Origin of the sequence: Nocardia sp. NPDC088792 (assembly GCF_044750615.1) — a bacterium.
Taxonomy (GTDB): domain Bacteria; phylum Actinomycetota; class Actinomycetes; order Mycobacteriales; family Mycobacteriaceae; genus Nocardia.
Map to the genome: position 1 here is coordinate 1073663 of NZ_JBIVKC010000004.1, position 93030 is coordinate 1166692.

The window sequence follows — 93030 nt, forward strand, 5'->3', positions numbered from 1 at the left end:
GCCGATCTTCAGGCGCGTGGCGTGCGGTAAGGAATATCGGGAGGTCGGCAGCCGTTCGTGTACAGATGGATATCGGCATCTCCACCTTCGTCACCGACGAAGGCATCAGTGGTCCGAAACTCGGTGTGGCGCTGGAGGAACGGGGGTTCGAGTCGCTGCTGCTGGCCGAGCATTCGCATATCCCCGCCCGGTCGGCGATCTCCCCTTCGGGTGGTGAATTGGATCGGAAGTATCTCCGGGTGGTCGATCCGTTCGTCGTGCTGGGTGCGGTCGCGGCGGTCACCGAACGGCTGATTCTCGGCACGGCGGTGACCTTGCTGATCCAGCGCGATGTGATCCATACGGCCAAGGAGGTCGCCACCCTCGATCTGGTCTCGGGCGGTCGCTTCGTGTTCGGTGTCGGCGTGGGCTGGAATCGTGCGGAGATGTCCGATCACGGCACGGATCCGCGTACTCGGGGCGCCCTGCTGGATGAGCAGCTGGCGGCGCTGCGCGCGATCTGGACCGAGGACCTGGCCGAATACCACGGCAAGTTCATCGATTTCGATGCCATGTACTCCTGGCCGAAGCCCGTGCAGCGGCCGCATCCGCCGATCCTCATCGGCGGTGGTGAGGCGGCGGCCCAGCGGGCGATCCGGCACGGGGTCGGCTGGATCCCGGCCGCGGTGAGTGATCCCGCGGAGATTCCGGCGCAGCTGGCCCAGCTCGGCGGACACGATCTGCCGGTCACGGCGACGCATGTCGCACCCGATCCCGCGCTGCTGGATGCCTATGCCGAGGCCGGTGTGCAGCGGGCTACGTTCGGCCTGCCGACCCTGCCGGAATCCGAAACCCTGCGTGCCCTGGATGAATTCGCCAAGGTTGCCGATCGATACCTGTGAGCGATCGCTGGGAGTCTGCTGTGAGGTTCGCAATGCCCGGTTCGCGGTCGCATCGGCGGGGTTATCTTGCGAACGATCATCTGTTTTGCGCTCGCCTGCTTCACCTCATCGAATCGATTCGACAGGGAGCCAGTGATGCAAACTCTCGCAGACAGTTTCGGCATGATCGGCTACGACGTACTGGGGATCGGGGAGAGCCTGGTGTCGCTGATCAGCGATGTCATCGGTCTCGGCGGCGGGTTCGGTGGCGGCGGCCTGGGTGGCGGCGCCGGGCAGTACCCGTTCGGGTGACCGCGCCACTCAGCTGATTGCCCCTCGGCTGACCGGACACACCGGCCGATGAGGCGGCCGAACCGACAGGCACTTCACAAGCCGGAAGCCCGGCGCATGCCCATGGTGTGCGCCGGGCTTTTGCTGTGTCCGGGGTCGCGCGGCCGAGACTGTGCACCGGCCGGAGTCTCTTCAATGAACTTCTGTCTGAGAATGAATGAACAGCTGATTCTGTTGCGAGAGACCTCCACATTCTCCTGAAGATGTTCTGTTTTAGAATGAAGCAGAGAGAGGGTTCGGAGGTTTCAGCGTGTTTGTGGAGTCAGCGCGACCGCGTACCGTGCGGGAGCACCCCGCCGCAGGCTGGTTCGCGGTAGCGACCGTGTGCCTCGGCGCATTCATGGGTCAGCTCGACGCCAGTATCGTGACGCTGACCTTCCCGGCGGTGCAGCACGAGTTCGGTGCGCCGCTGGCGGGTGTGCAATGGGTGTCGCTGGCGTATCTGCTGACGCTGGTGGGTCTGGTCGTCACCGCCGGCCGTGTGGCCGATGCGATCGGCCGGAAGTTCGTTTATATGCAGGGGTTCGTGGTGTTCACCCTGGCGTCCGCGGCCTGCGCGCTGGCGCCCGGATTGGGGTGGCTCATCGGGTTCCGGGTGGTGCAGGCGGTCGGGGCGGCCATGTTGCAGGCCAATAGCGTCGCCTTGGTGGTGACCAGTGTGCCGCCGCAGCGCATGCGCGCCGCACTGGGGATTCAGGCCGGGGCGCAGGCGCTGGGATTGGCGCTCGGGCCCGCGCTCGGCGGGGCGCTGGTGGAATCGGCGGGGTGGCGGTGGGTGTTCGGTGTGAACATCCCGGTCGGAATCCTGGCCTTGATCGCGGGCCGCTACCTGCTACCGCGCACGCGGCAGCGCGCGGCCTTGCGGCAGTTCGATTGGCGCGGACTGCTTCTCCTCATCGGCGGCACCACCGGCACCCTGCTGGTCGTCTCCGCGATCTCGGGACTGCGGATCCCGGCCTGGGCGCTGTGGGTGCTGGCGGCGGTGTCGCTGTCGTGTATCGCGGGCTCGGTCCGGTGGGCGCGCCGGGCGGCCGAACCATTGATCGATCCGGCGTTGCTGCGGCCGCCGGCGGTATCGGTCGGCCTGGTCGGGGCCTTCGCGGCGTATCTGGTGCTGTTCGGGCCGCTCGCTCTGTTCCCGCAGTTGCACGGTGCCGATGTCACCGGCAGCGGTGTGGTGCTCACCGCGTTGCCTGTCGGGTTCGCGGTGGCGGCCATTGCCGGGGCGCGAATACTGCCGCGGGAGTGGGACACTCGCTTCCGCGAACGACTCGGGGCGGCGGCCGCGGTGCTGGCGCTGGCCGGGCTGGTGATCTCGCCGTCGACGGCCTGGTGGGCGTTCATCTGCCTGGGCGTCCTCGGACTCGGGCTGGGACTGTTCATCCCGAGCAACAACACCGGCATCATGAGCGCCATCCCGCCGGGCCGATCCGGGACCAGCGGCGGACTGGTGAACATGAGCCGCGGGCTCGGCACCGCGGGTGGCGTCGCCGTCGTCACGCTGGCCCTGCATCTGGGCGGGCACACCGGAAATTCCAGTGCCGCACCGCGAATCGCGCTGGCCGGGCTGCTCGCCTTCGCGGTGCTGGCCGCCGCGACTACGGTTGTACACAGTAGGAGAGGATCCGAAGGATCATCCGACAACGAGGAGCAGTCGATGACCGCATCCGCGATAGAGCCGTCGCCCGCCTGGACCGGCCGGCCCGACGAGAGCGCGCTGGCCGAGGTCATCGCCTGCCTGCGCCGGGCCATGCGCCGCGCCGCCCGCGCCGCCGATCCGGCCAATACGCTCTCGGTCGCACAGCTGGAGTTGCTGTCCTGCGTCTCCGAGCATCCCGGCATCCGGCCCGGGCAGCTCGCACGGTTGCTGCATCTGGCGCCGAATTCGGTGACCACACTGGTCAACGGGCTGCAATCGCAGGGCATGATCACCCGAGCACCCGGCGACGACAAGCGCGCGGTCACGCTGACCCTCACCGCCGCAGGACAGGATGCGGTGCAGTCCTGGCAGGCCACCAACACCGATATCCTGCGCACCGCGCTGTCCGGGCTGCACCCGGGCTGGCAGCATCTGCTGAGCGCGGCCATGCCCGCGCTCGACGAACTCACCCGCGCTATCGATACCCTGGCCGATCCCCCGCTCCAGACGACGGGGTCGTCCGAGAGATAGCGGTCCCGCAGCTTGGGGTCGAGTCCGGTCAATGGCAGAGTGGGCAGCGCAGCCAGGACGCGACGGTTGTCACCGGCCGGTCCGGAAGGGCTCGCACGGGTGCGGTTTCGACAATGAGGACGGGTGAAAGATGAAGGGTCTGGCCGTAGCTGCGGTTTCTTCGATCATGATGCTGGCCGGGCAGTTGGGCACCGCGCATACGGCGGCCGCCCAGCAGCCGGGCTCATTGGATCGCCTGGTCGGACTGCTGGCCGAACGACTCGATACCGCCGACACCGTCGCGGAGGTCAAATGGGCCGCCGCGCAGCAGAACGGTTCGCAGCCCACCATCGACGATCCCGCCCGCGAGGCCGCGATCTATGACGCCATGACGCAGTTGGGCGCGCAACACGACCTGCCGGCCGATCGGGTGCGGCAGGTATTCCAGGGGCAGATCGAAGCCAATAAAACCGTGCAGCGCGGACTGGTGACGGTGTGGCGTTCCGGGCTGCAGAACGCGCCTGCGCCGGTTACCGATCTCACAGGTATTCGCCCGGTGATCGACCGCGTCAATTTCCAGATCATCGATGAAATGGCGGCCCAGCGAACCGAATTGGCCGCTCCGGACTGCACCGCGCAGCTCGCGAGCAGCGTCCTCGCCGCCGGCTCGCGCGAACACGATCCCCTGCATCAAGCGGCACTGGTGCAGGCCTCGATGCCCTTGTGCGAGTCCTGACGCGGCTCCGGAACCCGTGAAAACCCCCGATTTCCAGGCGATTTGCATTTCGTCCCCGGGTGTACGCTAAAGTTCTGTCCCGCAAGCCGATCGGCTCCGGAGCCACGGCGAGCGAAATGCGGATGTAGCGCAGCTGGTAGCGCATCACCTTGCCAAGGTGAGGGTCGCGGGTTCGAATCCCGTCATCCGCTCTGCGGGGGAAATCTCGCGCGATTAGCTCAGCGGGAGAGCGCTTCCCTGACACGGAAGAGGTCACTGGTTCAATCCCAGTATCGCGCACCAACGTTCGACCAGTGTGAACTGAGCCTCCGAGGTCAGGCACACACCGAGGGTTCGAGCACCATCGACGGCTCGCCTACCCCTTTCGGCGATGACAGCGGTATCACCGCGTGGTCGGTCGCACTAATCTCGGGGATAGCACCGGGTCGGTGATCGCTCGATAGCGGAGACCGGCAGGTGCTTTCGCCCTGACATCGGACGAAAGGGAACACCCTTGTCCTCCACCGCGGTTTCCTCGCGCCCCTCGACTCTGCCCGCCCGCACGCTCGGCCTGCTGACGGCCCTCGCGGTCATGCTGGGTATCGCGGTATTCCTCGCGCCACCCTTGCTGGCCTCGATCGGATCGACCGGCTATGCCAGCGAGTCCGCGTTGCGCGATGCCTTCACCAAAGCCTTCGTCGACTATTGGGCGGCCGGTCAGCGTGATTACACACCGGCCTTGGATCAGACCGTCGACTACTGGATGCGATTCCATCTCGCCAAGGCGGTGATCGCGGTCGTCCTGTTCGCTGTGCTCGTCACGCTGTGCATCCTGCTGTGGAAGGCGTTCCTGCGCTCCGGAAATCTCAGCGCCGCAAGACGATCCACTCTCGCCTCGACGGGCGCGGTGACCACGCTCCTCGCGCTGTTCTCACTGCTGCTGGTGATAGCCAATATTCAGGGCACGTTCGCACCCTTCTCCTCACTGCTGTCCATGCTCCCGATGCGTACCGCCGATGCAGGACTGGCGCGAACTGTCACTCAGATCAACGAGCAGCTCGCCGACTCCCCCGGCGCTCCCGCCCTGGCCGGCTTCTTCGCGGGCGGGTGGTAACCCGGCCTGTTTCGGCCGCCGACAAGCAGCCGATACCGCGGTCAACGGCGGGGCGGCACAAGAGTATTCAGCTCTTCGGTGAAGAGCAGGGCGGGGTCGAACTCCATTCCGGTGAAATGGCCGGCGAGTTCGAGGGAGAGGACGCCGTGCAGCCGGGTCCAGAAGGACACCGCGCGGTGCAGGACGGTGGCCGGGACGGAATGGGCTGCGGCCCATCGGCGGTGCTGTTCGAGATGCGCGTCGAACGGGGTCTGCGGCAGGTCCGCGGGATGCTCGGCGAAGGCCTCGATCAGCATGGTCATGATCTCGTTGGAGATCTCCGTGGTGTCGCCGGGGGCTCGGTAGCCGGGTACCGGGGTGCCGTAGACGAGGAAGTATCGCTGCGGGTCGGCCAAGGCCCACTCCCGTAGCGCGTGCGCCAGTCCCGCGATGCCGGTACCGGAGTCCCGGGCCGCGCGGATGGCGTCGGCCAGGCTGCGGTATGCCTCGCGGATGAGGTCGGTGATCAGCTCGTCGCGGCTGGCGTAGTACCGATACAACGCCGGGCCGCTCATGCCCACCTGTTTGGCGATCGCGTTCAGCGACAGGGCGGATGCGCCCGCGGTCGCTATCTGCTCCCAGGCGCACTGTTTGATCTCCGCTCGCATCTGCACTCGATAGCGCTCGCGCGGGCTCGTCGCACCGGTTTCCGGCATGGACTGCTCCTTCCCGGCGGACGTCCCGCCGCTTCCAGTTAGAGGTTATCACTTTTGCACTTGCCTATCGCGGCAAAGCGTTATACCTTCTAACTAACGCAAGAAGCGCTAACTAGCTAGGAGCAGGGCAATGATCAACACTCGCGCCACCCTCATCGGACTCGCCGTCACCGCCGGAATCCTGGGCGCCACCACCGCACCGGCCCACGCCGACAGCTCCAGCGCGGACGTGGCACCGCTGACCTGCGGCGGAATGGGCATCGACCCCAACGCGCCCATCCACTACCGGACCGAGACGCTGATCAAGGCGCCGCTGGAGAAGATCTGGAATCTGCACACCGATGTGGAGGCCTGGCCGTCCTGGCAGCCGCCCGTCACCAGCGTGCACCGCCTGGATTCCGGTCCGCTGCAGCCCGGTTCGCAGTTCCGGTGGACCATGCCCGTCCCGGCCACCGACCAGACCCCCGCGACCACGCTGACCATCACGTCGACCGTTCAGCAGATGCAGGACCGGAGCTGCGTCCGCTGGACCGGACCCGCGGTCGGTGACGGGCTGAACATCGAGGGTGGCACCCACGTCTGGAACTTCATCCCGGTCCCGGGCGGCGTCCTGGTGCGCACCGAGGAGAATTGGAGTGGCGCACAGGTCGAATCGGACGTGCCCACCTCGACACAGTTCCTGGGCGCCGGGCTCGAAGCCTGGCTGAGTGACCTCCGCACGGCTGCCGAACGGTAGCGGAATCGGAGTCCACCGACGGATCTCGGCAAGAAAAGGGGCGGATTCACTTCCGCCCCTTTCAACGTATATCGCACCGGGGGCCTTGCGGCAAGGCCCGGGTGGTGCTGCAGAATCTCCCGCCGAAGCGCAAACCTCGTTGAATGGAGTCTGCATGATCGACGTGATCGTGGCCGGTGCCGGACCGACCGGAGTGATGCTCGCCAGCGAGTTGCGGCTGCACGGCGTGCGACCCCTCGTGGTGGAACGGGACGCGGAGCCGACCAAAGTGGTGCGCGGTCTGGGGTTGCATGCGCGCAGTATCGAACTGATGGATCAGCGCGGCCTGCTGAATCGATTCCTCGCACACGGCACGAAACATCCGGCCGGTGGCTACTTCGCCGGTATCCCCAAGACCGCGCCCGAACGGCTCGATACCGCGCATCCGTACACCCTCGGCATTCCGCAGACCGTCATCGAGCGGCTGCTGACCGAGCACGCCACCGAACTCGGCGTCGAGTTCCGGCGTAGCTGCGAGCTGGCCGGGGTGAGTCAGGACGACACCGGGGTGACCGTCGAATTGACCGATGGCACGCAATTGCGGGCGCGCTACCTGGTCGGCTGCGACGGCGGCCGCAGCACGGTCCGCAAGCTGCTCGACATCGGCTTCCCCGGCGAGCCGAGCCGGACCGACACGCTGCTGGGCGAGGTGGAGTCGACCGCGTCGCCGGAGACGCTGAATGCCGTGGTCGCCGAGGTCCGCAAGACCCAATTGCGTTTCGGCGCGGTACCTCTCGGCGACGGGGTGTACCGGCTCGGCGTCCCCGCCGCCGGGGTGGCCGAGGACCGCACCGTCCCGCCCACGCTGGACGAGCTGAAGCAGCAGCTGCTGGCGGTCGCCGGGACCGATTTCGGTGTGCATTCGCCGCGCTGGCTGTCGCGCTTCGGCGATGCCACCCGGCAGGCCGAGCAGTACCGCAGCGGCCGGGTCTTCCTGGCGGGCGACTCGGCGCACATTCATCCGCCGACCGGCGGGCAGGGGCTGAACCTCGGCTTCCAGGACGCGGTCAACCTCGCCTGGAAGCTGGCCGCCGAGATCAGTGGGTGGGCGCCGCAGAACCTGCTGGACACCTATCACACCGAGCGGTATCCGGTGGCCGCTCGCGTCCTGATCAACACCCGTGCGCAGATGGAGCTGATGTCCCTCGAGCCGGGCGCGCAGGCCGTGCGTCATCTCCTGACGGAAATGATCGAATTCGACGATGTGAACCGCTTCCTGACCGAGATGATCATGGGGACGGATGTCCGCTACGACTTCGGGGCGGGCCACGCACTGCTCGGCCGCCGGCTGCGGGACGTGGCGCTGAAGCGCGGCCGCCTCTACGACCTGATGCACGAGGGCCGCGGGCTGCTCCTCGATCAGACCGGGCGGCTCTCGGTGGCGGGCTGGGCCGACCGCATCGACCATGTTGTCGATATCAGTGAGGAATTGGAGGTGCCCACCGTGCTGCTGCGGCCGGACGGGCACGTGGCGTGGGTCGGCGAGGATCAGCAGGACCTGCTCGATCACTTGCCCAGGTGGTTCGGCGCCGCCGGCTGACCGCTCGTGGCGGCGGGAATCCGTTCCCGCCGCCACTCGCCCGAAAACCGAAGAGCCCGAGGTATTTACAGCCCTCGGTCAGCCGAGCATCGCGCGCAGCCGGCTGGGCGCCAGATCGCTCGGCCGCCGCCGCTCACGGGCGTATTCGTTGACCAGACGCTGCAGCAGGTCGTTGACCGGCGTCGGCACCCCGTGCAGCCGGCCCAGCAGTGCGATCTCGCCATTGAGGTAGTCGGCCTCGACCGAACCTGTTTCGCGGGCCAGGCTCTGCCAGGTCGATCCGCCGATCCGGGACACACCCTCGATGGGCTGCACCGTCATCCGATCGCCTTGTATCGCAGCGCGTTCGTCTTCGGTGTTGTAGGCAATGCCCGCCTTGTCCAGCACCGCCTCGCCCTCGGCTCGACACGCCTGCCACAGGTCGGCCGCCGACTCGGTAGTGGTGTCGAGCACGGCCATCAACGCGTTGCCCAGATTGTTGAGGAGCTTCCCGTACTTCCAGCGCATCACATCGTCGACCACCGGGGCGTCGAAATTGCTGTCCGACAGGTGCTTTCCGAATTCTCGTACCGTGGAGTCGCTGCCGTGCGGGTAGCGGCCCAGCGTCAGCATGCCGCTGAGCGGGGCGGTGTGCGACACCACGATTCCGGGCTCCACGTGGGTTGCGGGCAGCCAGACGCACATTCCGTACACGGTGCGGAAGACCCGCTGGGCGACCCGCTCGTTCTCGACGCCGTTCTGCGCGCACACCAGCGCGAGCCGATCCGCGGCGATACCGCCGCCGGCCACCGGTGCGTTCCCCCATTGGGCCAGGGCCGCCAGCGTGTCCTGCGACTTGACGGCGAGCACCAGCAGGTCGTCGGCGCGCAGTTCACCGAGTTCGGCGGGCCCGGCGACGGCGGGCACCTGCAAGGTCTCGGTCCCGGTGGGGGTGATGAGCCGCAGCCCGGTCTCGCGCAGCGCCGCGAGGTGCGCGCCACGCGCGACCAGCACCACGTCATTGCCACTCCGGGCCAGCAGGCCGCCGACCGCGCCGCCGACCGCGCCCGCCCCGATGATGATGTAACGCATGGCAGCGATGCTATGCCGTGATCACGCCACGCGCGTGGCGCCCCCGGCCGAGCGTCATACCCTCCGCGTACGGTGGAACCCATGGCGCTGACGTTGCAAGAACGACAGGAGTTTCTCGCCCAGCCGCACATCGGTGCGCTCGCCGTGGCCTCGGGCCCGGACCGAGCCCCGCTCAATGTGCCGATCTGGTACCAGTATTCGCCCGGAGCCGAACTCTGGCTGATCACCGGAGCCCATTCCAAGAAGGCGCGCCTGCTCGAAGCCGCCGGCCGCTTCAGCATCATGACGCAGGTCCTGACCCCGACCGTCCGCTATGTGACCGTGGAGGGCCCGATCCTCCGTACCGAACCCATGAAGGACGCCATGCTGCACGAAATGGCATCCCGCTACCTACCGGCCGAAAAGGTGGACGCCTACCTGCAATCCACCGATTCGCACGGCGAGCAGATCGCGATCTTCATGCGCCCGGAACAGTGGCTCTCCGCCGACCTCGGCGCACTCTGACCCGCACCGGGCGACGGTGGGGATCCGATCCGGTTGTGTCACTTCAGGGTTGCGTGCATGAGGTAGACGTTATAGCTGTTCCAGGCCGACATGGTGAAGTAGAGGTCCTTGCCGGTCGACCAGGGGTGGATGAAGCCGCCGTAGGCGGTGGGGTAGTCCTGGGTGCTCACTAGCGGCACCGGGTCGGTCCAGGCACCTTGGGGTTCGGCGGCGGTGCGCATGACGATTTGCTGGCGCACCACGTCCAGGTAGACCATCTGCCATTGGCCCGAGTCCTGGTCGTAGCGGACCGAGGTTTCGCTGGCGGTGCCGAACATCAAAGGGGTGGCTTGTAGTTCGTTGGCGCCGTCGGCGGGGGTCCAGGTGCCGTCGATCCAGTATTGGTAGGCCGTCTTGTTGAGGACCTGGTCCTTGGGGACCCGGGCCAGGCCGATCACGCCCAGGCGGCCGTTGGGGGTGCCGAACATGTAGACGTAGTCGCCGTGCGGGACCATGGTCGCCACCTGGAAGCGGCCGATGCCGAACAGGTTGTCCCACTTGGTCCATTCGGATTTGGTCCAGGTGCGGCCGTTGTCGTCGGACCAGGCGATACCGCCGAGGTTGGTCCACCACATGCCCGGAATCAGGCTCCACCGCGCCACCGACATGTAGCTCAGGTACTGCCGGTCCCCTACCGCGAAACCCGAGGTCGGGATGGTGGTGGTCTCGAAGTTCTTGATCTTGCGGCTGTCGAGGATCTCGGCGGCGTGGCAGCGGCTGTTCTGCACGAAGTCGTCGAGCAGCAGGCCCTTGGACAGGTCACGGTTGCTGCTGTAGCCGATGACGTTGCTGCGCCAGTCGCTTTGGTCGGTGCCGGCGCCGCCGGGCGCCCAGCCCTTGCCGAAGGTGTCACCGAAAACGACGGCCACCTGCCCGGGATGGGTCTCCCACATCAATCCGAGGTCGGCGCCGTCCACCGACCAGCGCATATCGGTGCGGTTGGGCGAACCGTGGCCGGTCACCTGATTCACCAGTTCGACCGAATCCACCTGGCGCGCCGGGATGGGCGCGGCCGCCGGTGCGGGCGCGGGCGGCTGGGGATCCGGGCTCGGCATCGGCTGCGGGTCGGGGCCGTCACCGCCGGGCACCGGAACCGGGATCGGTTCGGGCTGCGGCTGTATCTGCACCTGCGGTAGGGCCAGTCCGACAGCGCCGGGCACAGTGTTAGGCGAGGTCGCGGGGTCGCTGCGGATGTCGGGGCACGGGTTGGCGCACGGATCCGAGGGCAGCGCGACCGAGTCGATGCGGGTGTTGTCGGGCCTGGGCCCGGGCACCGGGACGGGCACGATCTGCGGGACCGGGACCGGGACGGTGATCACCGGATTCGGGGGCTGTTGCGTGGCATCGGGGTTCGGTTGCCTGGCCAGCGGATCGAATCCGATTTCCCCGCAACTGTTCACCGGCGCAGGCGCCCACGGAGCAGGGCCGGCCGACGCGGGAACCGCGGGCACCAGCGCCACACCGAGGGATAAGACACCGGAAAGCGTCAGCGCGGCAAGTGCTTCGGACTGTGACAGCGGTCGGCGACGCCGAAAGGCCATGAGTGCGCTTCTCCCCGGTACTCGATCGAACCGGCTCACTCTAGCGACCCGGTGCCGGATATGTCGCGCCATCCGCAGATCGGATGGCTACCAGCAGATATGTGTATTGGACATGAATTATCGACCGGCGCAGAGTCTTTGTCATGGCACCCTTTCGCGATCTACGGCATTACATCGACAATCTCACCGAACGCCTCGGCAACGACGAGGTTCGCATTGTCGACGGCGCCGACTGGGATCTGGAAATCGGCGGGATCACCGAGCTGGTCGCCGAAAAGGAAGGCCCCGCCCTGCTTTTCGATAATATTCCCGGCTATCCGGCGGGCTATCGGGTCTTCACCAATTTCATGGGCACCGCGGAGCGGTGCGCGGTGGCGCTCGGGCTTCCGGTGAACACCACCAAGATGGATATCGTGCGCGCCTGGAAGGATTCGAGTAAACAGCTGAAACTGATTCCGCCGGTCGAGGTTTCCACCGGTTCCGTGCTGGAGAATGTGCTCGAGGGTGATCAGGTCGATCTGCTGAAGTTCCCGACACCGCGCTGGCACGACGGCGACGGCGGCCGCTACATAGGCACGGCGTGCATGGTGATCACGCGGGATCCCGATACCGGCTGGGTGAATGTCGGCACCTATCGCGGCTGTGTGCAGGGCCGGGATCGATTGTCGCTGTGGATGCTCGGCAATCGGCATGCGCGCGCCATCGCCACCAAGTACTGGGAGCGCGGGCAGTCGTGCCCGATCGCGGTGGTGGTGGGCTGCGATCCCATTCTGTCGACCGCCGCCGCGATCGCCGCACCCGCGGGCGTCTCCGAATACGAGATCGCCGGCGGACTCCGCGGGGCAGGCGTCGAAGTGCTGTATGCGCCGGGTAGCGAGCTGCCGATTCCCGCGCACGCCGAGATCGTCATCGAGGGTGTGCTGCTGCCGCTCTCCGAGGAATCGGTGCTGGAGGGGCCGTTCGGCGAATGGACCGGCTACTACACCCATTCGGGTCAGGAGACCGTGGTGCGCGTCGAGCGCATCCTGCACCGCGACGATCCGATCATTCTCGGCGCGCCCCCGATGATCCCGACCGTGCCCGCCGGTGATCAGGCGGTGCCGCTGTATTCCGCCTCGGTCACCTGGGATCACCTGGAAGCCTCCGGGGTGCAGAATATTCGCGGTGTGTGGGCCTATGCCCGCCAGTTGATGATGGTCGTCTCGATCGAGCAGACGGGCGCCGGTGACGCCATGCACGCGCTGCTGGCCGCGGCCGGGCGCAAACGCTCGGGCGGGATGGAACGGTATTTCGTGGTGGTCGACGAGGATATCGACATCACCGATATCGATCATGTGCTGTGGGCGCTGTTCACCCGGGTCGATCCCCACGAATCCATTCAGGTGCTGCGCACGCCCACCACCGCCATCGATCCGCGGCTGTCGCCGACGAAGAAGGCCGCCGGTGACCTGTCCATGGGCATTGTGCTCATCGATGCGTGTAAACCGTTCGCGTGGAAGGATTCCTATCCGAAGTCCAATCGTTTCGCCGAATCCGACCGCATCGCGCTCCGCGAGAAATGGAAGGTTGTGCTGCAATGACAATCAGCCATCTGCCCGGCGACCTGGCCGGGCTATTGCGAGGATTCCCGGTTCCCGAGGCATTGGAGCAGGCTTTTCCGTTCCTCACGGTGGACGAGCACGGGTTTCCGCACAGCGCGCTGCTGTCGCGCTCGGAACTCGAGCCGTCGGCCGACGGCACCCGGCTGCTGGCGGTCATCTCGAGTTCGAGAACCGGTGCGAACCTGCGGCGTTCGGGTCGGGCCGGCTTGATCGCCGTGGCGGGCACTGTATGTCACCACGTGAAATTGGGTGTGACGACCTCCGTCGAGGACGGCCGATGGCTCGCCTGCGCCTTCGAGGTCACCGCGCACACCCGCGACGACATCGGAATCGCCATGGCGCCATTGACTTTCCGGACATCGGCCGCGCTGGCAGAGCAGGAGTCCTGGGACCGGACCGCGGCACTGCTGGCCGAGCTCGAGCGCCGGCTCGAACGACCGGGCGGGTGATCGGTGTGGGAGCTCGACGGATCATCATCGGCGTCACCGGCGCTACCGGTGCGCCCTTCGCGGTGCGCGTACTGCAAATGCTGCGCGAAATACCCGGTGTGGAAACGCATTTGGTGCTCAGTACCTGGGCGCGAACGAATATCGAGATGGAGACCTCGCTGTCGGTGCGGGAGGTCACCGAACTGGCGGATGTGACCTACAAACTCGCGGAGCAGGGCGCGCCCATCTCGTCGGGTTCCTTCCGCACCGAGGGCATGATCATCGTGCCGTGCAGTATGCGCACGCTGGCGGCGGTGCGGCACGGCCTGGCGGACAATCTCGTCACCCGGGCCGCGGACGTCGTCCTCAAGGAACGCCGCAAGCTGGTGCTGGTCCCGCGCGAAACACCACTCAACGACATACATCTGGAGAACATGCTGGCCTTGAGCCGCATGGGTGTGCGCATCGTCCCGCCGATGCCCGCGTTCTACAACTCCCCCGAGACCATCGACGACCTCATCGATCATGTGGCGGTGCGGATACTCGATCAGTTCGATCTGGATGCGCCGCAAGCCCGCCGCTGGCGGGGCCTGGACGTGGCGCGCCGGGACCGGGCTGCGGCACGGTCACTCCCCGTGCGCACCGACCATCGCCACCGCATGATCGATGAATGCCCGCGCGGCCGGATCGACGATATCGCCCGCACGCCAGGCGATCCCGATCCGTCCCGCAGGTAGTTCCGGCACCCGCACCCCGACCATCCGGTCATGGTGTACGAGCACCGACTCCGGTACGAGCGCAATGCCGAGCCCGCGTTCGGCCATGGTGACCAGGACATCCGGATGACCCGCCTCGAAACTCACCCGCACCTGGGCACCGGCCTGCGCGACCGCTCGATCGAAGTGGTGCCGCAGGGCCGCGCCGTCCGCGAGCGCCATGAGGCGCCGGCCGCTCAGTTCGGCGAGTGTCACCTGGGTCCGGCCGGCGAGCGGGTCGTCCGGCCGCATGGCCGCGACCACCGTCTCGCGATGCAGCTCCCGTGCGCTCAACCCCGGCAGCGGCTGCTCGGTGAGGCTGGTGAACACGACTTCGAGGCGCCCCTCCCGCAGCTGTTGTGCGAGCGCGGCCGCCGAGTCCTCGACCAGCGACAGGTCCACGCCCGGATGCCGATCGTGGAACGAGGCAAGAATGCGCGGCAGGTCCACGATTCGGGACGAGAACGGAATGCTGCCGATCGCCACATGACCCTGCAGCAAACCGCTCAAGGCCGCCACCGCCGCGCGCCCGGCTTCGACAGCCTCGAGCGCCGACCGCGCATGCGGTAGCAGTGCCCGCCCGGCGGCCGTGAGCTGCACCGCCCGCGTCCCGCGCTCGAACAGCGCCTGGCCCAGCTCCTTTTCCAAGGTCTTGATCTGGGCACTGATCCCGGACTGGGCCACATGCACGCGCTCCGCGGCACGCGTGAACGTCCCCGCCTCCGCCACGGCGAGGAAGTACTGCAACTGGCGCAACTCCATGCTCTGTTCATAGTCGCCGGGAAAATTCTTCGGCACGCGGGGAACCGATCGGCGTAACCAGCCGACTATCTATCCAGCGAGCACGCTGGAAGTGCCGCGGATTCTGCGTGTGAAGGATGGTGCGCCATGAGTAACGGCGTGGCGGGATCCGTTCTGGCGGTGATGTTCTCCGTGATGGCGTTGTTCTATGGATATCGGCTGGTCACGGTCCGTGAGCGGGGCGAACAGGTCGCGGAGGCGCTGCGCATCGTGATGTGTGCTGCCATGGTGGCCATGCTGGGGCCGTGGAACGCGGGGGTGCCCACCACTTTGGGGATTGCGGTCTTCACCGCGGCGGCACTGTTTTTCGTCTATCGCGCGCTGTTCACCACGCCCCGGGCCGGGCGGCATGAGCATCCGCGGGTCGACGCGGTGAAAATGCTTGCGATGGTGTGGATGTACGTGGCGATGTCGCCCGTGGCGACCCGCCCGGTGACCGCGTCCGCCGACTCCTCGATGACCGGCATGGGCGGTATGGACGGCATGGGCGGTATGTCGGGGATGAACATGCCGGGGATGGGCACCGCGTCCGACAGTGTCCCGGTGCCCGTCTGGAGCGCCACGTTCTCGATCCTGGTGGCTGTCACCGTCTTCGGGCTGGGCGTCTGGTGGCATGTGCGCCCCGCTGTCCGAGACCGGCTGAGCACCGCGGCGGGCGATCGGATGCTGCTGCTCGATGACGCCGTGGCCGCGCTCATGACGACGGGGATGGCCGCCGCGTTCCTGCTGCTGCTCTGAAGAACTTGCCGTGCGAGCCGCATCGGGCGGCTCGCGATTTCCGCTATTGGAAGGTCAGAACGAATGAACAACCGCTTCCGCCGCTTGTCCCGGGCGTTGATCGCGACCGGCGTGGCCGCCAGTGCCGCCGTGCTCTTCGCGGGCCCGGCGTCCGCGCACGTCAAGGTCTCCGGCGTCGACGTCACGCAGGGCGGGTACGGGCTGCTGACCTTCCGGGTGCCGTCGGAATCCGCGACGGCTTCCACCACGGAGATCGACATCACCTTCCCGTCCGACACTCCGCTGATCTCCGTTGATACCAAGCCGAAGCCCGGGTGGACGGCCACCGTCAAGAACAAGCCGCTCGCCACTCCCCTGACCGATGACGACGGCGCCAAGGTGACCCAGTACATCTCGGAGGTCGATTTCAAGGCGACCGCACCGAATGCCGCCATTCCGGCTGGGTATTTCGACACCTTCGACCTCGAAGCCGGTGTGCTGCCGGACAAGCCGCAGCTCTCCTTCCCGACGCTGCAGACCTACAGTGACGGCTCCACGGTGAACTGGAACGAATACTCCTCCGACGGCGGCAAGACCGAGCCCGACCACCCGGCGCCGACCCTGGCGCTGGTGTCCGACAATGCGGCGGCGTCATCGAGCAGCTCGTCGACGCCGGCGTGGCCGGGCTGGACCGGATTCGGTCTGGGTATCGCCGCGGTGATCCTCGCCGTCGGCGCGCTGCTGCGGGCCGGACGCAAGAACACCGCCAGCTGATCGGGTGAATCATGTAGTTCGCGGGACGGCGAGGGCGTTGGCCGCGCTCGCCGTAATGCTCGGCGTCGTAGTCTTTTTCGCGCCACCGGCGGCGGCGCATGCGGTGCTGGTGGCGAGTTCTCCGGCCGACGGAGCACGCGTGGACCGCGCACCGCGCCAGGTCACTCTGACCTTCGACGAGGCGGTAGGGCTGATTCCCGGCGCCGAACGGGTCATCGGACTCGACGGCACTCGCGCCGATACCGGCGAGACGCAGCTCGCCGAGGGCGGCAGGACGATCGTCATCGTATTGCGGCCCGCACTGGTGAACGGCACCTACTCCGCGAGTTGGCGTGTGGTGTCGGCGGATACGCATATCGTCAGTGGATCGATTCGGTTCGGGGTCGGTGAAGCGCCGTCCGATGTGGCGGTGGCGGGACCGCCGGTTCGCACGCGATCGCTCGATGACACGGCCGCGGTGGCGCAGGGCATCGTCTATGCCGGAATCGTCCTCGGTTTCGGTGTCGCCCTGGTCTCGCGCTACCTGTGGCCATGGACGCGGCGCCGTCTGCCGGTGCGGGTGCTGATCCGACTGGGCTGGGGATTGTGCCTGGCAGGCACTCTCGTGCAATTACTGCTGATGGGACCGCGCGCCGACAATATCGGCTGGTCCGGTGTTGCGCATTTCGATGGCTTCGAGGATTCCGTCGCAAGCCATATCGGGCGTGTGCTGTTGATCCGGACGGCCCTGCTGGTCGTATTGTCGGCTGCGGCATGGACGCGACGCTGGAACTCTTCGGCGGGCATATTGGCTTGCGGCGCAGGCGTTCTGGTGACTGTCGCGCTGACAGGGCACGAAGCGGTAGGACCGAATGTATTGGTGGCCACGGCCTCCGCGGTCGTGCACCTGGGTTCGATGGCGGTGTGGCTGGGCGGGCTGACGGTGCTGGGTCTGGTGGTGCTGCCGCGGATCCGATTGTCGGGCAGGGTGCCGATCGGATATCTCGCGCGCTGGTCACAGATCGCCTTCTGCTGTGTCGGGCTGCTGATATTGACGGGCGAATATCAGGCCTGGCGGCAGATTCAACCGGTGCCGTCGCTGTGGTCGACGCATTACGGTGTCGTGCTGTTGATCAAGCTCGCGTTGGTGGCTGTCATGCTGGGTTCGGCGTGGTGGGCGCAACGCCAGATCGCCGGCCGGGGTGAACGCTCACCTGCGCAACGGTTCGCCGCCGTCGCTCGCAGCGTCGGCATCGAAACCCTGGTGGCCGTGGGCGTTCTGGCAGTGACGACCCTGCTGGTGTCCGAGCCGCCCGCCCTCACCTCATACGGCCCATCGGTGACGGCCACCGCGCCGGTCGGCCCCGGCACCTCCGCCCGCATCCACGTCGATACGACCCGCCGGGGCCGCGAGACGATCACCCTCCAGATCCTGGACGCCACCGGGAAGCCGATCTCGGTGCCCTCGATGCAAGCGGTGCTGTCCTCCGACGACGCCGGTATTGCCGCCTTGAACGTGACGCTCCAACGTAACCCGGCCGACCCGACCCGCTGGAACAGCACCGGCGCGGTGATCCCGCTGCCCGGCGAATGGAAACTGGCGCTGACAGTGCATCTCCCGGGTGACATCGCGTACGTGACCTCGACCCGATACGCGGTCTGGTGACGTCTCACAGCCCGCTGTCCGCATGCATGAGACTGGCGAGACGAGCCCACTACCTGCGGCAGAATGTGCCCGGCAATCCACCAAGGCCGCGGCATCACCATGCACCACTTCAATTCCGTCGCAGGCCATTTGACCGGAGCGCTCTCCGACGGCCGGAGTACCACCCACCTGGTCGACGAGATCATCGGTGTCATCGCATCCCTGTCCGCCGACATCACCTCCGACAACGCGAAGGCCGACGCCTGACCCGTACGTGCTCGTTCAGAGCACGCCATGGCGGGGTGGGGGCGTGCCGTTGAGGACGTAACGGCCGATGTGCTGGAGCTTCCAGCGCACCGGGTCGTGCAGGGTGTGGGTGCGGGCATTGCGCCAATGACGGTGCAGGTTAAGGGAATCCAGGGCCGAACGGGTGCCCGATACTTCGAACAAGGCGTTGGTGACGTCGAGAGCAGCGCGGTCGGCGGCGGACTTGGCGACCGCAACGGCTATGGATGCCGCGGCGGCCGTATCGTCGGTGAGGTCTTGCTGCGCATTGTCGATGGCTTGACCAGCCGCCGTCAGCAGTGCCTCGGCGGCGCGGACGGTGACCTCCAGTTCGCCGAACTTCTGGATGGTCAGCGGGTCATCCTGTGCGTGTTCGACACCCGCTTCGAACCAGGGGCGGCTGCGGGTGCGGACGAATTCGGTCGCTTCGGCAAGCGCGCCGCGGGCGATGCCGGCGTCGATCGCCGCGTGCAGGACCTGGGCTCGCGCACCGTACAGCTGCGGACCGGTGAAGGTGAGATGGTGCGGGACAACATGATCCGCCGGTACGCGGACACTCTCCAGACGGACGGTGCCGCTGGCGGTGGTGCGCTGACCCATACCGTCCCAATCGTCGACGACCGTCACACCGGCGGCGTCGGCGGGCACGTAGGCGACCACGATCCGGTCGTCATCATCCTTGGCCAGCACTGGAATCCAGTGCGCGAACAAGGCTCCGGTCGAGTAGTGCTTGACGCCGTCGAGCACATATCCCCCGTCCGCGTGCGCGCGCAGGCGGGTGCGGTAGTCTTGTACGTGTTTGGTTCCCGCCTCCGACTGCGCATTACCGAATCGCTTACCCGCCAACACTTCCGCGAACAATTCGCGCTGCAGATCCGGTGTTCCGTTCTGCCGCAACGCGTTCACGTATACCAGGTGACTGTGCGGTATCTGCGCGATATTCGGGTCGGCCGCGGCGAGCAGCCGGATCACTTCCACCACCGTGCGTGTCGGCACCTCGGCCCCGCCGAACTCGCGGGGTACGGTGATGGCGAGCAGGCCGCTGGCGGAGAGTTCGTCCAGTTCGGCGCGCGGCAGGGTGCGCTGGGCGTCGCGGTCGGCGGCGCCCGCGGCGAATCGGTCCGCGAGCCGGGCCGCGACCGCCAGCGCCTCATCGGCGTCGGCGATCACGTGCGCGGTTCCCGGCCGTTCGACGAGCCCGGTCATCGGGTTACGCCCACCGGTTCGGGATTTCCTGCGCCCGAGGACAATTCGGCCTCGAGTTCGCGCACTATCGGCAGGACGTGCTTGCCGAAGTATTCGACTTCCTCGTGGTAGTGCAGGAAGCCAAGCAGGAGCAGGTTCACGCCGCGGCGCTTGTATTCGACGATCCGGCGGGCGATCTGTTCCGGGGTGCCGATGAGCTTGGATCGGAAGCCGTCGTTGTATTGGACGAGGTCCTCGAATTCCGAGTCGGCCCACATGCCGCGCTTGTCGCCGGTCGAACTGCCCGCCTGCTGCACCGCACCACGGAAACCCTCGACGGCCTGGTGATCGGCCTTGGCGACGATCTCGCGCAAGGTCTCACGCGCCTCCGCTTCGGTATCGCGGGCGATCAGGAAACCGTTGAGCCCGAAACGCACCGTCCGATCGTGTTCGGCGGCAGCGGCTCGCACCTCGGAGATCTGCTCGGTGATGCCGTCGAAATCCTTGCCATTGCTGAAGTACCAGTCCGATACGCGCCCGGCCATGGCACGCGCAGCGGTCGAATTACCGCCTTGGAAGATTTCCGGATGCGGGCGGCCCTCGGCGGTCAACGGCTTGGGCTTGAGATCGAACCCGCGCAGGCGGTAGAAGTCACCGGCGAACTGCGCCGCGTCCTCGGTCCAGCTCTTGCGCAGGACGTGAATGAATTCCTCTGAGCGCCGGTATCGTTCGTCGTGTTCCAGCCACGGCTCGCCGAGCGCGGTGAACTCGCCCTTGAACCAGCCGCTCACCACGTTCACCGCGGCGCGGCCACCGGAAAGGTGGTCGACGGTCGCGAGCAGTTTCGCCAGCACCGCGGGCTGCCACAAACCGGGATGCACCGCGGCGATGACCTTCAACCGTTCGGTGGCGAGCAGCAGCGCCAGACTGAAACTGGTCGACTCATGCTGGTACGCAGCACCGTAACTGGCCATGTACCGCACCTGGGTGAGCGCGTACTCGAACCCGTTGTTCTCGGCGAGTACAGCCAGTTTCTTGTTGTACTCGTAGCTCCAGTCCGTGCGCTGCTCGATATTGCTCACGACCAGTCCGCCGCTCACATTCGGCACCCAGTACGCGAACTTCAAAGGCTCGTCGGCGGTATCGATGTCATGGTTCAGCGGCATGGAGATGCTCCATCGTCTCGGGGTCTCTGCAGCGAGTGTGCGGCGCACATCGACCCTGTAAGAGGGTTTGAATCACCGAGATCGAGAGGCGATGGAGCTGTCGGCCAGGGGTGCCGCTCAGCGGAAGATGTCGTTGATCAGGTCGTCGCCGATGCCGAAACCGGCGCCCATGGCCATGGCGCTGCCGAAGCCGCTGCCGAGGAATCGGTGCAGCATGCCGCCGCCCTGTGGTGCTGCGCCGTAGGCGGGCTGGGGGTAGCCGGGCTGCTGATATTGCTGCTGATACTGCGGTTGGGGCTGGTACTGCGGTTGCGGCGGGTACGGCTGCTGAGGTTGCTGCGGGTAGCCGGCGGCGGGGTACTGGTTTACATGGTTGTCGACCAGTTGATGCACCGACTGCATCACCTGCGCGGCCTGGTTTTCCTCCTGATGGACCGACAGGGCGGTCTCCTTGAGGTCCAGGAGCCATTCGCGGGCGTTCTGGTCACCGGCGGCTGCTGCGGCTTGCAGTTTGCCTGCCAAGGTTTCGATCAGTCGGGCTGTTTGCTGTGCTTGCTGCTGCAGGGCCGTCCAGCCCTGGTCAACTGTTTCGGCATCCATAACGCCAGATGCTACGCCCGGGTATTGAGGGTTCGGTTTTTCTGTTCGTGCTGGGCTTCGGGAAAAAGATAAAAGATTTAAGAGCCGGAGGTGTGGTTGCGTCGCCTGCCCTGCCGGACCGGGGCTGACGCCCAGTGGGGAGCCGTCACCCTCTATCCCAGCCCACGGACTGCACGCATCACCTTCTCGAGACACAAACCCGAAAAACCGAAAACCAGAAAACCGAAAGCACGAAAACCCCGGAACCCGAAGGAAACTGAAACAGGCGCGACCGGTACACCAGTGTGGGGATATGTCTCATTCCCTCACGCTGGTGTACTGGTCGCGCCTCTTTCACACTCTCTAGACCTCTAGCCCGGCCCCTAGCCCACCGTCGGGCCCGCCTTGCGGTCCGGCTGCTGGCCCGGCTTGCGGTCCGGCTGCCGCCACGGTGGCCGATCCAGCCGATACCCCGACGTCCGGCTCGTCGTTTTGCGCCCCACCTGAACAGCTTCGGCGCGCCAGCCATTCACGATGACGGCGCGATTCCCGCTCGGTGCGTGCCCGGATCTTCGCCGCTGATTCGGCGAGGGCTTCTTTCTCGTGGTGGCGGTGGTTGACCTGCGCGACACCACTCGGGTCGATATGCGCGGGCGCGATCCAGCCGGTACGGCCCGCATACTTCGAATCCTCGCCCAGTTTCACTGTTTTCCAGCCACCGGGCCCGTCATGCACGCGGGCGTGGCAGGCGTCGCAGGCCAGGGTGAGGTTGTCGATATCGGTCGGACCGCCTTTGGCCCACTCGGTGACATGATGCACCTGACACATCGTCGCGGGCGCATCACAACCCGGACGAGTGCAGCCACGCTCGGCAGCGATCAGCGCTATCCGTTGCGCCGGGTTCGCCATCCGCGGCACCGTGCCCGTCACCGCCTTGCCCGTCACCGCCGTGCCCGTCACCGGTTTGCCCGTCATGCGTTTGCCCCTACCCAGATACAGGGGCATGCCCGTGTGGTTGAGTACCGCCAGCCACGGAATCGACTTCTGTGCCAGCTTCAATGCCTCCTCGATCGAGACTCGCCCACCCGAGGCGGTCACGGCGACCCCGGCCGCGGTTTCGAGTTCGGCGACGGTCATGGTGACCACGGTGCTGACCGGCATCCCCCGATGCTGGCCGAGGTGGGCCGGACCCATCTCCGGGCGCAGCAACGCCAACACCGCATCATGATTACGCTGCCCGGCACTACGCAGGTCACGTTTCACGCACCCCTGCAACACTTCCGGGTCGATCCCGTCACCGACGGAATCACCGGTAGTCCAAGGGCTTTGCGCGTCCTCGGGGTTACACATGCCCGGGCGCGCCAACTTCGCCAACACCGGATCCAACAGGGCCCGCAACTCCGGGGTGATCTCCCCACGGATCGCCGACATGCCATCCACGCGTTGCTTACCGATCACCAACTCCCGCATCCGCTGACGATCCTTGTCCTGCACCAAGACCCCGTCCGGATCCAGAAACGCCAGAATCCGATCACCGATCCTCGGCAGATCATCCGGCCACCCCGTGCGCGCATACTCGGCGAGTTGCTGCTCGACCGCTTCGGCTTGTATCGCATCCACATGCACCGGCAACCGCTTGAGGATCTTCGCGATCCGCCACGCATGATCAACCGAAATCTCCCCCGCGGCCTGCGCGGCAGCAGTATGGGCCAACAGAGGTTCGAGTTCCTCCCCACCGACCAGACGCGGACCCAACAGCTTCGCGGCATTCACGCGCGCGGCAGCCTCGGCATGCGAGAGGCGCAGGATCGTGGCCAGGTATTGGGTGGTGCTGCGGGCTTCGGCCTTCTCCGGGATACGACGCTGCTCGATCTCGACCAGCAACCGATGCTCGACAGCCACGAAACGCCTCTTATCGGCCTCGACCTCACGCAACATCGCAACGACCTGCTCATCGGTCAAGCGGGTGAAGTTCGTGTCGAGCATGGCGTCGACACCGGCACCGAACGCCGCGGTGGCGTCGCTGCTGTAGTGGTTCCCCCCGGTGCCCATACCACCATCTTATATCGAACTAGTGTTCGAATCCAGCCTAAATCCAGTGTGATACAAAGCTTTTCAGACTATCGGTCACTTCATTCGTGCACCGGTTCGCGAACTCGTCCGGGAGGGCGTCGTAGGTCCGGGTCGCGCGCTTACGCTTTGCACGTTTACCCGCGGGCCGGGTTGTGGTTCCGCAGTTCACAATTCGACGCTGGACTCCAGATGAGCCATGGCTTGGTCCATGAGGTCGACGAAGTCTGCGCCAGGGTTGTCGGCCAGTTCGATCAGGACCGTGGTCAGGGCGCCGATGATCGCGCCCGCGATGACTCGCACGGCGAAGTCCTCGGGGTTGCGGCCCATGCGTTCGGCGAGGGGCACCGCGAGAATCCGGGTGCCCTGGATCAGCCCGTCGAGCATTGTCGCGCGCAGGGCGGGGACGGACAGGATGAGGTCGACGCGGTCGCGTTGTTCGGCGCGCTCCCGGGCGGACATGCCGCCGAACACCTCGGCGAGGACCCTGCGCATCGCGGTGATCGGGGGGATGTCCGCGGGTTGGGCGCGCAGGGCCGCGACGAGTTGCGGGTCGTACTCGTCTTGCAGGATGAGGTCTTCCTTGGTGGGGAAGTATCGGAAGAAGGTGCTTTCGGATATGTCGGCGGCGGCGATGATCTGCTCGATCCTGGTCGCCTCGTAGCCCTGCTTCCGGAACAGCTCCAGGGCGTGGGTCTGGATGGCGGCGCGGGTCTGGGCCTTCTTGCGTTCGCGCAAACCGGGTTTCGCGGCATCAGCCGACATGGGCGGGCTCCTTCGGACGGTCAGGATCAGGGTATGTCCGCAGGCCCGGCAGGAAGAGGAGCGTCAGCACGAAACCCGCGACCGCGATACCGGCGGCCGCCAGCATCGAAATGTCCAGCCCGTATACGAACGCGTCCTGCACGGACTTGCCGAACGAGGGCGAGCCCAGGTCCTGCGCCACCGCCATGCCGCCGTAGACGCTCTTGCGCGCTTCGGCTCCGGCAGCGGGCGATACCGCGGACAGGTCGAGGTGACGCCGATAGCCGGCGGCGAGAATGCTGCCCATGACGGCGGTTCCGACCGGACCGCCGGTCTTGTTGAACGCCTGCACCACCGCGGAGCCGATACCGCTGCGCTCGACCGAGAGGGTGGTGATCGCCGCGGAAGTGGCTGCGCTGAGCGCCATTCCGGTGCCGGCGCACAGGATCGCCATCCACACCGCCACGAAGGCGGTACTCGACGAGGTCCGAGTTGCCGCACCGAGACCAGCCCCGGCGGCCAGCAGCGTGAATCCCAGTGCCACAGTGAGTTTCGAACCGATCACGCGCGTCAACCGTGCCGCGGGCAGCGCGCCGATGAGCAGGCCCGCCACCAGCGGCAGCAACCGCAGCCCCGAACCCAGCGCATCCAGACCGTGCACCGCCTGGAAGTACTGCGGCATGGTGAACAGCAAGCCGATCATGCCCAGCCCGGCCAGCCCGCCCAATGCAGCGCCCGAAGCAAAAGCCTTGGAGCGGAACAACACCGGCGGAATGAGCGGCGCACCACCGCGACGCGCAACGGCACGCTCCCACCAGAAGAACCCCGCCAGGAGAACGACTCCCGCGATCATCCACCCGATGGCCGCCACATCCGACCACCCGGCCTCCCCCGCCTTCACCAGTCCATAGGTCACCGCGACCAATCCGATCATGGAAGCGGCCGTGCCGATCGGATCCATCCCCGGCCGCTGCGCGGACCGCGATTCGGGCACCAGCACCCCGCCGACCGCGAGCCCCAGGATCACCACCGGGACATTGAGCAGGAACATCCAGCCCCACCAGAAATGCGACAGCATCCACCCGCCGAGAATCGGCCCCAACGGCAGCGCGAGAAAGTTCGCCGCCTGGAACACCCCGACCGCCTTCGGCCGCTCGCCCTCGTCGAACAGTACGGTCAGCGCCGACAGCGCCATCACGGTGATACCGGCCCCGGCCAATCCCATGAGCAGCCGCGCGAACAGGAACCAGCCGGGCGAAGGCGCAAGCGCGCACAGCGCCGAACCGATCCCGAACACGGCCAGCGAGCTCAACATCGTGATCTTGCGTCCGTACCGATCACCGATCAGCCCGGCCGGCAGCACCGCCGCCGCGAGCAGCAGCAGATAGCCGGCGGAGAACCATTCGAGATCCGACTCCGAAGCATGTAGCGAGCGCGCCAGCGTCGGCAAGGCCACCGACAGCACGGTCCCGTCCAGGCTCACCGCCAGCACGCTCAGGCTGACCGCCCCCAGCGCCCACCATTTCGTCATTCCATTGCCGATCATGGAGGCAACCTCCCATTGATGGTAACCATCTTTTGGTAGTTACCTCCACATTCTGAACCCGTGACAGACCGCAGCGCAACCCCGAACCGCACGCGGAATCAGCCCTAGGATCTGGCTATGGCGACACTGCGCGATATCCAATTCCGGGTGGTCACGACATTCCAACGGCGGGTGGGGAATCCGATCCTCGGACGACTGTCGACTCAGCAGCTACTGGAGACGACAGGGCGAGTGAGCGGGGAGCCGCGGATTACACCGATCGGGGGCCGGCGGGTGGGGAATCAGTTCTGGCTGGTGTCCGAGTTCGGCGAGAAATCGCAGTACGTGCGCAATATCCAGGCGAACGATCGGGTCCGGGTCCGGTTGCACGGAGTGTGGCATGACGGGACCGCGCATTTGCTGCCCGAGGATGATGCGCGGGAGCGATTGCGGTCATTGCCGCGGGCCAACAGTGCGGCGGTGCGATTGGTGGGGACCGATCTGCTGACCGTGCGTGTCGATCTGGATCACTGAAGCAGTGGAGGCAGAGATCACCAGCCCGGGATTTGCCCCGGTGACTGGGAATTTGCCATTGTGGAGGGAGCCCCGCTCTGGGGCACCGGACGAGGGAGCCGTACCCGGCGCGCGACAAGACGGCCTCGGAGGTTGTCATGTCTTGGCTGATTCTGCTGATGTCCGGCGTTCTCGAAGCCGTTTGGGCCACCGCCCTCGGTAAGTCCGAGGGGTTCTCGCGCCTGGGGCCGACCGTCGTTTTCGGTGTCGCGCTGCTGGCGAGCATGGCCGGATTGGCCTACGCCATGCGCGAATTGCCGATCGGCACCTCGTATGCGGTGTGGGTCGGGATCGGCGCGGTACTGACCGTCGTCTATTCGATGGCCACCGGCGGCGAATCCGCGAGCCTGCTGAAGATGCTGTTCCTCGGCGGGATCGTGGCCTGCGTGGTGGGGTTGAAACTGGTGCACTGACCGCTATTTGGTGGTGTCGAACTTGACGGCATCGGGCGGGATGGCCGGGACCGATTGCACGGTGCGGGTTTTGGCGGCGGGGTCCGGGAGGAGGAGCCGCCAATCGTCCGAGGCCCACATCACGGTTTCCGCGCTGGCCGTGATGCTGTTGTCCGAATAGGTGCTGTACACGGTCAGATCGGTGCGATCGGGCCGATACGAGGTGACCTTGTACCCGGCGATACGCGGGGCGACCTTCTGATCGATCGGCGCGGTGATCGAAACCTGCGCTCGCGCCAGCACCCAGGCGTCCTTGCTCGGACCTGGAATGAGGGATTCGGCCGCAAGCTGCGGCCATTCACCGTCCGGAGCCACCGATAAGCGGGTGCTGTGATTGATGGCGGCCAGGGCCGCACCCTGGGGACTGTGCGAATAGCCGGTGGCGGTGGTGCCGAGATCGGACGGGCCGTCGCGCCCGCCGATGGGTAATCGGACGCCTTCGTAGGTTTCCCAGTGCACGTCCGCCGGTGGCCGGGACGGGTCCGGTGGGGTGCTGGTGGCCGGTGCGACCGCCGGTTTCGCGCCACCGCAGGCGGCCAGGGTGCACACGGCGGCGAGGGCCACCAGGGTTTGCGCGAAATATGCCGGCTTGGCGCGCATGGGTTTTCCTTCGGTGGAACCAGCGGGCGGGCGAGACGTATTGCGGCGCACCGGGCCAACCGTGTGATTGGACGATCCTACGAAGCGAGATTGCTACTTAGCATATTTCGTCCCAACTGTCCCGTATGCGGTTGTGGGAGGCGGTGATACAGGTAGTATCAGGGCCGCAACATGATCATCGCACGCTGGTGGGGTCAATCATGGGTCATCGCTTACACATTCGATGGACCACGTGCGGATGGGGTCGGCCGGCGGCGTGGGATGCCGCGGCTGTCAGGGGGCCGGGCGCACGAGGGCCCACTGTCCGTTCGGGGATTGGGGGGATTGGGAATGGGAATGAGTAAACGAACCTCCATCGCGCTATCGGTCCTGCCCATCATGCTCGTCACCGGACAGGGAGTAGCCGCCGCGGCGCCCGGGCAACCCGGACTGGCCGTGCCGGGCGAAGGCCAACCGGGCCTCAGCACCGCCCCGCAACCCCCCGCGAACAGCGCACCGAGCCCCTCGGACTGGATCCCCGACCCACCCATCGCCCCACCCGCACGCCCCCGGCCCAAACAGCAGACCGAGCCCGACAATTACGTTCCGTCGCAGAACCAGCCGGACAAGGTGCAGCCGGAGCCTCCCGCGAACGCACCGGAAGTCATGCCGGCGGACCCACACCGGCTGCGCGTCGGGACGAACGCCGTTGAGCTGCCGGACTTCGTAGACACCAAGACCCGCGACAAGGCACAGGCCTACCTCGATATGGCGGAGTGGCAGATCGCCGCCGGATACGACAGCTTGGGATTCCCCCGCGACCAATCGGATCGGATGGCCGCGGGCAGCGTGGCAGGTAGTGCAATCGGTGGTGGGCTGGGCATTGCGGGAACCGGACTCTTCGGATTGACCGGTTGCGTAATCGGCGGAGTGATCGGCGCTGTTGCCGGAGCAGCGATCGCCGGCGTTCCGACCGCTGGAGCAGGAGCCCCCATCGGTGCGGCAGTCGGCGGCGGAACCGGTTGCGTAATCGGCGGTGCGGTCGGTGCTTTCCCCGGTTTCGCCGCAGGCGTCACCCTCGGCGCGTTGGCCGGTGGTGCCGTAGGAGGACTTTCCGGAGGATTGCCCACTGTCGCGCCGCCGTCTCCCCCACCACTCATCGACACGGCAGCCCCTGCGGTACAGCCGGTTTCCGCGCCCGCTCCGGCGAACGCCGCGCCCGCGCTGCCGCCACTGCCCGAGGCAATCGTGCCGATTGCACAGCAGGTGAGCACAGCAATCGATCAGATCTCGCAGGCTGTGCAGCGGCAGGTGCAACCGATTGCACAGCAGATCCAACAGCAGGTGCAACCTGTCGTGCCACAGGTCCCGCAGCAGCAGGTACAGCCGATTGCGCAGCAGGTTCCGCAAGAAGTCCAGCCCCTTGCGCAGCAAATCCAGCCTGTTGCGCAGCAAATCCAGCCCGTTGCGCAGCAAATCCAGCCCGTTGCGCAGCAAATCCAGCCCGTTGCGCAGCAAATCCAGCCCGTTGCGCAGCAAATCCAGCCCGTTGCGCAGCAAGTTCAGCAACAAGTCCAGCCTGTTGTGCAGCAAGTCCAGCCTGTTGTGCAGCAAGTCCAGCCCATCGTGCAGCAAGTTCAGCGGGAGGTGCAGCCGGTGGTGGATCAGGTTGTGCAGAACGTGAATACGACGGTGAATTCGCTGCGGGACGCGGTTTCGCAGATGCCGCCGTTGACCCCCGAGTCCGTGCTGGCGGCGCTACAGCCGGCGCTGCCGGGCGCCTGAGCACGACGAAACGGGTGACACCGTGATCGAACGAGGAGATGACACGGCGGTGCGACCGCCTATGCCCGCACTGCCACCGGAACACGACGGCGGGGCCGGCGGTGAGCGGGACGCGAGTCCCGGCTGGGCGCAATGGCTTTCCGACGATCACGCGCCCGCGCTCGAATCCGAGCAGCGGGCGCGGCAGGCCACCGCCGAAGAGCTTTTCGCCGAGGATCCGATGGCGATCCTCATGGAGGAGGCACGGCGGCGGGCCGCACAGACGAAGCGCCAGCGGACGGTGCGCAATCGCGCGCTGGCCGCGGGCGCCGCAGCGATCGTGGTGCTGCTCGGGATGATCGTGGCGGTGGTGGAGTTCGCCGGTGGACGCTCCGGCCCGCAGACCGCGCCGACCACGAATGCCCTGCCCACACCGGTCGCGACACAACCCGGTCTGGCCGCCTGGTGTCAGGCGAAGAGCAGCCCGCAGCTGGTGAGCGGTTCCGGCAGTGGCGATCTCAACTCGGGGCCGGGCGTCATTCTGCATCTCGAATACGCCTGGTACGTGCTGCGGGATCCGGTCGCGGTACGCGCCACCCTCACCCAGGACGCGCAGGCCGCGCCGGAACAGGCCACCCGCGATGCCATTTCGGCGATCCCCGCCGGCACCAAGCATTGCGTGACCATCACCCCACTCATGCCCGACCGCTGGAATGTGACCGTCGACGAGAAACATCCCGACGGCTCGCAGAATTCGTGGCAGAACACCATCGCCACCACCGCACGGGACGGGCAGGTGCGCATCACCTCCATCGTCTCGGGAGGTCAGTGAGCCATGGTCGATGTCGAAGCCCTGATCCGGGACGCCACCGCCGGCGCACCCGCCGAGCTGACACAGCCCGCGCCCGCCGGCGCACCCACCGATACCGTGCCATTGCGCGGCGGGCAGGGCCGGCTGGTGCGAGCGGCGCTGCCGTCGGCGCTGATACTCGGCGGATCCGGATCCTCGGGAGCCTCGACGACCGCCCTCGGATTGGCGGCCGCCGCGGCCGTGGACAGTGACGGCGAAATATGGCCCGTCGCGGTCGACGCCACCCTCGGCGGCGGTGACCTCGCACTGCGCGGCTGCGATGCCGCCGAACCGGTGAGCACGCTGCAACGCTGGCTGAACAGCCCGCATCCCGAACTCGCCTCCGCGGTGGGCGCGTGCGCGGGCCAGACTTCGACGGGTGTGCGGGTGCTATCGCGCAGCCCGGATCCGCTGCCGCGCAGGGAATCCCTGATCTCGATCGCCCGGAACCTCGAAAACGCCGGACTGCTCGCGGTTTTCGATGCGGGCGCGCCGGTGACCAGCAGGCTGGCCGCTCCTCTACTGGCCGATCCACGGGTCGGCCTGGTGATCACGGTCGCGGCGCGGCCGGATGCGGTCAATCGGCTGCAGCCCGCCCTGCACTGGCTGGAGGAGAACTTCAGCGAATTCGTGGTCGGCGATGCCGTCATCGTGCTCACCGAGCAGGTACCCGGTTCGGCGGCGACCGTATCCGGACATGTGCGCACCCATCTGGGGTCTTGGGTACGAGCAGTGGTGACAGTGCCGTTCGACATCCATCTCGCCGGCGGCGGCCTCGTCTCCTGGCATCGGCTCACCGCCCAGACCCGCGACGCCTACCTCGCTCTCCTGGCGGCACTGCGATGACCGCCCTCGACGAGAGACCCTTCGCCACATCACCCGAGCCCGAACCCGAGCCCGAACCCACCGGGAGAAAGCGGCCTGGGCCGAAACACGCTGCCGTAGAGCCGCATCCGGACCTGGATATGGGGTTCACCGCGCGCCCCGGACCGGACCGCAATCACACCGCCGGCACCACCCGACTCGACCCGGACTACTGGCATGCCGCCCCCACCGGCCGGTTCGAACCCGATCCGAAGTACGCCCCCGTGGCGTCTCGTTCCGAGCCGGAACCACAACCGGCGCCGGCCGCCGTACCACCGGTCCCGATGTGGCATCGGGCGGTACCGAACAGCCCGCCGCGCCCACCGCTGGTGTGGCTGGTGGGTGTGCACGGCGGGGCCGGAGTCAGCAGTCTCGCGGCCAGTTTGAGCTGGGCCGGGGATGCCGGGCAGCGGTGGCCCGCCCGCATAGGCCTTGCGGCGGACATGGATTCGCCGCTGGTGGTGCTGGTTGCTCGCACGCATATGCGCGGGCTCAATGCGCTGCTGCGCGCGCTCATCGCGCATCGGCAGCATGCCACACCGGCGGGCAGTCTGGTGGTCGGCGTCGTCACCATCGCCGATGTCGCACGCCCACTGCCGATTTCGGTCGCCGAACGCCGCGACGAAGCCGAGGCGCTGGCCTTCCAGCTCGGTGCCCGCACGTGGCGGCTGGGCTGGCTGGAGCAGTGGCGCTCCTACGAACCTCACGAATTGGCGGAATGGACGCCCAGCGTCGACAGCACACCGCTGCACGACGGGGACCCCACCCGCACTCCACCACAACCGGTTCGGCTGCTGGCCGAGCAGATCCTCACCACCGCCCGCAGTGCGGGGGCGCGGATCACCGAACACGCGCATCGAAGCGCGGGCAAAGCCAGTCCATGACCTGAAAAGGCGCGCACCGGTGGCCGGGCCCGAGGGCAGTATCGAGGCGCCACCCGTGCGGGAAAGGACACCGCCATGGGTCGGAAACCGCTGACCAGGGCAGCGATTCGGAACTCAGCGCTGATCACCGCGGCCGCCTGCGCCGTCACGGTGGCCGTCGCGGGCGGGGCCGGCGCCGATCCACCCGACACCCAAGTGCCCATCACCTCCTGCCCGGCCCTGTTCGCACTCGGTATCCAGGGCACCGGGGAGTCCTCGCCGGACGCGGCGGTGACCACCGATACGGGCATGCTGTCCACCGTTTTCCGGCCCATGATGAACGAGGCGGGCGATCCCGGACTCGTCGACCGCGCCTACGTACCGTACGAAGCCTCCTTCGGCGGCGCGACGGAGATCGACAAGACGCCGTACTCGCAATCCATCACCCAGGGCCTGGTCCGGCTGCGTTCCATGGCGAAACAGGTCACCGACCGCTGCCAGAACACCCGGCTGGCGATTGCCGGATATTCGCAAGGCGCGCACGTGGCCTCACTGTTCGCGCAGGAGGAAGGGGCCGGGCAGGGTGCGGTGCCGCCCGATCGGATCGCCGCCGTCGCCTTGTTCGGCGATCCCACCCGCACGGCCGGGGCCTCGGTATTCCCGGGAGCCACCGACAGGACCACCCCGGATCCCGCACCCGGCACCCCGGGCACCGCGGTGACGGCGCTGCCGCCCGCGCCCGCGCAGCCGGTGACCGGCTCCGGCATCGGCCTGCAACCCGGTGCGACAACCGATTTCGGTCAGCTCGTCGGGCGGGTCGCCAGCTTCTGCACCGACGGTGACCTCGCCTGCGACGCGCCCAACAGCGCGCCGCTGGTACGCACGGTCGCCAATATCGCGAGCCAGGTCGAACTGTCGGGCGGCGATCCGATCGCCTCCCTGAAATCCATTGCCGACGCCCTCGCCTACACCTCGATCAAAACCGTCACCGATGTGGTGAACAACGATGTGCAGGGCACCAGCCTCACCGATGCCGACTACGAACCGCAGAAATCCATTTCACAGCGGATCGCCGATGCCGCCGACCCGAACTCGCAGGTGGACATGCCCGGCGCGTTCCAGGCGCTGCTGAAGATCGGCACCATCGCGATCAATTCCGTGGTGGCCGTGGTGAAGAACATTCTGACGCCGACCAATATCGCCGAGATCGCCACCGCGGGACTGGCGAATCCGCTGGCCGGACTGGCGGTGTTCGGCACCAAACTGGTGGGCGCCGTCGCGGATCTGGTGCCGCCGACCACCATCAGCCGGTTGGTCACCGAGGCGTTCAGCGCCTTGACCCAGAACGTCACCGACAACAAGGACATGCTCGACATCAGCAACTGGGTGAAGTACTGGAACACCGCGCAGAAGCACGACTACACGAAAGCGCAGGGCGCCGAATTCGGCAACAGCCCAACCCAATACGCCGGCTCCTGGTTCGCGGCGCTCGCGCACGACCTGTCCGGCGCGGGCACACCGGGCGGCACACCGAAGGGCGGCAGCGACAAACCGCCGGTCGGCATGGATTTCGCGGCGCCCAGCTCGACGGTCCCCACCACCGGTCCGGCGAACGGCCAATTCCCGCTCGGCGCAGACCCTTCCGGCACCGCCCCGGCGACGACCGTACCGCCGCTGTTCGGTGCGGAACCGACCGCGGCGCCGACCGTCACGTCCGTACCGCCCGTGGCCGCCCTGCCGCCCGACTCCCCCGGCCTGTCCACGACCGTTGCGCCTCTCATCCCGACCATCGATCCGGAGGCTTCGCGATGAGTGCCACGACGCCCGATTACGACCCGGAGGCATACAGCGGCAGCTGGTCGGATTGGATCGCGCCGCCACGTGTCCCGCGGGCTGCCGCACGACCGGTCGTCGAGGAGTACTTCGACGAGGACGATTACTACGACGAAGACGATCCGCCACCCCGGAATCCGGGGAACCCGGGGTCCCCGGGGAACCCTGGAAATCAGCGCGGCCGCCGCGGCCTGCCGAGTCACTGGCTGGTGCCGCTGCTGGCGGTATTGGCCGTACTCGCGGTCACCGCGGCGGTCGGGGTGCAGATCGCCAGACTCACCGGGTCTGATTCCGGGCCGCGGAAACCGCTGGCCGCCCCGCCCTCGGTGGCGGCGGCGCCCGTGACCACGGGAGCGCCCGCCACCACGGATCAACCGGCGGCAGCGGGCAATCCGGACGTATGCCCCAATGAGACGCGGGACGGGAACGTGCGCGGCAACGGTCCCGGCGGATTCGGGTCCGGGCCGGATGCGATTCTGGCACTGCAGAACCGGTACTACGTCGACCGCTCCGGCCCGGCGGTGCACGAGATGTACGCGGCCGACGCCGCCGCACCGACCGTCGAGCAGATCCAGGCCGGGATCGACAGCATTCCGGCGGGCACCACCTACTGCGTGCAGATCATGCCGGGGCCCTTCGACGGGCAGCACATCATGATCGTCACCGAAACCCATCCGGATACGACGCGGCGCACCTGGACTCCGCAACTGGTCATCACCACCAAGAACGGGGACCGCACGCTCATCTCCGCCATCGTGCCGGTGCCGGACGGTGGCAAACCCCGCTGAACCGTCCTCGCAAGGCCGTTGGCGAGGCGTTTTGGAACTTCCGCGGGGTGTCGGCTAATGTTCTCTCTCGCACGCCGAGGGAGCGGAAACGCCCCGGAAGCGGTTCGCGGATGTAGCGCAGCTGGTAGCGCATCACCTTGCCAAGGTGAGGGTCGCGGGTTCGAATCCCGTCATCCGCTCCACCGAAGCCCCGAGTTCGCGATTTCCGCGGCTCGGGGTTTCGCCGTATCGGGATCAGTGCGACAATACCGACCGTCCGGGCGCTGAGACCCTGTGAAAGATCCTCGCGCACAGTAGATCTCACACACATTCGTAAGCATCCCGGACCGAAATGACGGTACCTTCATGTGGTGACGATCATGCTCAGCGCCTTCCACGACACTGTGCTCACGCATTTCGGCAACCCGGGAGCCGCCGGACTCGGCAACCAGGTGCTCGCACAGATCAGCAATCCCACCCCGGAGACGCCGCCGGTGGCCGACAAGCTGCTGAAGCTGGTCCGCTACTTCACGTGGTTCGTCCTACTGTCCGGCGTCCTCGCCATCACCTACGCCGGTGGCCGGTTCGCCTGGGAGAAGTGGTCGGGCAGCGGCCTGGCCTCGCCGAAGATGGTGGCCGGCGCCATGATCGGCGGCATCATCGCCACCAGTGCGGGCACGATCATGAACGCGGTGATCGGCTGACGCTGTTTGTCGGTGCGCCCCGTTACGCTCGTCGAACAGACTGGCGAAGACAGTAGAGACGGTAAAGACAGTAGAGCCGGTAGAGACGGTAGGGGCCGCCTTGACGACGAGCGATATGAGCACCACGCACACCGGGCTCGGTGACGACCCGGCCGACAGCGTGTCCTTCGGGCTGGAGGACGTCAACGAGGTGCTGGCCGCCATGGCAGCCGAAGCCGCCACCGAACGGCCACGCGACGGGGAACTGCTCACCTGCCGGCTCGGACTCGACGGCGAGAGCCCCGAAACGCTGACCATGCTAGGGCTGCGCTTCGGCGTCTCCCGGGACCGGGCCCGCCAGCTCTACACCCGCGCCGTCGGCCTCGCCGTGCGGCAGGCGCAGGCCACCGGGCAGCCGGACACGGGCGTGTTCGCCGAGCGCTACCCGGTCGGCTGGGGCGATGAGCGGCTGGTGCGCACCCTGCTCGCCGAAACCTATGCCACCGACAGCGATATCGCCGCGCAGGACTGGGCGTATCTCAAACTGCGGCTGGCCGGTCACGACCTGCAGGACGCAAAACGCATGGCGGGCTTCGTCTTCCAGCGCATCGCCGGCTGGCAGCAGAAGGGCCGCTGGCATCTGCTCCCGCCACTGCACCCCGAAGACGTACCCGCCGACATCTGGAATCCCTGGCTGCGCCGCGTGGAATGGGCCGACGGCACCCCCGAGGACCTACCGCTGATCTCCGCGCGTCCCGCCGATATCGACGATGACAGCCGCGGCTCCATGTTCTCCGAAAAACTGGGCCGCGAAGTAACTTTCGCCACCGGCCTACAGGCCCGCCTCTTCCGCCTGCTCGACGGCAGCGAACGGGTCGAATCCTTCCGGGAACTCCCCGCCGCCCTCACCTACGAGATCGACGGCTCCGAACGCCTGCACCACCCCACCGTCGCCGTCCGCTTCACCGACGACCGCGTGGCCCTCATCGACGTGATCCCCCTGGCCCACACCGCATTCCACGCCCAGCGCGCCCGCGCCGCCGCCGGCCGCGCCTACGCTCACGCCCGCAACTGGGGCTGGCTGGTCTGGACCGGCAGTCGCCTCGGTGTCGCGGATCTCCTTACCCGCCAGGTCGATTCACACCAGGAACACCCCCTCCGAAACCGCCTCGCCACCGCCCCCCTCACCTGGACCGAACTCCACACCCTCCGCACCACCACCGGCCTCGAACTCCTGGACCTCTCCGCCCTCGTCCTCCGCAACAACTGGCGCTGGGACCGCGGCCCCTTCCGCCTCAGCAGCTAACCCTCCCCTCACCCGCCGGCCTCCCGCCTCACCCGCCGGCCTCCCGCCCCACGCGTCGGCCTCCTCCCTCGGCCGCCGGCCTTCCGCCCGACGCGCTCTGCCCTCTTGCCCTCGCCTGCGGGCCTGTCGGCCTCACGCGCTCACTTTCCTCCTCGCGCACAGGGCTCTGCTTCCACTTGCGATGAGTCCCCGCACGCGCTGTCACCCCTCACGCATTGCCGCTATCGCGTCATGCGCTGACTTTCTTCCTCGCGCGCGCCTTCCGGGTGCGCGCTGTGTTTACGCCTCGCCCGGTGATCTTCCGGCTCGCCCGCTCGCCGCCTGGTGCGCAGTTTGAGTGACTTCCACACCTGGCCTCGCGCACCGGTGCTTCCAGTTCGCATTCTCGCTTTTCGCCGCGCCGTTCACGGCCCACGCGGTCCCAACGACTGCCACACCTTGCTCGCAGGGTGTTACCAGGGTTACCGGTCAGGCTGTACAGCATGGGCCTTGCAGCGCTGATCACCGCATTCGTGGCTGCCGTGCTGCCGGTGACTCCTACGGAGCCGACACTGGTCGGGCTGGGGGCGCTGGCGGCGTTCACGCATGTTTCGCCGCTCACCGTGATGCTGGTGGGCGGGGTGGGGTGCTCGGTGTCGGATCACCTGCTCTATGCCGGTGGGCGGTGGGGTGGGCACCGGATTCTCGGGTGGCTTTCGCGGGGGCGGTCCACGCGCAAGGTGACGGGGTGGCTGCTCGATCGGACCGGGCGGTGGGGGGCTCCGATATTCATCGGCGCGCGCTGGCTGCCCGCCGGCGGCAGTGCGGGAGCCGTGCTCGCGGGCACGTTGCGGTGGAAGCTGCGGCGGTTCACGCCGGTCTCGCTGGTCGGCTCGATGCTGTGGGCCTGCTACGCCACGATGCTCGGCTACCTCGGCAGCAGCATCACCGGCAATCCCCTCGCGGGGCTCGGGATTTCGCTGCTCGTGGCCGTGGTGCTCGCGCTGGCGGCGCGGCCGCTGCTGCACCGCCACAGCGGCACCACCACCGTGCCCAGCAACACCGCAGCCGTGCCCGACAACATCGCAACCGTGCCCTACGACGCCATAACCGAGCCGGACAACACCGCGGCTTCGCCCGGCAACGCCGCAACAGTGCCGGACAACACCGCGGCTTCGCCCGGCAACGCCGCAACAGTGCCCGACAACACCGTTACTTCGCCCGGCAACACCGCAACAGTGCCCGACAACACCGTTACTTCGCCCGGCAACACCGCAACAGTGCCGAATAGCCAACAGGCCCAGGCCAACCTGATCGCTGTGTGACGCGAGACCGCGCCGGACACCAGCCGGCCCGCCTCCAGTGGAGGCGGGCCGGCTTGCTGTTCGGGCCTGGTTACTTCAGGAACACCCCGGCGGCGACGAACGTGATGATGATCAGCACAGCGAACCAGGTGATCAGCTGCCAGTGGGTGAGAGCCGACTTCTGGGAGGACACCGTCATCCGCAGGGTCGCGTCCACCCGGTTGTGGTCGGCGATGCGGCGGCGGGCCTGGGCGAGGTCGTCGGCCTGCTGTTGTGAGGCCACCTCGGCGCGTTCCAGGCGGTGGTTGAGGCGCATGAGTTGTTTGGTCTTGTCGCGAGTGGCCTTCCGCGCCACCGCGAGTGCGGACCGCTGATTCTGCAGTTCCTGGCGTTGCCGCGCGATGACGGCCGCTTGCGTGCGGGTGTGCCGTTCCCAGTCGGTCACCGTCGCCCATCCTCCCGTGTGCTCGTCGCGGTAGCCGTAGGACAGCTCCTCCGCGACCCAGGCGGTCATGAATTCCCGCAGGTCACAGCCGCTGTGCCGGGGCACGACGACACCGCCGGGCCCGGTGACCAGCAGGCCGCCCACGATCCGGTATTCGCAGCCCTCGGCCGCGAAGTCGTCGATGCCCAGCGCGGGCAGCTGCGCCGTCCAGAAACCCGGCGGGCAGAGCCACAGCACCTCGCTGCAACCACTGCTCTTCAGGGTACCGGTGCGCTGCCGGGCCTCGGCCAACTCCGGTGGCGCACTGGACACCTCGACGGCGACCAGCCGATCACCCTTGCGCCACAGCAGATCCGGGGTTTCCGTACCGACCGCCACGTCGACTCCGGCATCGTCCGCGCCGGCCGCCAGCAGCCGTCCGCGTAGCCAGAATTTCATGCGCTGTACATCCCACCGGCAGTCCGTACAGCCGGGTTCGCGGCAGCACTCCCCCGGTCGATGACCGCGCGAATCCGCAACGGTCGTCTTCGGATTCGGCTCCGGTGCCGGATCGGCCAGCGCTACCGCCCGCCCGTGCGGACCTTCCACTCGCCTCGTGCTCACAGGATCACCCCAGCCAACTCACCCACCATGGGCCGCTTCCGTTTTCCGGAAACCACCAGCCCACGCCGATACATCCAGAGTGCCGCAGCGTGACCACCCAAGGGCAGGAAAGCGGCCAGATTCGTTATCCAACCGCATGCCGCGCGTGATCAAGCACAACGCGGATCGTAATCCCCGTCCGGGATGCCGGAGCGCCCTGGCCCCGCTACTCTTTCGAGATGTCCGACCCGCACACCACGAACCCGCAGCTAGGCGCCCTCCGGGCGGCACGCGCCGCCAACTCTGTGGCATTCGCTCTGCAAGGCTTCTTCCTGGCCGTCATTCTGACCGAACTGCCGCAGCAGAAGGACAAATTCGGGCTCACGGACACGCTGATCGTGGTGCTGGTGGCGCTCATCTCGCTACTGGCGGGAGTGGGCAGCGTGACCGCGGAACGACTGGCGCTGCGCTGGTCCAGCCGGACCGCACTGCGGATCGGGCTCGGGGTGATCGCGGCCGCGGGTGTGGTAATCGCGGTGGCGCCGAACAAGACAGTGCTGTTCGTGGCCCTCGGCGTGTATGGCGTGGCGGTCGGTATCGTCGACGCGGGCACCAATATGCAGGCCGTATTCATTCAACACGGCTATGGCCGATTCATTCTGTCGTCGTTCTACGCGGCCTGGAGCGCCGGATCCATCGTGGGCGCGCTCTTCGTGTCCGCCTTCGAAGCGCTGAAAGTGCCGCTGCTCCCGTCCATCCTGGTCGCCTCGGCCGTCGTACTGGTGGGCTGTCTCGCCGCGGGACCGCGACTGCTCGGCACCGATGAGGCCGAATCCGGGCCCGCCGAACAGGAACCCGTGAGTTCGGTACCGACCCGTATCTTCCTGCTCTTCGGCGTGGTGCTGGCGCTGGCGTTCGCCATCGACCTCGCGGTGGGCAACTGGTCGGCGCTGTACCTCAAGGACGACCTGCTGTCCTCCTCTGCGACAGCCGCATTGGCGCTCGCCGCCTACCAGGGCGCATCCCTGGTAGGCCGCCTCAGCGGTGATATCTGGGTGCGGCGTTTCGGCCCGCGCACGGTGACCCGGGTGGCAGCCGTGGTCGGCGCGATCGGCCTGGGCATCGTGGTGGCCGCGCCCGGACCGGTGGTCGCGATCCTCGGCTTCCTCATCGCAGGCATCGGGCTGCCGATCATCGCACCGCTGTGCTTCAGCGAGGCCGGACAACTCACCAGCGGACGCGGACTGGACGCCCTCATCGCCCGGCTGAACCTCTTCAACTACGCGGGCACACTGGTCGGCGGCGCGGTGGTCGGCGCGGTCTCGGATGCCGCGAACATGCGCGCCGGCTTCGCGATCCCACTCTTGTTCGCGGTGGCGCTGATCGGTTTCGCGCGCATCTTCCACACCCGGACAGGCAAGGCGGGCATGCAACCCCAGCCCGCACCCGAAGCCGCCTGACCGAAAGCCGCCGGACACGACCGGCGCTCACGCAACCCACTCACCTCGCATGTTTGACTGGATCGGTGAGCGACTCCGCAGTGCGCGTCGATCGAGCCGAACTCACGGACGCCGCCGAACTCAGCAAGGTGGCCGCCGCGACCTTTCCAATGGCGTGCCCGCCCACCACCACACCGGAGAACATGGCGGTCTTCATCGCGGAAATGCTGTCCGAAGACCGGTTCCGCGACTACCTCACCGACCCGTCCCGCGTCGTGCTCAAAGCGGTACGCGACGGGCAGATCGTCGGCTACGCCCTGCTGAACAGCGGTGAGCCCACCCATCCCGCCGTGGCCCATGTGATCACCGAGCGACCGGTGACCGAGCTGTCGAAGCTGTACGTCCTGCCGGGCTTCCACGGAGACGGCGTATCGGCGGCACTGATGAGCGAGGCCGTCGCGACCGCCCGGAGCACCGGCAGCGTCGCCATGTGGCTGGCGGTCAATCAGGAGAATGTCCGCGCCCAGCGGTTCTACGGCAAGCAAGGCTTCGCGCGCGTGGGCATCAAGGACTTCATGGTCGGCACACAGCTCCACCACGACTACGTGATGCAGCTGCGCTGCTGACCTCACCGGCAGCACCACCGCGCCGGGAGTGGGTGCGCCGAGGCGACACCGAAGGACGACCCCGCCCGGTGGCCGACTCCCCGTGCGGGAACCACCGGACCGGCGGCGAAGCGCAGCGGATCCGCCAGTGCGGCAACGGGTTCCACAAGTCGGGCGCGCGACACGCGTCTCGGCGTTATGGATTCGACGCGGCTGCTCGCTGCGGGCGGGCAACACCCCGACGGTTTCGTATACGACGACAGTGGGTCCGGACGGGAAGTTCCCGGCCGGACCCACCGTCGAGCGAAACCTGTTGTCAGGCCAGCATCTTGGTCTTCAGAGCGGCGATATCGCCGTCGGTGAGCTTCAGGCCGTCGTGGACGTAGTTGTCGAAGCTGCCGTAGGTCTGGTTCACCTGGTCGAACGCGGCGTCCAGGGCGGAGGCGGTGACGCCGTTCATCATGTCGCCGTCCTTGGCGCCCCGGTAGTAGTTCGACAGCAGGTAGTCGTAGTAGACCGTGTCCTTGTCGACGCCGAGGATGGTCAGCAGCACGGCCGAGGTCCAGCCGGTGCGGTCCTTGCCCGCGGTGCAGTGGAACAGCACGCCGCCCGGGTTGTAGGCGATGTCCTTGATCACGTTGGCGAAGGCCTCATTGGCGCCCGGCGCGGTGATGAAGGCGCGGTACAGGTCGGTGCCCGCGGACAGGGTGGACGCCATGACCTGCGGCGGGGCCTGGCCGATCACGTCGTCGTGGTGTTCGGTGGCGCCGGCGGGGACCTTGTCCACGCCCAGCAGGGTCTGCTCGTAGCCGGTCCGGAGATCGTGGACGGAGACCACATTGTCGCCGGTGAGCTTGGCCAGATCGGCGTCGGTGGCCTTGCTCAGGTCGCCGGTGCGGAAGACCAGGCCGGTGCGCACGGTGTGGCCGTCGGTGGTGCGGTAGCCGCCGGCGTCACGTGCGTTGAGGACGCCGGTCAGGCCCAGCGCCCGCTGGTCGGTGTTGTCGATCACGCTGCTGGTGGCGGCGGGCGGATCGGCCGCGAAGGCGATCGCGGTCGAGCCGAGGCTCGCGGACAGGGCTACGGTCGCCACGAGGGCGGCCTGGATTGCACGGTTGCGCAGCACAGGTTCACTCCTTACGGGCCCGGCGACGTTGTCCGGACCGGCTTATTGCGGTCCCCCTGAAATATTACCTTGGGAAACTATCCGATCCGCCGGTCCTTGTCAGGCAGCTGTGATCGGCGCCTCGAAACGCGACAGCGCGAGCAGACGGGAGATGGCCCGCAGGTACTTCTTGCGATACCCGCCGTCCAGCATCTCCTGGCTGAAGATCTGGTCCAGTTTCGCGCCCGAGACGGTGACCGGAGTTCCGGCGTCATAGAGCCGGTCGGCCAGCACCACAATACGCAGAGCGACCGCTTGGTCGGTAACTGGATGTACGCCAGAAATGAACACCGCAGACACACCATTGATCAGCGCACCGAAGCGCGACGGGTGCAACGTGCTCAAATGCTTCAGCAGCTCATCGAAATCATCGAGAGTGGAACCCGGTGTAGCAGCAGCCTTCTCGACCAGCAACTCTTCAGACATCGGTTCCGGCGCCGGCGGCAGATCACGATGCCGGTAGTCCGGACCATCCACCCGCACCGGCTCGAACAACGAACCCAGCTTCTTGATCTCCCGCAGGAAATCCTGCGCGGCGAACCGGCCCTCACCCAGCTGACCCGGCAGCGTATTCGACGTCGCCACCACGGACACCCCGCGCGCCGTCAACTCCGACAGCAACCGCGACACCAGCATCGTGTCACCCGGATCATCGAGCTCGAACTCGTCGATGCACAGCACACTGTTGCCCGACAACCGCTCCACCGCATTGTTGAAGCCCAGCGCGCCAACCAGATTGGTGAGCTCACCGAACGTGCCGAACGACTTCGGCTCCGGCACACTGTGATAGATCGAGGCCAGCAGGTGGGTCTTACCCACACCGAAGCCGCCGTCCAGATACAGGCCGATGCCCGACACCGGCTTCTTCTTGCCGAACAGATGCTTCTTGTCCGCGGCCTTGCGCAGCTTGGTGACCTGATCCGCGAACTGCTCGGCCTTCAGCACCGCCGCCGCCTGCGACGGTTCCTTCGGATCCGGAATATAGGACGCGAAGCTCACCTCGTCGAAGGTCGGCGGGGGAACCATCTGGGCCACGAGCTGGTCTGCCGGAACCTCCGGGTGGCGATCGACGAGGCGTTGTTGCACGGCGTAAGCGTACGGACGTGCCCTGATGGGTTCTAATGCAGCGTATGCCCATTGCGATCCAGCTCACAGATCTCGGCGGTGACGACCTCGTCCGGATGTACACCTACCCGGCCGGGCCCGCCGAGCCGTACATCCGGGTCAACTTCATCAGCAGCATCGACGGCGCGGTCACGGTCGACGGCCGCTCCGGCGGCCTGGGCACCCCCGCCGACCGGCGGGTCTTCGGCGTACTGCGAGACCTGGCCGACGTGATCGTGGTCGGCGCGGGCACCGCACGGGCCGAGAACTACGGTGCCGCGCACACGGATTCACACCTGCGCACCCGGCTCCACCACCACGGCTTCGGCGGCGCCCCCGACGGCGCGCCGCCACGCATCGCGGTAGTGACCGCCACTGCCGCGCTGGACCCCGGCAGCAAGCTGTTCACCGATCACGGCGCCCGGCCGATGGTCATCACCACCACCTCCGCCGACGCCGCGAACAAGCAGGCCCTCATCGACGCGGGAGCGGAGATCGTGGAGGCGGGCGAAACATCCGTCACCGCCAAGGGCTTGAAGGACGCCCTCGCCGAACGCGACCTGCGCCGCGTGCTGTGCGAGGGCGGACCCAGCCTGTTCGGCGACCTCATCGCCGCCGGCGAGGTCGACGAACTGTGCCTCACCGTGTCTCCCATGCTGGTCGCGGGCACCGAACGGCGAATCGCCGTGTCCCCCAATGCCATGCCCACACCCATGCACTGCCGCCATCTCATCTGCGATGCGGACGGCACGATTCTCTCCCGGTGGGTGCGCTCGCACACCCGGTAGCTGAAACCGGCCGCCGGACCTGGCAGGCTGTACCGCATGCGCTGGACTCGGGCCGCTCTGCTGGCGGCGACCCTGTCGGTATTGGTGACCACCGCCTGCGGTGCCGGGCCCTCGGATCGCCCCGCCGTCGCGGTGGAACATCCGCACGACGCCGGGGCCGCCCAGACCACCCCGTCGAGTGCGCCGGCCCTGCCCGCACCCGAAGTACCCAAAACCGACCTGGCCTGGCACGACTGCACCGCACCGACCTTCAGCCTGCTGTCCCTGGGCACCCCGCCCACCGGACTGATCCTGGAATGCGCCGAATACACCACGCAGACCGATATCAGCGGCAATGTGACCGGCAACTTCCGCAATGCGGCCATGCGCGCCCGCTATGACCGGACACCGAAGGACATCGCGCCGCTGATCCTCACCTCCGGCGCCGACCGCTCCTCCACGGCCACCCTGGCCGGGCTCGCCGCCGGATCCAACAGCGCGATCCTGGCCTCGCGGCCCATCATCGCGGTGGATCGCCGCGGCATCGGCAGCTCGCAGCCCATCACCTGCATGACCGACCCGGACCGCAAGGCCCTCGCCGATCAGGACCAATTCACGCACGGCGGAACCGATCCCGTCGACGCGGTCGCCGCCTCCGCGCAGAACGCCACCACCACTTGCCTCGACTTCCTCACCCCCGCACAGGGCGCCTTCGACGCCGCGCACGCCGCCGACGACATCGAGCAGTTGCGCAAGCAGTTCCAGGTCGACCACATCGCGCTGATGGGCACGGGCACCGGATCGGGCGTGGCTCTCAGCTATGCGCGCAAGTACGGCGATCACCTCTCCCGGCTGGTATTGGACTCGCCGCAGGCCGTCGGGCAGGACCAGGCGGGCCGCACCGAACTGTCCGTCAAGGGCGCGGAGGCCGCGCTCACCGCATGGGCGCAGCAATGCACCGCGCTGCAGTGCTCACTGGGCGCCGATCCGCATGCGGCGGTCATCGACCTCGTGAAACGCGCCGGCAACGGCGAATTCGGCGATCTGTCCGTGTCATCGCTGGTCACCGCGCTGCGCAGCTACCTCTCCGACCCGCTGGCACAGGGGAATTCGCAGGTCACCCAATTCGCCGACGCGCTCTCCGCACTCGGGCGCGGTGATCGCGGGCCGATCGGCGGCTACGTCCAGCGCGCCGCCGCGGCGGTGGCCACCGACGGCCAGTTCGTGAACCGCTGCAGCGACAACACCCAGCCCGCCACCCCCGACCGCGCCAAGCAACTGGAAGCCACCTGGGCCACCCAGTACCCGGTCTTCGGCAAGGTCGCCGCGGTCAACCTGATGCTGTGCGCGAACTGGCCCTCGGCCAACCCGGTACCCGCGCTCGAGAAGTTCAGCCTGCCCACACTGGTGATCGGCGGCAGCGCCGACCCGGTCACCGGTCAGGACGGACGGCCGTCGGTCACCGGCGCCCTGGGCGCGGCCGGCGCCACCACCTCCACCCTGGTGTGGCAGGGCTGGGGTCACCCGACCTTCGCGCACTCCGGCTGCGCACAGCAGGCGGTGGGCGATTACCTGAAGGACGGCACCCTGCCCGCCGACGGAACCGCCTGTCCCGCCTGAGGATCCGGAGCGAGCAGGCGTCATAGCAACACGGGAGGTATCGTGACCCCACCAGTTGGGGTCTTCCGGTGTGTGGCACGGCACGCTGATAGCGGGTCGGCGCATCTATGACAGGGGTTTCCGGTGTACCGTGCCCGAGTGTTCCTTCGACAGCTCGAGCCCCGCACCGCTCGCACAACTACCGAGGTTCTGAACTTCGCACTGTGGCCCCTCGCGGTCCTCACCGTGCTGAACCGGGTGTTCATCAAGGCTGTCAACTACTCGGTCACCAACGACTTCAAGCCGGTCTACGACGCGTCCCTGGCATTCCTGAACCATCGGGCCATCTACACCGACAACTTCAACTCGACCGACCCGCACTACCTGTACCCGCCCGGCGGCACCCTGCTGATCTCGCCGCTCGCGATCATCGACCCCGAGAAATCGCGCTGGTGCTTCATCCTGCTCAACGCGGCGGCCATCATCCTGGCCGGATATCTGCTGCTACGGCTGTTCGGCTACGGACTCAACTCGGTCATCGCGCCCACCATGCTGCTGGCCATGTTCATGTCCGAGGCCGTCACCAACACACTGGTTTTCACCAACGTCAACGGCTGCCTGCTGCTGTGCATGGTGGTGTTCATCCACCTGCTCATCCAGCGGCGCGAGTTGTGGGCCGGTGTGGCACTCGGATTGACGATCACGATCAAGGGCCCGCTGCTGGCGCCACTACTGCTGATCCCGCTGGCCCGCGGGCAGTGGAAGACTTTCATTACGGCACTGGGCATTCCGATCGCCATGAACCTGCTGGCCTGGCCGTTCATCGTGGACTACAAGTCCTTCTGGAGCCACACGCTGCCGTATCTGTCCGAATCACGGGACTACTTCAACAGCGCGATCGTCGGCAACTTCGGGTACTACGGCGTCGCCGTCTGGCTGACCTGGACCGTCCGCATCCTGCTCGGCGTCATGGTGCTGATCACCCTGTGGCTGCTCTACCGCTATTACCGCGAGGACGAGGTGTTCTTCATCTGCACCACCTCCGGCGTGGTGATCGCCTCGGTGCTGGTGCTCGGACCGCTGGGCCAGGGCTACTACTCCATGTTCCTGTTCCCCATGCTCATGACCGTGGTGCAGCGAAACTCCGTGCTGCGCAACTGGCCCGCCTGGGTCGCGATCTTCGGATTCATGTCCTACGACAAGTGGCTCTCGGACCGCTGGCAGAGCATCGGCCGCACCCTCGAATACCTGCGCGTCACCTTCGGCTGGGCGCTGCTGCTCATCGTGGCCTTCTGCATCCTCGGCGACCGCTACCTGACCGCCAAGCGCGAAGGCCGGCTGCGGCCGGACCTCACCCTGGACCCGGCCTGGATGCACCCGGGACAGGCCGCGCCCGAGCAGCGACCGGCCCACAACGGTCACGCCGTCGACGTGGTCGCCGAACCGGTCGGCCAGGGTTCCGCACACTGAACCGACACGTCTGACACAGCCTCGACGCCCCGCCCGAGCATCCGGCGGGGCGTCGGCGCATTGTCAGGTCCTTGCATCCACGTATTAGCGTGGAGCCATGAGTTCCGACGCTGAGGCCTCGATTCCGGCACCGCGCATCCAGCTGACCCCGCAGGAATGGCGCACCCGGCTGTCGCCCGAGGAGTACCAGGTACTGCGCGAGGCCGGCACCGAACGCGCCTTCACCGGCGAATACACCGATACCGAAACCGAAGGCGTCTACGCCTGCCGAGCCTGCGGTTCCGAATTGTTCCGCAGCGGCGAGAAATTCCACTCCCACTGCGGCTGGCCGTCCTTCTTCGACCCGGCCGAATCCGACGCCGTCATCCTGAAGACCGACGACTCACTGGGCATGCGCCGCGTAGAGGTGCTGTGCGCCAACTGCCACAGCCACCTCGGGCACGTGTTCGAGGGCGAGGGTTACCCCACACCCACGGACAAGCGCTACTGCATCAACTCCATCTCGTTGCGTTTGCAGCCCGCTGAGGGTTCTACCAACTGAGACGCGCGGGCGGACCGGCCAGCATTCGATCCAGGTGCCGAGCGCGAGACCGCCCGGCCCCATGATCAAACATGGTCACCGCACATCCAGGAGTTGTTCGAAGAAGCCGCCGATCTGGCGTTTGCGATCGATCAGGTGGATCTCCAGGATCCAATGGCAGGCACGACCGGTGGGATCGGGGCGGCGCATCGGAATGTTCGACCCGGCAGCGATATACGAGACCACATCGGTTCCCGAGATCTGCTTGTGCGGGAACTCGCCGACCAGATGCCCTGCGATCGGGGCGGTGAACTCCCAGCCCTGCTCCGCCGCCTGGTCGACAATCCAGGCGTACAACTGTTCGCCGGTGATGTCGGGGTGGGCGTCGAAGTAATCGCGCCCCCGTAGCCACAGCGGTTCGAGCGCATCGCGTACGGCCAGCATCGCCGGATCATCACCGAGAACATAGGTGCGACCGAAATCGGCCTCCCACTCCTCGAAGATCGGCCCGAAATCGAGGAAGCAGATGTCGTTCTCGCCGATGACACGATCGGGCGGATTCGCACTGTACGGCTCGAGCGTGTTGATACCCGAACGGACGATGCGCTTATGCCAGAAGCGTCGAGTGCCGAACATCTCATACGCCAAATCACGAACCGCATCACTGACAACCGATTCGCTGGCCCCCGCAGCGATGATGCCCCGCCCGACGACCTCGTCGAACAACCTGACAGCCTTGGCTTCCGCATCGAGCAAGGCTGAAACACGTTCCGACTCTGCAAGTTCCATCAATTCCACAGACTCGACCCTAGATCACATCGGAACGCCGAGCCGAACGACCGCTCCAGCTCGCGCAGGGTGTCGGCCAGCGGGAGGTGATGCAGACTGGCGACCGATGTGATCGCATCCCACGACCCGGTCGACCCGTGCCCGCGGACGGTCGATCAGATTACCTGTGCCACAACCGAGGGTCGGCCTGGCCGGTTGATCTTCGGCTGCCTCACTGCTGGATTCGAGCTGACGAGAACTCCGGCCGGGCGACGATGCTGGTGTCTCGGCACGTTGCCGGCCGAGACACCGAGCCTGACTCCAGGACTCAGTCGCTCAGGGAGCGAAAGCGTCGGACCGACAGTGGCAGGAAGATCGCGGTGATCAGCAGCGGCCAGATCAACGCCGCAACGATCGAGTGGTGCGTCATCCACCCGCCGCCTGCCCAGCCGGGATTGCCGCACAGTCTCCGCACGGCCGAAGCTGTGACCGACAACGGATTCCATTCCGCGACAACCTGCAACCACTTGGGCATGGTCGCCGTGTCGACGAACGCGTTCGACAGGAAAAGCGCCGGCCATACCAGTACCTGAACGACGACGACCGATTCAGGGCCCTTGGCCATCAGGCCGAGATAGATTCCGACCCAGAGCAGCGAAAAACGAAGCAGCAGCAGCAATCCTACGGCTGCGAGCGCATCGGGAAGACCATCGTGCCAGCGCCAGCCGAGCGCCAGGCCCGTGCCGACGACGACCACCAGCCCGACCACCGTATTCAGGAGATCGGCGACGCATCGCCCGCCGACGACGGCGACGTTGTTCATCGGCAAGGATCGGAACCGGTCGGTGACCCCTTTCGCGGTGTCGGTCGCGATGGCCGTCATGGTCGATTCGAGTCCGAACAGCATCGTCATCGCGAACATGCCCGGCATCAGATACTCGTAGTAGCGGCCCTCGCCAGGCGTTTCGATAGCACCGCCGAAGATCGTGCCGAACATCAGCACCACCATGATCGGAAAGAGCCAACCGATCACTATCGGCGCGGGCCGGCTTCGCCAATGTGTCAGATCGCGGCGGGTGATGGTCCGAAGGTCACCGAAGGCCGATGTCCTGTGGGTCTGCATGGTGGTCATGCGGAAACCTTTCCGTGTTCGGCGGATTCGCGGCCGGCTGCGGTGCGTGATTCGCGGCCGGCCGTAGTGAGTTGGACGAAGACCTCATCGAGAGAAGGTCGGCGCACGGTGAGGTCGTGCGGTGCGATGCCCGAGTCCCGCAGCGCCGCGGCCATCGTCACGAGTGCGGTGGCGCGGTCCGTGACAGGGATGCAGACCATAAGGGATTGCGGATCCACAGTGACCTCGCCAGTGGCGACGGCTTCGGCCAACATTGCTGTCCGTTCGGCATCCGCGGGATCGGCAAGCGTGACCTCGAGCCGGTCCGTGCCGACACGAGCCTTGAGCTCGGCGGGACTGCCCTCGGCGACCACCCTTCCATGCGAGAGCATCACGATTCGATCGGCGAGCCGATCTGCCTCCTCCAGATATTGCGTGGTGAGCAATACGGTTGTGCCCGCCGCGACCAGCGCTTCGATGGCCGACCACACCTGCATCCGTGCGGCCGGATCGAGACCTGTGGTCGGCTCGTCGACGAAAAGCACTGGCGGCGAGACGATCAACCCCGCTGCCAGATCCAAGCGCCGCCGCATGCCACCGGAGTATTTGCCGACCGGCCGTCGCGCGGCCGTCGCGAGGTCGAACTGTTCGAGCAGTTCGTCCGCGCGGCGCTGGGCGAGCACCGGAGCGAGTCCGTTGAGTCGCCCGAACATGACGAGGTTCTGCCGCCCGGAAAGCACCTCGTCGACCGCCGCGTTCTGACCGACCAGCCCGATGTTCTCTCGTACCCGCCGCGGCTCACGCCGAACGTCGTACCCGGCTACTCGCGCCGCGCCGGAGTCGAACCGCAGCAGCGTCGACAAGATTCGGACGGTCGTGGTCTTGCCCGCGCCGTTCGGGCCCAGCAGCCCGCACACCGACCCCGCCGGAACCCGCAGGTCGATGCCGTCAAGTCCGGCACCGTCGGCGGCCCCGCGATAGCTCTTCCGCAAATCACTGACTTCGATCGCCATATCCGATATCGGCATTGTCGGTCCTCCCAGCCACATAACGTACACTGTACCGTACAATGTACGGTACAGCATGGCGGCGACAGCGCAAGGTGGAGGGAGAATGTTGCCCGTGACATCACACAAAGACGCCCCGGCCGACCCCGCGCGCACCCTCGCGCTGCTGTGGGGCCTGCACCCGAAGCCGGGACGCAAGGGACTCAGCATCGAGGTGATCGTCGCTGCCGGAATCGACCTCGCCGACTCCGAAGGCCTCGACGCCGTGTCCATGCGCCGGATCGCCGACCGGCTCGGCGTCGGCGCAATGTCGCTCTACACCCACGTACCCGGCAAGACCGATCTCTTCGACCTCATGCACGACGCGGCGCTTGCCGACCTCTACCGAGATCCCGATGAGCCGGCGCGAACCGTCGGCGGCTGGCGCGCTGCGATGGAACTGATCGCCGAACGCAACTGGAATCTGTATCGGCGACATCCGTGGATGCTCGACCTCGTCGGCAGCCGGCCGGTACTCGGACCGAACACCACCATCAAATACGAAACCGAGCTGCGCCCACTCGAAGGGATCGGTCTCACCGACGTCGAGATGGATTCCGTTCTGACACTGGTGATCACCCACGTGATCGGCACCGCGCGACTGTCGGCAGGCACCCCGAACACCACCGGCGACTCCGACCTGACCGACCCACAATGGTGGGACATCGTCGGCCCGATCCTGCAAAGGCTCATCGACCCGAACAAATTCCCCGTGTCATCCCGGGTGGGTGCGGCGGCGGGCAGCGAGCACAACGCGGCAATCAGCCCAACACACGCACTGAGCTTCGGGCTCGACCGGATCCTCGACGGTGTCGCCGATCTCATCACCCACCGCCGAACCACACCGGAACACACGCCCTGACATCGGCAGTGACGAACGTCCGCGGACCTCGGATCGGCGCGGCTCGTCGATCTTCGGCCATCCTGCGGTGACCGGTTCGCTCAGCACGGTCAGCGGCTACTCAGCGGATATTCAGTGCGTCGATAGCCTGGATACGCTGACCAATAACTGGGACAGGATCTCTACCGCAACCTAGGAGGTTGATCATGGGGTCGGGCCTCAGGGAAACCATCATCAGCGAGCTGCGGACGCAGGCCCAACAGGGCGGCACACCGGCTGAAATAGCGTGTTGGTTGGTGCAGGAGCTCGGGAGTCCGACGCCCCACCCAGCAGCCTGGTCCTCGCCTGGAACGAACACGATCGCCGACCACTGGTCGCGTCGTTCGTGGCTGCCGCCCCGTCGACTGTCTCGTCGCCCAACAACGCAGTCCGAATGAATTGAGCCCGCGGCGCGGTCGTAAGCGGCGAACCGCCTGAGGTACACAGCGCCGACCTTGCGGCAAGCGGCGTGTGGTGCCGCGTTGGGCAGTGGGTCAATTCGTGCCGTGCAGGCCGTGTTCCAGCAGGGTGAAGACGGCGTCGAGGGCGGCGCGGGGATCGGGCTCACCACCGACGAATTGGGGAATCTCGAGCACGTAGCGCGCAATGGCGCGGGCGGTGATGTCGTCGGGTTCGCGGCCGAGCTCGGCGGCGATGACCGCGGCCAAGGGTTCCTCGCAGCGGATCCACAACCGGCGGGAGTATTCGCGCAGCGCGGGCGTGTCCATGATCAGCTCGGTGCGTCGGCGCAACTCCGGACTCGGATCGGTAAGAAACGGGCCCCGACCGGCCATGAATTCACGCAGGGCCGCCAGCAGCGACCGATCCGCCGGTCGCTCACGAACGGCCGCCAGCAGGCTCTCGCGGCGCTCGACGCCGTCGTCGAATATCAGCGCCTCTTTGCCGTCGGGGACATGGCGAAACATCGTCGGGACCGAGATGTCGACCGCGTCGGCGATCTCCTTGATGCCGACCTGGTCGTAACCCTTCTCCAGGAACAATCGCTCGGCCGCCGCGGCGAGGGCCCGGCGGGTCTCGGCGTTCTTGCGTTCTCGGCGTCCGGGCTGCTCAGCAGGCATGCGCCCACCCTACCACATGACTTAACTCACTAACATTTTTAATCGCGTTGCATATTTTATCCGGTCATGCTTTTCTGGTGGTGTCCGCGAACCACCGAGAGGGATGATCGAGATGACCTTCGACATCGAAAACGACGACACGACACCGGTTCTCATCGTCGGCGGGAGCCTCGTCGGCCTGTCCGCGGCGGTGTTCCTGTCCTGGCAGGGCGTGCCCGTGGTGATGATCGACAGGCACTACGGCAGTTCGCCGCACCCGCGGGCGATCGGATTCACCACTCGCACGATCGAGCACTTCCGCCAGGTCGGTGTCGAGGTACCCGCCTCTCTGCAAGGCATGAAGCCGCCGCGCCGAGCCCGCGTGGAGAGCCTGACCGGGACCTGGATCGAAGAATATCCCTGGAGTCCCGGCGGGGACGGCAGCTACGGCGCCGACCAGTCGCCGGTGCACGCGATCGCGATCACGCAGGATCGGCTCGAACCACTGCTGCGCGACCGGGCCCGCGAACTCGGCGCCGAACTGCGTTTGGGCACCGAACTTCTCGGACTCACCCAGGATGACGAGGGTGTCACCGCGATGCTCCGGCGCCGCGAGGACGGCCGCGAATACCGCTTACGCGCACAGTACGTCGTGGCCGCCGACGGCGCCGACAGTGCCGTGCGCACCGATCTGGGTATCGAGCGTCACGGCGTCGGCCCGCTGTCAGTGCAGCGCAGCATCCTGTTTCGGGCGCCGCTCGAGGAGTACCTGCAGCACGGGGTTGTCCAGTTCGAGATCGAACAGCCTGACTTCCGGGGGTTTTTGACCACCTACTCCGACGGCCGATGGGTGCTGATGCTGTCCGACGATGTCGAACGTGACGCCGGGCAGCAGATCGAGGTTGTGCAGCGCGCGCTCGGCCGCACCGACATACCGATCGAGCTGATCACCACCGGCCGCTGGAATCTGGCGGCCCTGATCGCCGACCACTTCTCGGATGGGCGGATCTTCCTCGCCGGTGACGCCGCACATCAATTACCGCCCAACCGTGGCGGATTCGGCGCGAACACCGGCATCGACGATGCGCACAACCTGGCCTGGAAACTGGCGGCGGTACTGTCCGGGCGGTCGGACCCGCGGCTGCTGGATACCTACGACGCCGAGCGCCGCCCGATCGCGGACCTGCGCCACGACCAGCTGTTCGCCCGCGCCGACTACAAGGCGTACCTGACCGGTCCGGCATCGGATACCCCGGTGCTCGACGATTCCGCGATCGAACTGGGACAGCTCTACCGCTCCGCAGCGGTCCTGGGTGCGGATGCGTCGTTGCCGCCGGCCGCGCTTCCCGAGCAGTGGGCCGGCCAGCCCGGTACTCGCGCACCGCACCTGTGGGTCACCCTCGACGGTGAAAAGCGCTCGACGCTCGATCTCATCCGGCACGACTGGGTATTGCTGGCCCGCGATGACCGCTGGCGCATCGCCGCCACCGACGTGAGCGAAACGCTGGGTATCGCAATCGAATTCGAGCAGATCGGCACCGACATCGAGATCAGCGAACCCCATACGCTCGAGCACGCCTACGGCATCGAATCCACCGGCGCGACCCTGATCCGGCCCGACGGCTACATCGCCTGGCGCACCCCCACCGCGCCACCGGACCCCACTCGGGAGCTTGCGACAGCGCTCACCACGGTGGCAGCCGCCACGCACGGCCCCTCCCACCAGTTCCACCGCGTTCCGCTCGATATCAGCTGGTAGCGATACATTTCGCTGGCTGTCAGGCGACCATCGGCTCAGCCGAATCGGGATCATGCCAAATCCGTTGCCACGAACCTCGATAAAAGTTGATGGCGGTCCTGAAACCTACCCGTCCTGCATTCGGCAATAGGGTGCACGATGGCACCCTGCTGATCCGGCGCAGCCTGGCGCAATATATTCAGCACGCACAGCCCGAGCGGCTAGTGGTCCCGGATCCGGCCGCTGCCGTTCGACCGGCTCCCGCGCCGTCTCGCCGTCGGACGCCTCGGTGACTGTGAACCCCTCGGCCTCGAACTGCCAGTTCGTACCCGCTCGTCATCATCGACCACGAGCACCGGATGCGACGCTTTCGCTTGTTCAATGATCATCGGGCCGTTGTGTTGCGGTCGCCGAGCCCATATCCGGACGGAATGGAATGTGGCGCTGCGCGATCAGGGGCGGTGCTCGTGTCCCAGGACTGTGCGCAGCACCGATTCGGCCTCGGCCGGCGAACTCGCGCCCACCTGCCGGTGGGCGATGTGCTGGTCGGGGCGGATCAGTAATGCCGATGCCGCCGGGTCGGTGCCCGACGCGGTGAGCGGGGTGCGGGTGTGGTCGATGGTGATCAGGTTCACCCCGGTCGCGCGTGCGGCCTCGGCGAAAGCGGCTGTGGTGGCGCGGTTTTCGGTGAGTTCGAGCAGTGTCAGTTCCGGGCCGAGGGCGTCGTAGAGGGAGCTGCCGTCGGCGAGCCAGCGGTGGGGCAGGCGGGCGCCGGGGCGGGTGCTCGGTGTGTAGGCGAGTGGGCCGGGGGTGGGAGCCGGTTCCGGCTCGGCAGTGCGGTCCGCCACGATCACCGGCGAGTCGTCGTATCGGTATCCGAGGACCAGGCCGAAGCTGTGGAACTCCGCCGCCATCCCCGTCTGGATCGCGGCGGCTACCGCGTCCGGTTCCGCGAGCCCGATGCGGCGTACCGCCTGCATGTTCGCCACGGTCTCGGCGACCGTGCGCAGCGCGACGGCGCGGCGCTCGGGCTCGTAACTGGCCGGCAGTGCGGGGGCGCCCCACCCGGCGAGCACGGCCGCCAGCTTCCAGCCGATGTTCACCGCGTCACCGATGCCGGTGTTGTAGCCGTGCCCACCCCACGGGGGATTGAGGTGTGCGGCATCGCCGACCAGGAAGACCCGTTCGGTGCCGAACCGGTCGGCAATCTGCATCCGTGCGGTCCACTCGTCGGTCGAGAGGATCTCCGCCTCGACCTCGGCGCCGACCAGGTCGGTGAGCAGGCCCGCGATATCGGTGTCCGCGCCCCGGCCACTCGCCCCCGCCCACCAGGTGTCGGCCAGGTCGAACCGGCCCAGCACGCCCGTCACCCTGGGATTGAAAACCCAGTAGTGCACCGCGGGTCCGTGCGGCACCCGCTCGGCGAGACCCGGAGCGCGGAACACGATGTTCAGGTTGCTCATCGCGTCCTGTGGACCCTCCAGGCGGGCGCCGATGCACTCCCTGGTCCGACTGTTGGATCCATCGCAACCCAGGACATAGCGGGCCGACACGCTGCGCTGCGTGCCGTCACCGGCCACCGCGTCGACCAGGACGCCCTCCGCGGACTCGGTGAGCCCCGCCAACGCCCAGCCATCCGCGAAAGTCACGGTCGGCAGCTGTGCCACGGCCTCCCGCAGCACCTTTTCGACAATCGGTTGCGGAACCTGCTGACCGGACTCGGCGAAGAGCTCCGAGGTGTGCGGCGTGAGCCCGAAACAGTCTGTGAATCGGGTGATCTCGTGACCGAGCAGGCCGGTGCCGAACACCGCGTCCTGTGACCACGACACCGGCAGCGGCGCCGCCTTACGGATCTCGTCGGCCAGTCCCCAGCGGCGGAAATGCTCCATCGTGCGGATGCTGGTGGTCTTCGCGCGCGGCCGCAGGAACGACACCTCGCCGCGCGGCTCGAGGACCACGCAATCCACGCCCCGGGTGCCGAGTTCCATGGCCGCCGCCAGACCTACCGGTCCGCCGCCCGCGATCAGTACTGCCGTGCTGTGTGGTGGTGTGCTCACGCGAACTCCCCATTGTTGTCGGCGGACCTGTCGTCGGCGGACTTGCTCGCCCGGATGAGAAACTCCTCCAACGCCGAGTTGAAGGGTGTGCCGGTGTTCTGTGTCCCGTGCCCGCCGGGCACCACGAGTCGCTCCGCGCCCAGGCTTGCCGCGAGAGCGTCGCTGATCTCCTCGAACACCGGACGCTGCCCGCCGCTGACCACGAGGATGGGGATGCCGGTCGCCCGCAGAGCCGCGATCGGGACCTCCGCCTCCCACGGCAACCTCCCGCCCGCGGCGACCCTGGTCGCGAATGCATGCTGCGCGGCCGGCAGCGGGTCCGGAAACGTCGCGGTGGGCTCGATGATGCCGAAGAACTGCCGGAACAACGCGATCGGATCCGAGTGCGGCGCCGCGAACAGTTGGGTCATCGCGCGTTCGTACTCGTCCACGGCCGGCGCGCCGCGGGCCACGAAACTTGCCGCACTCTCGATCAGGGTCAGCGAGCGCACCGCCTCCGGCCGAGCCACGGCGGCAATCATGGCGCCGAGCGTGCCATAAGACTGTGCGACCACATGCGCGCCCACACCCAGCGCCTCGGCGAGCAACCGCCCGTCGGTCAGGTAGTCCTCGAACTCCGCCGGCGCACTGTCGTCGTAACCCAACCTGGACACGATGCGCAGCCGCCACCGCTCCGCCAGCGACAACTGCGTCTGCCACGATTCGGGCCCACCGAACGCGCCGCCGTGCACGAACACGATCGGTTCGCCGCTGCCGTAATCGACCATGCGCATACCGCCGGGACCGGTATAGCGCGCGCCCTGCCCCGCATCGGCCGCCGCCGCCCGGGTGTGGGTCACCGCCATGCTGTCGAGCAGCTTCTCCGCCAGCCCGGCAATACTGGGCAGGTCCAGGAACCAGGCTGCGGGCGGCGAAATTGCCAGCGCCACACCGACTTTCTGCTGCACTTCGACGGCCAGCAGGGAATCGAGGCCGAGCTCGCCGAGCGGATCATCGGGCCCGACATCCGCAGGCGCGCACTCGAGTACCGCCGCGACGGCGCCGGTCAGCAACTCCCGCAACCGCATTCGCGCGGCATCCCGATCACCGGCGGCGAGCAGCCCGGTGATATCCGTGCCGAGCCGCGACGAGCCCGCGGCGGTTTCCTGCGCCCAGCTCACCGGCACCCGGCCGGCTCGCCGCGGCGCCGACCGGATCGCGGCGAGCAACGCGGCCTGCGTGGTCGCCTTCAGGTGGACGCCCGACATCCGCGCGACCTGCCGGCCGTCCGGCGCGGTCAGCACGATGTCGGCGGTCACCAGATCGGAGCCGCCCGCAGCGGGGCGCATTGCCGCGTGACAGTGCAATTCACTGCCGTCGTAGCCGAAGAAGGCGAACTCCCCGATCTCCATCACCATCACCACGGTCTCGCCCAGCGCACCCGACTCACTGAGAGGGAGACACGCGGTCAGCAACTGCAGCGCGGAATCCACGATTCCGGGATGCAATGCGTAACCCTGCGCCAACTCCTCGGCGTCCGCGGGCCGGATACGCGCCAGCGCCTCACCGTCGGCCCGCTTGATCGAGGCCAGCCATTGCGCGGAAGGGCCGAGGTGGACGCGCCGCTGCCACAGCTCCCGGTAGAACGTCGATCCGGCGATCTCGGTACGACAGCGGGCCGCGATGTCGCGAATCCGGTCCGCGCCCAGGATCTCCGGCGTCTCGGTGGCCGCGACCAGGGTGCCCTGCGCGTGCATCGGCCACTGCGTGCCGTCCGAACCCCGGCTGTGGTAAGTGAACCTACGGGAGTCACCCGCGCCGAGCACGACCAATTGTGTTGTGAGCCTGCCATTCTCGGGCAGGATCAGCGCCTGCGGCAGCACAATGCCTTCTGCGCGCACGCCGGTCTGCCCGGACGGCCAGATCTCGCGCGCGGCCGCGATGACCGTCTCCAGGTGGAAACCGGCATTGACCACCGTAGTGTCCCCCGAGACGCAGTCGGCCAGGCTCGGATGCCTCGCGACGCTCAATTCGGCCTGGTATTGCACAAGATCCAGCGGGGAACTGACGCGACTGCCCAGCAGCGTCGGACCGTCCGGTGACGCCGCCGCCGCGGACACCGCCGGTGGCGCCGATTGCCGGGATTCGGTGAACCAGTGGCGTTTACGTTCGAACGGGTAGGTCGGCAACTCGACGCGACGGCGACGGTATCCCTGATCGAAACCCGCCCAATCGACGGCGACCCCGAGCGTGAACAACTCACCGACACTGTCGAGCAGGGTGGTCCACTCGCCCTTACCGCGCCGCAGCGACGCCAGCCATCGCTGCTCGCCGTGCGGCAGGCTGTTCTTGGCGATACTGCTCAGATGCGGCGCCGGGCCGATCTCCACGAACACGGTGCAGCCGCGGTCGACCAGCCGCTGCAACCCGTCCGCGAACCGCACCGGAGAGCGGGCCTGATCACGGATGTAGCCGGCATCGACGGTGGTGCCGCCGGCTCCCAGGAAATCTCCGGTCAGGTTGGACACCAACGGAATCCGGGGCGAACCGAACTCGATATCGGCCGCGTACCGGTACAGCTGCTTCACCATCGGATCGAGCAGCGGTGAATGGAACGCGTGCGACACCGTCAGCCGCCGAGATTTCACACCCCGCCCGGCGAATTCGGCGAGTACCGAATCCACCCGTTCGGCCACTCCGGACACCACCACATTCGCCGGCCCGTTGATCGCCGCGATCGCCAGCTCCTCCGGATACGCCGCGATCGCCGCGGCGACCCGCGGCTCATCGGCGAAGACCACGGCCATCGCACCGCCCTCGGGCAGCTCGCCCATCAGCCGGGCCCGCTCGGCCACCAGGCGCAGACCGTCCTCGAGACGCAGCACACCCGCCACGCAGGCGGCGGCCAGCTCGCCGACACTGTGCCCGACCATCGCGGCCGGCCGCACCCCCCAGCGCAACCACAACCGGGCTAGCCCGTACTGCAGGGCGAACATCGCCGGCTGCGTATAGCAGGTCCGATCGATCAGGGTGTCCGCGTCATCGCCGAACAGCACAGACAGCAGCGGACGGTCGAGCAGGGCGTCGAGGATCTCCGCACAGCGGTCGAGGTCGGCGCGGAAACCGGGATCGGTGCGATAGAGCTCGCGGCCCATACCCGCGTATTGGGCGCCCTGACCGGTGAACAGGAAACCCACCTTGGGTTGCGTGCCACGCTCGGCCCTACCTCGATGCAGCCCGGACGGGTTTCCCCCGCCGGCCAGGTCCCCGAGCCGGTCGCGCAGCTCGGCCACCGAACTCGCGCGCACCGCCACCCGGTGCGGGAACTTCGCGCGACCGGTGTTGGCGGTGAACGCGATATCGCTCAACGACCCGGCGTCACCGCGGAGGTGTTCGGCGTATCTGCGGGCCAGCGCATGCAGCGCGTTCTCGCTGCGAGCGCTGAGCGTCACCAGCTGCTCGGTGCGGTCGGCGGCAGCGGCCGGAGCCGCCGGCGCAGGCGCCTCTTCCAGTACGACGTGCGCATTGGTTCCGCTGGCGCCGAACGAACTCACGCCGGCGAAGCGCGGTTCGGCGGCGCGTGGCCACGGCGTCAGTGCCGTCGGCAGCGTCACCGGCAGGCGGTCGAGCTGGATCTCCGGATTGACCTCGTCCAGGTGCAGCAGCGCGGGAATCTGCTCGTTGCGCAGCGCGAGCACGGTCTTGATCAGACCGGCGACACCCGCGGCGGATTCCAGATGGCCGATATTCGTCTTGGCCGAACCCACGATCACCGGCGAGCCGGCGTCGCGGTCCGGTCCGAGCACGGCGCTCAGCGCACGCAGCTCGATCGGATCACCGAGCGCGGTGCCGGTGCCGTGCGCCTCGACGTAACCGATCCGTGCGCCCGGCACCGCGGCGTCGGCGAGCGCGTCACGGATCACGGCCTGCTGCGCATTGCCGTTGGGCACGGTGATACCGCTGCTGCGGCCATCGGAATTGATCGCGGAACCCCGGATGACCGCGTGGATATGGTCGCCGTCCGCAACTGCGTCGGACAGGCGTTTCAAGACGACGACGCCGCAACCTTCCCCGCGCACGTACCCGTTGGCGCTCTTGTCGAACGTTTTGCATCGTCCGTCGGGCGACAGCATGTTCGCGCTCGACAGCAACACGAACGCCTCCGGCGCGAGCAAGGCGTTGACACCGCCGGCCAGCGCCATCGAACAATCGCCGGTACGCAGACTCTGCACGGCCAGATGCACCGACACCAGCGACGAGGAACAGGCGGTGTCGACGGACAGACTGGGACCCGACAGCCCGAGCCAATACGACAGCCGCCCGGCCGCGAACGTGGACGCGCTACCGGTGAGCACGTAGGCATCCAGGTCTTCCGGGGCCGACCGCTGCAGGATGCTCTGCAGGTAGTCGCCGCCGGTGACACCGACGAAAACCCCGGTCCTGGATCCCTTCAGCGCGTCGGGGGCCTGGCCGGCGTTCTCCAATGCCTCCCAGCCGACCTCGAGGAACAGCCGCTGCTGCGGGTCCATGTGGGCGGCCTCGCGCGGGGAGATGCCGAAGAACGGTGCGTCGAAGGCGTCCACGTCGTCCAGCAGCGCCGCGCTCCTGGTGTAGGACTTGCCCTCGGTTCTGCCGTCGGCGTGATAGGCGTCGATATCCCAGCGTGCGGGAGGCACCTCGGTCACCGCGTCGGTTCCCGAGCGCATCAGGTCCCAGAAGGCGGCGGGTCCGTCGGCTCCCGGGATGCGGCAACCCATGCCGATGACGGCGATGGGTTCGTTGCGGTCGCGCTGGGCGGTTTCCAGTGCCGCGCGCAACTGCCGGATCTCGGTGAGCGCGCGGCGCAGGACGGTGTCACGGTTGTCGTTGCTCATCGGCGGATGTTCCGTCCTTCGCGTAGCTGTGCTGCCTGGTCGATCTCCGCCTCCAGCAGGGCCAGGAGATCGTCCTCGGACAGGTCGTCGGATGGTTCGCGGGCACTGTCGGCGAGGGCCGGGGAATCCGGCCACAGGGAGTCGGACTGGATCGGAGGGGCATCGAATCGGTCTGTCCCGCTGCGGAAGTCGGAGACGGACCGGGCAACGGTTCCGTTGACAGCGGTGCCGGTGGGAGCGGTGCCGGTGTGCTGGATCAGGTAGTCGGCCAGCTCACGAACATTGGGCTGTTCGAACAGCACAGTGCCGGGCAACTCCGTGCCCAGATCCCGTTCCAGCAGTCTGCGCAGATCGACCGCCATCATCGAGTCCATGCCGAGTTGGAAGAACCCTTCGTCCGGATCGATGTCCGCAATGCCGACGTCGAGCAGGGCCGCCGTATGCGCGGTGATGCGTTCCATCAGCAGTTCGTGCCGGAAGGGATCGTCCGCATCGGCCGGTGTCCACCGGGTCGCCGCCGGCGTCGCGGCAGGTGCCGGTCGCGTGACGCCGGCCGCCGCCGGACCGGCCGGACGCATCATCCAGTACCGCGATCGCTGGAACGCGTAGGTGGGCAGGTCGACTCGGCTGACCGGCACGTGCGCGAACACCACCGACCAGTCGGGTGCGAAGCCGCGCACATAGGCCGCGGCCAAGTCCTCAACGGTCTCCCCCGCCGCGACCACCGAACGCGACGGCCCGGCCGTGCCGATCCACACCCCGGCGGATCCGTCCGGCTCGCCCGCAGCGACGGCCCGCAACCCCGCGAGCAGTTCCGCTCGATGACCGGCCACCAGCGCCGCACGATGCCGCATCGCCGACCGCCCGGTCGCCAATGACCATGCGACGTCGGTGCACGCCAGTTCGGGGTGGTCGTCGAGGTAGTCGAGCAGTCGCTGGGCCTGCGCACGCAGCGCGGCGGCCGAGCGGCCGGAGATCGGTACCAGCACCGAGCGATTACCGTCCGTCGATCCCGGTTCGGTACGCGTCGCGGGGCCTGGCGGGGCCTGTTCGATGATCACGTGTGCGTTGGTGCCGCTCATCCCGAATGCCGACACCGCCGCCCGGCGCGGCGTCGCGTCCGGCCACGGCCTGGCCTCGGTGAGCAGCCGCACTCCGCTGGAATCCCAATCCACGTGTGGCGAGGGTTGTTCCGCGTGCAGTGTCGGCGGCATGGTGGCGTGGGTGATGGCCTGCACTGTCTTGATCACGCCGCCGACACCCGCCGCGGCCATCGAGTGCCCGATGTTCGACTTGAAGGAACCCAGCCACACCGGCCGCCCGGCGTTGTGGGCGGCGCCGTAGGTCTGCAGCAGCGCGTTGGCCTCGATCGGGTCGCCGAGCGCGGTGCCGGTGCCGTGCGCCTCGACCAGGTCGATGTCGGCGGGTTCGAGATCGGCGTTGGCCAGGGCGGCGCGGATCACGCGCTGTTGTGCGCTGCCGTTCGGCGCGGTGAGCCCGTTGCTCATGCCGTCGGAGTTCGTCGCGGTGCCGCGCAGCAGCGCCAGCACCGGGTGCCCGAGCCGGCGGGCGTCACCCAGGCGTTCCAGCAGCAGCACGCCGGCGCCCTCGGCCCAGCCGGTGCCGTCCGCGGAGGCGGAGAAGGCCTTGCAGCGGCCGTCGGCCGACAACCCGCGCTGGCGGCTGAATTCCACGAAGGCGTCCGGACCGGCCATCACGGTCGCGCCGCCGGCCAGCGCGAGCGTGCTTTCGCCGGAACGTAGTGACTGCGCGGCCAAATGCAGAGCGACCAGGGACGAGGAGCAGGCGGTGTCCACTGTCACCGCGGGACCCTCGGTGCCGAGGACGTAGGCGACCCGCCCGGACGCGACGCTCGGTGCGAGTCCGGTGACCCGGTAGCCGCCGAGCGTGTCCGTGCCGCCTTCGCTGCCCGGTCGATAGTCCTGCAGGGCGATCCCGAAGAACACGCCGGTCGGGGTGCCCTTGACGGCGGCCGGGTCGATGCCTGCGCGCTCGAACGCCTCCCAGGACGTCTCCAGCAGCAGCCGGTGCTGTGGATCCATCGCACCGGCCTCGCGGGCGGAGATGCCGAAGAACGCGGCGTCGAAGTCGGCGGCGTCGGCGAGGAAGCCGCCGTGGCGGGTGTAGCTGGTGCCCGGGTGATCGGGATCCGGGTGGTACAGGCCGCTCGGCCAGCCGCGATCGTGCGGGAACTCCCCCACCGCATCCGTTTTCGCCATCACCAGGCGCCACAGGTCTTCCGGTCCGTGCACGCCACCGGGATAGCGGCAGGCCATCGCGACGATGGCGATCGCATCGGCATCGGCATCGGCATCGGCATCGGCATCGGCATCGGCATCGGCATCGGCATCGATCAACGATGCGGCGTCGGTATCGGTCAACGCTGCGGTATCGGTCAACGCTGCGGTATCGGTCAACGCTGCGGTATCGATCGCGGGGCGCGCTGCAGTGCGCGGGCGCGCCGGGCCGGGGGCGCTGTCGCTCTCGGTCAGCCGTTCCTCGAGGTAGCTCATCAGCTCCGGCACCGAGGGATGGTCGAAGCCGATCGTCTTGGGTAGCCGCAGGCCGGTGGCCTTTTCCAGCTTCCGGTGCAGCGTGAGCATGCCGACCGAGGTGAGCCCGAGGTCGCGGAACGAGGCGTCGGCGAGCAGGTCTGCGTCGGTGTGGCCGGCGACGGCGGCGATGAGCTCGAGCACCACGGCCGCCAGCCGGTCTCCGCGCGGCACGTTGGCGGCTACAGGGTCTCCCGGCGATACCGGGTCGGTCTCCGGTGGCCGGGTGACGGTGTGCGCGGGCAGGTCCCACCAGTAGCGGTGCTCCGCGAACGGGTACGTCGGCAGGGCGACCCTGCGCGGTGCGGCCGCGGCGAACACCCTTTCCCAATCGACGTCGACACCGGCCGCGTGCGCGGCACCCAGCGTCAGCGCAGCCGCGTCGGCCTCGTGTTCGCCGTGCGCGGTGGACAGTTGTTCGCCACGCGCAGTGGACAATACGGTGAGGGCTTCGGCACCGGCCATCGCGTCGAGACCGTTTCCGGCCATGGTCGCCAAGGTGTCATTCGGCCCGAGATCGAGCAGCGTCGAGACGCCGGCGGCGCGCAATGCCCGGATCGCAGCGGGGAACTGTGCGGGCATCGTGGTCTGCCGGACCCAGTAGTCCGGGGACGTGAACTGTTCGCCGATGTCCAGTTCACCGGTCACGGTGGAGACGACGGGCAGGTCGGGCCGCCGGTAATGCAGCCGTTCGGCGACCGCACGGAATCGGGCGAGCATCGGCGCTGCCTCGCCGGTCGCCGCGCCGGCCGGCGTCGCGGCGATCAGCGCGCCGCGCGCCGCAACCAATTCACAGGCGTCCGTCAAGGTCCAGACGCCGGCGACGTAGGCGGCTGTCAGCTCGCCGAGCCCATGCCCGCCGAGGTAGTCCGGGCGTATGCCCCAATCCCGCAGCAGCGCGGCGAGCGCGGCGTGGAAGGTGAACAGTGCCGGCTGTGCGTATTCCGGTGTGCGCGGCGGTGTCGCGCCGTTCGGCGTGGCACCGAACATCAGCTCGCGTAGCGGCCGGTCGAGATGCCGGTCGAACTCGGCGGCGATGTCGTCGAATGCTGCGGTGAACGCCGGGTACCGCGCGTACAGTCCGGCGCCCGTGCCAGCGTGTGGGCCGGTGCTGTCGCCGAAGAGGAACGCCACTCTGCCGTGTCGTGCGCGGCCGGTGGCCACCAGTGGATGTGGCAGGCCGCGCGCGAGTGCCTCCAGCGCCCCGGACAACTGTTCCCGCGAGCCCGCGAGCGCGACGGCTCGATGGTCGAACGGTGTCCGGGTAGTGGCCAGGGAGTAGCCGATATCGGCGAGGTCGAGGTCGGGATGGGCGTGCAGGTGATCGCGGAGGCGCGCCGCCTGGGCGGCAAGCGCCGCGGTGTCCTTCGCCGCCAACGGAAACCATTGTGGGACAGCAGGTTCGCGCGTAGGGCGTGGTGTGGCGGGGGCGGGTTCCGGTGCCTGTTCGAGGATCAGGTGTGCATTGGTCCCGCTGATCCCGAACGAGGAGACCCCGGCGCGCCGGGCCCGGTCCACGTCGGGCCAGGGGCGCTGCGCGTCGAGCAGCGCGACGCTCCCGCCGGAGAAGTCGACCTGCGTGGTGGCCTGGTCGAGGTGCAAGGTCTTGGGCAGCACGCCGGCTCGGAGGGCGAGTACCTGTTTGATCACGCCGGCGACGCCGGCCGCGCCCTGCGGATGCCCGAAGTTGGATTTCAACGAGCCGAGCAGCAGCGGCCGGTCCGTGCTGCGCCCCGATCCGTAGGTGTCCAGTAGCGCCCCGGCTTCGATCGGGTCACCGAGCAGGGTTCCGGTTCCGTGTGCCTCCACGGCGTCGACGTCGGAGGCGGTCAGCCCGGCGTCGGCGAGCGCCGCGGTGATCAGCGCCCGTTGCGCGGTGCCGTTGGGGGCGGTCATGCCGTTGCTCGCGCCGTCCTGGTTGATCGCCGAGCCGGTGATCAACGCGAGGATCGGGTAGCCGAGCCGTTCGGCCACCGATTGCCGGGCCAGCAGTACGACGCCGGCGCCCTCCCCGAGTACGGTGCCGTCGGCGGCGGCGGAGAAGGGTTTGCAGCGGCCGTCCGCGGCGAGTCCGCGTTGCATGCTGAACTCGACCAGTACTTCGGGGGTGGCCATGACGGTCGCGCCGCCGGCGACCGCGAGTTCGCATTCGCCGGCGCGGAGTGATCGCATCGCGAGGTGGATGGCGACCAGGGATGAGGAGCAGGCGGTGTCGACGGTGACGGCGGGTCCGGTCAATCCGAGCAGATACGACACCCGGCCCGAGGCGATGCTGGTGCCGCTGCCGGTCATGGCGTAGCCGGCGAATTCCGTGGGCGTGCGGTCCATTCCGGGGTAGTAGTCGGCGCCGAGTAGCCCGGTGAATACCCCGGTCGCTGTGTCGCGCAGGGATTCCGGTGCGAGGCCGGCTCTTTCGAACAACTCCCAGGTGGTGGTCAGCAGCAATCGTTGCTGTGGATCCATGGCCACCGCTTCGTGCGGTGAGATGCCGAAGAAGCCGGGGTCGAATTCATCTGCGCCGGAAAGAAATCCGCCGTGCCGAGTGTAGGTTTTCCCGGGCCGGCCCGGTTCGGGGTCGTAGAGGTTGTCGAGGTCCCAGCCGCGGTCGGCGGGAAGCGTGGAGACGGTGTCGGTGCCGTCGATCAGCACCTGCCACATGTCCTCGGGGCTGCGGACGCCGCCGGGCAGCCGGCAGGCCATCGAGACGATGGCGATGGGTTCGCCGGCTTGTCGCTGTAGTTGCCGGTTTTCCCTTTGCAGCCGCTGGTTCTCCTTGATCGCCTTGCGTAGTGCCTCGACGACCTTGTCTTCGGCGGCGCTCATGATGCGACCGTTCCGGTGTCCGCGCTGCTGTCGCCGTTCACCAGGTTCAGCAGGGCGTCCACGTCCATTGCGTCGATATCCGTATCGTCGATCTCGTTGTCCTCGACCGGGGATACGGTCGGGTGCCGGTCCGGGGTGTGCCGGGGCTGGGGAGCGGCCGGTGCCGGGGTGGCCGTGAGCAGCCGGTGCAGGTAGGCGCCGAGTTTGGCGGGGGTGGAATGGTCGAAGATGACTGCGACGGTGAGCCATTTCCCGGTTGCCGCGCTGAGCCGGTTGCGCAATTCGACGGCGCCGAGGGATTCCATGCCGAAGCCGCGGAACGATTGTTCCGGAGCCAGCGCGTGCAGGGATTCCTGACCGAGTACCGCGGCGGCGTGCTCGCGGACCAGGTCCACCAGTGTGCGTAGTTGTTCGGTTTCGGGCAGCTGCCCGAGCCGGGCCGCGAGTTGCGCTGCGGATTGTTCGGGCGTCGGCGCGGGATCGGTCACCGAACGCCGCAGCCTGCGCGGTGCCAGGGCCTGCAGTAGCGGTGGAACCGTTGCGGCGGAATCGTTTGCGTCGAAGCGGAGCCGGACGGGAACGGCCGCGGTGATCGTGGACAACCAGCAGGCGTCGAAGAGTGCCAGGCCTTCTTCGGTGCCCAGGGCCTCGACCTGGACCCCGGGGGCGATCGGGATCCGGTTGCCGGCGTCGATGTGGGAGGTCAGCGCGCTGCGTTCGTCCCACAGTCCCCAGGCGAGCGTGGTCGCCGCCCGGCCTGCGGCCCGTCGTCGTTGAGCGAGGCCGTCCAGGAGTGCGTTGGCGGCGGCATAGTTGCCTTGCCCGGCGGTGCCGAATGTGGCTGCGCACGAGGAGAACAGGACGAATGCGGCGAGGTCGTGGCCGCGGGTCAGCTCGTCGAGATGCAGGGCGCCGGTGGCCTTGGCTGCCATGGCGGTCGTCACCTGTTCGGTGGTCAGCGATTCGACGAGTGCGTCGTCGAGCTGACCGGCTGCGTGGATCACCGCGGTGAGCGGGTGTGCGGCGGGTACGGCGGCCAGTGTCGTGGCCACCGAGTCCCGGTCGCCGGTGTCGCATCGCACGACGGTGACCTCGGCGCCGAGTTCCCGCAGTTCGGTGACGAGTGCGCCGGCGCCGGGGGTGTCCGCGCCGCGCCGGCCGGCCAGCATCAGGTGCCGGACGTGGTGGGTTGCGACGAGGTGCCGCGCGAGGAGGCTGCCGAGTGTGCCGGTGCCGCCGGTGATCAGCACGGTGCCTTCGGGCTCGAGTTCGCGTGCTGCGCGCGGTGGTGTCTGCCGGTGGCGGGTGAGGCGGAATCCGGTCGCGGTCCCGCGGCGCAGCGCGAGCTGGGGTTCGCCGGTGGATCGCACGCCGGGCAGGGCGGTCAGCGAGTCGGGGTGCCCGTCGGTGTCCAGCAGGATCAACCGTCCGGGATGTTCGGTGTGCGCGGTTCGGGCGAGGCCCCAGACGGCGGCCATCGCCGGGTCGACGTCCTCGTCGTCCGTGGTGGCCACACCGTGTTCGGTGAGTACGACGAGGCGGGTGCCGGTCAGGCGCGGGTCGGCCAGCCAGCGCTGCAGCTCGCCGAGCACCTCGGCCACCAGTGCGATGGCGGCGGTGTGGCGGCCGGCGACGGTCAGCACGGCGACGTCGGGTGCGGGTAGGCCGCTCGACAGCACGTCGCGCAGTGCGGCCACATCACGGTGTTCGGTGACAACCGTTGTGCCCCAGTCCGATTCGGGTGTGGCGGCGCCGAGTACTGCCCATCGGCCGGTGGCCGGCTGCGGGTCGATCGCCACCGGAACCCACTGGGGAACGTAGAGCGATTCGAGGCGGGCACCGGCGCTCATCGCGCCTTCGGCGATCGGGAGCACGTCGAGCGAGTCGACGGTGAGCACCGGTTGTCCCTGCATGTCGGTGGCTTCGACGGTGAACGCGCCGGATTCGGCGCGGGTCAGCCGGACGCGCAGGCCGGTGGCGCCGGTGGCGCGCAGGGTGACGCCGGTCCATCCGAACGGCAGCCGGGTCACGCCGTCGCGGGTCAGGCCGGCCAGCGCCAGCAGGTGCAGCGCGCTGTCGAAGAGGATCGGGTGCAGGCCGAACCGGGTGGCTTCGGCTTCGCGGTCGGGGCCGAGTCGTACTTCGGCGAAGTACTCCTCGCCGCGCTGCCAGCAGGCGGTCAATGCGCGGAATGCCGGTCCGTAGGCGATATCGGTGTCCTCGAACGTGGCGTAGACGTGTTCGGGATCCAGCGGGTCGGCGCCGGCCGGTGGCCACTGGCCGAGGTCGGGGGCGGGCGCGGTGTCGTCGTGGCCGAGCAGGCCGTCGGCGTGGCGGGTCCACTCGCCGGCGGACCGGTCGTTGGCCCGGGAGTACACCCGTACGCTGCGGCGGCCGTCGCCGGTCGGGGGCCCGACCGCGACCTGAAGTTCCAGCGCGCCGGTTTCGGGCAGTACGACCGGCCGGTGCAGGGTCAGCTCGGTGACCTTGTCGCATCCCACTTCGTCGCCTGCCCGCATCGCCAGCTCGGCGAGTGCGGCGCCGGGCAGGATCGCGCGTCCCTGCACCGCGTGATCGGCGAGCCAGGGATGCGTGCGCAGCGACACGCTGCCGGTGAGCAGGAAGCCATCGGTGTCCGGTAGCGCGACTGCGGAGGAAACCAGCAGGTGGCCGGTGTTCTGCAGTCCCGAAACCGCCGCTTCGCCGTCCCCTTCGCCGAGCCAGAAGGGACGGTTCGCGAAGGCATACGTGGGCAGTTCGGTGTTCGCCGACGCGGTGTCGCCGAAGATCGCGGACGGGTCCAGGTCGACCCCTCGGACATGGGCTCGAGCCAGGCTCGCGGCGAATCGCGCGGTCCCGCCGTCGTCGCGGCCGAGCGAGGCGACTGTCACCACCTCGGGAACGGACGCCTCGTGCGCGATGTCTGCCACGGATTTCAGCAGCGCCGGATGCGGACTGGCTTCGATGAAGACCTGATGGTCGTCGGCGAGGGCGGCGCGCACCGCGGCGGAGAACTGAACCGGCTGTCGCAGATTCAGGTACCAGTAGTCGGCGTCGAGCCCGCGGGTGTCGAGGAGTGCGCCGGTGACGGTCGAATAGAACGGCACCGCGGAGGCGGTGGGGGTGATGCCGGCGAGGGTGTTCAGCAGTTCGGCGCGTACCGATTCCACTTGCGGTGAGTGGCTGGCGTAGTCGACGGGAAGTATGACCGCGTGGTGCCCGGCGGCCTCCATGGTGTCGACCAGCTCGCCGAGCGCGGTGGCCGGGCCGGAGAAGACGGTGGCGGTGGGGCTGTTGACGGCGGAGATGCTCAGTGGCGCCGAGGCTTTCGCGAGGTACTCGGCGGTGCGATCGGAATCCAGTGCCACCCATGCCATTCCGTACTCGGCGCCGGAGAGGGTGCACAGGGCTCGGCTGCGCAGCGCCACGATGGCCGCCGCGTCGGGCAGGGTCAATGCTCCCGCGATGTGCGCGGCCGCGATTTCGCCTTGGGAGTGCCCGATCACCGCGCCGGGGTGCACGCCGTGGGATTGCCACAGTTTCGCCAGCGCCACCATGACGGCGAACAGCGCCGGCTGGACGACGTCGACGCGGTCGAGGCTCGCCGCGCCGGGCGACTGGCGCAGTACGTCGAGTAGCGACCAGTCGCAGTGCGGTGCAAGCGCTTCGGCGCAGGCGGTGAGTTCGGTGGCGAACACCGGCGACTGTTCTAGGAGTTCGGCGGCCATTCCCGCCCATTGCGCGCCCTGTCCGGGAAAGACGAAGACCGCGGTGTTCGCGGACCGCGCGACCCCGGTGTGCACGGTATCGGAGTGCTCGCCGTCGACGAGCGCGTCGAGACCGCTCAGCAGATCGATTCGGTCGGTTCCGGTGATGATCGCGCGGTGCTCGAAGCGTGATCGGTGGTGCCACAGGGCCGGTGCCAGTGCCGCGACATCGTCGTCTTCGTGTTCTCGCACGTGTTGCGCGAGCCGGCGGGCCTGTGCGCGCAATGCCGGTTCGGTGCGCGCGGAGATCACCCACGGGGTCGGTGTGTGGCGCTGTCTCGGTTCCGGCGCGGTGGTTGTCTCGGTGTCGGGTGCCGGTGGTTCTTCGATGATGATGTGCGCGTTCGTGCCGCTGACGCCGAAGGAGGAAATTCCGGCGCGGCGCGGTGTCTGTGTGCCGGGCCAGGCGAGGGGTTCGGTGAGCAGCCGCACGTGTCCGGCCGACCAGTCGATCAGGGGGTTGGGATTGTCGACGTGCAGCGTGCGCGGCAGTATGCCGTGCCGCATGGCGAGGACCATCTTGATGATTCCGCCGACGCCTGCGGCGCCGACGGTGTGCCCGATGTTCGATTTGAGCGAACCCAGCCGAAGTGGCCGGTCGGCGGGGCGGTCCTGGCCGTAGGTGGCGATCACGGCGTTGGCTTCGATGGGATCGCCGAGCCGGGTGCCTGTCCCGTGCGCCTCGACCGCGTCGACGTCGGCGGCGGCGAGGCCCGCGGCCTCGAGCGCTTTGCGGATGACGCGTTCCTGGGCGGCCGGATTCGGTGCGGTGAGTCTGGTGCTGGGGCCGTCCTGGTTCACCGCGCTGCCGGCGATCACCGCGTGCACCGGGTATCCGAGCCGGCGTGCGTCGGAAAGTCTTGCCAGTAACAGCATTCCGGCGCCCTCGCCCCAGCCGGTGCCGTCCGCGGTGTCCGCGAACGATTTACAGCGCCCGTCCGGGGACATCGCGCCCTGTCGGCTGAATTCGGTGAAGACGCCCGGGGTGGCGTGGAAGGTGGCTCCGCCGGCCAGGGCGAGCATCGCATCGCCGCTGTGCAGGGTTTGGCAGGCGAGGTGGATGGCCACCGAGGAGGACGAGCATGCGGTGTCGATGGACACCGCGGGCCCGGTGACGCCGAGGAAGTAGGACAGCCGCCCGGACACCATGCTCGGTGCGGTGCCGGTGAGTACCCGGCCGCGCAGATCCTCCGGCGCACCGTGCCAGCGTGGCCCGTAATCGGGTCCGGTGATGCCGACGAACACCCCGACTTCTTGGTCGCGCAGCGAGGCGGGGACGATGCCGGCGCGTTCGATCGCTTCCCAGGCGGTCATCATGACCAGCCGCTGGGCCGGATGGATCGCGGCTGCCTCGCGGGGGGAGACGCCGAAGAATTCGGGGTCGAAGCCGGCGCCGTCGTCGACGAATCCGCCGAAGCGGGTGACGATCGTTCCGGGCTCGCCCGTCGAGCCGATCAGTCGATCGAGGTCCCAGCCCCGGCCGGCCGGAAGTTCGGTGATCGCGCACCGTTCCGCGGCGACCAGGTCCCACAATTCGCCGGGTGTCGATACCCCGCCCGGATATCGGCAACCCATGCCGATGATCGCGATCGGATCGGTGGAGGAAGTTCCGTCACTATCACTCTGATTATTCAAGTTTTGTCCTGCAATAGAGATGTCTCATCCCGGAAGTCGAACGCTGTTCACGCAATTCTGGACAGCGGCTCCTATGCGTCCGCATTCAATGCGGTTCGACTGATTCGATCGCGCCGGAGCGACGCCGCCGACTTGTGCACGAGTTCGGGTATCGAACGGTTCAGTGGCAGTGACATGTCGATGGTTGCACCCCTCCGCGCGATGATCGCCCCTGGATTCATCGTGCACAATTAATCATTGCACACGAGGCGGGCGAGTGTATAGGCCACATCGGCCGGATCCGATGTATCAGCAAGTGAGACGGGTACATTGGGCGTCGGACCCACACTCGCAGCGCACCTGTCGCTCACAGAATTGAGGATCGGGCAACTCCGTGTTTACATAAAATTGGCATACGCATCCAGTCGGTATTGTGACCCAGTTCACACAGCTATCTCCGCGCTATCGGTGCGGATTGTCGTGAATGGGGATAGCAAGTGTGTTAATCGGCAACCATCGCGTATGTAGCAGTTCATGTGTATCGTTTCGGCGACGCGCGATTGCTGATGATCGCGCGATTCCGCTAAAGTTCTCGACGGAGATCGATAATGGTGACAGAACAGCCCAAGATTCCACCGCTGCCGCTGGTGCGGGCGGTGGATCGAATTCGTAGTTTGCTGGTGACCGCACTGCGCCGCACCGCTCCCGCGCCGCTGGCGTTGCTGGATATCGTTCAGGGGGGTTTCCTCATGCAGGCGCTGTCCGCGGCCGCTGAACTCGGGGTTGCCGATGCGCTCGCGGAGGCTCCGCTCCGGTTGGACGAGCTTGCCGACCGGGTCGGTGCCCGGCCCGATGCGCTGGCCCGGCTGTTGCGGCCGCTGCTGGCGGAAGGCATTTTCGCCCGTCATGGTGACCGCTATCGGCTGACGTCGCTGGCCGAGCCGCTGCGTTCGGATGTGCCTGTGTCGATCCGGGGGATTCTGCGGTTGTACGGCTCGTCCGAGCATCGGGCGGTGTGGTCGCGCCTGGCGGAGGCGGTCCGTACCGGCGACCCCGCCGCCGAGCACGTGTTCGGTATGCCGCTGTTCGACTACACCCGCAAGAACCGCGAGTTCGGTGACCTGTTCGACGGGGCGCAGACCAGTGCCTCGGAGTTGACGCTGGTACCGACACTGGCCGCCTACGACTTCGCGCAGTACGGCACCCTCGTCGACATCGCCGGTGGCCACGGCCGGCTGCTCACCGAGATCCTGACTCGCGCACCACGGTCGCGGGGCATCCTGTTCGACATGCCCGAGGTGGTGGCGCCGGTGCCGCAGCGCTTGCAGGAGCGCGGCCTGGCCGAACGGTGCACTGTTGCGGGCGGCTCGTTCTTCGAATCGGTGCCCACCGGCGGTGACGCCTACATCCTCAAACACGTTCTCCACGACTGGTACGACGCCGACGCCGCGCGCATCCTGCGCACGGTACGCGCGGCGATGTCGGATTCGGCGCGGCTGCTGCTGATCGAGATGGTGTTGCCGCCGGATAACCGCCGCCAGGTCGGCAAGCTGATCGACCTGGAGATGCTGGTGGTCGTCGGCGGCCGCGAACGCACCGAGGAGGACTTCCGGAACCTACTGTCCGCCAACGGTTTCGAACTGATCCGCCGGGTGGAAACCGCAGGCCCGGACAACATCCTGGAGGCACGCCCGATCTGACCCTCCATCGGCGGCCCGCGGAGCGCCGTACGGTAGTGGATCCTCCCCTCGACGCCGGTTTCATCGGACGGTGGCGGTCTAAGCTGAATCGCATCAGTTCGACCGAGGGAGAAGACGATTGAGTCGAAGCAGCCGGACGGTGCCGTTGGAAGAGCGAGTGAACCTGCTTTTCGCGACTCTCATCGACAGCCGCGGCATCGAGGTCGACTCGGCGACCGTGGCCGATGCGTTGACCGTGGCCCTGGGGATTCCGGTGTCAGCGGCGGACATCGACGCGCTACGACAGGCGGGTGCACGTCGCCCGGCCGATGACCTGCTTGCCGGGCTGGCTCGCTACTTCGACATGCCGGCAAGCTTCCTTTCCGACGACCCTGCACAGTATTACAGCCCGTTTCTCCAGTTGAGCCTGCTGATTGTCCAGCGTGACAAGCGGATCCCTTTCGTTGCCCTGCGTCCGAGCTCGGATCAGCTGGGCGTCAACGCGTTACACGAGCTGACGAACTACCTTGAGTCCCTCTGACAGCGGCGGCGCCGACCCGGATCGTATGGTCGCGGAGAGGGCGATTGCGAAGCTGACATTGCGCCGCCCGTGGTCGATGCAGCGCTTCGTGGAGGAGCTGAGCCTGCAGCGCGAGCGACCCATCGAAATCGTCGAGGGGCTCGGCGAGTACGAGAGTGTCGACTTCTCCGGTGTCTGGATTCCATTGCCCGGCAAGGATCTCATCCGGCATCGCGCGGGAGTGTCCTCGATCGAACGGGACGGGATCATCGCGCACGAGCTCGGTCATATCGTTCTCGGGCATGACGTTGCGCCCGAGGAACGGCTCGAATACTTCGCACGCACAGCGCCCGCGATCCCAGCGGCGGTCATCAACCGGCTGCTGGCCCAGCAGGCGTGCCTGCGTTCGAACTTCGATCTGCCGCTGGAACGCCAGGCCGAATGGTTCGCCACCCTGCTGATGGAGGCGGCGGAAGCCCTCAGCCGCCCGCTGTTTCCGGATAGCGACCTCACGCCGCGGCAGCGCCTCATGCTGGAACGGGCCGCCGCCGCCTTCGGGTGGGCGATGTGAGTCTTGCGATCTCCGCGCTCATTCCTGTCGTACTGCTCGTCCTGGCGGCCGGGCGCATCCTCGTCGGCAACCGGAGGCAATCGAACCGGTGGACGGGACTGGGAAACCCCTTCACTCAAATCCTGCTCGTCCTGGGATTGGCGAAACTCTGCAGAGTCCCCCGTATCACCGATGACGTACTCAGTCCGGCCCTGCAACGAGTGACCGGCGTCGCCAATCTCATGACGCTGTCCGGGATGACCTTCGGAACCCTGTCCGCCATACCGGTTCTCGCCTTCAGCTCCTATATCACCGGCCGAAACCTGTCCGCGAAGGTCCAAGTCTCGGCGGCGGGCATCATTGTGGCTGCGATGAGCGTGACCTATCTCCGCTCACCGATGGCGCACCAAGCGGTGCCTTTCCTGCAGAACCACTTCGCGGTGACCGGTGCGGTGGCGGCGTATTGGATCGTGTTCATCGCGCCTCTCACCATCAGTACGCTCGTGGGTTTCGCGTATACGGTGCGTGAGTTGTCGTGGGTGCGCCGGGGACCGTTCGCCCGCGCGCTGGCCGGTGTCGCCGCCACCTATTTCCTCGGATTCACCTACTGCGCAGTGAATGTGGTGAACCTCGTACTGAAATACACCGGCACCGATTCGTTCCTGTTCCGCCATTCGGAACCCATCGAGAACTCGTTGGGGCTCGCATCGCTGGCTGCGGCGGGATTCTCGGCGGCGACCTATGCGTGGCACAACCTTCGAGATCGACTGCACCGCTACCGGCTACTACGTTTGCGGGGCCACACGTGGTTGGCAGCCCGCAGCGCCAGCCCGGAAGTCGTGCTGGACAGGACCTACCGCTTCCGCCCGACACGTAGAGCGTGCTGGAGTGCCGCGCGTTCCGCGCAAGCCGCCTATCGACTCCGGATGGAGCTGGCCGACCACGAACACCAGACCGCGAAACAGTCTGTCGTGGCGTGATCAGCATGGAACGCCTGACCGTCGGGGCTATCCAATAGGTTTGGTAGAGAGCATATTTCGTACGATGACGTGGTTTGGTCGGATCTTGTCGAGGAGGGGCCGTGGTACCGGTACAGGGGCAGGTGGAACGCGGATTCGAAGCGGTGCGGGTGGCGTTTGCGCGCGCGCAGGCCGCAGACGAGGGCGCCGCGCAGCTGTGCGTGTATCGCCACGGTGAGGTCGTCGCGGATCTGTGGATCGGACAGGATCCGATCTCGGGTAAGGATTGGGATGCCGAGAGCCTGGCAGTACAGATGTCGGTGTCGAAAGGAGTGACCGCGACCTGCGTGCACATGCTCGTCGAACGCCGCCGACTCGACCTCGATGCCCCCGTCAGCGAGTACTGGCCGGAGTTCGCTGCCGCGGGCAAGGCCGGCATCACCGTTGCCGAGCTGCTGTCTCATCGGGCCGGCCTGTCCAGTTTCGATCCGGACGCCGGGATCGGAGTCGACGAGCTGACGGACTGGTCGGCGTGCGTTGCGGCATTGGCGCCGATGACTCCCCTGTGGCAGCCCGGCACCGCGGTCTACTATCACTCTCTTACCTGGGGTTATCTGGCCGGTGAATTGATCCGTCGAGTCAGCGGTAAGAGCGTAGGTGAGTTCCTCGCCGCGGAAGTGTGTGACCCACTGGGCCTGAGTCTGTGGATCGGTCTGCCCGAAAGCGAAGAGTACCGGGTGGTTCCGCAGTTCCATCGCGACCGGTGGCCCGGTGCCGCCGAGGTGAAGGCAGCGCTGGGCGGGATGGGCATCGATGTCGAGGCTCGTCTGGTCCGGGCGACGCTGGGCACCGTGGCGACCCGGGACACGGGGATCGAGTTGCTCAACACTCGTGTGGGCCACGCCGCCGAAGTCCCGGCCGGCAACGCTATCGGCAATGCCCGCTCCCTGGCGCGGATGTATGCCGCGACGATCGGCGAGGTCGACGGCGTGCGGCTGCTCTCACCCGAAACCGTGGATCGCGCACGACAGCCACAAACCGACGGCCTGAGCCATCCCGCACCCCTGAACGTACTACCGGTCACTCACCGTTTCGCCCACGGCTACGAGCTCACCCGTCCGGTCAGCCCGATGCTCGGGGAAGGATCGTTCGGCCACCTCGGCACCGGGGGAAGGCTCGCGTTCGCCCATCCCGAATCCGGTATCGCGGTCGCATACAGCTGCACCAACATGACCGGTGACGGGGTCGGCCCCGACCCGCGCTGGCAGCCCTGGCTCGCCGTGTTGACCCACATACTCGGCTGACGTCGCCCCGACGCCCGGCGCTTCGGCGTGCCGCTCAACGACACGCCGAAGGTCGCTTGATCGTCGCGACCGTTTTCGCGAACGAATTCGGGCTGATCTTCCGTGCACCAACTCCGTTTCGCTGCGCCTGCACCCCTCGGGCAGAGCAGCGGGATAGGTCGCAGAAATCCTATGGAACGTATGCAATTTCGCGCATGCCCCGACTTCTGCGGGCAGACTGCGTGGCCCGCTCCGACAGCCAGCGGTCCGGCATAGAGCAGTGAGCCCGGCCGCGGGTTGCGGCCGGGCTCTCGCATTGCCGGTGCTGCTCAGCTCACGGCAGTGCGGCGATGAGCTTCTCGACCTCGACGCGCGGGCCGGTGAAGAACGGAACCTCTTCGCGCACATGCCGCCTCGCCTCGGTGGCGCGCAGGTCACGCATGAGGTCGACGATGCGGTGCAGCTCCTGGGCCTCGAAGGCGAGGATCCACTCGTAGTCGCCGAGCGCGAAGGACGCGACGGTGTTGGCGCGCACGTCCGGGTAGTCGCGGGCTTCCTTGCCGTGGTCGGCGAGCATCTTGCGGCGGTCCTCGTCGGGCAGCAGGTACCAGTCGTAGGACCGCACGAACGGGTACACGCAGATGTAGTTGCCCGGCTCCTCACCCGCGAGGAACGCGGGGATGTGGGACTTGTTGAACTCGGCCGGCCGGTGCAGCGCGGCATTGCTCCACACCGGGTTGCTGAGTGAGCCCAGCTCGGTGGTGCGGCGGAAGTCGGCGTAGGCGGCCTGCAGATCCTCGATCTTCTCGGCGTGCCACCAGATCATGTAGTCGGCGTCGGCGCGCAGGCCGGCGACGTCGTAGATGCCGCGCACCACCACGCCGCGCTCCTCGAGCGAATCGAAGAAGGCGCGCGCCTCCTTGATCGCGGCCGCGCGGTCCTCCCCCAGCACTCCTGGCTCCACCTGGAACACCGAGAACATGAGGTAGCGGATGGTGTCGTTGAGGGCCTTGTAGTCGAGTCGCGCCATACCCCCATCGTGCCACCCGGGTTCGGGCGGCCGGGCGCGGGGCACTGTGGCGTTTATCCGAATGGCACGGTGGTGTTTATCCGTGCGGCGTTGTGGTCACCGTCGGGCATTCCGCCTCGTCCGAATGCGCTCCCGTAACCGGGTATTCGTCCGGGTCCGGGGTGGCTAGGCTCGAACGTAGCGGCGCATCGGAGACCGGCAGGCCGGGCGACAGATTGCCGGCGCGGCCACCGAACCCACGAACGAAGGAAAACGCAGTGCAACCGACATACGCAGACGTGACAGCCGCGGCCGCCCGCATCGCCGGCCACGTCCGTCCCGTCGTCCTCGCACAGGCGGACGCGGACACCGTGCCCGTCGCCGGCGAGGTGTGGTTCGCCCTCGAGCACATGCAGCACACCGGCAGCTTCAAGGCCCGCGGCGCCGCGAATTTCATGCTCGCCCATCAGGAACAGCATCTCCTCCCGAAGGTCGGCGTCACCATCGCCTCGGGCGGTAATGCGGGCGTCGCCTGCGCCTGGGCCGCCCGGCTGGTCGACGCCGCCGCGGCGGTCTTCCTGCCCGCGACCGCACCCGCCGTCAAGGTGACGCGGCTGAAGGCCCTGGGCGCGCAGGTGTTTTCGGGCGGTGAGTACTACGCGGACGCTGCCCTGGATTGCGAGCGCTACGCCGCCGCTACCGGCGCCCTGCGTTCGCACGCCTATGACGACCCTTACATCGCCGCGGGCGCGGGCACGCTTCTGGACGAAATCGTGGTCGGGCTGCCGAACCTGGACACCGTCGTGGTCGCGGTCGGCGGCGCCGGACTGCTCACCGGAATCTCCATTGCCGCAGCGCATCACGGCGTGCGCGTGGTGGCCGTCGAGCCGGAGAAGTGCCGGGCGTTCAATGCCGCTCTGGAGGCGGGCCATCCGGTGGACGTCGATATCGATTCGATCGCCGCCGATGCCCTGGGCGCCCGCCGCGTCACACCCATGTCCCTGGCCGCCGCGGCGGCGGGCGAGGTGCGTTCGGTCCTGGTCTCCGACAAGCAGATCATCGCCGCACGCCAAACCCTCTGGGACTGCCGACGTCTCGCTGTCGAGCATGCCGCCGCCACCGCCCTGGCCGCTCTCCTCTCGGGTGCCTACGTCCCCGCCCCCGGCGAACGCGTCGCGGTGATCATCTGCGGCGCCAACACGGACCCGTCGGATCTGGTCGCGCCCAAGCCGACCCAGCACTGAAAAGGCCACGACCAGTACACCACCGAGCCGAAACGGACGAATTCCCGCGCTGGTGTACTGGTCGTGCGTGTTTCGAATCGGGTCCGGCCAGTACGGCTGGAAGTGACTAGAGCCGGTCGAGAATGCGGGCGGCCGCGGCGGTGCCGGAGGCGGCGCAGGCCGGGACGCCGACACCGTTGAGGTAGGCGCCGGCCAGTGCGAGCCCGGGCAGATCGGCTGTGGCGGTGCGAAGTTCGGCGATCCGGGCGGTGTGGCCGGGTGCGTACTGCGGGAGGCCGCCGGGCCACCGCTGCACCACTGCGGTCAGCGGCCGGATCTCGGTGCCCGTCACCGTGGTCAGGTCCTCGACGGCGGCGGCGATGAGCTCGGCATCCGTGCGGGTCAGGGCGGTGTCGTCACCGAAGCGGCCGAACGAGGCCCGTACCAGCGTCACCTCGCGGGCGGCCAGATGCGGCCACTTGCGACTGGAGAGGGTGAAGGCCTTGGCGCGCAAGGGTTCACCCGTGGCGACGAGGATGCCGGAGTTGTCCGGGAGCGCGGTCTCCTTCGGCAGCGCCAGGGCGACCACGGCGGAGGACGCCAGTTCGATACCGGAGACGAGTTCGGCCGCAACCGGTGCGACCTCGCGCAGCAGGGCCGCCGTGACCGGGGCCGGGGTGGCGAGTACCACCGCGTCGAACCAGCCGAGCGGGTCCAGCTGCCAGCCCTCCGCTGTCGCGGTGAGAGCGGTTGCCGTGGTGCTGATTTCGATCTTCAGATCGGCGGCGGTCCGCAAGGCGTCGAGCAGGACGCCGTAGCCGTCGCGGATGCCACCGAAGACCGGTGTATTCGACGGCGGCGGCAGCGCATCGGCGACCGCCTGGGACAAACTGGTCGCCCCGGCGTCGAGCGCGGCGGCCAGCGGCGGCAAGGCCGCCCGCACCCCGATCGACCCCGCCGTCCCCGCGTACACGCCACCGAGCAGCGGATCCACACTCCGTCGTACCACCTGCTCACCGAACCGATCGGCCACCAGCGCCCCGACCGACACGTCACTCCCGGACACCCATTTCAGCGGCCGATTCGGCTCATCCGTAATGCGCGCCAGCGTCTCCGCGTCCACCAGGGTCGAAACCGACTGCGCCCCTGCCGGAATCCCCATGAGGGTCCCCTCCGGCAGCCGATGCCCGACGCCCTGGGACCACACCAGCGGCCGCTTCCCGGCGGGATGAACCAGCTGCTCCTCGATCCCCAACTCCCGCATCAATGCCGGTATTTCGGGTCGCCGCCCGACAAATGCCTCCGCCCCGAGATCGACGGGCTCCCCCACGATCTCGGCCGTCCGCAGAATTCCCCCGACGCGATCCCGCTGCTCGATCAGCACCAGCTCGGCATCCGCCCCCAGCGTCTGCCGCAGCCGATATCCCGCGACCAGCCCACTGATCCCGCCACCGACCACCGCGATCCGCATCGACCACTCCTCGTCACCTGAACATTCCCCTGCCAACGTACTCCCGGCGCCGAGGTGGCCCGCGCCACGTCCGAGCGCGCCACATCGACGGCTCGCAACCCGACGCACCGACAGCAGGTATCTGGCCGGTACACCGGCACAGCGGGGAGGCCGCGCCGGACCGATTCCGCGTTACTCGGCGCCGATCATCTCGTTGCCGTGGACGGTCGTCGCGTGCGACCACGAGTCCTGCGGCGGCGCCGGGCTCGAGCACGTGCCGACCGATACGCAGGTCGGACTCGGCCCCTTGCCGATCGTCGTAGCGGCGATCCGCAAGGGCCCTCGACAGACCGCTTCTACAGCGGAGCGGGGAGGCTGTGGATGAGGGCGACGGTATCGGTGATGACGGTCGGATCGGTATTGGGCAGGACACCGTGGCCGAGGTTGAAGATGTGCCCCTTCGCGCCGAGGGTGATGGCCTCGTCGGCTTCGTGAGCGATGCGGCGGACCTCGGATTCGATGGCCTTCGGGCCCGCGAACAGGACGGCCGGATCGAGGTTGCCCTGCAAGGCTTTTCCGGAGCCGACGCGCCGCACGGCCTCCGTCAAGGGGACTCGCCAGTCGACGCCGACCACGTCCGCGCCGGCTTCGCCCATGGCGCCCAGCAGTTCTCCGGTGCCGACGCCGAAGTGGATGCGCGGGATACCGGCCGACGCGATCTCGGTGAAGACGCGTTCCGAATGCGGCATCACGTATTCGCGGTACTGCGCGAGAGTCAGTGCGCCCGCCCAGGAATCGAAGAGCTGCACCGCATCCACGCCCGCGTCGATCTGCGCGCGCAGGAATTCGATGGTGATATCGGTGAGCGCGCTCATCAGCTGATGCCAGGTCTCCGGATCGCCGAGCATCATGGCCTTGGTGATCTCGTGGTTCTTGCTCGGCCCGCCCTCGACCAGGTACGAGGCGAGGGTGAACGGCGCGCCCGTGAACCCGATCAGCGGAGTGTCACCGAGCGCGTCGAGCAGTAGTCCCACTCCCGCGGTGACCGCGCCGACCTCTTCGCGCCGCAGCCGCGGCAGCGCCCGCACATCGGCGACCGTGCGCACCGGATTCGCAACCACCGGACCGACTCCCGCGACAATGTCCAGGTCGATGCCGGCGGCCTTGAGCGGAACCACGATGTCGGAGAACAGGATTGCCGCATCCACATCGTGGCGGCGCACCGGCTGCATGGTGATCTCGCACACCAGCTCCGGATCGAAACAGGATTGCAGCATGCCGATTCCGGTGCGCAGCTCCCGGTACTCCGGCAGCGATCGACCGGCCTGCCGCATGAACCACACCGGACGCCGATGCGGTACGCCACCGGCAGCGGCGACGAGGAGGGGGGCGTCGGTCAACTGGCGTCGGGTGTGAGTGCTCATCACGGCTCATCGTAGTGGGGCCCGGCGGCGCGCCTCTCACTACACCGCACCCGAGAGGTCTACGGTGCCTTTCGTGACACCGCTCGACTTCCGCGACGGCGCCGCACCGACCCCGGAGCCCGAAGAACCCGCAAGGTTCCGCGCCGCGGTCGAGGCGATGGGAACCGCATCAGTGCATCCTCGTATAGAGCTCGCACCGATCCGTCCTCCGCAGCGCCTGGCCCCGTACTCCTACGCGCTGGGTGCGGAAGTCACTCGACCCGACACCAATGTGGTGCCCGTCGATTCCGACGGTGACGCGTTCGGCCGCCTGATCCTGCTGCACGACCCGAACGGGCAGGAAGCCTGGCACGGTGTCTTCCGGCTGGTGGCCTACATCCAGGCCGACATCGATTCGGCGCTCGCGGCCGACCCGCTGCTGCCCGAGGTGGCGTGGAGCTGGCTGGTGGACTCGCTGGAATCCCGCACCCCGTTCACCGCGCTCGGCGGCACGGTCACCTCCACCAGTTCGGTCCGCTACGGCGATATCGCCGGCCCGCCGCGCGCGCACCAGCTCGAGCTCCGCGCCTCGTGGACCGTGGGCGATACCGAGATGCGCCCGCATGTGGAAGCCTTCTGCGAGGTGCTCGCCTACGCGGCGGGCCTGCCGCCCGCGGGCGTAACCCGGCTGGACATCCACCGCCGCGTCGACGATCCGGACTGACCGGATCCGCCGAGAACTTCTGTACTGCAACCAAATCCGTGAACGCTGGTTACCATTCGCACTCGACCGGCGTCTTGCTCCGGGTTGCTGTTTCACCGACGTGACGCGGGCAGCCCCTGACCTATCAGTAGAGTTCAAGAACATGTCCGTACCAGAAGAACCGGAAACCACTGTCGCGGTCCCTTTGCTCGCGCCAGTGGACGGTGTGCCGCCGGTACTGGACTCCGCCGCCGAAGTTGCCGACGCTGCTCGCCTCCTCGCCGCCGGTACCGGCCCCCTAGCCGTCGACGCCGAGCGCGCCTCCGGCTTCCGCTACTCCAACCGCGCCTACCTGATCCAGTTACGCCGGGCAGGCGCGGGCAGCTTCCTCATCGACCCGATCCCGGTCGACGGCGATCTCACTCCGCTCGCCGAGGCCATCAACGGCCTGGAGTGGGTGCTGCACTCCGCCGATCAGGATCTACCCGGCCTGGCCGAACTCGGCCTCTACCCGGCCCGGCTGTTCGACACCGAACTCGGTGGCCGACTCGCGGGTTATGAACGCGTCGGGCTCGCCGCCATGGTCGAACGCCTACTCGGCCGGGAGCTGAAGAAGGGCCACGGCGCCGCCGACTGGTCCACCCGTCCCTTGCCCGACGAGTGGCTCAATTACGCGGCCCTCGATGTGGAGCTACTCCTCGAACTCCGCGACGCGGTCGCCGTCGAGCTCGATGAGCAGGGTAAATCCGACTGGGCCGCACAAGAATTCGAGCACGTCCGGGCCGCCGAGCCGTCCGCCCCGAAGGCCGACCGCTGGCGCCGCACCTCCGGCATCCACGCCCTGCGCCGTACCCGCCAGCTCGCCGTGGTCCGGGAACTCTGGACCACCCGCGACCGCCTGGCCCGGCTCCGCGACGTCGCTCCCGCCCGCATCCTGCCCGATTCGGCCATCGTCGCCGCGGCCACCAACGAGCCGAAGACCATTGCCCAGCTGCGCGCCCTGCCGATCTTCGGCGGCCCCCGCCAGCGCCGCTACTCGCGCGAATGGCTCGGCGCCATCGAACGCGCCCGCGCCCTGCCGGACAATGAACTGCCGCCGCTGACCCAGCCGTTCGACGGCCCGCCGCCGGTCAACCGCTGGGAACGCCGCGATCCGGCCGCCGCGGCCCGCCTGCAGCGCGCCCGCGCCGCGATGTCGGAGCTTTCGGGCGAGGTCTCGATCCCCGTCGAGAACCTGCTCACCCCCGACCTGCTCCGCCGCATGTGCTGGGACGGCCTGCCGCGCGCGGTGGCGGACGGCAAGGCGCCGGACCTCATCGACGACTTCCTGGCCGCGGGCGGCGCACGCCCCTGGCAAAGAGAACTCGCCGTACCCCGGCTGGCTGCCGCGCTCTATCCACCCAAGGACTGAACCAAGCACGAACAGCACATCAGCGAGGGGATTCGTCCGATATCCCCTCGCTGATGTGCTGTTCGCGGGCTTTTCGCTCTAGCTGGCCGCGCCGACCTTCTCGGCGTGGGCGGTGGTGAGCAACTCCCAGGCGTGGGCGCGGCCGGTTTCGGTGTCGCCCATGCCGGCCAGCATGCGGGCGAGTTCGATGATTCGCTCGTCCTGGGTGAGGGAGCGGACGCCGGATTTCACGCCCTTGCCGTCGTCGACCTTGTCGACCACCAGGTGGGTGTCGGCGAAGGCGGCCACCTGCGGCAGGTGGGTGACGACGATGACCTGGTGGGTGCGGGCCAAACTGGCCAGGCGACGGCCGATTTCGACGGCCGCGCGGCCGCCGACGCCCGCGTCGACCTCGTCGAAGACCATGGTGGTGCCGTGTTCGGAGCTGGCCAGCACTACCTCGAGGGCGAGCATGATGCGGGAGAGCTCACCACCGGAAGCGCTCTTGCTCAAGGGCAGTGGATGCGCGCCGGAGTGCGCGGCCAGGCGGAATTCGACCTCGTCCACACCGGTGGAGCCCGCGTGCAGTTCCTTGCCGTCCACTTCGAGCGGGGCCGAATCCTGTACGCCCGCAAGGACGGGCGCGATGCCGACCTCGAGGCGGGCCCGGCCCATGGCCAGACCGCCCAGTTCGGTGCTCACCGCGGTCGCCAGCTTCCCGGCGGCCTTGGTGCGGGCCGTGGTCAGCTTGCGGGCGGTATCGCGCACCTTCTCCGCGGCCGACTCGACCTCCGCCGCCAGCGCGGACAACGCCTCCTCGGAAACATCCAAGGAGGCCAAGCGAGTACGCGCCTCATCCGCCCACTTGATGACGCCGTCGATATTCGGCGCGTATTTCCTGGTGAGGGTCTTCAGTTCCGCCTGCCGGGTCAGCATGGATTCCAGCGCACCGGGATCCGACGGCAGATCCGACAGATACGAGCTGAGCTCGGTGGTCAGGTCGACCACCACGGAAATGGCCTCGCCCAGCCGCGGCGCGAGGGCGGTCAGCAGGGGGTCGTCGGCGGTGTCCAGGCGCGCGCGGGCGGTGCCGAGCAGGTCCAGGGCGCCCGAATCCTCACCCGGACTGTCCGCGGGGCCGGCGAGCGCGTCGTGGGCCGCCGAGGCGGCCTCGCGCAGTGAATCCAGGTCGGACAGTCGCCGCACCTCGGCGACCAGGTTCTCGTCCTCCCCCGGTTCCGGTGCGACGGCGTCGATCTCGTTCAGCGACTGCGTCAGATGGTCGGCTTCCAGCGCGAGCTCGCGGCTGCGGGCCGTCCGCTCCAGCAGCTGATTCCGCGCGTCCAGCCAGGTCTTGCGCGCCTTCTGATACTTCTTCAGCAGCGCCGCAACGGAGTCCGACGCGAACTGGTCCAGGGCGTGCAACTGCTGGTCGGGGCGCTGCAGCCGCAGCTGGTCGTTCTGGCCGTGCACGGTCAGCAGGGGCCCGGTGAAGTCGCCGAGCACCGAGGCCGGCACGCTGCGGCCACCCAGGTGGGCACGGGAGCGGCCGTCGCTGCCGACGGTGCGGACGGCGATGATGCTGCCGTCGTCATCCGGTTCCGCGCCGGAGGATTCGAGCACTTCGGCCACCTCGTTGCGGGCGCCGTCGTGCACCTCGTCGACGGTGAACCGGCCCTCGACGACGGCGCGGGACGCGCCCAGCCGGACCCGGCCCGCGTCGGCGCGGGCGCCGCTGAGCAGGTGCAGGCTGGTCACGACCATCGTCTTGCCCGCACCGGTCTCACCGGTCAGAACGGTCAAACCCTCATGGAATTGTGCGGTGGCGGTGGAAATTACGCCCAGCCCGTCAATCCTGATCTCTGTCAGCACTCGTGCTCTCCGTTCGGCGGTCTTTTATCTCGCCTGCGCTCGGGCGCTGCGTGGTTACGCTAGCTGCCGCCTCCGCGCCTGACCGCACAGACGGGCGGCCACGCCAGCCTGTCACGGGCAACTGGAATTTGCGCACCATCCGATCGGCGAACGGCGCGGAATCGAGCCGTACCCACCGCACCGGTTCGGCCCCGCGGACCGTTTCGACCCGGCCGCCCCGCGGCAGTGCGAGGGTGCGTCGGCCGTCGAGGAAAACTATCGCGTCATGGCCCGTCGCAACGGTTTCCACCGCGATCCGCGACTCCGGGCTGGTCACCAGGGGCCGCGCGAACAGCGCGTGGGCATTGCTCGGAATCACCAGCAGCGCTTCGAGTTCGGGCCACACCACCGGCCCGCCCGCCGAGAACGCGTAGGCGGTGGAACCGGTGGGCGTTGCGATCAGCACACCGTCGCATCCGAACGAGGACACGGGCCGCCCGTCGACCTCCAGCACGACTTCGAGAACGCCCATGCGCGCGGCATTCTCGATACTGGCTTCGTTGAGCGCCCAACCCCGTTCCACGACCACATCATCCACGCGCACACCGACATCGATGGTCATGCGCTCTTCGATCATGTAATCGCCGCGCACCACCTGCGCCAGCGCCTCGTCCAGGCCCTCCGCCTCGGCCTCGGTCAGAAACCCGATACGGCCCAGGTTGATTCCCAGCACGGGCACCGACACATTGCGCGCCAATTCGGCCGCACGCAGGAACGTCCCGTCACCACCGAGCGCCAGCACCATCTCGCAGCCGCGCGCGGCGTCCGGATTGTGCTCCATGACCCGTACCGGATAGCAGTCCGGCACACCGTTGTCGTCGACATCGAACCGCGTGCTGTACGCCTCGTCGTCGAGCACGCGCAGCCCGATCCCCGCATCCTCGAAGATCTTCGCCACGCGATGCGCGGTCTCGGTGATTTCGGACCGACCCGGATGCGCGACCAGCAGAATCTCCCTGGCCGCACCCGCAGCGTTCACTGTGGACCCTCCTCGACCGCCCGATCGATCAGCGCGGCAACCCGCGCCGCCTCGTCCGAATCGTATGCCCACCCGCCGACGAGCGCCGCCACACCGCCACCATTCGCGGCAGTCTCGGCCGCCGCGAGCGTCGCATTGGGCGAATCCGCGGCGCCGGCGGCGACATCCGATGCTGCGCCGACGCCACCGGGTGACCGGCTCCCGGCCGCCGCATCCGGCCCAGCCGTTTCGACATTGCCGGACGACAAGCTTTCCGCCGGCGCGTTCTTGCGCAGCCACAGGAAGTATTCGACATTGCCGGACGGACCCGGCAGCGGGCTGGCGGTCACGCCGAGCGTGCGCAGGCCGAGTTCCGCGGCGGCGGCAGCCACCTCGCGCACCACCTCGGCGCGCAGGGCCGGAGCCCGCACCACGCCACCGGATCCCACGCGTTCCTTGCCGACCTCGAACTGCGGCTTCACCATCGGCAGCAGATCGGCGCCCGGCGCGGCGCAGGCGGCCAGCGCGGGCAGCACCAGGGCCAGCGAGATGAAGGACAGGTCGGTGACCACCAATTCGACTGGGCCGCCGATGAGTTCGGGGGTCAGGGCGCGAACATTGGTGCGGTCGTGCACATGGACGCGGTCATCGTTCTGCAGCCGCCAGATCAGCTGCCCGTAACCGACATCGGCGGCCACCACCTCCTTGGCGCCGCGCGAGAGCAGCACATCGGTGAACCCGCCGGTGGACGCGCCCGCATCCAGGCAGCGTTTCCCGGACACCGATACGCCCTGCGGTTCGAAGGCCTCGAGCGCGCCGAGCAGCTTGTGCGCGCCGCGCGAGGCCCACTGCACCTCATCGGGCTCGTCGCGCACCACCAGTGGCGTGGCCGTTTCGACTCCGGTCGCGGGCTTGGTGGCGACCGTTCCATTGATCAGGACGCGGCCCGCCGCGATCAGTTCGACCGCGTGTTCCCGCGATCGCGCCAATCCGCGGCGAACCAGTTCCGCGTCCACCCGTGCGCGTCTGGCCACCTCAGATCTTGTCCACCGTTGCCAGGGCCTGCACGAGCACATCGTGTGCCTGCTCCAGAATGCGGGCGCGCCGCACCAGATCCGTGCCGTCGGAGACCGAATCCCGCGCACCGGCCGACAATTCGGCCAGCAGCGCGTCCACCTCGGTACGCACCCGATCCGGGTCGGCGAACTCCTGATTCGCGCCCGGCAAATGCTGCCCGGGCATCGGCACCCCAGGACGGGGTCCCGGCGCGGGGAACGGCGGGCGAGGGGTCGGCGTAGTCATCGTGGCGACAACGCTACCCGAACTCGCATTCGAACACACGTACCCCACCGCGTGAACATACCGTCAAGGACAGCGCGCGGGCGCGGGGCACGGTCGCCCGAGCGCGCGGTGCACGAAATCGGTTGCGCCGGTCTGCAAGCATTGAGCGAATGGACCGCGAATTCGATGACCTGATCGCCGAGGCCGCCGCCGCGCCCGTCGAAGGCTGGGACTTCGGCTGGCTCGACGGCCGCGCCACCGAACAACGTCCCTCCTGGGGCTACCAGCGCCGGCAGGCGCAACGCCTCGCCACCGCTCGCGCCGCCCTCGATATCCAGACCGGAGGCGGCGAGGTGCTCGCCGCGGCCACCGTCTTCCCGCCCGCCATGGTCGCCACCGAATCCTGGCCGCCCAATATCGCCAAGGCCACCGCCCTGCTGCATCCGCACGGCGCGATCGTCGTCGCCGATCCGGACGAACCACCCCTCCCGTTCGCCGACGCGGCCTTCGACCTGGTCACCAGCCGCCACCCGGTCACCATCTGGTGGGCCGAGATCGCCCGTGTCCTGCAGCCGGGCGGCAGCTACTTCGCGCAACATGTGGGACCGGCGAGCGTATTCGAGCTCGTCGAATACTTCCTGGGCCCGCAGCCGGAGGCCCGGCGCGGCCGCAATCCGGAGACCGAGGCCGCCGGGGCGCGCGCCGCCGGGCTGGAGATCACGCAATGCCGCACCGAGCGACTCCGCGTGGAATTCCATGACATCGGCGCGGTCGTCTACTTCCTGCGCAAGGTCATCTGGCTGGTCCCGGGCTTCACCGTGGACGCCTACCGGGAGCGGCTGCGGGAGCTGCACCAGCAGATCGGCAGCGACGGGCCGTTCGTCGCCCACTCGGCGCGCACGTTGATAGAGGCGCGAAAGCCTTTGTGAGACTTCACACTCCGACGGAGAAGTGATGCGAGGTGATGGCCATATGGTTCCGCATGTAGAGCCGGTGCGCGGGGGCACGATCCGCGGCGACACCCGAATCCAGGTGTACCGCTTCACATCCGAGCCGTTTCGCCTCCGCCTTGACCCACTGCACGAGTGAGTCGCCGTAGCCGTGGCCGCGCGCCTCGGGCAGGGTGCTCAGGTCGTCGACGTAGACGAACTGCCCCCACGCCGAGGTGAAGGTCTCCCGGAAACCCAGCACCGACACCGCTTCATCGGAGACGCCGTCGAATACGCCGATCAGCCGGTAGCCCAGCGGGCGCAGCCGATTGTCGACGATGTCGACGATCGCGTCCACGGTCTCCCAGCGCGGCCGCAAGGCCAGCATGGCCCGGCCGGCCAGCTTCGTCTCCCCGAGCGCGATCTCCCTGATTTCACTCATACCGTCGACGGTATCGACCGCAGTGGTCCTTTCCCAGGGCCAATTCCAGGGAACTTCACAAGTCCACTTCGCGAGTCACGAATCAGTTCGGGGCGACCGGCGGCGCGGCCACCGGAATCGCCCGGCCCGGGTATTCGCGCAGGCGAGCAGTGATCGCGTCGACGATATCGCCGTCCTCGTCGGTGATCGTCGGGGTGTCCGCGACCGGATGATTCAGCGCGTCAAGCGATTCCGCCACATAGGTGGGGTGCTGATATGCCGAACGGGTGCGCAGGTCACCCAGCGTGCTCACCCCGGTCAGCACCATGAGGGATTCCAGGCCCACGGTATGACCACCGTCGATATCCGTATCGAGCCGGTCGCCGACCACCAGCGCATCCCGGGTACCCGCCCGTATCAGCGCATCCTCCAGCAGCGGCGCGTACGGCTTGCCGGCGACGATCGGATCCCGATCGGACGCGGTCCGGAGCGCGGCCACCATGGAACCGTTGCCGGGCGCCAGCCCACGCTCGGTCGGCAGGGTGGCATCGGTATTGGCCGCCACCCACAGCGCGCCGGACCGCAGCGCATACGCGGCCTCGGCCAGATCGGCCCATGCCGTATTCGGCGAATGCCCCTGCACCACGGCGGCGGGCGCATCCCCGCCGAACCGGCGGATCGGCTGCAGGCCAACGGCCTTCACCTCGGCGACCAGGTCATCGCTTCCGACGACCAGCACCACCGCGCCCGGGTCCAGCCGCTCGGCGAGCATATGCGCCGCGGCCTGCGCGCTGGTGACGACCTCGTCTTCCCGTGCGCCGAACCCGAGTTCGTGCAGATGCTCCGCCACCGCGGCCGCGGACCGGCTCGCATTGTTCGTCACATAAACCAGCTGCTGCCCATCGGCGGCCGAAAGCGCCTCCGGCGCACCGGGAACCACCTCCTGCCCCCGATACAACGTGCCATCCAGATCCAACAGCAGTGCGCCGAACCGCTCCCGTAGCAGCATGCAGACGCTCCTTTCACATAGACCGGCTCGAAACCACCGACCCGATCCCATACCCACAGGCCAGCGCCCCCAGTATCTCCGGCTTACCCGCTACCACCCCACCCGCCCCAACTCGGTGAGCCGAATGGGGTGGTAGAGAACGAAAAAAGCGGCAGGCGCATTGCTGCGCCTGCCACTCTTCAACCTTCACATCTCACCGGCACTCATCACGCTCAGCTCAATGCCCGTAACCACCGAGCCGGCTGCCGGGCTTGCCGTGCCCGGCAGTGCGCCGGGCGGTTCGTCGTGTTCTACTTCGCCGAGTCGGCTGCTTCGGCCGCGTCATCCGCCGGCTTCGCCGCGGGCTGCTTCGCTTCCGCGGCCGCGTCGGCAACCTCGGCTACAGGCTCCGCGGATTCGGTCTCGCCCGAATCAGCCACGCCGGCAGCCTCTTCGACAGGCGCGTCCGAACCGGTGGCGCCGGAGACGTCCTCGTCGGCGACCTCGGCCGGGGATTCCGCGGCGTCGGTGCCCGCCGAATCGGTCTCCGCGGCAACCTCATCCGAGATCTCGTCCGAGTCCTCATCGTCTGAGTCTTCGTCGTCCGAGTCCTCATCGTCCGCGGCCTCGTCATCCGCGTCCCGGTCGTCCTCGTCCTCGTCGTCGAAGGCAGCCGTCCAGTCAGAGCCGTCGTCACCTTCGGAGAGCGCCGCGGCACGCTCCTCGGCGTCCGTATCGCCTTCCACGTCGGCGGAGGCGGCGTTCATGAACCAGGTCAGGGCCTCTTCTTCACGGCCGGCGGCGAGCAGCGCCTCGGCGTAGGCGTAGAAGAGCCGCGCGGCGGCCGGGCCGGTGCGGGCCGGATCCAGTTCCGGAGTCTGCAACGACACCACGGCCTGGTCGTACTGGCCCAGGTCCATGCGGGCGCCCGCCACCACGATGCGCAGTTCGGTGGCCTCGTCGCCGGTGAGCATGCGCGCCTCGTCGCTACGGCCGAGTTCGATGGCCCGCTCCGGACGGCCCAGACCGCGCTCACAGTCGGCCATGACGGCCAGCAGGCCGGCGCCACCGGACATGCGGCGCGCGGTACGCAGCTCGGAGAGGGCCTCGGCCCACTCGCCCGCGTGATAGGCCGCCACACCGGCGGTTTCACGCACGACGGCAATACGCCCGGCCCGCTGCCGAGCTGCCCGCGCATGCTGCAGCGCCTGCTCCGGATCCTCGTCCAGCAGCTGCGCCACCATCACCAGATGGCGGGCGACCGCCTCGGCATTGCTCTTGTCCAGGCTCAGCAGATCGCGCCGCACGGCCGAATCCAGATCGGAGGGCTGCACCTCGTCGGGCAGCTCCGGCTCGTCCGGCCGAGACGACCGGCGCTCACTCGGACGGCCACCGCTCACCCGAGCGCCTTCACCACCCCGTCGCCGATCCGGCCCGCTACCGCCCTCGCGCTCGAAACCCTCAGCGCGCGAACCGCCCTCGACCGACTCGTCCTCGGACCGCTTGCGGCCGAATCCTTCCCGATCCCGGTCAGGACGCTCGGCCCGGCCGCGGTCGAACCCACCGTCCCGCTTGTCCCCGGATCCACTGCGCCCGAAGCTCTTTCGATCATCCCGATCGCCACGGCCGAAGTCGCGCCGCTCGCCATCCTTAGCGAACCCGCGCCCCTCACCACCGCGATTGAACCCACCCCGGTTCTCACCGGAACGATTGAACCCACCCTCACGGCCGGCTCCCTGTCCCTCACCGGAACGGTTGTACCCACCTTCACGACGATCGCCGCCACGATTGAATCCACCCTCACGGCCTTCGCCGGAACGGTTGAAACCGCCCTCACGGCTGCCACCACGGTTGAAGCCACCTTCACGGCTGCCACCACGGTTGAAGCCACCTTCACGGCTGCCACCACGGTTGAATCCGCCTTCACGGCTCTCGCCGGAACGGTTGTAGCCACCCTCGCGACGGTCACCACCGCGATTGAAGCCACCTTCGCGGTCGCCGCCACGGTTGAATCCGCCCTCACGGCTGCCACCGCGATTGAAGCCACCGTCACGACCCTCGCCGGAACGGTTGTAACCGCCCTCGCGATTGCCGCCACGGCTGGATCCACCATCGCGGCCTTCACCGGAACGGTTGAAGCCACCTTCACGACGGAAGCCGCCCTCACGGCTGTCGCCGGAGCGATTGAATCCGCCGCGTTCGCCGCCGCTGTTGCGGTTGTAGCCGCCGCCCTCGCGGTTGCCGCCGCCACGGTTGAACCCGCCTTCACGGCTGTCGCCGGAACGGTTGAAGCCGCCACGGTCATCGCCCGAACCGCCCGAACGGCGGAATCCGCCACGCTCGTTATCACGGTTCTCGGGACGCTTGTAGCCGCCGCGATCGTTGTCGCGGTCGCCGCCTCGGAAGCCGCCGCGGTCCGCGCCGTCACGGCCACCGCGGCCGCCGTCGCGATTGAAGCCACCGCGGTCGCCGCCGCTGTTGCGGTTGTAGCCGCCGCTGTCGCCGCGGTTCGAGCTGCCGCCTTCGCGGTTGCCACCGCGGTTGAAACCACCGTCGCGGCCGCCTTCGCTGCGTTCCCGCCGGGGGCCGGAGGAGCGGCCTTCACCCGAGTTGTCGCGCGCCGGCCGGTTGGAGCCGCTCTGTCCGGAACCGCCGTCACGGCGGAAGGGTTTGCGGTCGTCGTTCTGCTCCGCCACGGTGATCCCTCTCTAGTCTTGTAAGCCTGCCGTACCCGGCCGCGGCGCTGGCTCGCGTGAGGGCCGGCGGGACGCTCCCGCCTACCACAAATTCAATCACGCGTGCTCGAGCGTGCACGCGGCACGGGCGCTCAAACGCAGAAAAGGGGACCCCGTGAGGGTCCCCTTTTCGCAAGGATGTTCCGGCGGTGTCCTACTCTCCCACACCCTGTCGAGTGCAGTACCATCGGCGCAGGTGGCCTTAGCTTCCGGGTTCGGAATGGGACCG

Annotated in this window: 75 protein-coding genes, 3 tRNA genes, 1 rRNA gene, 1 pseudogene and 1 riboswitch; of the genes and pseudogenes, 47 read left to right on the forward strand and 33 right to left on the reverse strand. The window is 67.9% G+C overall.

Annotated elements, in window-relative coordinates; all coding sequences use genetic code 11:
- Positions 1-65: 65 nt before the first annotated feature.
- The 7 genes from ACIP5Y_RS31805 (at position 66) to ACIP5Y_RS31835 (ending at position 5189) form a co-directional block, all read left to right on the forward strand.
- Positions 66-881 carry an LLM class F420-dependent oxidoreductase gene (locus tag ACIP5Y_RS31805; RefSeq protein ID WP_400355688.1) on the forward strand — a complete coding sequence of 272 codons (816 nt, stop codon included), beginning with the start codon at positions 66-68 and terminating at the stop codon, positions 879-881.
- A gap of 135 nt (positions 882-1016) precedes the next feature.
- The gene (locus tag ACIP5Y_RS31810; RefSeq protein ID WP_400355690.1) at positions 1017-1172 is read left to right on the forward strand and encodes a hypothetical protein; all 156 of its coding nucleotides are present in this window, start codon (positions 1017-1019) and stop codon (positions 1170-1172) included.
- A 289-nt stretch (positions 1173-1461) separates the two neighbouring features.
- Entirely contained in the window at positions 1462-3381 is a 1920-nt protein-coding gene (locus ACIP5Y_RS31815; RefSeq protein WP_400355691.1) for an MFS transporter, read from the forward strand.
- A 130-nt stretch (positions 3382-3511) separates the two neighbouring features.
- On the forward strand, positions 3512-4096 hold the full coding sequence (gene aroQ, locus ACIP5Y_RS31820) for a gamma subclass chorismate mutase AroQ (protein WP_400355693.1): 585 nt from the start codon (positions 3512-3514) through the stop codon (positions 4094-4096).
- Positions 4097-4214: 118 nt separating this feature from the next.
- Positions 4215-4287 (forward strand) — tRNA-Gly (locus ACIP5Y_RS31825).
- Positions 4288-4303: 16 nt separating this feature from the next.
- A tRNA-Val gene (locus ACIP5Y_RS31830) sits at positions 4304-4378 on the forward strand.
- Between the two features lie 211 nt (positions 4379-4589).
- Positions 4590-5189: a hypothetical protein gene (locus ACIP5Y_RS31835; RefSeq protein ID WP_400355695.1), complete on the forward strand. Its 600-nt coding sequence runs from the start codon at positions 4590-4592 to the stop codon at positions 5187-5189.
- Positions 5190-5230: 41 nt separating this feature from the next.
- On the opposite strand, the gene ACIP5Y_RS31840 is transcribed toward ACIP5Y_RS31835, so the two are convergent.
- Positions 5231-5884 (reverse strand): TetR/AcrR family transcriptional regulator, encoded by a 654-nt coding sequence (locus tag ACIP5Y_RS31840; protein WP_400355697.1) that lies wholly within the window; start codon positions 5882-5884, stop codon positions 5231-5233.
- A gap of 130 nt (positions 5885-6014) precedes the next feature.
- Here ACIP5Y_RS31840 and ACIP5Y_RS31845 point away from each other — a divergent pair, with 130 nt between their 5' ends.
- Complete coding sequence (locus ACIP5Y_RS31845) at positions 6015-6620, forward strand: SRPBCC family protein (RefSeq protein WP_400355698.1); 606 nt, start codon at positions 6015-6017, stop codon at positions 6618-6620.
- Between the two features lie 154 nt (positions 6621-6774).
- Positions 6775-8199, forward strand: coding sequence for a rifampin monooxygenase (rox, locus tag ACIP5Y_RS31850; RefSeq protein WP_400355700.1), 1425 nt, complete (start codon positions 6775-6777; stop codon positions 8197-8199).
- A gap of 78 nt (positions 8200-8277) precedes the next feature.
- Here the strand turns inward: rox and ACIP5Y_RS31855 are convergent, their stop codons facing one another.
- Positions 8278-9270, reverse strand: coding sequence for a ketopantoate reductase family protein (locus ACIP5Y_RS31855; protein ID WP_400355701.1), 993 nt, complete (start codon positions 9268-9270; stop codon positions 8278-8280).
- 81 nt (positions 9271-9351) lie between these two features.
- Between ACIP5Y_RS31855 and ACIP5Y_RS31860 the strand changes: the two genes are divergently transcribed.
- Complete coding sequence (locus ACIP5Y_RS31860) at positions 9352-9774, forward strand: pyridoxamine 5'-phosphate oxidase family protein (protein ID WP_400355703.1); 423 nt, start codon at positions 9352-9354, stop codon at positions 9772-9774.
- A gap of 38 nt (positions 9775-9812) precedes the next feature.
- On the opposite strand, the gene ACIP5Y_RS31865 is transcribed toward ACIP5Y_RS31860, so the two are convergent.
- Positions 9813-11354 carry a DUF4185 domain-containing protein gene (locus tag ACIP5Y_RS31865; RefSeq protein WP_400355705.1) on the reverse strand — a complete coding sequence of 514 codons (1542 nt, stop codon included), beginning with the start codon at positions 11352-11354 and terminating at the stop codon, positions 9813-9815.
- Positions 11355-11497: 143 nt separating this feature from the next.
- Here ACIP5Y_RS31865 and ACIP5Y_RS31870 point away from each other — a divergent pair, with 143 nt between their 5' ends.
- The 3 genes from ACIP5Y_RS31870 to ACIP5Y_RS31880 are packed head-to-tail and all read left to right on the forward strand — an operon-like array spanning position 11498 to position 14120.
- Positions 11498-12934 (forward strand): UbiD family decarboxylase, encoded by a 1437-nt coding sequence (locus ACIP5Y_RS31870; protein ID WP_400355706.1) that lies wholly within the window; start codon positions 11498-11500, stop codon positions 12932-12934.
- Positions 12931-13404 carry a hypothetical protein gene (locus ACIP5Y_RS31875; protein ID WP_400355708.1) on the forward strand — a complete coding sequence of 158 codons (474 nt, stop codon included), beginning with the start codon at positions 12931-12933 and terminating at the stop codon, positions 13402-13404. Before ACIP5Y_RS31870 ends, ACIP5Y_RS31875 begins: the two co-directional genes overlap by 4 nt.
- Before the next feature lie 5 nt (positions 13405-13409).
- Entirely contained in the window at positions 13410-14120 is a 711-nt protein-coding gene (locus ACIP5Y_RS31880; RefSeq protein WP_400355710.1) for a non-oxidative hydroxyarylic acid decarboxylases subunit B, read from the forward strand.
- On the opposite strand, the gene ACIP5Y_RS31885 is transcribed toward ACIP5Y_RS31880, so the two are convergent.
- Positions 14010-14900 carry a LysR family transcriptional regulator gene (locus tag ACIP5Y_RS31885; RefSeq protein WP_400355711.1) on the reverse strand — a complete coding sequence of 297 codons (891 nt, stop codon included), beginning with the start codon at positions 14898-14900 and terminating at the stop codon, positions 14010-14012. The genes ACIP5Y_RS31880 and ACIP5Y_RS31885 overlap by 111 nt on opposite strands.
- Before the next feature lie 126 nt (positions 14901-15026).
- On the opposite strand from ACIP5Y_RS31885, the gene ACIP5Y_RS31890 reads away from it, so the two are divergent.
- From ACIP5Y_RS31890 to ACIP5Y_RS31905, 4 genes are all read left to right on the forward strand, one after another.
- Positions 15027-15677: a DUF5134 domain-containing protein gene (locus ACIP5Y_RS31890; RefSeq protein ID WP_400355713.1), complete on the forward strand. Its 651-nt coding sequence runs from the start codon at positions 15027-15029 to the stop codon at positions 15675-15677.
- Positions 15678-15740: 63 nt separating this feature from the next.
- On the forward strand, positions 15741-16430 hold the full coding sequence (locus tag ACIP5Y_RS31895) for a YcnI family protein (RefSeq protein WP_400355715.1): 690 nt from the start codon (positions 15741-15743) through the stop codon (positions 16428-16430).
- Positions 16431-16467: 37 nt separating this feature from the next.
- The gene (locus tag ACIP5Y_RS31900) at positions 16468-18075 is read left to right on the forward strand and encodes a copper resistance CopC/CopD family protein (RefSeq protein WP_400355716.1); all 1608 of its coding nucleotides are present in this window, start codon (positions 16468-16470) and stop codon (positions 18073-18075) included.
- 63 nt (positions 18076-18138) lie between these two features.
- On the forward strand, positions 18139-18321 hold the full coding sequence (locus ACIP5Y_RS31905; RefSeq protein ID WP_400355718.1) for a hypothetical protein: 183 nt from the start codon (positions 18139-18141) through the stop codon (positions 18319-18321).
- A gap of 15 nt (positions 18322-18336) precedes the next feature.
- Here the strand turns inward: ACIP5Y_RS31905 and ACIP5Y_RS31910 are convergent, their stop codons facing one another.
- From ACIP5Y_RS31910 to ACIP5Y_RS31935, 6 genes are all read right to left on the reverse strand, one after another.
- A complete protein-coding gene (locus ACIP5Y_RS31910; protein ID WP_400355720.1) occupies positions 18337-19545 on the reverse strand; it encodes an SfnB family sulfur acquisition oxidoreductase in 1209 nt (402 codons plus the stop codon).
- Positions 19542-20690, reverse strand: a complete 1149-nt coding sequence (gene sfnG, locus ACIP5Y_RS31915) for a dimethylsulfone monooxygenase SfnG (RefSeq protein WP_400355722.1) — start codon at positions 20688-20690, stop codon at positions 19542-19544. The genes ACIP5Y_RS31910 and sfnG overlap by 4 nt, the downstream gene beginning before the upstream one ends.
- A 117-nt stretch (positions 20691-20807) precedes the next feature.
- On the reverse strand, positions 20808-21290 hold the full coding sequence (locus tag ACIP5Y_RS31920) for a hypothetical protein (protein ID WP_400355724.1): 483 nt from the start codon (positions 21288-21290) through the stop codon (positions 20808-20810).
- A 342-nt stretch (positions 21291-21632) separates the two neighbouring features.
- Entirely contained in the window at positions 21633-23321 is a 1689-nt protein-coding gene (locus tag ACIP5Y_RS31925; RefSeq protein WP_400355725.1) for a DUF222 domain-containing protein, read from the reverse strand.
- A 186-nt stretch (positions 23322-23507) separates the two neighbouring features.
- Positions 23508-24104, reverse strand: a complete 597-nt coding sequence (locus ACIP5Y_RS31930; protein ID WP_400355726.1) for a TetR family transcriptional regulator — start codon at positions 24102-24104, stop codon at positions 23508-23510.
- Positions 24094-25629 (reverse strand): MFS transporter, encoded by a 1536-nt coding sequence (locus ACIP5Y_RS31935; protein ID WP_400355728.1) that lies wholly within the window; start codon positions 25627-25629, stop codon positions 24094-24096. Before ACIP5Y_RS31935 ends, ACIP5Y_RS31930 begins: the two co-directional genes overlap by 11 nt.
- 117 nt (positions 25630-25746) lie before the next feature.
- Here ACIP5Y_RS31935 and ACIP5Y_RS31940 point away from each other — a divergent pair, with 117 nt between their 5' ends.
- Together ACIP5Y_RS31940 and ACIP5Y_RS31945 are read left to right on the forward strand one after the other, a co-directional pair.
- Positions 25747-26142: a nitroreductase/quinone reductase family protein gene (locus ACIP5Y_RS31940; RefSeq protein WP_400355730.1), complete on the forward strand. Its 396-nt coding sequence runs from the start codon at positions 25747-25749 to the stop codon at positions 26140-26142.
- 64 nt (positions 26143-26206) lie between these two features.
- Positions 26207-26272: riboswitch (guanidine-III (ykkC-III) riboswitch) on the forward strand.
- Between the two features lie 7 nt (positions 26273-26279).
- Positions 26280-26594 carry a DMT family transporter gene (locus ACIP5Y_RS31945; protein WP_400355732.1) on the forward strand — a complete coding sequence of 105 codons (315 nt, stop codon included), beginning with the start codon at positions 26280-26282 and terminating at the stop codon, positions 26592-26594.
- Between the two features lie 3 nt (positions 26595-26597).
- Here ACIP5Y_RS31945 and ACIP5Y_RS31950 read toward each other — a convergent pair whose 3' ends face one another.
- A complete protein-coding gene (locus tag ACIP5Y_RS31950; protein ID WP_400355734.1) occupies positions 26598-27233 on the reverse strand; it encodes a hypothetical protein in 636 nt (211 codons plus the stop codon).
- A 336-nt stretch (positions 27234-27569) separates the two neighbouring features.
- On the opposite strand from ACIP5Y_RS31950, the gene ACIP5Y_RS31955 reads away from it, so the two are divergent.
- The 10 genes from ACIP5Y_RS31955 (at position 27570) to ACIP5Y_RS32000 (ending at position 37446) form a co-directional block, all read left to right on the forward strand.
- Positions 27570-28997, forward strand: a complete 1428-nt coding sequence (locus tag ACIP5Y_RS31955) for a hypothetical protein (RefSeq protein ID WP_400355736.1) — start codon at positions 27570-27572, stop codon at positions 28995-28997.
- Positions 28998-29046: 49 nt separating this feature from the next.
- Entirely contained in the window at positions 29047-29808 is a 762-nt protein-coding gene (locus ACIP5Y_RS31960) for a hypothetical protein (RefSeq protein WP_400355738.1), read from the forward strand.
- A gap of 3 nt (positions 29809-29811) precedes the next feature.
- A complete protein-coding gene (locus ACIP5Y_RS31965) occupies positions 29812-30672 on the forward strand; it encodes a hypothetical protein (RefSeq protein WP_400355740.1) in 861 nt (286 codons plus the stop codon).
- Between the two features lie 119 nt (positions 30673-30791).
- Positions 30792-31574 (forward strand): hypothetical protein, encoded by a 783-nt coding sequence (locus ACIP5Y_RS31970; protein ID WP_400355741.1) that lies wholly within the window; start codon positions 30792-30794, stop codon positions 31572-31574.
- Positions 31575-31649: 75 nt separating this feature from the next.
- Positions 31650-33365: a cutinase family protein gene (locus ACIP5Y_RS31975; protein WP_400355743.1), complete on the forward strand. Its 1716-nt coding sequence runs from the start codon at positions 31650-31652 to the stop codon at positions 33363-33365.
- Positions 33362-34174, forward strand: coding sequence for a hypothetical protein (locus ACIP5Y_RS31980; protein WP_400355744.1), 813 nt, complete (start codon positions 33362-33364; stop codon positions 34172-34174). The genes ACIP5Y_RS31975 and ACIP5Y_RS31980 overlap by 4 nt, the downstream gene beginning before the upstream one ends.
- A gap of 106 nt (positions 34175-34280) precedes the next feature.
- A tRNA-Gly gene (locus ACIP5Y_RS31985) sits at positions 34281-34356 on the forward strand.
- Positions 34357-34533: 177 nt separating this feature from the next.
- Entirely contained in the window at positions 34534-34857 is a 324-nt protein-coding gene (locus tag ACIP5Y_RS31990) for a hypothetical protein (RefSeq protein WP_400355888.1), read from the forward strand.
- 115 nt (positions 34858-34972) lie between these two features.
- A complete protein-coding gene (locus ACIP5Y_RS31995; protein WP_400355746.1) occupies positions 34973-36142 on the forward strand; it encodes a hypothetical protein in 1170 nt (389 codons plus the stop codon).
- 482 nt (positions 36143-36624) lie between these two features.
- On the forward strand, positions 36625-37446 hold the full coding sequence (locus tag ACIP5Y_RS32000) for a VTT domain-containing protein (protein WP_400355748.1): 822 nt from the start codon (positions 36625-36627) through the stop codon (positions 37444-37446).
- Between the two features lie 70 nt (positions 37447-37516).
- On the opposite strand, the gene ACIP5Y_RS32005 is transcribed toward ACIP5Y_RS32000, so the two are convergent.
- Complete coding sequence (locus tag ACIP5Y_RS32005; RefSeq protein ID WP_400355750.1) at positions 37517-38308, reverse strand: hypothetical protein; 792 nt, start codon at positions 38306-38308, stop codon at positions 37517-37519.
- Between the two features lie 383 nt (positions 38309-38691).
- Here ACIP5Y_RS32005 and ACIP5Y_RS32010 point away from each other — a divergent pair, with 383 nt between their 5' ends.
- Both ACIP5Y_RS32010 and ACIP5Y_RS32015 read left to right on the forward strand, forming a co-directional pair.
- A complete protein-coding gene (locus ACIP5Y_RS32010) occupies positions 38692-39912 on the forward strand; it encodes an MFS transporter (protein ID WP_400355751.1) in 1221 nt (406 codons plus the stop codon).
- Between the two features lie 65 nt (positions 39913-39977).
- Positions 39978-40517 (forward strand): GNAT family N-acetyltransferase, encoded by a 540-nt coding sequence (locus ACIP5Y_RS32015; RefSeq protein ID WP_400355753.1) that lies wholly within the window; start codon positions 39978-39980, stop codon positions 40515-40517.
- A gap of 295 nt (positions 40518-40812) precedes the next feature.
- Here ACIP5Y_RS32015 and ACIP5Y_RS32020 read toward each other — a convergent pair whose 3' ends face one another.
- Together ACIP5Y_RS32020 and zapE are read right to left on the reverse strand one after the other, a co-directional pair.
- A complete protein-coding gene (locus ACIP5Y_RS32020) occupies positions 40813-41622 on the reverse strand; it encodes a tyrosine-protein phosphatase (protein ID WP_400355755.1) in 810 nt (269 codons plus the stop codon).
- A gap of 99 nt (positions 41623-41721) precedes the next feature.
- Positions 41722-42747, reverse strand: a complete 1026-nt coding sequence (gene zapE, locus ACIP5Y_RS32025) for a cell division protein ZapE (protein ID WP_400355757.1) — start codon at positions 42745-42747, stop codon at positions 41722-41724.
- A 44-nt stretch (positions 42748-42791) separates the two neighbouring features.
- Between zapE and ACIP5Y_RS32030 the strand changes: the two genes are divergently transcribed.
- The 4 genes from ACIP5Y_RS32030 (at position 42792) to msrB (ending at position 47142) form a co-directional block, all read left to right on the forward strand.
- Entirely contained in the window at positions 42792-43553 is a 762-nt protein-coding gene (locus ACIP5Y_RS32030; protein WP_400355758.1) for a pyrimidine reductase family protein, read from the forward strand.
- Positions 43554-43589: 36 nt separating this feature from the next.
- Positions 43590-45152 (forward strand): alpha/beta hydrolase, encoded by a 1563-nt coding sequence (locus ACIP5Y_RS32035; protein WP_400355760.1) that lies wholly within the window; start codon positions 43590-43592, stop codon positions 45150-45152.
- Between the two features lie 138 nt (positions 45153-45290).
- A complete protein-coding gene (locus ACIP5Y_RS32040) occupies positions 45291-46601 on the forward strand; it encodes a glycosyltransferase family 87 protein (protein ID WP_400355762.1) in 1311 nt (436 codons plus the stop codon).
- A 97-nt stretch (positions 46602-46698) separates the two neighbouring features.
- Positions 46699-47142 (forward strand): peptide-methionine (R)-S-oxide reductase MsrB, encoded by a 444-nt coding sequence (gene msrB, locus ACIP5Y_RS32045; protein ID WP_400355764.1) that lies wholly within the window; start codon positions 46699-46701, stop codon positions 47140-47142.
- A 75-nt stretch (positions 47143-47217) separates the two neighbouring features.
- Here the strand turns inward: msrB and ACIP5Y_RS32050 are convergent, their stop codons facing one another.
- The 3 genes from ACIP5Y_RS32050 to ACIP5Y_RS32060 form a co-directional block, all read right to left on the reverse strand.
- Positions 47218-47910: a M24 family metallopeptidase gene (locus ACIP5Y_RS32050; RefSeq protein WP_400355889.1), complete on the reverse strand. Its 693-nt coding sequence runs from the start codon at positions 47908-47910 to the stop codon at positions 47218-47220.
- Positions 47911-48217: 307 nt separating this feature from the next.
- A complete protein-coding gene (locus ACIP5Y_RS32055) occupies positions 48218-49021 on the reverse strand; it encodes an ABC transporter permease (protein ID WP_400355766.1) in 804 nt (267 codons plus the stop codon).
- On the reverse strand, positions 49018-50028 hold the full coding sequence (locus ACIP5Y_RS32060) for an ATP-binding cassette domain-containing protein (protein WP_400355768.1): 1011 nt from the start codon (positions 50026-50028) through the stop codon (positions 49018-49020). Before ACIP5Y_RS32060 ends, ACIP5Y_RS32055 begins: the two co-directional genes overlap by 4 nt.
- 94 nt (positions 50029-50122) lie before the next feature.
- Here ACIP5Y_RS32060 and ACIP5Y_RS32065 point away from each other — a divergent pair, with 94 nt between their 5' ends.
- Entirely contained in the window at positions 50123-50908 is a 786-nt protein-coding gene (locus tag ACIP5Y_RS32065) for a TetR/AcrR family transcriptional regulator (protein WP_400355770.1), read from the forward strand.
- A gap of 512 nt (positions 50909-51420) precedes the next feature.
- Here the strand turns inward: ACIP5Y_RS32065 and ACIP5Y_RS32070 are convergent.
- A complete protein-coding gene (locus ACIP5Y_RS32070) occupies positions 51421-52005 on the reverse strand; it encodes a TetR/AcrR family transcriptional regulator (protein WP_400355772.1) in 585 nt (194 codons plus the stop codon).
- A 112-nt stretch (positions 52006-52117) separates the two neighbouring features.
- On the opposite strand from ACIP5Y_RS32070, the gene ACIP5Y_RS32075 reads away from it, so the two are divergent.
- On the forward strand, positions 52118-53743 hold the full coding sequence (locus ACIP5Y_RS32075) for an FAD-dependent monooxygenase (protein WP_400355774.1): 1626 nt from the start codon (positions 52118-52120) through the stop codon (positions 53741-53743).
- A 431-nt stretch (positions 53744-54174) separates the two neighbouring features.
- Here the strand turns inward: ACIP5Y_RS32075 and ACIP5Y_RS32080 are convergent, their stop codons facing one another.
- From ACIP5Y_RS32080 to ACIP5Y_RS32095, 4 genes and pseudogenes are all read right to left on the reverse strand, one after another.
- The gene (locus ACIP5Y_RS32080) at positions 54175-55779 is read right to left on the reverse strand and encodes an FAD-dependent monooxygenase (protein WP_400355776.1); all 1605 of its coding nucleotides are present in this window, start codon (positions 55777-55779) and stop codon (positions 54175-54177) included.
- Positions 55776-60632, reverse strand: coding sequence for a beta-ketoacyl synthase N-terminal-like domain-containing protein (locus ACIP5Y_RS32085; protein ID WP_400355778.1), 4857 nt, complete (start codon positions 60630-60632; stop codon positions 55776-55778). Before ACIP5Y_RS32085 ends, ACIP5Y_RS32080 begins: the two co-directional genes overlap by 4 nt.
- A 269-nt stretch (positions 60633-60901) precedes the next feature.
- Positions 60902-66031: pseudogene (locus ACIP5Y_RS32090) on the reverse strand (beta-ketoacyl synthase N-terminal-like domain-containing protein); the annotation flags it as partial.
- Positions 66025-71430 (reverse strand): type I polyketide synthase, encoded by a 5406-nt coding sequence (locus tag ACIP5Y_RS32095; protein WP_400355780.1) that lies wholly within the window; start codon positions 71428-71430, stop codon positions 66025-66027. The gene ACIP5Y_RS32095 and the pseudogene ACIP5Y_RS32090, both read right to left, overlap by 7 nt.
- A gap of 587 nt (positions 71431-72017) precedes the next feature.
- Between ACIP5Y_RS32095 and ACIP5Y_RS32100 the strand changes: the two genes are divergently transcribed.
- The 5 genes from ACIP5Y_RS32100 (at position 72018) to ACIP5Y_RS32120 (ending at position 76421) form a co-directional block, all read left to right on the forward strand.
- Positions 72018-73109: a methyltransferase gene (locus tag ACIP5Y_RS32100; RefSeq protein ID WP_400355782.1), complete on the forward strand. Its 1092-nt coding sequence runs from the start codon at positions 72018-72020 to the stop codon at positions 73107-73109.
- 139 nt (positions 73110-73248) lie between these two features.
- Positions 73249-73629: a hypothetical protein gene (locus ACIP5Y_RS32105; RefSeq protein WP_400355784.1), complete on the forward strand. Its 381-nt coding sequence runs from the start codon at positions 73249-73251 to the stop codon at positions 73627-73629.
- A 25-nt stretch (positions 73630-73654) separates the two neighbouring features.
- Positions 73655-74179, forward strand: a complete 525-nt coding sequence (locus ACIP5Y_RS32110; RefSeq protein WP_400355785.1) for a hypothetical protein — start codon at positions 73655-73657, stop codon at positions 74177-74179.
- The gene (locus ACIP5Y_RS32115; protein WP_400355787.1) at positions 74176-75138 is read left to right on the forward strand and encodes a hypothetical protein; all 963 of its coding nucleotides are present in this window, start codon (positions 74176-74178) and stop codon (positions 75136-75138) included. Before ACIP5Y_RS32110 ends, ACIP5Y_RS32115 begins: the two co-directional genes overlap by 4 nt.
- 101 nt (positions 75139-75239) lie before the next feature.
- Positions 75240-76421, forward strand: a complete 1182-nt coding sequence (locus ACIP5Y_RS32120; RefSeq protein WP_400355789.1) for a serine hydrolase domain-containing protein — start codon at positions 75240-75242, stop codon at positions 76419-76421.
- A gap of 313 nt (positions 76422-76734) precedes the next feature.
- On the opposite strand, the gene hemQ is transcribed toward ACIP5Y_RS32120, so the two are convergent.
- Positions 76735-77430: a hydrogen peroxide-dependent heme synthase gene (hemQ, locus tag ACIP5Y_RS32125; protein WP_400355791.1), complete on the reverse strand. Its 696-nt coding sequence runs from the start codon at positions 77428-77430 to the stop codon at positions 76735-76737.
- Positions 77431-77687: 257 nt separating this feature from the next.
- Here hemQ and ACIP5Y_RS32130 point away from each other — a divergent pair, with 257 nt between their 5' ends.
- Positions 77688-78653 (forward strand): threonine/serine dehydratase, encoded by a 966-nt coding sequence (locus ACIP5Y_RS32130; RefSeq protein ID WP_400355793.1) that lies wholly within the window; start codon positions 77688-77690, stop codon positions 78651-78653.
- A gap of 106 nt (positions 78654-78759) precedes the next feature.
- Here ACIP5Y_RS32130 and ACIP5Y_RS32135 read toward each other — a convergent pair whose 3' ends face one another.
- Positions 78760-80103: a protoporphyrinogen oxidase gene (locus ACIP5Y_RS32135; protein ID WP_400355795.1), complete on the reverse strand. Its 1344-nt coding sequence runs from the start codon at positions 80101-80103 to the stop codon at positions 78760-78762.
- Positions 80104-80438: 335 nt separating this feature from the next.
- On the reverse strand, positions 80439-81506 hold the full coding sequence (hemE, locus tag ACIP5Y_RS32140; protein WP_400355797.1) for a uroporphyrinogen decarboxylase: 1068 nt from the start codon (positions 81504-81506) through the stop codon (positions 80439-80441).
- A gap of 73 nt (positions 81507-81579) precedes the next feature.
- Here hemE and ACIP5Y_RS32145 point away from each other — a divergent pair, with 73 nt between their 5' ends.
- Together ACIP5Y_RS32145 and ACIP5Y_RS32150 are read left to right on the forward strand one after the other, a co-directional pair.
- Positions 81580-82209 carry a DUF3000 domain-containing protein gene (locus ACIP5Y_RS32145; protein WP_397000795.1) on the forward strand — a complete coding sequence of 210 codons (630 nt, stop codon included), beginning with the start codon at positions 81580-81582 and terminating at the stop codon, positions 82207-82209.
- 142 nt (positions 82210-82351) lie between these two features.
- Positions 82352-83599, forward strand: a complete 1248-nt coding sequence (locus ACIP5Y_RS32150; RefSeq protein WP_400355800.1) for an HRDC domain-containing protein — start codon at positions 82352-82354, stop codon at positions 83597-83599.
- A 78-nt stretch (positions 83600-83677) separates the two neighbouring features.
- Here ACIP5Y_RS32150 and recN read toward each other — a convergent pair whose 3' ends face one another.
- The 4 genes from recN to ACIP5Y_RS32170 are packed head-to-tail and all read right to left on the reverse strand — an operon-like array spanning position 83678 to position 87689.
- On the reverse strand, positions 83678-85450 hold the full coding sequence (gene recN / locus ACIP5Y_RS32155; RefSeq protein WP_400355802.1) for a DNA repair protein RecN: 1773 nt from the start codon (positions 85448-85450) through the stop codon (positions 83678-83680).
- On the reverse strand, positions 85428-86468 hold the full coding sequence (locus ACIP5Y_RS32160; protein ID WP_400355803.1) for an NAD kinase: 1041 nt from the start codon (positions 86466-86468) through the stop codon (positions 85428-85430). Before ACIP5Y_RS32160 ends, recN begins: the two co-directional genes overlap by 23 nt.
- On the reverse strand, positions 86465-87481 hold the full coding sequence (locus ACIP5Y_RS32165) for a TlyA family RNA methyltransferase (RefSeq protein WP_400355805.1): 1017 nt from the start codon (positions 87479-87481) through the stop codon (positions 86465-86467). Before ACIP5Y_RS32165 ends, ACIP5Y_RS32160 begins: the two co-directional genes overlap by 4 nt.
- A 1-nt stretch (position 87482) precedes the next feature.
- Complete coding sequence (locus tag ACIP5Y_RS32170; protein ID WP_400355807.1) at positions 87483-87689, reverse strand: hypothetical protein; 207 nt, start codon at positions 87687-87689, stop codon at positions 87483-87485.
- A 209-nt stretch (positions 87690-87898) separates the two neighbouring features.
- Between ACIP5Y_RS32170 and ACIP5Y_RS32175 the strand changes: the two genes are divergently transcribed.
- Entirely contained in the window at positions 87899-88657 is a 759-nt protein-coding gene (locus tag ACIP5Y_RS32175; RefSeq protein WP_400355809.1) for a class I SAM-dependent methyltransferase, read from the forward strand.
- 4 nt (positions 88658-88661) lie between these two features.
- On the opposite strand, the gene ACIP5Y_RS32180 is transcribed toward ACIP5Y_RS32175, so the two are convergent.
- The 3 genes from ACIP5Y_RS32180 to ACIP5Y_RS32190 form a co-directional block, all read right to left on the reverse strand.
- A complete protein-coding gene (locus tag ACIP5Y_RS32180) occupies positions 88662-89099 on the reverse strand; it encodes a GNAT family N-acetyltransferase (protein WP_400355811.1) in 438 nt (145 codons plus the stop codon).
- Positions 89100-89181: 82 nt separating this feature from the next.
- Complete coding sequence (locus ACIP5Y_RS32185) at positions 89182-90087, reverse strand: HAD-IIA family hydrolase (RefSeq protein ID WP_400355813.1); 906 nt, start codon at positions 90085-90087, stop codon at positions 89182-89184.
- A gap of 290 nt (positions 90088-90377) precedes the next feature.
- Positions 90378-91373, reverse strand: coding sequence for a hypothetical protein (locus ACIP5Y_RS32190; protein ID WP_400355815.1), 996 nt, complete (start codon positions 91371-91373; stop codon positions 90378-90380).
- On the opposite strand from ACIP5Y_RS32190, the gene ACIP5Y_RS32195 reads away from it, so the two are divergent.
- The gene (locus ACIP5Y_RS32195) at positions 91317-92786 is read left to right on the forward strand and encodes a hypothetical protein (protein WP_400355817.1); all 1470 of its coding nucleotides are present in this window, start codon (positions 91317-91319) and stop codon (positions 92784-92786) included. The genes ACIP5Y_RS32190 and ACIP5Y_RS32195 overlap by 57 nt on opposite strands.
- 156 nt (positions 92787-92942) lie before the next feature.
- Here the strand turns inward: ACIP5Y_RS32195 and rrf are convergent.
- Positions 92943-93030 (reverse strand): 5S ribosomal RNA (gene rrf, locus ACIP5Y_RS32200); the annotation flags it as partial.

Excerpts from the sequence above, each read along its gene's own strand:
- ACIP5Y_RS31810 (WP_400355690.1), top strand. The coding sequence starts at position 1,017 with ATGCAAACTCTCGCAGACAGTTTCGGCATGATCGGCTACGACGTACTG.
- ACIP5Y_RS32175 (WP_400355809.1), top strand. The coding sequence starts at position 87,899 with ATGGACCGCGAATTCGATGACCTGATCGCCGAGGCCGCCGCCGCGCCC.
- ACIP5Y_RS32110 (WP_400355785.1), top strand. The coding sequence starts at position 73,655 with ATGGTCGCGGAGAGGGCGATTGCGAAGCTGACATTGCGCCGCCCGTGG.
- ACIP5Y_RS32150 (WP_400355800.1), top strand. The coding sequence starts at position 82,352 with ATGTCCGTACCAGAAGAACCGGAAACCACTGTCGCGGTCCCTTTGCTC.
- ACIP5Y_RS31975 (WP_400355743.1), top strand. The coding sequence starts at position 31,650 with ATGGGTCGGAAACCGCTGACCAGGGCAGCGATTCGGAACTCAGCGCTG.
- ACIP5Y_RS31945 (WP_400355732.1), top strand. The coding sequence starts at position 26,280 with ATGTCTTGGCTGATTCTGCTGATGTCCGGCGTTCTCGAAGCCGTTTGG.
- ACIP5Y_RS32100 (WP_400355782.1), top strand. The coding sequence starts at position 72,018 with ATGGTGACAGAACAGCCCAAGATTCCACCGCTGCCGCTGGTGCGGGCG.
- ACIP5Y_RS31865 (WP_400355705.1), bottom strand. The coding sequence starts at position 11,354 with ATGGCCTTTCGGCGTCGCCGACCGCTGTCACAGTCCGAAGCACTTGCC.
- ACIP5Y_RS31955 (WP_400355736.1), top strand. The coding sequence starts at position 27,570 with ATGAGTAAACGAACCTCCATCGCGCTATCGGTCCTGCCCATCATGCTC.
- ACIP5Y_RS31890 (WP_400355713.1), top strand. The coding sequence starts at position 15,027 with ATGAGTAACGGCGTGGCGGGATCCGTTCTGGCGGTGATGTTCTCCGTG.
- hemE (WP_400355797.1), bottom strand. The coding sequence starts at position 81,506 with ATGAGCACTCACACCCGACGCCAGTTGACCGACGCCCCCCTCCTCGTC.
- ACIP5Y_RS31845 (WP_400355698.1), top strand. The coding sequence starts at position 6,015 with ATGATCAACACTCGCGCCACCCTCATCGGACTCGCCGTCACCGCCGGA.
- hemQ (WP_400355791.1), bottom strand. The coding sequence starts at position 77,430 with ATGGCGCGACTCGACTACAAGGCCCTCAACGACACCATCCGCTACCTC.
- ACIP5Y_RS32035 (WP_400355760.1), top strand. The coding sequence starts at position 43,590 with ATGCGCTGGACTCGGGCCGCTCTGCTGGCGGCGACCCTGTCGGTATTG.
- ACIP5Y_RS32060 (WP_400355768.1), bottom strand. The coding sequence starts at position 50,028 with ATGCCGATATCGGATATGGCGATCGAAGTCAGTGATTTGCGGAAGAGC.
- ACIP5Y_RS32005 (WP_400355750.1), bottom strand. The coding sequence starts at position 38,308 with ATGAAATTCTGGCTACGCGGACGGCTGCTGGCGGCCGGCGCGGACGAT.
- ACIP5Y_RS31920 (WP_400355724.1), bottom strand. The coding sequence starts at position 21,290 with ATGGATGCCGAAACAGTTGACCAGGGCTGGACGGCCCTGCAGCAGCAA.
- ACIP5Y_RS31910 (WP_400355720.1), bottom strand. The coding sequence starts at position 19,545 with ATGACCGGGCTCGTCGAACGGCCGGGAACCGCGCACGTGATCGCCGAC.
- ACIP5Y_RS31995 (WP_400355746.1), top strand. The coding sequence starts at position 34,973 with ATGAGCACCACGCACACCGGGCTCGGTGACGACCCGGCCGACAGCGTG.
- ACIP5Y_RS31930 (WP_400355726.1), bottom strand. The coding sequence starts at position 24,104 with ATGTCGGCTGATGCCGCGAAACCCGGTTTGCGCGAACGCAAGAAGGCC.
- ACIP5Y_RS31855 (WP_400355701.1), bottom strand. The coding sequence starts at position 9,270 with ATGCGTTACATCATCATCGGGGCGGGCGCGGTCGGCGGCGCGGTCGGC.
- ACIP5Y_RS32075 (WP_400355774.1), top strand. The coding sequence starts at position 52,118 with ATGACCTTCGACATCGAAAACGACGACACGACACCGGTTCTCATCGTC.
- ACIP5Y_RS32170 (WP_400355807.1), bottom strand. The coding sequence starts at position 87,689 with ATGCCCGGGCAGCATTTGCCGGGCGCGAATCAGGAGTTCGCCGACCCG.
- ACIP5Y_RS31965 (WP_400355740.1), top strand. The coding sequence starts at position 29,812 with ATGGTCGATGTCGAAGCCCTGATCCGGGACGCCACCGCCGGCGCACCC.
- ACIP5Y_RS32000 (WP_400355748.1), top strand. The coding sequence starts at position 36,625 with ATGGGCCTTGCAGCGCTGATCACCGCATTCGTGGCTGCCGTGCTGCCG.
- ACIP5Y_RS31805 (WP_400355688.1), top strand. The coding sequence starts at position 66 with ATGGATATCGGCATCTCCACCTTCGTCACCGACGAAGGCATCAGTGGT.
- ACIP5Y_RS31875 (WP_400355708.1), top strand. The coding sequence starts at position 12,931 with ATGACAATCAGCCATCTGCCCGGCGACCTGGCCGGGCTATTGCGAGGA.
- ACIP5Y_RS32030 (WP_400355758.1), top strand. The coding sequence starts at position 42,792 with ATGCCCATTGCGATCCAGCTCACAGATCTCGGCGGTGACGACCTCGTC.
- ACIP5Y_RS32055 (WP_400355766.1), bottom strand. The coding sequence starts at position 49,021 with ATGACCACCATGCAGACCCACAGGACATCGGCCTTCGGTGACCTTCGG.
- ACIP5Y_RS31970 (WP_400355741.1), top strand. The coding sequence starts at position 30,792 with ATGGGGTTCACCGCGCGCCCCGGACCGGACCGCAATCACACCGCCGGC.
- ACIP5Y_RS32070 (WP_400355772.1), bottom strand. The coding sequence starts at position 52,005 with ATGCCTGCTGAGCAGCCCGGACGCCGAGAACGCAAGAACGCCGAGACC.
- ACIP5Y_RS31940 (WP_400355730.1), top strand. The coding sequence starts at position 25,747 with ATGGCGACACTGCGCGATATCCAATTCCGGGTGGTCACGACATTCCAA.
- ACIP5Y_RS31895 (WP_400355715.1), top strand. The coding sequence starts at position 15,741 with ATGAACAACCGCTTCCGCCGCTTGTCCCGGGCGTTGATCGCGACCGGC.
- msrB (WP_400355764.1), top strand. The coding sequence starts at position 46,699 with ATGAGTTCCGACGCTGAGGCCTCGATTCCGGCACCGCGCATCCAGCTG.
- ACIP5Y_RS31885 (WP_400355711.1), bottom strand. The coding sequence starts at position 14,900 with ATGGAGTTGCGCCAGTTGCAGTACTTCCTCGCCGTGGCGGAGGCGGGG.
- ACIP5Y_RS32135 (WP_400355795.1), bottom strand. The coding sequence starts at position 80,103 with ATGCGGATCGCGGTGGTCGGTGGCGGGATCAGTGGGCTGGTCGCGGGA.
- ACIP5Y_RS32050 (WP_400355889.1), bottom strand. The coding sequence starts at position 47,910 with ATGGAACTTGCAGAGTCGGAACGTGTTTCAGCCTTGCTCGATGCGGAA.
- aroQ (WP_400355693.1), top strand. The coding sequence starts at position 3,512 with ATGAAGGGTCTGGCCGTAGCTGCGGTTTCTTCGATCATGATGCTGGCC.
- ACIP5Y_RS31840 (WP_400355697.1), bottom strand. The coding sequence starts at position 5,884 with ATGCCGGAAACCGGTGCGACGAGCCCGCGCGAGCGCTATCGAGTGCAG.
- ACIP5Y_RS31950 (WP_400355734.1), bottom strand. The coding sequence starts at position 27,233 with ATGCGCGCCAAGCCGGCATATTTCGCGCAAACCCTGGTGGCCCTCGCC.
- ACIP5Y_RS31860 (WP_400355703.1), top strand. The coding sequence starts at position 9,352 with ATGGCGCTGACGTTGCAAGAACGACAGGAGTTTCTCGCCCAGCCGCAC.
- ACIP5Y_RS31935 (WP_400355728.1), bottom strand. The coding sequence starts at position 25,629 with ATGATCGGCAATGGAATGACGAAATGGTGGGCGCTGGGGGCGGTCAGC.
- ACIP5Y_RS32185 (WP_400355813.1), bottom strand. The coding sequence starts at position 90,087 with ATGCTGCTACGGGAGCGGTTCGGCGCACTGCTGTTGGATCTGGATGGC.
- ACIP5Y_RS32010 (WP_400355751.1), top strand. The coding sequence starts at position 38,692 with ATGTCCGACCCGCACACCACGAACCCGCAGCTAGGCGCCCTCCGGGCG.
- ACIP5Y_RS31925 (WP_400355725.1), bottom strand. The coding sequence starts at position 23,321 with ATGGGCACCGGGGGGAACCACTACAGCAGCGACGCCACCGCGGCGTTC.
- ACIP5Y_RS32085 (WP_400355778.1), bottom strand. The coding sequence starts at position 60,632 with ATGAGCAACGACAACCGTGACACCGTCCTGCGCCGCGCGCTCACCGAG.
- ACIP5Y_RS31905 (WP_400355718.1), top strand. The coding sequence starts at position 18,139 with ATGTGCCCGGCAATCCACCAAGGCCGCGGCATCACCATGCACCACTTC.
- ACIP5Y_RS32195 (WP_400355817.1), top strand. The coding sequence starts at position 91,317 with ATGGCGGGCGACCGCCTCGGCATTGCTCTTGTCCAGGCTCAGCAGATC.
- ACIP5Y_RS31870 (WP_400355706.1), top strand. The coding sequence starts at position 11,498 with ATGGCACCCTTTCGCGATCTACGGCATTACATCGACAATCTCACCGAA.
- ACIP5Y_RS31990 (WP_400355888.1), top strand. The coding sequence starts at position 34,534 with ATGCTCAGCGCCTTCCACGACACTGTGCTCACGCATTTCGGCAACCCG.
- sfnG (WP_400355722.1), bottom strand. The coding sequence starts at position 20,690 with ATGCCGCTGAACCATGACATCGATACCGCCGACGAGCCTTTGAAGTTC.
- ACIP5Y_RS31980 (WP_400355744.1), top strand. The coding sequence starts at position 33,362 with ATGAGTGCCACGACGCCCGATTACGACCCGGAGGCATACAGCGGCAGC.
- rox (WP_400355700.1), top strand. The coding sequence starts at position 6,775 with ATGATCGACGTGATCGTGGCCGGTGCCGGACCGACCGGAGTGATGCTC.
- ACIP5Y_RS32180 (WP_400355811.1), bottom strand. The coding sequence starts at position 89,099 with ATGAGTGAAATCAGGGAGATCGCGCTCGGGGAGACGAAGCTGGCCGGC.